Origin of the sequence: Nostoc sp. GT001, assembly GCF_030382115.1 — a bacterium.
Classification (GTDB): domain Bacteria; phylum Cyanobacteriota; class Cyanobacteriia; order Cyanobacteriales; family Nostocaceae; genus Nostoc.
Window position 1 is genome coordinate 57,672 of sequence record NZ_JAUDRJ010000001.1, and the last position, 97,044, is coordinate 154,715.

The 97,044-nt window shown below is 40.7% G+C and carries 93 protein-coding genes and 6 pseudogenes (1 of these 99 cut by a window edge); 42 read left to right on the forward strand and 57 right to left on the reverse strand.

Annotation, left to right across the window (positions count from 1 at the left end):
- Positions 1-737 carry the 3' end of an nSTAND1 domain-containing NTPase gene (locus QUD05_RS00295; RefSeq protein ID WP_289794441.1) on the forward strand. The gene continues 4,594 nt to the left of window position 1, outside the view, so the window shows 737 of its 5,331 coding nt (coding positions 4,595-5,331); its start codon lies off the left edge, out of view; it ends in the stop codon at positions 735-737.
- A 183-nt stretch (positions 738-920) separates the two neighbouring features.
- On the opposite strand, the pseudogene QUD05_RS00300 reads toward QUD05_RS00295, so the two are convergent.
- A pseudogene (locus QUD05_RS00300) lies at positions 921-1,934 on the reverse strand (IS701 family transposase).
- A gap of 823 nt (positions 1,935-2,757) precedes the next feature.
- Entirely contained in the window at positions 2,758-4,212 is a 1,455-nt protein-coding gene (locus QUD05_RS00305; protein WP_289794442.1) for an HTTM domain-containing protein, read from the reverse strand.
- Positions 4,213-4,481: 269 nt separating this feature from the next.
- Between QUD05_RS00305 and QUD05_RS00310 the strand changes: the two genes are divergently transcribed.
- A complete protein-coding gene (locus QUD05_RS00310; RefSeq protein WP_289794443.1) occupies positions 4,482-4,655 on the forward strand; it encodes a hypothetical protein in 174 nt (57 codons plus the stop codon).
- Between the two features lie 1,321 nt (positions 4,656-5,976).
- On the opposite strand, the gene QUD05_RS00315 is transcribed toward QUD05_RS00310, so the two are convergent.
- Positions 5,977-7,083 (reverse strand): DNA cytosine methyltransferase, encoded by a 1,107-nt coding sequence (locus QUD05_RS00315; RefSeq protein WP_289794444.1) that lies wholly within the window; start codon positions 7,081-7,083, stop codon positions 5,977-5,979.
- Between the two features lie 70 nt (positions 7,084-7,153).
- Between QUD05_RS00315 and QUD05_RS00320 the strand changes: the two genes are divergently transcribed.
- Positions 7,154-8,494, forward strand: coding sequence for a transposase (locus tag QUD05_RS00320; protein WP_289794445.1), 1,341 nt, complete (start codon positions 7,154-7,156; stop codon positions 8,492-8,494).
- Here the strand turns inward: QUD05_RS00320 and QUD05_RS00325 are convergent.
- The 7 genes from QUD05_RS00325 to QUD05_RS00355 all read right to left on the reverse strand — a co-directional run bounded on the left by QUD05_RS00325 (position 8,450) and on the right by QUD05_RS00355 (position 14,696).
- A complete protein-coding gene (locus tag QUD05_RS00325) occupies positions 8,450-8,863 on the reverse strand; it encodes a hypothetical protein (protein WP_289794446.1) in 414 nt (137 codons plus the stop codon). The two genes, QUD05_RS00320 and QUD05_RS00325, sit on opposite strands and share 45 nt — an antisense overlap.
- On the reverse strand, positions 8,860-9,213 hold the full coding sequence (locus tag QUD05_RS34265) for an ASCH domain-containing protein (RefSeq protein WP_502911371.1): 354 nt from the start codon (positions 9,211-9,213) through the stop codon (positions 8,860-8,862). Before QUD05_RS34265 ends, QUD05_RS00325 begins: the two co-directional genes overlap by 4 nt.
- Positions 9,214-9,257: 44 nt before the next feature.
- Positions 9,258-9,638, reverse strand: a complete 381-nt coding sequence (locus tag QUD05_RS00335) for a hypothetical protein (protein WP_289794447.1) — start codon at positions 9,636-9,638, stop codon at positions 9,258-9,260.
- A 207-nt stretch (positions 9,639-9,845) separates the two neighbouring features.
- Positions 9,846-10,664, reverse strand: a complete 819-nt coding sequence (locus QUD05_RS00340) for a DUF4351 domain-containing protein (RefSeq protein WP_289794448.1) — start codon at positions 10,662-10,664, stop codon at positions 9,846-9,848.
- Positions 10,665-10,889: 225 nt separating this feature from the next.
- Positions 10,890-12,281 (reverse strand): replicative DNA helicase, encoded by a 1,392-nt coding sequence (locus tag QUD05_RS00345; RefSeq protein ID WP_289794552.1) that lies wholly within the window; start codon positions 12,279-12,281, stop codon positions 10,890-10,892.
- Between the two features lie 133 nt (positions 12,282-12,414).
- Complete coding sequence (locus QUD05_RS00350) at positions 12,415-13,779, reverse strand: hypothetical protein (RefSeq protein ID WP_289794449.1); 1,365 nt, start codon at positions 13,777-13,779, stop codon at positions 12,415-12,417.
- A gap of 110 nt (positions 13,780-13,889) precedes the next feature.
- Positions 13,890-14,696, reverse strand: coding sequence for a DUF5131 family protein (locus tag QUD05_RS00355; RefSeq protein ID WP_289794450.1), 807 nt, complete (start codon positions 14,694-14,696; stop codon positions 13,890-13,892).
- Between the two features lie 40 nt (positions 14,697-14,736).
- Here QUD05_RS00355 and QUD05_RS00360 point away from each other — a divergent pair, with 40 nt between their 5' ends.
- Positions 14,737-15,696 (forward strand): RpnC/YadD family protein, encoded by a 960-nt coding sequence (locus QUD05_RS00360; protein ID WP_289794451.1) that lies wholly within the window; start codon positions 14,737-14,739, stop codon positions 15,694-15,696.
- A 65-nt stretch (positions 15,697-15,761) separates the two neighbouring features.
- On the opposite strand, the gene QUD05_RS00365 is transcribed toward QUD05_RS00360, so the two are convergent.
- From QUD05_RS00365 to QUD05_RS00410, 10 genes are all read right to left on the reverse strand, one after another.
- Positions 15,762-16,367: an MT-A70 family methyltransferase gene (locus QUD05_RS00365; protein WP_289794452.1), complete on the reverse strand. Its 606-nt coding sequence runs from the start codon at positions 16,365-16,367 to the stop codon at positions 15,762-15,764.
- Between the two features lie 18 nt (positions 16,368-16,385).
- Entirely contained in the window at positions 16,386-16,886 is a 501-nt protein-coding gene (locus QUD05_RS00370) for a hypothetical protein (RefSeq protein WP_289794453.1), read from the reverse strand.
- Positions 16,855-17,151 (reverse strand): VVA0879 family protein, encoded by a 297-nt coding sequence (locus tag QUD05_RS00375; RefSeq protein ID WP_289794454.1) that lies wholly within the window; start codon positions 17,149-17,151, stop codon positions 16,855-16,857. The genes QUD05_RS00370 and QUD05_RS00375 overlap by 32 nt, the downstream gene beginning before the upstream one ends.
- Positions 17,144-17,356, reverse strand: a complete 213-nt coding sequence (locus QUD05_RS00380) for a hypothetical protein (RefSeq protein ID WP_289794455.1) — start codon at positions 17,354-17,356, stop codon at positions 17,144-17,146. The genes QUD05_RS00375 and QUD05_RS00380 overlap by 8 nt, the downstream gene beginning before the upstream one ends.
- 100 nt (positions 17,357-17,456) lie before the next feature.
- Positions 17,457-17,801, reverse strand: coding sequence for a hypothetical protein (locus QUD05_RS00385; protein ID WP_289794456.1), 345 nt, complete (start codon positions 17,799-17,801; stop codon positions 17,457-17,459).
- Positions 17,802-17,803: 2 nt separating this feature from the next.
- Positions 17,804-18,169, reverse strand: coding sequence for a hypothetical protein (locus QUD05_RS00390; protein ID WP_289794457.1), 366 nt, complete (start codon positions 18,167-18,169; stop codon positions 17,804-17,806).
- Between the two features lie 9 nt (positions 18,170-18,178).
- Complete coding sequence (locus QUD05_RS00395) at positions 18,179-18,985, reverse strand: KilA-N domain-containing protein (RefSeq protein ID WP_289794458.1); 807 nt, start codon at positions 18,983-18,985, stop codon at positions 18,179-18,181.
- A gap of 39 nt (positions 18,986-19,024) precedes the next feature.
- Positions 19,025-19,483 carry a DUF1392 domain-containing protein gene (locus tag QUD05_RS00400; protein ID WP_289794459.1) on the reverse strand — a complete coding sequence of 153 codons (459 nt, stop codon included), beginning with the start codon at positions 19,481-19,483 and terminating at the stop codon, positions 19,025-19,027.
- Positions 19,484-19,508: 25 nt separating this feature from the next.
- The gene (locus tag QUD05_RS00405; RefSeq protein ID WP_289794460.1) at positions 19,509-19,712 is read right to left on the reverse strand and encodes a hypothetical protein; all 204 of its coding nucleotides are present in this window, start codon (positions 19,710-19,712) and stop codon (positions 19,509-19,511) included.
- Between the two features lie 440 nt (positions 19,713-20,152).
- Positions 20,153-20,929, reverse strand: coding sequence for a hypothetical protein (locus QUD05_RS00410; protein WP_289794461.1), 777 nt, complete (start codon positions 20,927-20,929; stop codon positions 20,153-20,155).
- A gap of 238 nt (positions 20,930-21,167) precedes the next feature.
- On the opposite strand from QUD05_RS00410, the gene QUD05_RS00415 reads away from it, so the two are divergent.
- Positions 21,168-21,545, forward strand: a complete 378-nt coding sequence (locus QUD05_RS00415; RefSeq protein ID WP_289794553.1) for a helix-turn-helix domain-containing protein — start codon at positions 21,168-21,170, stop codon at positions 21,543-21,545.
- Between the two features lie 44 nt (positions 21,546-21,589).
- Positions 21,590-22,287: pseudogene (locus QUD05_RS00420) on the forward strand (hypothetical protein); the annotation flags it as partial.
- Between the two features lie 54 nt (positions 22,288-22,341).
- Here the strand turns inward: QUD05_RS00420 and QUD05_RS00430 are convergent.
- The 11 genes from QUD05_RS00430 to QUD05_RS00480 form a co-directional block, all read right to left on the reverse strand.
- On the reverse strand, positions 22,342-22,779 hold the full coding sequence (locus tag QUD05_RS00430; protein WP_289794464.1) for a LuxR C-terminal-related transcriptional regulator: 438 nt from the start codon (positions 22,777-22,779) through the stop codon (positions 22,342-22,344).
- Between the two features lie 549 nt (positions 22,780-23,328).
- A complete protein-coding gene (locus tag QUD05_RS00435; RefSeq protein WP_289794465.1) occupies positions 23,329-24,099 on the reverse strand; it encodes an amidohydrolase family protein in 771 nt (256 codons plus the stop codon).
- Positions 24,096-25,493 (reverse strand): dipeptidase, encoded by a 1,398-nt coding sequence (locus QUD05_RS00440; protein ID WP_289794466.1) that lies wholly within the window; start codon positions 25,491-25,493, stop codon positions 24,096-24,098. The genes QUD05_RS00435 and QUD05_RS00440 overlap by 4 nt, the downstream gene beginning before the upstream one ends.
- Positions 25,494-25,502: 9 nt before the next feature.
- Positions 25,503-25,925 carry a hypothetical protein gene (locus tag QUD05_RS00445; protein WP_289794467.1) on the reverse strand — a complete coding sequence of 141 codons (423 nt, stop codon included), beginning with the start codon at positions 25,923-25,925 and terminating at the stop codon, positions 25,503-25,505.
- Between the two features lie 70 nt (positions 25,926-25,995).
- A complete protein-coding gene (locus tag QUD05_RS00450; RefSeq protein ID WP_289794468.1) occupies positions 25,996-26,430 on the reverse strand; it encodes a hypothetical protein in 435 nt (144 codons plus the stop codon).
- A 98-nt stretch (positions 26,431-26,528) separates the two neighbouring features.
- Positions 26,529-27,689 (reverse strand): hypothetical protein, encoded by a 1,161-nt coding sequence (locus QUD05_RS00455; protein ID WP_289794469.1) that lies wholly within the window; start codon positions 27,687-27,689, stop codon positions 26,529-26,531.
- Between the two features lie 52 nt (positions 27,690-27,741).
- Positions 27,742-29,163: a hypothetical protein gene (locus tag QUD05_RS00460; RefSeq protein WP_289794470.1), complete on the reverse strand. Its 1,422-nt coding sequence runs from the start codon at positions 29,161-29,163 to the stop codon at positions 27,742-27,744.
- A gap of 98 nt (positions 29,164-29,261) precedes the next feature.
- Positions 29,262-29,948, reverse strand: a complete 687-nt coding sequence (locus QUD05_RS00465; protein ID WP_289794471.1) for a hypothetical protein — start codon at positions 29,946-29,948, stop codon at positions 29,262-29,264.
- 4 nt (positions 29,949-29,952) lie between these two features.
- Entirely contained in the window at positions 29,953-31,305 is a 1,353-nt protein-coding gene (locus QUD05_RS00470; RefSeq protein ID WP_289794472.1) for a hypothetical protein, read from the reverse strand.
- A gap of 28 nt (positions 31,306-31,333) precedes the next feature.
- Complete coding sequence (locus tag QUD05_RS00475; protein ID WP_289794473.1) at positions 31,334-32,401, reverse strand: hypothetical protein; 1,068 nt, start codon at positions 32,399-32,401, stop codon at positions 31,334-31,336.
- 58 nt (positions 32,402-32,459) lie between these two features.
- The gene (locus QUD05_RS00480; protein WP_289794474.1) at positions 32,460-33,323 is read right to left on the reverse strand and encodes a hypothetical protein; all 864 of its coding nucleotides are present in this window, start codon (positions 33,321-33,323) and stop codon (positions 32,460-32,462) included.
- A gap of 237 nt (positions 33,324-33,560) precedes the next feature.
- Here QUD05_RS00480 and QUD05_RS00485 point away from each other — a divergent pair, with 237 nt between their 5' ends.
- Both QUD05_RS00485 and QUD05_RS00490 read left to right on the forward strand, forming a co-directional pair.
- Positions 33,561-33,878, forward strand: a complete 318-nt coding sequence (locus QUD05_RS00485) for a hypothetical protein (protein WP_289794475.1) — start codon at positions 33,561-33,563, stop codon at positions 33,876-33,878.
- A 100-nt stretch (positions 33,879-33,978) separates the two neighbouring features.
- Positions 33,979-34,851: a hypothetical protein gene (locus QUD05_RS00490; RefSeq protein WP_289794476.1), complete on the forward strand. Its 873-nt coding sequence runs from the start codon at positions 33,979-33,981 to the stop codon at positions 34,849-34,851.
- A 54-nt stretch (positions 34,852-34,905) separates the two neighbouring features.
- On the opposite strand, the gene QUD05_RS00495 is transcribed toward QUD05_RS00490, so the two are convergent.
- Positions 34,906-35,718: a hypothetical protein gene (locus QUD05_RS00495; RefSeq protein ID WP_289794477.1), complete on the reverse strand. Its 813-nt coding sequence runs from the start codon at positions 35,716-35,718 to the stop codon at positions 34,906-34,908.
- 183 nt (positions 35,719-35,901) lie between these two features.
- Here QUD05_RS00495 and QUD05_RS00500 point away from each other — a divergent pair, with 183 nt between their 5' ends.
- The gene (locus tag QUD05_RS00500; protein WP_289794478.1) at positions 35,902-36,156 is read left to right on the forward strand and encodes a hypothetical protein; all 255 of its coding nucleotides are present in this window, start codon (positions 35,902-35,904) and stop codon (positions 36,154-36,156) included.
- A 204-nt stretch (positions 36,157-36,360) separates the two neighbouring features.
- On the opposite strand, the gene QUD05_RS00505 is transcribed toward QUD05_RS00500, so the two are convergent.
- Positions 36,361-37,701 carry a transposase gene (locus QUD05_RS00505; protein WP_289794346.1) on the reverse strand — a complete coding sequence of 447 codons (1,341 nt, stop codon included), beginning with the start codon at positions 37,699-37,701 and terminating at the stop codon, positions 36,361-36,363.
- A 334-nt stretch (positions 37,702-38,035) separates the two neighbouring features.
- Between QUD05_RS00505 and QUD05_RS00510 the strand changes: the two genes are divergently transcribed.
- Positions 38,036-39,040: a hypothetical protein gene (locus QUD05_RS00510; protein ID WP_289794479.1), complete on the forward strand. Its 1,005-nt coding sequence runs from the start codon at positions 38,036-38,038 to the stop codon at positions 39,038-39,040.
- A gap of 106 nt (positions 39,041-39,146) precedes the next feature.
- On the opposite strand, the gene QUD05_RS00515 is transcribed toward QUD05_RS00510, so the two are convergent.
- Both QUD05_RS00515 and QUD05_RS00520 read right to left on the reverse strand, forming a co-directional pair.
- Entirely contained in the window at positions 39,147-42,614 is a 3,468-nt protein-coding gene (locus QUD05_RS00515) for a WD40 domain-containing protein (protein ID WP_289794480.1), read from the reverse strand.
- A 68-nt stretch (positions 42,615-42,682) separates the two neighbouring features.
- Positions 42,683-44,002 carry an AAA-like domain-containing protein gene (locus tag QUD05_RS00520; protein ID WP_289794481.1) on the reverse strand — a complete coding sequence of 440 codons (1,320 nt, stop codon included), beginning with the start codon at positions 44,000-44,002 and terminating at the stop codon, positions 42,683-42,685.
- Positions 44,003-44,468: 466 nt separating this feature from the next.
- On the opposite strand from QUD05_RS00520, the gene QUD05_RS00525 reads away from it, so the two are divergent.
- The 10 genes from QUD05_RS00525 to QUD05_RS00570 all read left to right on the forward strand — a co-directional run bounded on the left by QUD05_RS00525 (position 44,469) and on the right by QUD05_RS00570 (position 53,747).
- Positions 44,469-45,029, forward strand: a complete 561-nt coding sequence (locus QUD05_RS00525) for an ISAs1 family transposase (RefSeq protein ID WP_289794482.1) — start codon at positions 44,469-44,471, stop codon at positions 45,027-45,029.
- On the forward strand, positions 45,005-45,277 hold the full coding sequence (locus QUD05_RS00530) for a hypothetical protein (protein WP_289794483.1): 273 nt from the start codon (positions 45,005-45,007) through the stop codon (positions 45,275-45,277). The genes QUD05_RS00525 and QUD05_RS00530 overlap by 25 nt, the downstream gene beginning before the upstream one ends.
- A 195-nt stretch (positions 45,278-45,472) precedes the next feature.
- A complete protein-coding gene (locus tag QUD05_RS00535) occupies positions 45,473-45,634 on the forward strand; it encodes a hypothetical protein (protein WP_289794484.1) in 162 nt (53 codons plus the stop codon).
- Between the two features lie 715 nt (positions 45,635-46,349).
- Positions 46,350-46,892, forward strand: coding sequence for a COP23 domain-containing protein (locus QUD05_RS00540; RefSeq protein ID WP_289794485.1), 543 nt, complete (start codon positions 46,350-46,352; stop codon positions 46,890-46,892).
- Positions 46,893-47,303: 411 nt separating this feature from the next.
- Positions 47,304-48,905, forward strand: a complete 1,602-nt coding sequence (locus QUD05_RS00545; RefSeq protein WP_289794486.1) for a S1 family peptidase — start codon at positions 47,304-47,306, stop codon at positions 48,903-48,905.
- A complete protein-coding gene (locus QUD05_RS00550; protein WP_289794487.1) occupies positions 48,884-49,327 on the forward strand; it encodes a PPC domain-containing protein in 444 nt (147 codons plus the stop codon). The genes QUD05_RS00545 and QUD05_RS00550 overlap by 22 nt, the downstream gene beginning before the upstream one ends.
- Positions 49,328-49,657: 330 nt before the next feature.
- A complete protein-coding gene (locus tag QUD05_RS00555) occupies positions 49,658-49,930 on the forward strand; it encodes a hypothetical protein (RefSeq protein ID WP_289794488.1) in 273 nt (90 codons plus the stop codon).
- Positions 49,931-50,408: 478 nt separating this feature from the next.
- Positions 50,409-50,963 carry a Uma2 family endonuclease gene (locus QUD05_RS00560; RefSeq protein WP_289794489.1) on the forward strand — a complete coding sequence of 185 codons (555 nt, stop codon included), beginning with the start codon at positions 50,409-50,411 and terminating at the stop codon, positions 50,961-50,963.
- Between the two features lie 11 nt (positions 50,964-50,974).
- Positions 50,975-51,376 (forward strand): hypothetical protein, encoded by a 402-nt coding sequence (locus QUD05_RS00565; protein ID WP_289794490.1) that lies wholly within the window; start codon positions 50,975-50,977, stop codon positions 51,374-51,376.
- Between the two features lie 616 nt (positions 51,377-51,992).
- Entirely contained in the window at positions 51,993-53,747 is a 1,755-nt protein-coding gene (locus QUD05_RS00570; RefSeq protein ID WP_289794491.1) for a pentapeptide repeat-containing protein, read from the forward strand.
- A gap of 63 nt (positions 53,748-53,810) precedes the next feature.
- On the opposite strand, the pseudogene QUD05_RS00575 reads toward QUD05_RS00570, so the two are convergent.
- A pseudogene (locus QUD05_RS00575) lies at positions 53,811-54,191 on the reverse strand (peptidase M15); the annotation flags it as partial.
- A 312-nt stretch (positions 54,192-54,503) separates the two neighbouring features.
- Here QUD05_RS00575 and QUD05_RS00580 point away from each other — a divergent pair.
- Positions 54,504-58,979, forward strand: coding sequence for a WD40 domain-containing protein (locus QUD05_RS00580; RefSeq protein WP_289794492.1), 4,476 nt, complete (start codon positions 54,504-54,506; stop codon positions 58,977-58,979).
- Positions 58,980-59,078: 99 nt separating this feature from the next.
- On the opposite strand, the gene QUD05_RS00585 is transcribed toward QUD05_RS00580, so the two are convergent.
- Positions 59,079-60,350, reverse strand: a complete 1,272-nt coding sequence (locus tag QUD05_RS00585) for an IS1096 element passenger TnpR family protein (RefSeq protein WP_289794493.1) — start codon at positions 60,348-60,350, stop codon at positions 59,079-59,081.
- Between the two features lie 156 nt (positions 60,351-60,506).
- Here QUD05_RS00585 and QUD05_RS00590 point away from each other — a divergent pair, with 156 nt between their 5' ends.
- The 6 genes from QUD05_RS00590 (at position 60,507) to QUD05_RS00615 (ending at position 62,756) form a co-directional block, all read left to right on the forward strand.
- A complete protein-coding gene (locus QUD05_RS00590) occupies positions 60,507-60,635 on the forward strand; it encodes a hypothetical protein (RefSeq protein WP_289794494.1) in 129 nt (42 codons plus the stop codon).
- A gap of 159 nt (positions 60,636-60,794) precedes the next feature.
- Positions 60,795-61,049: a hypothetical protein gene (locus tag QUD05_RS00595; RefSeq protein WP_289794495.1), complete on the forward strand. Its 255-nt coding sequence runs from the start codon at positions 60,795-60,797 to the stop codon at positions 61,047-61,049.
- A gap of 223 nt (positions 61,050-61,272) precedes the next feature.
- On the forward strand, positions 61,273-61,719 hold the full coding sequence (locus tag QUD05_RS00600; RefSeq protein WP_289794496.1) for a hypothetical protein: 447 nt from the start codon (positions 61,273-61,275) through the stop codon (positions 61,717-61,719).
- A gap of 128 nt (positions 61,720-61,847) precedes the next feature.
- Positions 61,848-62,003: a hypothetical protein gene (locus tag QUD05_RS00605; protein WP_289794497.1), complete on the forward strand. Its 156-nt coding sequence runs from the start codon at positions 61,848-61,850 to the stop codon at positions 62,001-62,003.
- Between the two features lie 58 nt (positions 62,004-62,061).
- On the forward strand, positions 62,062-62,301 hold the full coding sequence (locus tag QUD05_RS00610) for a hypothetical protein (protein WP_289794498.1): 240 nt from the start codon (positions 62,062-62,064) through the stop codon (positions 62,299-62,301).
- The gene (locus tag QUD05_RS00615) at positions 62,298-62,756 is read left to right on the forward strand and encodes an HNH endonuclease (protein WP_289794499.1); all 459 of its coding nucleotides are present in this window, start codon (positions 62,298-62,300) and stop codon (positions 62,754-62,756) included. The genes QUD05_RS00610 and QUD05_RS00615 overlap by 4 nt, the downstream gene beginning before the upstream one ends.
- Positions 62,757-62,893: 137 nt before the next feature.
- Here the strand turns inward: QUD05_RS00615 and QUD05_RS00620 are convergent, their stop codons facing one another.
- The 3 genes from QUD05_RS00620 to QUD05_RS00630 all read right to left on the reverse strand — a co-directional run bounded on the left by QUD05_RS00620 (position 62,894) and on the right by QUD05_RS00630 (position 65,699).
- Positions 62,894-63,535, reverse strand: coding sequence for a hypothetical protein (locus tag QUD05_RS00620; protein WP_289794500.1), 642 nt, complete (start codon positions 63,533-63,535; stop codon positions 62,894-62,896).
- A gap of 91 nt (positions 63,536-63,626) precedes the next feature.
- A complete protein-coding gene (locus QUD05_RS00625; protein ID WP_289794501.1) occupies positions 63,627-64,391 on the reverse strand; it encodes a metallophosphoesterase in 765 nt (254 codons plus the stop codon).
- A gap of 186 nt (positions 64,392-64,577) precedes the next feature.
- Entirely contained in the window at positions 64,578-65,699 is a 1,122-nt protein-coding gene (locus tag QUD05_RS00630; protein ID WP_289794502.1) for an IS630 family transposase, read from the reverse strand.
- A gap of 391 nt (positions 65,700-66,090) precedes the next feature.
- Here QUD05_RS00630 and QUD05_RS00635 point away from each other — a divergent pair, with 391 nt between their 5' ends.
- Together QUD05_RS00635 and QUD05_RS00640 are read left to right on the forward strand one after the other, a co-directional pair.
- Positions 66,091-68,004, forward strand: a complete 1,914-nt coding sequence (locus QUD05_RS00635; protein ID WP_289794503.1) for a DUF3370 family protein — start codon at positions 66,091-66,093, stop codon at positions 68,002-68,004.
- A gap of 195 nt (positions 68,005-68,199) precedes the next feature.
- Positions 68,200-69,078 (forward strand): DNA/RNA non-specific endonuclease, encoded by an 879-nt coding sequence (locus tag QUD05_RS00640; RefSeq protein ID WP_289794504.1) that lies wholly within the window; start codon positions 68,200-68,202, stop codon positions 69,076-69,078.
- A gap of 5 nt (positions 69,079-69,083) precedes the next feature.
- Here QUD05_RS00640 and QUD05_RS00645 read toward each other — a convergent pair whose 3' ends face one another.
- The 4 genes from QUD05_RS00645 to QUD05_RS00660 all read right to left on the reverse strand — a co-directional run bounded on the left by QUD05_RS00645 (position 69,084) and on the right by QUD05_RS00660 (position 75,587).
- The gene (locus tag QUD05_RS00645; protein WP_289794505.1) at positions 69,084-69,488 is read right to left on the reverse strand and encodes a nuclease A inhibitor family protein; all 405 of its coding nucleotides are present in this window, start codon (positions 69,486-69,488) and stop codon (positions 69,084-69,086) included.
- A 621-nt stretch (positions 69,489-70,109) separates the two neighbouring features.
- The gene (locus tag QUD05_RS00650) at positions 70,110-71,690 is read right to left on the reverse strand and encodes a TniQ family protein (protein ID WP_289794506.1); all 1,581 of its coding nucleotides are present in this window, start codon (positions 71,688-71,690) and stop codon (positions 70,110-70,112) included.
- The gene (locus QUD05_RS00655; protein ID WP_289794507.1) at positions 71,680-72,867 is read right to left on the reverse strand and encodes an AAA family ATPase; all 1,188 of its coding nucleotides are present in this window, start codon (positions 72,865-72,867) and stop codon (positions 71,680-71,682) included. The genes QUD05_RS00650 and QUD05_RS00655 overlap by 11 nt, the downstream gene beginning before the upstream one ends.
- 2 nt (positions 72,868-72,869) lie before the next feature.
- A complete protein-coding gene (locus tag QUD05_RS00660) occupies positions 72,870-75,587 on the reverse strand; it encodes a TnsB C-terminal domain-containing protein (protein ID WP_289794508.1) in 2,718 nt (905 codons plus the stop codon).
- 158 nt (positions 75,588-75,745) lie between these two features.
- Here QUD05_RS00660 and QUD05_RS00665 point away from each other — a divergent pair, with 158 nt between their 5' ends.
- Positions 75,746-75,934, forward strand: coding sequence for a ribbon-helix-helix domain-containing protein (locus QUD05_RS00665; protein WP_152591697.1), 189 nt, complete (start codon positions 75,746-75,748; stop codon positions 75,932-75,934).
- A 184-nt stretch (positions 75,935-76,118) separates the two neighbouring features.
- Here the strand turns inward: QUD05_RS00665 and QUD05_RS00670 are convergent, their stop codons facing one another.
- The 6 genes from QUD05_RS00670 to QUD05_RS00695 form a co-directional block, all read right to left on the reverse strand.
- The gene (locus QUD05_RS00670) at positions 76,119-76,358 is read right to left on the reverse strand and encodes a hypothetical protein (RefSeq protein WP_289794509.1); all 240 of its coding nucleotides are present in this window, start codon (positions 76,356-76,358) and stop codon (positions 76,119-76,121) included.
- A 107-nt stretch (positions 76,359-76,465) separates the two neighbouring features.
- Positions 76,466-77,485, reverse strand: a complete 1,020-nt coding sequence (locus QUD05_RS00675) for a pentapeptide repeat-containing protein (RefSeq protein WP_289794510.1) — start codon at positions 77,483-77,485, stop codon at positions 76,466-76,468.
- A gap of 326 nt (positions 77,486-77,811) precedes the next feature.
- Positions 77,812-78,084, reverse strand: a complete 273-nt coding sequence (locus tag QUD05_RS00680) for a GlsB/YeaQ/YmgE family stress response membrane protein (RefSeq protein ID WP_289794511.1) — start codon at positions 78,082-78,084, stop codon at positions 77,812-77,814.
- A gap of 1,278 nt (positions 78,085-79,362) precedes the next feature.
- Entirely contained in the window at positions 79,363-80,544 is a 1,182-nt protein-coding gene (locus QUD05_RS00685) for a low temperature requirement protein A (protein WP_289794512.1), read from the reverse strand.
- Positions 80,545-81,075: 531 nt separating this feature from the next.
- Positions 81,076-81,615, reverse strand: a complete 540-nt coding sequence (locus QUD05_RS00690; protein ID WP_289794513.1) for a thermonuclease family protein — start codon at positions 81,613-81,615, stop codon at positions 81,076-81,078.
- 40 nt (positions 81,616-81,655) lie between these two features.
- Complete coding sequence (locus QUD05_RS00695) at positions 81,656-83,191, reverse strand: phytoene desaturase family protein (RefSeq protein WP_289794554.1); 1,536 nt, start codon at positions 83,189-83,191, stop codon at positions 81,656-81,658.
- Between the two features lie 528 nt (positions 83,192-83,719).
- On the opposite strand from QUD05_RS00695, the gene QUD05_RS00700 reads away from it, so the two are divergent.
- Entirely contained in the window at positions 83,720-84,019 is a 300-nt protein-coding gene (locus QUD05_RS00700) for a hypothetical protein (protein WP_289794514.1), read from the forward strand.
- Here QUD05_RS00700 and QUD05_RS00705 read toward each other — a convergent pair.
- Both QUD05_RS00705 and QUD05_RS00710 read right to left on the reverse strand, forming a co-directional pair.
- Complete coding sequence (locus QUD05_RS00705) at positions 83,965-84,270, reverse strand: hypothetical protein (protein WP_289794515.1); 306 nt, start codon at positions 84,268-84,270, stop codon at positions 83,965-83,967. The two genes, QUD05_RS00700 and QUD05_RS00705, sit on opposite strands and share 55 nt — an antisense overlap.
- A 223-nt stretch (positions 84,271-84,493) precedes the next feature.
- Positions 84,494-85,054: a cryptochrome/DNA photolyase family protein gene (locus tag QUD05_RS00710; RefSeq protein ID WP_289794516.1), complete on the reverse strand. Its 561-nt coding sequence runs from the start codon at positions 85,052-85,054 to the stop codon at positions 84,494-84,496.
- Positions 85,055-85,601: 547 nt separating this feature from the next.
- Here QUD05_RS00710 and QUD05_RS00715 point away from each other — a divergent pair.
- Positions 85,602-85,721 (forward strand): annotated as a pseudogene (locus QUD05_RS00715) (HU family DNA-binding protein); the annotation flags it as partial.
- Positions 85,722-85,944: 223 nt separating this feature from the next.
- Here QUD05_RS00715 and QUD05_RS00720 read toward each other — a convergent pair.
- The 3 genes and pseudogenes from QUD05_RS00720 to QUD05_RS00730 all read right to left on the reverse strand — a co-directional run.
- Positions 85,945-86,301 (reverse strand): hypothetical protein, encoded by a 357-nt coding sequence (locus tag QUD05_RS00720; protein ID WP_289794517.1) that lies wholly within the window; start codon positions 86,299-86,301, stop codon positions 85,945-85,947.
- 94 nt (positions 86,302-86,395) lie between these two features.
- Positions 86,396-87,754 carry a TrpB-like pyridoxal phosphate-dependent enzyme gene (locus tag QUD05_RS00725; protein WP_289794518.1) on the reverse strand — a complete coding sequence of 453 codons (1,359 nt, stop codon included), beginning with the start codon at positions 87,752-87,754 and terminating at the stop codon, positions 86,396-86,398.
- A 70-nt stretch (positions 87,755-87,824) separates the two neighbouring features.
- A pseudogene (locus QUD05_RS00730) lies at positions 87,825-88,448 on the reverse strand (RNA-guided endonuclease InsQ/TnpB family protein); the annotation flags it as partial.
- Here QUD05_RS00730 and QUD05_RS00735 point away from each other — a divergent pair.
- The 7 genes and pseudogenes from QUD05_RS00735 (at position 88,408) to QUD05_RS00770 (ending at position 92,468) form a co-directional block, all read left to right on the forward strand.
- On the forward strand, positions 88,408-88,599 hold the full coding sequence (locus tag QUD05_RS00735; RefSeq protein WP_289794519.1) for a hypothetical protein: 192 nt from the start codon (positions 88,408-88,410) through the stop codon (positions 88,597-88,599). The pseudogene QUD05_RS00730 and the gene QUD05_RS00735 sit on opposite strands and share 41 nt — an antisense overlap.
- Positions 88,600-88,874: 275 nt before the next feature.
- The gene (locus tag QUD05_RS00740) at positions 88,875-89,363 is read left to right on the forward strand and encodes a TIGR00725 family protein (RefSeq protein ID WP_289794520.1); all 489 of its coding nucleotides are present in this window, start codon (positions 88,875-88,877) and stop codon (positions 89,361-89,363) included.
- 163 nt (positions 89,364-89,526) lie between these two features.
- Positions 89,527-89,979 carry a DUF1392 family protein gene (locus QUD05_RS00745; protein ID WP_289794521.1) on the forward strand — a complete coding sequence of 151 codons (453 nt, stop codon included), beginning with the start codon at positions 89,527-89,529 and terminating at the stop codon, positions 89,977-89,979.
- Positions 89,980-90,283: 304 nt separating this feature from the next.
- A pseudogene (locus QUD05_RS00755) lies at positions 90,284-90,562 on the forward strand (Precorrin-3B methylase).
- 339 nt (positions 90,563-90,901) lie between these two features.
- Positions 90,902-91,558 carry a class I SAM-dependent methyltransferase gene (locus QUD05_RS00760; protein WP_289794523.1) on the forward strand — a complete coding sequence of 219 codons (657 nt, stop codon included), beginning with the start codon at positions 90,902-90,904 and terminating at the stop codon, positions 91,556-91,558.
- Positions 91,533-92,027 (forward strand): thermonuclease family protein, encoded by a 495-nt coding sequence (locus QUD05_RS00765; RefSeq protein WP_289794524.1) that lies wholly within the window; start codon positions 91,533-91,535, stop codon positions 92,025-92,027. Before QUD05_RS00760 ends, QUD05_RS00765 begins: the two co-directional genes overlap by 26 nt.
- A gap of 15 nt (positions 92,028-92,042) precedes the next feature.
- Positions 92,043-92,468 (forward strand): hypothetical protein, encoded by a 426-nt coding sequence (locus tag QUD05_RS00770; RefSeq protein WP_289794525.1) that lies wholly within the window; start codon positions 92,043-92,045, stop codon positions 92,466-92,468.
- 210 nt (positions 92,469-92,678) lie between these two features.
- Here the strand turns inward: QUD05_RS00770 and QUD05_RS00775 are convergent, their stop codons facing one another.
- The gene (locus QUD05_RS00775) at positions 92,679-93,407 is read right to left on the reverse strand and encodes a hypothetical protein (protein ID WP_289794526.1); all 729 of its coding nucleotides are present in this window, start codon (positions 93,405-93,407) and stop codon (positions 92,679-92,681) included.
- Between the two features lie 73 nt (positions 93,408-93,480).
- Between QUD05_RS00775 and QUD05_RS00780 the strand changes: the two genes are divergently transcribed.
- Positions 93,481-94,428, forward strand: coding sequence for an RpnC/YadD family protein (locus QUD05_RS00780; protein WP_289794527.1), 948 nt, complete (start codon positions 93,481-93,483; stop codon positions 94,426-94,428).
- A 41-nt stretch (positions 94,429-94,469) separates the two neighbouring features.
- Here the strand turns inward: QUD05_RS00780 and QUD05_RS00785 are convergent, their stop codons facing one another.
- Complete coding sequence (locus QUD05_RS00785) at positions 94,470-95,792, reverse strand: MATE family efflux transporter (protein WP_289794528.1); 1,323 nt, start codon at positions 95,790-95,792, stop codon at positions 94,470-94,472.
- Positions 95,793-96,167: 375 nt separating this feature from the next.
- Here QUD05_RS00785 and QUD05_RS00790 point away from each other — a divergent pair, with 375 nt between their 5' ends.
- Both QUD05_RS00790 and QUD05_RS00795 read left to right on the forward strand, forming a co-directional pair.
- Positions 96,168-96,392, forward strand: coding sequence for a hypothetical protein (locus QUD05_RS00790; RefSeq protein WP_289794529.1), 225 nt, complete (start codon positions 96,168-96,170; stop codon positions 96,390-96,392).
- A 159-nt stretch (positions 96,393-96,551) separates the two neighbouring features.
- Positions 96,552-96,887, forward strand: a complete 336-nt coding sequence (locus QUD05_RS00795; RefSeq protein ID WP_190900474.1) for a helix-turn-helix domain-containing protein — start codon at positions 96,552-96,554, stop codon at positions 96,885-96,887.
- Positions 96,888-97,044 lie beyond the last annotated feature (157 nt).

The following is a 97,044-nucleotide window of genomic DNA, read 5'->3' on the forward strand; positions in this document are numbered from 1 at the left end:
TTTTTAGTCCAGATGGCCAACGCATTGTCACTGCCTCATATGACAATACCGCTAGGGTGTGGGATTTATCTGGTAAGCAGTTAGCAGAACTCAAAGGGCATACCGATTTGGTTAATAACGCCATTTTTAGTCCAGATGGCCAACGCATTGTCACTGCCTCAGATGATAATACCGCTAGAGTGTGGGACTTATCTGGTAAGCAGTTAGCAGAACTCAAAGGGCATACCGATTTGGTTAATAACGCCATTTTTAGTCCGGATGGCCAACGCATTGTCACTGCCTCATTAGACAAAACCGCCAGGGTGTGGGACTTATCTGGTAAACAATTAGACGAACTTAAAGGGCATACCAATAGAGTCAACAATGCCATTTTTAGTCCGGATGGCCAACACATTGTCACTGCCTCAGATGACAACACTGCCAGGGTGTGGCGGGCTGATAGTCTTGATGAATTGTTATTTCGTGGTTGTCAATGGCTGAATGAGTATCTGGTGTTCAATCCTAAAGATTTACAAACTTTAACGGTGTGTCAAAATAAATCAAATTTGATGGCAGCAGCACGGTTTATGGTTCAAGAGGGTGAAAAAGAAGCTAGAACAGGCAATATTGATAGTGCGATCACTACCTTCCAAATAGCCTTGAAATGGAATCCTAATCTCAAATTTGACCCTAGGGCAAAAGCAGCAGAGTTTGCTAGTAAAGGTAAAGGGGAACGCTTGAGGGAGCGACAAATGTGACTTAAAGGACAGTACGGTTCAGTTAACGCTCAAACAATTGTAAATTAACCTGAGTTCGGGTTAAGCAGGTTGAGATAAAAGCCACTCCATCTGAAGGCTGGGTTTCTTAGGTTGATGGCAATCAGGACTTACGCAACTGGCACAGGCGATCGCAAGCGGGCACTCTTACCAAGTCGCCAAAAACTAAACGATAAACATGGGAACATCTGGACGTTTTAGTTGTTGAATTAAATAATTTGACAACAATCCATGCTTGATTTGATAAATTGTCTGGCCACTTCTATAAGCTAAATTTTTCAGCCTAAGCCAGACCAAAATAGCGCAGGCAATATGGTTTCTTTGAATCCGACCCTTGCGACATTGGCATGATTTAATCCCAGTTAATTGTTTTAACTCTCGATGAAACTCCTCAACCTTCCAACGCACCTTACACACTTTTTGTACAACGTCCGTCGAGTTTTGAGATAAATCGTTGGTAGCGATAAAATCCGTTCTGTCGGTAGAGACAGTCACCCGGAAAAGTTTCACTTTTTTCGCACCTGGGAACTTCTTTATCTTAACTAGTTTAGCTGATTTTAAGTCCTCCTCATTCCAAGATAATAATTCAATTTTTTGATAATCTTTTTTATTGCCTGTGTCATCAATAAGTCGATTACGTTTCAGAGGACAATAATAATATTTACCTAACTCATCAATATATAACATCAATTTATTTGTGGCATACCAACTGTCCATTAAGACGGCTTTAAACGGTAAATATTTTTGGTATACAAGGTTTTGTAGTATCTCTATCACATGGTCTATCTTTGTTTTCCCATCTCTAGGAGGGTCATAAATCCGATAATCAACTACCCAAAATTTACCGACCTCATGATTGACATATATACAGTTTATTACCCCAATCCCTTGAATTACACCATGTGCATTCCCACTATATTGCCGTTTACTTGTTTCTATTTCTATCGCATATCGTTTATCAATTACTGTGTCATCAAAAACTAGATATGCGTTATCATTTATTTCGATAACATCTTTAATATTATCCTAGAGTAAACGTGGTGTTAGCTTTTCATTTTTAAGATAGCGGTTTATTTGATCGTGGCTAATCTGTTCTAAATGGTCTGCCAAATTTGTGAGAGTATAATTAATTTGACTACTCAACAAGTATTGGCAATAGTTAAGTTTAGTAAATATCATTGCTAAATAACTTTTATTGATGCTGCCTCTATTAATTTTCTCAGAAAATTTTCCAGTCAACTTTACACGATTGATTAGTATTACTAATTCATGGTTGAGCCGAACGCTAAAATTCCTTTCTTCAATACAAACGTACTACTATTTAGCGATCGCTCTTTACCAGTTGTGTAAATCTCCATCAATACACATGTACTATAAATTAGCGATCGCCTGTGCCAGTTGCGTAAGTCCTGATGATTTATTTTGTGGTGGGTTTGATCGAAAACTGCTGTAACTCTTGTACTCTTGGGGTATCTTGTTCACTGGCATAAAGACTTTTTTNTANCACCGTAAGCCTAATTTTTCTACCGCACGATGCATTGTAGTAATACTTACACTAGTCCCTGTGCGTTCTGCATAGCGATCGCATAATTCTCTTAGCAACAAATCATTTTTACCTTCCACCAAAGACTTTATCATGCTGAGGTGTTCATCCTGAATTATAGGCTTTTGGTATCCCCCACGTTGTTTTGCTTCAATTTGTCCACTTTCGCGATAATGGCGTACCAGGTTGCGTACACCTGAACGNATGACTCTGATACGACCTGCTTTTTGGGCTTCAAGTGCTTCAAGCTCCATCATTTGGATATAAGATTTGCGTGAAACACCGCCAATCACCAACCCGTACACAAAACTAATTAGAGGTTGAAGAAACCCAATAATACTTAACCTTCGTCCTCGGCGTTTACTCTGCTCCAAACTATATACATAGGACAGGTTGCTGGATTTAACGCTATTTTCAGCTTACTATCTGTCCTTTTCCTTATCCCGAACTCAGGTTATCTTAGTGCCATTCGCATATGTGCAATGAAGAAGCAGAATTATTTTTTACTTGCTTTGCTGGAAGTATTTCAGTTAATGGCATAATCCATGATGAAGGGTTCAAGGAACGCCGTTGAGTAACGAGGTTAACCTCTGGATCAATTAATAGCTGGGGATTACGCCCATTCAGTGATAACTTTGATTGTACTCTCACTTCGATTTTTTCATATCCTGCTTCACGCATTTTATCTGCAATGTAATGGCTGAATTGCAAAATCATATCTGGTCGTCCAGCCATAGTACAAACTTGCCAGGGAGCGAGAAAATTTTGTGGATCAAACTTCCAGGTTTGATTTCCAACAGGATCAGTCACAATAAACTGCACATTTCCTTGCTTGCTCAATAGTTTCATGCGCCATGAAAAGCGATGCCCTTCATAGGTCCAATTTACGTTTCCTGGATAAAGAAAGTGACGCAAGGGAATAAGAAGTTGTAACGCCAGGTATATACTTAAAAAAACGCATGTACTAACTCTCCACCATCGCAAATACTTTGCTTTCATGAATGGAGCAGGATTACAGTGCCTCACAGTCCACCAACGCTTCACAAAACTTCGAGGAAAATCAGGGGCTAAGAAGAGACCTGTAGAGGCAATCATTATCCAAGGAAAAATGCCGATTGAAAACAACCGGGAATTCATTAAATGAAAGATTACAGCACATACAAAGGCGATTAACCGAGTACGTCGCCATAGCAAACAGGGAAAGACTAGCAAATCTAAGAAGAAACCACCATAGCTAAGAAGATACACCATCGATGTTTCAGTGAAATATTGCCCAATAAGAGGAAAGTCTGTTCGGGATGACAACCACATTTTCATAGGTTCGGCGTGCAGCAACCAGTCTGAATTCATTTTGGCGATCGCCGCATAAAAATAAACGATACCAATCTGAGTGCGAAGCAGCCAAATTGGCCAAGCCGGAATGGTATCGGAGTAAATTGCTGGACGCTGTAGAGCATCAATCGAAAAGGCACGGTTAGCAGGCAAAAAAATTAGCAGAAAACTCAGCAGACAGACTAGATAGTATTGGTTGATATATCGTGCTTGCTCTAGGAGAAAAGTGTACGTAAAGCCTACAAAAAACAGAAATGCACTAATCCGGTACTTAAATCCAATTGTAATAAAAGATGCCATCACTCCTAGTATGACAAATAGGACGTACATACCATTTTCAGGTAAAGGTTTCACCCAATCGAAGCCGTAATAGCTGAAATGAAAAGGTGGATCAATCCAATAGAGTTTAATCCATCCATAATTCAAGTACCTCCCTACTTCCCAAAGCATGATTGCACCAAAAGTAATCCGAAAGTAAACTAGAGAAGCAATGTCTGTTGCTTGAAATAACCAATTTTGGAAAGCAACAAGCATCTCATAAATACTGAGAGTGTGATCTGACAAGCGAAATAGCTTAAGCATTTTATGTATAAAAAACCGCATATCATAGTAAATAATACTGAATTAATGTTCGTCCTAAGCCAAAAATATTCTTATGTGAAAATAAAGCGAAACTACCAGCATTTTTAAAAGTATAAAAAACTACATTTTTGGTTGCTCACTCACAAATACCCCCATTATGTCAGAGCGTCGAGCTCTATATTTGTAGTCAGCTCATGTCGGCTAAAGATGATTTAATCGACACCTAGAAACATTGGGGAATTGAAAACCGACTCCATTGGGTTCGCAATGTGACTTTTTCAGAAGACTTTGCACTGCAAAGAGGTGGTAATGCTCCAGTTAAGTGGGCAATCTTACATAATTTTTTCATCACTCTTGCCAGATTTTTTGGTTTTCGCACTATCCCTCAAGCTCAACGTGCTTTAGCCAATCAAATTCAAAAGGTTTTTTCTTTCTTTGTATGAAACCACCCTGCTTTCAAGAAACAAGGTAGGCAGGGTGGTTTCATACGAAAAAAGAAAAATACATAAGCCTTGATTTCTTATTTTATAGGATGGCTTTTTACCCCTCTCCAAACCTCTCTCTGTTTCGAGGAGAGGCTTTGAAACCCAGTTTTAGTTTTTCTTAGTTTTTCTCTGCTTGTATGAAACCACCCTGCTACCTTGTTTCTTGAAAGCGCCCCACTGGCGGCGATCGCCACCCGTTACTGATGTAAAGAAACTTTTATAATGGAAAGTACCCTGACAGCTAAAACCGAATCCTCAATAGTGCTTTTAAGCCTGCTTGAAAGCGTGGTTCTGGGCTTTTATGGTTACTATATTGGTGAAGTGGCTTGCGCCACTATCCCGTTCAGAAGATTATCTAATAAGACCAGCCCAGGTCAGGGTTCTCATCATTATTTGACCCTAGACTTCAGCTGAACTCTAGGCAACTTTGATGTATGTAAATTTCCACATCACATAAATCTTTACCATTTTTAGTGTTTCCAGGTTCTAAGTGTGGAGTAAAGAGTTTCTCAGAAGAGGGTTAGTCGTCATAGCCTGGGGATTCACGCCTGCCTTTTGGCTCGTTTCTCCGTCGAGCAGCAAAACAGTTGTTTTCACACTTTCCAGTAATCTTCTCTGATAATGAAAATGAAGCATTGTCAGAAACAGGCTCTGATTGTGAAGAATATCCTATCAGACTGAATCCTAAAATAATAATTATAAGAAGGAAAAGGTAAAATTTCATAAATAAATTTAAAGATGTTACAAACAGATTAACGTTTATTTTCTGATAAATTTTCTTTTTTTACAAACTTAATGTGGAAAAGAGTGAAGATTGGGGTGAGAGCTAGCGAAATAGTGATGAAGTAAAAACCATAACGTATAGTTCTATTTTTTGTATGCATCGACCCTCCAGATAGGTAATTCAAGTAGAGTGGCATTTAGCAAACCAACCACTGCTATCAAGCTAAATGTGGTCGGTGTTTCGGGTTTCCTCAATGCGTACAGTGAGCCAACGAATGAACGGGCGACTGCCCCCGTGAAAGCACAATGCAAATAGTGCGAACGTTCTATTAACCATCAAGGCGGTTAAGACGAGAACAGAGGAAGGTGTTTGCCTTGCCAGTTTTTAGGAGGGTGATGTACCAATACGGTTCGGATAAGCATTTTGAACTCAGAATTACCTTTGGGGAAAAGGTTAAAGGNNNGGGNNNAAAGTTTTTCCCCCTTTCCCTTTCCCCTTTAACCGAACCGTATTGGGTGATGTACCAGCATTGTTCTAAGTTTTGGACAAGGTTAGTCATACAATTGCAGCTTTCAAAATACTTTGTACGGATGCGAATAATTGAGTTGCAAAGCTGGGAGGTACCGAATAGCCGATGATTGACCCCGCCGTAGCAGTCTCAGGCGGGAACTCATACCAAGACGGAAAACCTTGCAAAATGGCTGCACCTTGAATTGACAAAGACTTGACCGTACCATCAGGCAACCAAATATCAGCGAACTTACTTCGGTTGCAGCCCTTGTGATCCGTGAAATGGGAGCGCAAGATAGTGTTGCAAGGTAAATGCCCAGGTTTATACTTGGACTGTGAACGTCCCCCAACTCTTTGTATTAGCAATGGTGTTGGCACGTTTCCGGCTAAAAATTTCTCCAAAGCTTGTTGCTGTTTGGGCAACAGGTGTGAATCAGCCATCGTGGGGATGAGATGGGCGATCGCCTCGTACCAACCACAAGGTGTAGCGCTCGAAGGTAGGGCAACATGAAAACCCCTACTTGCAACCAGAACTAACCGCCGCCGCGCCTGGGGTAGCCCAAAGTCAGCCATGTTGACCACGCTGTAATCGAATGAGTACCCCTCAAGTTCCAAATCTGACAGAATGATACTGAAACTCTGACTGTTCTGATAGTGTGGAACATTCTCCAGCGTAAACACCCGTGGCTGTAACTGTCGGATGGCTTCTGCTACAGCGATCGCAGCCGTCAGATCATCGTTAGTTTCCCCACCTTTACCCGCTTTAGCTGTGTGGGCTTGGCTGAAGTTGGCACACACCGGGGAGGCGTGAAGGTAGTCGGGGCGGCGGGGAAAACCTAGAAATCCTGACTGCGCTACTTCTTGCACTGTTAGCTGGATTATTCTACAGCCATATTCCCTGAAATTGCGGTGATGAGTTTTGGCGATCGCCCGACTCAGTTCTGGTTTACTTGGGTCAAACTCTACTGCAATGACTGGGCGAATACCAGCTTGAACCATCCCAGCTTCTATTCCGCCGCCGCCTGCGAAAAGTACTACAGCGATCGGGGCATCATCTGGCAGAACTGGTTTTATTTTTGTATTATCAAAATTTTTGCAGACATCTAATTTTGGTAATGTTTTTTTGCAATACCTTAGCCAAAATAAGAGCATAAAGAGGTAGGGCGCTTTGTAGTAGAGTTATTGTCTCTCACAACGACAACTCAAAAACTACAAACCACCCATGCCAGACATCCTATCACTGTTACAATGCCTGCTACCGCAGATCAACGCGACGACGATGCGCCGAATGAACCAGATAATCCTGGCGATGTTAGCGATGAGCGGGAGAGTCACAATGTTGGGAATGTCTCGTTGGGCAGGCACTGGTGGTAGTTATCGGACAATATTAAGATTCTTTCAGACAGTAATACCTTGGGCAACGTTGTTTTGGGTATTTTTCCGTAAGCATTTGTTCCGTGCAAATGAGGTGTATTTGCTGGCAGGAGATGAAGTTGTAATCAGTAAATCAGGGAAACAAACTTATGGGCTGGATAGATTTTTTTCTAGCCTCGTCAGCAAACCTATATTAGGGCTATCTTTTTTTACATTATCATTAGTAAGTGTTAAGCGAAGACACTCATTTCCGATTAAAATAGAACAGGTAATCAAGAGCGATGTAGAAAAAAGTAGTGTATCGCCAACAACAGAAATCAAACCCAAAGAAAAACGTGGACGTGGACGACCAAAAGGTAGTAAAAATAAAAACAAAACAGAAGTAATTCTCACATCTGAATTACTAAGAATTAAGAAGATGATTAATGAGTTGGTCAAGTTAATAGCTAACTTTATCCCCCTAACTTACTTAGTCTTAGACGGTCATTTTGGAAACAATAATGCCTTGCAAATGGTTCGGCAAGTTAACTTGCACATAATTTCCAAGTTGCGCCATGATTCCGCATTGTATATACCCTATCAACATCCTGACTCCAATAGTCGCTCTCGTCGTAAATACGGTGATAAGATTGACTACTGTAACATACCTGATAAATATTTATGTAAAAGTACCATTGAAGACGATATCAAAACTGATATTTATCAATGCACTCTCCTTCACAAGGAATTTGCCCAAGCACTGAATATAGTTATTTTGGTCAAAACCAATCTTAAAACTAATGCTCATAGTCATGTAATCCTATTTTCTAGTGACCTAAAGTTGTCATACGAAAAGATAATTGATTACTATAAACTGCGCTTTCAAATCGAGTTTAACTTTCGTGATGCGAAGCAGTTTTGGGGATTAGAAGATTTTATGAATTTAAGTCAAACTGCTGTAACTAATGCTGTTAATCTAGCATTCTTTATGGTCAACTTATCCCATCATCTTCTATCTGATTTCCGTCTCCTTAATCCTGACTCCGGCATTATTGATCTTAAAGCTCACTATCGTGGTTTTCGATATATCCGTGAAATGTTAAAAATGCTTCCCGAAATCCCTGAGCCTATTTTATTAAACCAGATTTTTGCCAAGCTTACTTCTTTAGGACGCATTCATCCCGTTTCTACGGGCGTTGAACCCTCGTAATTTGGCAGAGGTATTGTTTTTGGTTTTCGCTTTTTTGATAAAGGCGATGATATTCTCTCGCGTTGCCCTCTCTTGTTGCAGTGTCCGAATCATTGGAACAGCGCCAGGGGGAATTGAACCTATACTTTTGCCTTTCCATGCCCCGTTTATCTTCTCTTTCCAATTGAATGCCCATCGCCAATGAAAGGGATTATTCGGGTCACGTTCACCAATCACACGGGGATAAGAAACAGTCTTCCCATCAAGTAGCTTTTTAGTTTCGAGGTACTGATAAAGACAACCGACTGATTCCCCCTGTGAGGTTTTGACCGCTTTCTCTAAGAATTTTTCGGGTATTGCAGACAACTCAGCTATTACTGATTTAGTCATGCAGCCACCTCCATGACCAAATCATCGGGTACTTCAAATATCCCCAATCGCCCAATGTAAGGAATCGGTGTAATCTCGCGTGGATTCTCCAGCTTCCAGTGATATTGCCCAGGCATTCCCCAGCCAGACGCAACTTGTGAAAATTGGCAGTCAACTATTGTGACAATGCCAATAACTTGACCGCGACGGAGAGAGATTAATTCTGGGATTACTACCCCCATGCTTTGACAAAATTCTTTCGCCTCAAAGTATTCTTTTTTGGTACAAGTCTTGGCTGCGTGAATCAGAATGTCGCCGCGATAATGAATGGACCAGCCTCGGTTTTCAATATCCTTCAGAGCATAAATAATTGCTCATGCCCAAGGCTGACGGACGGATAGCGCTTTCATCTGTTTTAAAACTCCAGCAATTGAATGTATGCGTCTAATGCCGCGATCGCTGGATGTGGATGTGACTGTGAACGCAGCCCGTTGCAGATTGTGGCAATAGTTCCAAGCTCTATGAAAGTGAAATGAATATTGGACTGACGGTTAGAACAGCGATGTAAAACTGTTAGAAGAACAAAATTCAACTGTCTGAGAATTACATCTTCAGCTACATGAAGTCGCCAAGTAAGGTTTTTGGAAGTAACCGAACGCCAGGGGTTATCGAAAGAACATTTTTCGACTTTGGGTAGTATCTTAATCTTGAATCTATAATCCCGGTCAGTAATAGCGCATTCATCAGGGGCGAGAGCCGCCCATTGTTGTAAAAGTTGTTGGTAAATTTCAATCATTCTCAGTTGGCTGCCTTGCGTAGAAAACGATTGTAAAATTCCTGTTCTAATCCGTCAGCAGCAATTTATTTCAACGCAACTATTTATTAGTTGGGGTATTATGATAGTGATAAAATGACGGATAGGTTTTAAGTCTTATGCTTGTATGAAGAGACATTAGAAATAAGGAGTGGATATTTTAATCCGACTCCCTATCTAATTTTTACTTTATCCTAATTGGTCTAACCAATTTACTAAATCGTTAACTGATGAGAAATCTAAAAGGGCTTCGCCTAGTGCCTCTAATTCTTCAATAGGTAAAACTCGAATTCGCTCGATTAGTAGAGAATTAACTTCTCCAAAACGGCGATTTAACAAACGATTTAAAAACTGAAATGCTTCTTGTTGCTTTCCTTTCTGCAAAATATCCTGATAAATAACAGATTCCTGCATAATATCCTCCCGTAAAAATTGACGAATTAAATCTTTTTCAAACCTTAAACCTGCAAATATCTCTGTACATCCAGCAATATTCTGTCTTTCATCCCTATCTGAAATTCTAGCGATATTTTGAGCTACTTGGGATAATAAAGCGGCAGGTGAATCAGTTCGAGTTAAAGGTGCAAGAGGCAGTAACGCTGGATTATTCAGAAACAAAGCTGAATCTTGTTCCCATAACCGTATAACTTGATAACGGTGACTTGTGAACTCATCTGTGTATTCTTCAGTAAATGCAATAGGGTCACTACTTTGTTGCAAGAAGATCACGACTTGGGTTACTGGTATGTTATATTGCCGTTTCAATCTCACATAATAGTCTAATACCCGCAAAGGAATTGGCGGATTAGATTTGGGGAGAGTTTGAAACTCAATGTGCAAAATCCGGCTACTTGTTTGCAAAAATGTGACATAATCTGCACGGATTGGATCTATTGAAAGTTCAGTTTTAAGTACTGTAACTTCTGTAGTTTTATCTGGTAGCAACCACTTGGCAAACTCGGCTGGATACAATTCAGCTAAATACTTGGCAGTATTATCGTAACTCAATTTATCTCATCCTTATTTCAATGAAGATTTAGTTCTTAGCAAGCTCAATGATTTTGTTTACTTTGTCAATGGTCAGGAAATTCATCTTCATCATAATCTTCTCCTCCTTCTGGATTTAGACTAAACCAATAGTACTTTTTTAATTGTTATATCTTTTGGCTGATTCCATTGCTGGAGTGCTGCTTGCATGAACATTTACAAGGCTCAAGTTAACTCCTGTTGTATTTAATATTGAGATTTAGCCAAATTCTTAAACTGTCCAAATCGTTCATCAAACAAAAGGTTGACAGTCGTCTCACTACTAAACCGACTTTTCAAAACTGAAACTTCAAAAATGCCTTTTTGGGTAGTCTGTTTGTCGTAGTAATCTTCCCGGTACAAACCCAACATGACGGCAGCTTCTTGTTCAAATCCTCCTGATTCTCGAAAGTCTGCTTTGGTTGGACGCTTTTCGGAACGTGAATCAACTTCTCTTTTTAACTGCGCTAAACCCAAGACAGCGCAATTGAATTGTTTAGCGATCGCCCTGAGTTGTTTCAAGATTGAGTCGATTTCTTGCACGCGGTTTTCGCCACGTTCACGGCGCATTGGTTCAATCAACTGCACATAGTCCACAATCACCAAACTGACTGAACCGCAACGAGCTTGTATATCTTGCAAATCACCCTTGATTTGTGAGGTGGTGATTACAGGGTTGTCATTTAACCAAAATGGTAGCGCCATTGCGTCAGCACAAGCTTGAGCCAAAGGATTCCAGTGAGATTCCCGGAGTGCATTGCGTTTAAAAAGCAAGTCAGCAGGAACATGAGGGGCTGCCAGCCTTGAGAGAGTCTTTTTGACCATTTGTGAGGCAGACATCTCTAAAGCAAAATAAGCGGTTGTTAAGCCGCTAGCAGCAGCCCGAATACCAATATCTAATGCCCAGGTAGACTTGCCGATGCCGCCACGACCTCCAACAACGGTCAAAGAACCGAAGGGCATCCCGCCAATTACCGAATCCAAATCATAAAATCCAGTTGGGACATTCACCTCAATCGCATCTTCACCGTTATTAGCCAATTCAATCTCGGCATAAACGTCAGGGATGATGTCAGCCATTAGCTTCATTTGACAAGGCATAGTTAATTGGCGCAACTCTAAAAGTTTTTGTTGTCCCATTTCGATGACTGAAGTGGCAGTAGTTTCAGTCAAAGGAGCATCCATCGCGTAGCGTGCCATTTGTAAAGCCGTTTGGATCACCGCCCTCAATTGCGCTTTTTCTCGAATTAATTCTGCTAAGGCATCGATGTTAACTGCTGACACGCAAGAGTTAAGCAAGGATGCAAGTTTATTTCTTCCGCCAACATTATGCAACAGTCCATGAGATTCCAGCCAACTGGTGACAAACAATAAATCCGTTGGTTGCTGAGACTGGTGCAATCGCAATGCGGCTCGGTAGATGTCCTTATGCGAACCAACGTAAAAATCTTCTGGTTGCAAAATCTTAATTACACGAGCGATCGCTTCGGGGTCAAACAAAATGCCACCGAGTACTACTTCTTCAGCTTCAATCGCCTGGGGCGGTAAGCGGTTAGGCATTGAAACTACGTTATCTGGGGCAAAATCCGGTGAAAACATCACTTTTTCTCCTGCTATCTATTTTTGAAAATCGAATCAGAATTCAGAAGTCAGAAGCCAGAATTCAGGAGCCACAATGAACAAGCAGCAAAAATTATTTCGAGGATGGAAATGGCTTGGTCTAAGCGGTGATTCATCCCGCAGCTGCACAAGCTTCAATTCTGAATGCTGACTCCTTACTCCTGAATTCTGTTTTGGTAAATCTCCGCGCTTGTCTAATTTCGGGTAGTACTGCCCTCAACTCATTAGGGGCAGCATGAGCCGTTTGTATGGCTTTTTGTTGGGTAAGGCGTTGAGTTTCGGCACTCTGAGCTTGCTGATAGCGCTGATTCAAATTCGTCCATCCCCCCTTGGTTTTCTCCCAAGTGTTCATTACTGCGATCGCATGATCTATTTCCTGTCGTGCCGAGCGTTTCGACTTAGTGGCTAATTCAGCAGCCAGAAAATCAACGACTATCGGGTTGAAGTTCTGGTACAAGTTATTTAGCTTTCGCTCTCCATTGCGCCAAGGTAAAACCCAGCGATTCCACTTGATTGAGTCTCTAACAAGCAGGGGCACACAATCATCACTCATCGCAGTCGGGTCTGTTAGCCAGGCATCGATCAGTTCTTTCACGTTTTGGGCTGTCTTGTAGGGACAGGTTAGTTGCAGCTTATTCGATTGTTCGGATTTCTCGAACGAACCCCCCGCAATAGTTGATCCTCTTGAGGTGTTATCGGTTTGTTGCAAAGACTCGGAATTTTTTGACAACGAAGTGGGTTGTTGTAGGGTTGGTTCTTCTAGACTTGGTTTTTCTAGAGTTGGTTCTTCAAGTTCAATTTCTTCGGTTGTTAAATCAAGTTCTTCTTTTTCACACACACTTTCATGGGTGGGGGGCGCGGGTGGCGAAGCCAGGGGCGCATTGTGTGTAATCTCTGAAGTAATCTTTGAAGTAATCTCTGTATCTATTAGATCATTTTCACCTTTTCGGCAATTGGAATTTAACCTTTTCGGAAATTCCATTTTCACCTTTTCGGCAATTCCATTTTCACCTTTTCGGAAATTCACTTTTTCGTCAGAACCAGAAGCTACTTGTGTTTTGATATGTTCAGGAGCTAATGATGGAGTTTGAACTACAAGATTTAGTAGTTCAAGAAAATTCTCCCAGTCGATTCGGATATGTTTAGTTGGACTATTAGCAAATTTGTAAAGCGCAGTCACAATTAGATTTTTGGACTCTAATAACTTGATAGCTGTATCAAATTGCTTGGGTGTAATTCTGCACTCTTTCCACCAATCATCACGCTTTTTAGCCAGCCACTTGTACCCCTCACGTTCAATTCTGAGTCGGGATTGCCCTTCATGATCCGGTAAATGCCAGTAAATGATCTGACTAAGTAAAATTCCAGCGATTAAGTCACCGCCAGCCACGTCTACATAACAACGTTTGACTTCTATCGTGTCCCTAGAACGCGATTCCCAGGCTAGAAAACTGTTTTGGTCAGAGAGCCAATTCATCTTTCTAGACCTCCTTTCATCATGTTTTCTGCTAGAATCATGGTTATATTCTCTATTCCTCAAAAATTGTGAGTTTATTCTTCCCCTGCCTGTAGTGCAAGGGTTTTGCTTTATTTACAGATAGACAAAGGCAATTCTCGCAATTGCAGATGTTCGGGAAACTCTTCAATGTCTCCCCCTTTTTTGTCACGGGTTTTGAATCGCTGTCCCCGAAATATTGCATTCGCCCCCAACTGCTTCACAAACACAGGTGTTTTAGCTGCGTGACATTGTTGGACAATTGATTCGAGCCATTCGATGTGGCATGGTCTGGAATCTGGGTCAGACTCACCACCAATAATGACTAACTGAACATCATTCAAGTAGTGAGTGATATCGCCCAAATCTTCTAACAATGGTTCAACTGACCAGAACCGAATTAAAGCCGGAATTTGAGCAAGAAATTGACTACGTTCTTCTAAAGTGCGGCGATTCTCAATCGAAGTTCCTGACCAAATATTTAAAGGTAAATTGTCTAGTCCATGACAATAAAGCCATTCATCCATAGATGACAGCATAATTTCTGGGCGTTTGGTAAGAATCTGGAATATCTGGTTAGGTGCAACGAACATGCCGTCCAGCATTTCGTGTTGCCAAAAACGCGGAACCCATTCACCGAAAACATCCGTCATTGAAGAAACGAAATGCTTCTTAGGTTTCCTTTGGAATCCCCATTTCCGAATAGCTTCTGTATCTAACACTAGCTCTGGTGATTGTCCAGAGTAGGGTTGCTTGTTTCCGCCAAAGAAAGAGTTTTGATTCAGCTTTTCGCTATAGCAATTTTTACATCCCTCTGAGATTTTTTGACACCACCAACCGCCTTCTTTGGCACGGATGATATTATCTGTTAAGTCTGTCCATTCTATGTTTGTTGGCATAAACACCTCTGCAATTTGAAGTTAGACAATACATTTGAAAATGGCTAATAAAACACCTCTTACTGAATACGATTCTCCTTGGAAGCAAATACTACAGTTGTATTTTCAAGACTTCATGTTGTTCTTTTTTCCCCAAGCACACAGTGAAATTGATTGGAGTCGTGGTTTTGAGTTTCTAGATCAGGAGCTACAGCAAGTAGTCCGTGATGCGGAATTAGGAAAGCGACTGATCGATAAATTGGTGAAAATTTACCGTATCGGGGGTGAAGAATCTTGGCTATTGATCCATATCGAAGTCCAAAGCCAGGAAGAAAGCGATTTCCCGAAACGTATGTTTGTCTACAACTATCGGATTTTTGACCGTTATAATCGCTCTGTTGCATCATGTGCGGTACTGGGAGATGACAACATCGACTGGCGACCAAATCAATTTGGTTATGAATTGTTTGGCTGTACAGTTGATTTTCAGTTTCCTGTAATCAAGCTGCTAGACTATAAGCATTGGTTGTCGGAGCTAGAAGCCAGTCGTAACCCCTTTGCTACGGTGGTAATGGCTCACTTGGCAGCAGTGCAAACCCGCAGTAATAGGTCGCAAAGGAAACAATCAAAACTGAATTTAGTGCGTCGGTTGTATGAGCAAGGGTTTGAACGCGAGGCTGTTGTTAACCTTTTGGCTTTTATTGACTGGATGTTGACGCTACCATTAGATTTAGAGCGAGAATTTCAACGGGAAGTAGAACAATTAGAGGCAGAACAACGTATGCAGTACGTGACATCATTTGAGCGAATTGCCCGAATGGAAGAATTGGTAGAAGCAATAAAATTAGGCTTGGAACTCAAGTTTAGCCCTGAAGCATTAAACCTAGTGCCAGAAATTTCATCGTTGGAAGACGTTGAACTATTAAGAGCAGTGAGAAATGGGATAAAAACAGCAACTACAGTCGATGAATTGCGTCAAATATACCAGTCCTCTACAATTGACAATCTGCCAGAAAATTAGCATTGAAGAATTTAATATTTAGTTTTCTAGGTTCAGTACGCTTTAAGTGCTTAAATTAGCTCTAATTAAGCACTTAACGAAGTATCTCCATCACGTTCCTCAACAGGCTGATCAAACTTCAGAGCCTCATCACCCCAACAATCCCAGCCAATTCTAGACGAACGTGCGAACATCTCCAGCTTTGTTATGTCTGGACACAGTTTGTCTACGAGTTGATAGAAATTTTCGGGCTTACGGGAATGCTCACGGCGGGGTGAGTGTAAAATGCTTGACTGGTTTGTAAGTGTCCGTCCAGCAAAAGCTTTCACATTCCCACGAACACCCAAAGCGCAATGTTCAGTCGAATTCCGCAACCAATGACCAACACCTAGATGTGTTTTAGTGCTGTCTTTGGTGACTTTTTCCCAAGTCAAAATAGTCTTGAGTTCAAATCCCCATGTTTGCAAGCATTGAGCCGCTTCAATCATGTGATTGTTGGTGAACCAAAGCCAAAGAATTGACCCCGTGCGATCGCTTAAGTCTGGAACAGGCAATGACAGTATTTCTTCTATGTGCATTGGCTTATAGTTAATGCGGTTTCGGTGAGTTTTATCCTGATTTCTCAGCCGATAGAACCAGGGAGGGTCAATCACGATGCACTGGTATTGACCTTCTAATGTTGTTAGTCTCATGTTTAACTCCTGTTATTTTCAAACTTGTTTTGGAAATTCAATGTGGCTTAAAGTCTGAAGTTCAACAGCTAATCCGCTTAAGAAATTTTGGAGTTCGACTGTTGCCAAATCAATGGATATCTCTTTTTCTGACGTATAAATAAGTTGCTTGTGATGCCCAAAGTAAACTTCTGTACGAGTTAAGTTTTGCTCTGTATCAGTTAACAGAGTCAAAGTAAATCTTCCAAGTTTGCAAAAGTAATAGGGACGGGTTGCACAAGAAGTATCTCCTTGATGCCAAGTAATATTGGTTTTTGAATCAATGTGAGCGCTAATAGATTCAAAATCTACTTGGTAAATATTCAAATCTGCTTGCATTTCTCCACTGTTGTAGTAGCCAACAATGTGTTGCCTGATTCCATCAACTGATAGGCTATCGGGGATATTAATATGGGCAACAGATGCAACTTTTTCAACTACTGTGACTACGACTTCCATATCTCCTGCCTCAAACCCCAAATTCAAAAACTTTAATTCCATCAACATCAACGGGATTAAGGTTAATTAATCCGCCGCCAGCGTAATTACAAGGAATCTTGCGCTTATCTTTGTCATCGAAGGCTTCTTTATGAACTGACATCCAGCGTCCTACACAAGAAAATCCTACGGCAGAAGATGGAGCGCCAGCTTTTTTATAATCTTGGACAGAAGCAATGTGACCGCAACATGGACACAAAAAAATCCATTGCATCTTGTCTTGTCCAAATAGTGTTTTTCCAAGAGTTAGCCACTCTTGTTTATTCATCTTCTTCATCCTTTTCACGTTCAGATAAAATCAATTCCAACTCTTTAATAGCAGCCAGAGCCATTGCAACAGCAACTTTACTTCTGGGGTGGTTTTTCTCTGATTGCATTCGATAAGATTCAGGTACTATATATCCTTGAATTGCCAAGAATCTTTTCGCTAATCTCTCAATAAGTGCATCTCTTTCAAACAATCCAAGTTCCATACTTTTTCTGTGAGATGTGTTAAATAATCGCTGATTTCCAACTAATTTGATTGACTATCTCTATTTCTTTGGCAATTATGTAGGCTTTGAGTTTGAGAACTTATTCATTACCTTTCACTTCTGCAATACCTGCTTCTAATGCTTCTTCTGGGGTGGTATAACTGCCACTCAAATAGCGGTCTTCCGAAAACTCATTAAACATACAAACTCCAGAACCGTAAATTAGAGAAAAAGAATAACGTTCTGGGTCAGTAGGACAGTACCAAACTGTTACATTATGTTTACCCTTCATTGCTCCTCGGCTCATGTAAACGCTAGTTTCAAGAATCGGTCTTTTTGGTTGTTTATCTTCCCAAGAGTGATGACAGCAATCGCAATAAACGACTAAATCATCAAGAGCTTCTCTATAAATTTCTTTACTTTTGCACTTGGGGCAGTTATTCATGGTTACGTAATCTCAAAGTCTTTTATAAATTGAGGTGCAATTGCTTTTTGCAGGTCAATCATAACGACCAATCTTTCTATGTCAGCTACATTCACGCCATCCCCAAAAACTGTTTGTCTACCTGAGTAAGTTCCATGTAGCATGAAGTATGAAAGGTATCGTCTGCCTCGTTGATTTCCCAAGTTGTGGACAGCATCGCTAATTAAATCGACTGCACGCAGATCCAAGATTGTTTTGTACTGCCAATTTACTAAAGACTCAATACCTAACCATTCGGCAACAGTAGCCGAGAGGAAGTAGCCATAACCTTGATAAAACCTGTAGGCAAGGCTAATCTCTTTACCAATTTCATCAATAATTTCTTCCACTGTTTCACCTCAGTTGCGTTCATTAAACAATTGTGTAATGCTTGGCAACCACCGTAGCTGAAAGACAGTCTGATTTGAACCTTTGGCCATTGCTGAAACCATCCGCCCCCATTGCTTACCTGAGTCAGTCGGACGATATGGGATTTTCTTGTCCAGTGTTCTGTATTGCAAGCCAGCATGAACCAACCAGTTATTCACTGCTACTGCACTCATTCCAACTTTCTCGCCAATATCTGTAGGCTTAAGGTATGCATCATCGCTAACATTGGTTATTGCGATCGCACTCTTCAACTCGTCGGCGGCTGGCTTCAGTGCGGGATTAACTTTGGTGGCAGCGTTAACTGCAAGTTGAGCGGTGAGGGATTTCTCTAACCCAGCGAATTCACCCACCAACAGAGCTAACTGTGCAGCTTCATGGGATGGGACTAATGCTTTTGGTGGTTCTTGCTCTTGTACTGGCTCGACTTGGCTTGTGAGCATTACTTTCATTAAGGTTCTGTTGGCCCAAATGCGGAACTCTACAGATACCCACCGCGCTAAATCAATGGCGATTTCTGGATGAATCCAAGTGCCTTGGGAGCTAGCGCGTCCAGAGATTTCGATTACAAGTGACGATATGGGGATTCCCATATCGTGGCTAAGAGCCTGCAAATACTCAGTTGTAGACTTCAACCTGATGTAATCAGCCAATAATTTCTTATTAGCTTTCGCCATCTGGGTTGCATTCACATAGCCCTTTGGGATACTGTATTTACCTATTTCTCCATCTTGGGGCATTTGCTGAATTTCTGAGTCGCGCCATGAGTGTGTCAACATAGTTTATTACCTGTTTATTGAACAAAATAGTTAATTAATTCAGGCATTCACGCGCACCAAACTTTTTTCACCAACCAACGAAAATCGATTAAGTATGGTTGGTGTTTCAGCCAATGTTGGCGATACCAATTCGACAAGGTAAAACCAAAACTTATCCACAAGTACAACTCCTAAAATCAGCCGTTGTTTTGTGTCATTCCCATAAGAACAAAGAATTACTTTCTGACCTAAAACGAAAGCAGGTTTTTGCACCGTGAGAGCTTCTAATTGACCAGTCCCAATGATCTGATGTTCTGTAGCGTGAACAATTTCATCACCACAAATGATTGTATAAAGCCAACATTCATATTCCCATTGCACACCAGAGCAATAACCAAATGTTCTCGTAGTTTTTAAGTAAACTCTCTCCAGTAAATTTACCTCAACGGGCGGAATTGTTTGACCCCAAGGCGGGGAGATATACCAACTGGTTTTAAGAGCATTAACGTAGTCAATCATGCTTTTCTCTCCTGGGATTAATAACCTAAAAATCCTCGGCAATCTCCAACAAAAAACCGCGTCCAGTATTCTGTACTTGCACCATTTCTTTATCCAGCAGAGTTTGAATAACTGAATCGGAGAATTGCAACTGAAGACGATGCAATGGAACACAACCATCGCAAAGCTGAAGTAAACGCAGCAAATGATTGGCTCTACGCTCAAAGTCGTTGTTTGCTTCCTTAGCCATTGTTTACCTCTGGTTAATACGGTTAACTGTCGGTTGAGAATGCTTATTTGCTGTTGATAAAAGTCAATCTCTGCGGTTATTTGGTGGAATAATTCTTCTGGTGTAAGCGGTTGGATTTGATTCTCTTGCAAGTACGATATTTCATCAGAATTCTTGTTAGGCATCAGCACATAGCGCCAACCATCATCAAATTGTTCAGCCAACTCTGTACCAGATGGGTAGCAATAAAGTCCTAAGATGATGCCCTGTTGTGTACGCTGATCCAAAGCAAAGCGAGGGTAGCCCCAGTGTTGTGGGATTGAGATCGTGGGTTGCATTGATTTAATTGGGGATTGGTGAATAAATAATTAGGGAAAGGGGGGAAAGGGCAAAGGGGAAGGGAATGAAGAAATTTACCTTTCCCCCTTACCCTTTAACCTTTTCCCAGGCGAAGCCCAAGATTACGCTGTGACTAACTCTGCTCTCTCCAGCAGCCGTTGCAATTTATCGCCAGTTAACTGTTCTAACGGCTGATCTAAAAAATATTCATCAAAAATGGATTTACCATCAGTAGACACGTCCACTATCGACAATGACCGCACAGCATCAAGCACGGAGTTAGAATACTGCTGCTGGACTGAATAACGCCTCTTCACCCACCAGTTCCCGTTAGTGCATCCGACTTGCCCCAGTTTCACGCCCTTGTTGTTGTAAATGCCATCATCGAGAATTTCAAACCCGTACTTCTGGCACTCGTTGAAGATATGCGCCATAATTTGGTTTTCGGAGGTGCATGGGGTTTCTGTTTGGGCGGGTTCGTTGAGTGTAGTGTCCTGGTGATGCCAAGTAATGAAGCGATAGCATCTAGCATAAGTATTAGCGCGGAATTTTTCTACACCTTCTACCACTACTACCCAAGGTTGGGTTAGGTGATCATCATGGGTAATGCTGGCTATCAGTTCGTCGCCGCAGTAAATTTCGTGATCGTAGAAGGATATTTCTCTTGTTGTCAGTTCTTCAGGGGCTACGGCTTGGGCTTGGTTGGCGATGTAGTCGTTGAGTTCGGATTGGGCAACTTTGTGAGTTTGGGCGGATTGGTGGGTGATGATTGCGTTTACCCAGGTATCAGTCGCTCTTCTGTCGCCAGTGGGTGTTACGCCGCGTTCGGCAGCGATTCTTTTGAGACGGGGGAGATTATAGCGGGAAAGGTCTTGCTGAGTGTAGGTTGGATGCGTCATAATAAGATTTCCTGTAAAAAGGGTCAAAGGGCGATCGCTTCCAATTTGCGAGAGAGGGGTGATCGCCTTTTGCTAACTATTAATATAGCAAGGTCGCTATATTAATGTCAAGCTTGCATATTAATTATTCCCCCTGCTATATTAAAATGAATTACTTTAAGTAAAAAGCAAGCTAGCTATAAAAGCATTAGTGGAGGAAACTATGAGAGTAAGGACAAGAATAAAAGACTCTCAAAAAATGATTCGTTGGCGGCTTAGGATATTAATGGCAGANAAAAAAATCAGCAACAAGGAGCTTGCTGAACTTTCGGGTATTCACCCAACCTCTATCTCAAAACTAAAAAATGCCGATGAGATTGAACAGATCAGTGGGAGAGTTTTAAACAGTCTATGCAACGGTTTGACAAAGGCATATCTTGCTACAGGTGATAACCGCGTCATTACACCGGGAGATTTGTTTGACTATACTTTTGATGATGATGGTGATCCTACGACTGCTGAAATTCAGTCAACAGCAGTAGAAAAAGCCGAGAATGAGCAATTACCTAGTTCTGGTAAATCAGCTAAAACTAATACTCAGGTAGTGTGGTTAACGCCTAATAAGGAGGCATCATAAGTATTTTTCCTCTTAAGCATACTTGAGCTAGAAGAGGTGGATAAATGGACACCCCACCCCGTAAGCGTAAAAAGGCCACCTCTGCCACATCACTCGATCCAGGATTGCTCAACTCAGACATCGCCCCTTCAGAAAATCCAGCTTCAGCAATCATTGATGTTCCTGCTGTTGAAGTACCTGAATTGACTGAGCAGGAGATTCGCGATCGCCTACTCCTGGAGAGGAAAGTAGAGAGGACATTTTTTGAGGCAGGGAAGGCATTAACGGAATTGCGCGATCGCAGACTGTACCGTTCGACCCACAAAACCTTTGAGGAATATTGCAGGGACAGGTTTAGTTATACTCACCGCCATGTGAATTATTTAATAGCTGGTTCTTTGATAGTTGAGAACATAATAATGGGAACTAATAGTTCCCAAAATGAAAGCCAGGATGAAATGGGAACTAATAGTTCCCAAATTTTGCCCACATCAGAAGTACAAGTTCGACCTCTGGCAAAGCTAGAACCTCAACAACAGCCAGAAGCATGGCAGCAGGCGGTGGAACAAGCGGGGGTAAAGTGCTAAGTGGTAGAATCGTCAAAGATGTTGTGCAGCGCATCATGGAGCGAACCCAAGTACCCAATACCTACCAGATTGGCGAAGTCTGTCAAATCCTTACCAAAGACAACCCCGAACTCAGAGGTAAGGGTGGCTGCTGGGGGATAGTCGCAAGAGTGAATGATTTTAGCTGCACTGTAAAATTTTTCTACTTAAAACTCAAAAAATTTTTCTGCACCACTAAGTATCAATTGCTTCTATGAACCAGAATTTATGTTCTGATTAATTAGTAAAGAACAGCGGTAGACCATTGCTGCACGACTTCCGACACCGAGCTTAGTAAATATCCGACGCAGGTGGGCAGAAACTGTCCATTCACTAATTTTTAGTTGTTTGGCAATATGTTTGTTTTGCTTCCCTAATGCAACGAGAATTGCTATTTCCAGTTCTCTTTCAGTTAAGATATGTGTTGGATCTAGTTCTTTTTCAGTTGATGTTAGTTCACTTTTTAAAATGGCATATGATTGTTGATTAAGCTCAAATCGACCTATTTGCGTAAACTGTGGGGATTCTACTTCATTTTCTATGTGGTTGTTGACAATAGTAATTGAGTAATACTTGTTGTCTAAATAAAGGGCACCAACAATATCAATGGGGATAGCAAAGTCTAGTTTTTGAAGAAGAGAATTTGCCAAGGCGGGTTCTATCATAAAAACCTTTTTTATTCAAAGTAGAGATTGATAATTATTATGATGTTAGAATCAGCGTAGCTTAGTTAAAAAATATTATGGTATGTAATGTTTTATAGCGGATAAATTAAACGAGATTAAAAATATATTGCAGGGTGGCGAAAATATATATCAAGCTGAAAAAGCTGTTTATCAAACAAGCTTTATATCCTTTTGTGTTCTGTCTTTTGGCTGTTGTAATAATTTTAATTGTGCTAACAACTAATAAACATAGCTAGTACAGTACGGCGGAAATAAATCTACAATTCAAAATGGCGCAAGAGCTTGGAATACAATTCTTTTGACTTCAGCGTAGCGATATTAGTGATGTAAATATGTGGTAACTACTGTTTGTTTCAAAGAGTGAAATTATATATTTATTTACGTATAAGGATTGACAAGTTTTTTAGCTTAAAATCATTGCTAGATAGTCACTTTGGTAATTTGAAGTCAAAATTACAAAATATTACAAAATACATAAATTGCAACCTTAACGTAGTATAAGTCACGTATTACTTAGTGTAATACAGTATGATTAGGTTTGACTAAATATGGAGTTTTTCTGCCTTCAATTAGCCGCAGTAGGTTTTTACCTAGTACCAGCGCTTCTTGCCAAGAGGACAAACCCAAAAGGTGGATTTTATGGAGTTCTAGAGCAGGGTGCAACCAGGGACCATCAGAGCCAAATAAAATCTTATGCACTCCTCCTCGCTGGACTGCTTGCACGAGGTAATCAAACCGCCGTACTCCTGATGTATCAGTATAGACATTAGGAAAACGAGCTATCTGATCGATGACGCGCAAATGGGCACGCCAATCATCCGCAAAACTGCCCAAGTGAGGGATGATGAAGTTGACATCAGGATATTCACTTGCCAGGAGTTCAACGACATCTGTTTCGCTTACAGGGTCATAAAGAATGGGCAGGCGAAAAGTACGGGCAGCCTCGCATAGTTCGCGAGTTGCTGGTCCGTCCATACGGTGGGCTTTGATCCCACAAAATCCCCATTGAGTAACGGCTTGTTGAACTAATCGGTAAATGCGATCGCGATCGCGTTGAGGATGGATAGTTGCAAAGCAGAGAAAGCGACCTGGATAGCGGGCAGCAATGCGAGCCGTATTGGCGTTAGCCTGTTGGTAGTTGCTGTGGAAAGGCGAGAAAATCACAGTTTTCTCAATTCCAGCAGCTTTTGCCCGTTTTAAATAGATTTCGATCGGTGCGTTAGTATTCCAAGGCCCTATGAGTAGGTCGCCTTTTCCTGCATGACAGTGGCAATCAATAATCATCTTCCGTACTCCGCCAAAAATTGGATCACTGTTTCAATGCCTTGAAAAAAGTTAGACAGGCTAATCTTTTCATTGGGGGCATGGATGTTGTCGTCAGGTAATCCAAAGCCAAGGAGAACAATCGGTACACCCAGCCGCCGATATAGTTGCTCAACCAAGGGAATTGTGCCACCACTACGAGTAAATACAGGGGTAACTCCCCAAGTTTGCTTTATTGCTTTAATGACTGCTGTCATCACCGGATGGTTTTTGGGCAGAAGCACAGAACGCGCACCGCCTGTAATTTTGAGACGACTACGAATAGCAGGATGGGTAAGAGTTTGAATGTGGCGCTGGAGGAGTTGGGCAACATCTGCGGGATCTTGATCCGGGACTAGCCGAATACTCAATCGTGCCAGACTGCGATTAGGAATGACTGCTTTACTTCCCAGCCCAGTATACCCGCCAGCTAACCCGTTAATAGTTAGAGCAGGGCGGATAGTCATACGCTCGTATAAACTGTAGCCTGGTTCGCCCCAACCTGCGGGCAAGTCGAGGTCATCTAATATTTGTTGGTCGCGTTTGCAACAGCAGCGAATTGTTTGGCGTTCCGTGGGTTCTAATTTTCTCACTTGCTGATAGAAACCGGGAATGGCGACTCGACCTTTGCGGTCATGGAGTCCAGAAATAATGTCACTTAACCCTTGCAAGGGGTTGAGGACAGCACCACCGTAACGTCCAGAATGGAGATCATGGCGCGGTCCAGTGACTTCTAATTCACAGGAGAGATTACCCCGCAAACCGTAGATAATAGATGGGCGATCGCGTCCTAACATTTCTGTATCCGATACTAACACCGCATCCGCTTTTAATCGAGAAGTTTCGCGCTTGAGAAAAGCTGAAAGGTTGGGGCTGCTAATTTCTTCTTCCCCTTCTAACCAAACCTTGATATTTAAGGGCAACTTGCCTGTAGTTCTCAAGTAACTTTCAATGGCTTTCAGGTGAATAAAAAATTGTCCCTTATCATCACTAGCCCCTCGACCATAAAGATTTTCGCCGATAATAGTTGCTTGGAAAGGCGGAGTTTGCCAAGCCCCAAGGGGGTCAACAGGTTGGACATCGTAGTGACCGTAAAGTAGAAGTGTGGGTTTTCCAGGCGCGTGTAACCAGTCCCCATATACGCTAGGGATACTGCCCTTAATTCCTGGTAAAATCTGCACATTGTGCAATCCCAGTTCAGCTAAGTGCCGTGCTAACCATTGAGCGCAAGCTTGCAAATCTCGGCGGTGCTTCGGCTGGGCGGAGATAGTGGGGAAGGCAATTAGTTGTGTTATTTGGGAGAGCCAGCGCGATCGCTGCTGTGTTTGTTGGCTGTAATCAAGAGGTGCAAAATTAGTTGAAAAAGACGAAAGCATTTTGCCTACTTATCGAATCAAATCTAGTCCGATCAAATGCCGTGCTGCCAGAATATGAACGATAGCGTTTTTCAAATGTTGTGTCGCTTGCGTCCTATTTGCCTCATTTGTCTTAGCTTGCGCGGTCGCGACTTTAGCAGACAATATCTTCCTTTGCACTGCGGTTAATCGAGGTGAGGGGGAGATACGATTTCTTATTCCTGTTGCCGCCTCATCGAGATACATATTTGCTGTGACTAATGCATTGTGAAACTCTCTAGTGTTGCTTTGGTGCAAATACTTGATTGCGCTCCCAATCTGTTGACGAGCTTGCTGAAGCCTCCTCGGCCAAGGATTGGTGGGAGTAGCCATCGCGTCAGCATAAGTATAATATTCCCGCTTTGGCTTTGAAGGAAAGGGTGCTTCAAACAGCCACTGGCTTTTTGTCTTCATATTTGAAATCCTTCACACTGATATAGTAAATAACCTAAACGACTATGGTTATAAAATAGACGCAATTGCTTTAATTCCAGACCTTAGCACCCTTTTTCGTCCTTAAAACTCTAATAGTTGCACTCAGCGCCACCGATGCTGTTTTTAACTCTGCTGCTGCCATATTGGCGTTATTAGCTGCCAAATAGCTCTGTGCTCGTTGAATTGCTACATGGGCAGCACCCAGGAATTGCTGCGATCTCGGCTCAGATGTTATTTGCTTAACCATCGAGCCCGCAAGTGTAACACGCTGTCTTGCGATGGCTAATGCTTGCTTGGCAGCTGGTGAATTACCACCTAAATATTGCCGCGCTCTTTTAACCTCTGTCACAGCTTGATGTAGAGCCTGCCAAAACCATCCTGTCCCTGCCTCATACTCCATCTCAGGATGGGAGTAGGGGTTAATATAATGAGTTGTTGCCGAGGTGAATGGTGCCTCAAACAACCAAGGGCTTTGCTTGTTCACGGATTGCTCCTTAATATTCTATCAAAGTTGTCAGTCACTAGTAGCCTGCCTCTGTTTGGAGACTAATAACTTGTAGCTCAATGACAATTGCCCTCACCCTACTCCAGCAAATTGGGAGCAGGCATCAAGCCATTGGATCTAGCAAAGACTGGATCTCTTCTTGAACCACTCGGCGGCGCACCTGGGACGTAAACATTTCTTGGTGGCGGAGTCGGGCGGCTGATCCGCATTCCTTCCTCGCTGGAAATCCATTCTTCCGAAGCTTCCGCAATGCGATATAGTAATGCCTCAAAATCGGTGCGGTTCTTCTTGAGGACGAAAGGTTCAGCCAACCAGCGCAGAATTTCTCGTCCGGTGACAGCCATGCGATTCATGGTGCTGGCGTGGACTGATTCGCGGAAGTATTGCCAAAGCACCAGTTCAATTAGTTCCCAAGCGTTATCAGCACCAAATTGGGCGCGGACATCGGGGGCTTCTAGGACTTTAAAGGCTTCGGCTAATGCCTGAGAAGTTTCTACTCTCAGGACATTGATATAGCCATAGGAAGAGTTTTTCAAGTTGTTGCGTAAATCCAATCCTGACCGCCGGACGATCGCAATTGAACCAAATGTCGGATCGGTGGCATTTTGCCGGATTACCTCGCTAATCCGTTTGTCGCGCCAGTATTTTGCCGTCTCACTAATAAAGTGAGTCAGCAAGCCGTGAAACTGGGGATTGGGACGGGCATTGGGGCCTGGGTTGACTTTGGTGTAACCGAAAACTCGACGGTAAGCTTGAAAGCGATCGCGTTGTCGGTAGCGGAGAATATTCCGCCTGTCAAAACGATAGAGTCCGTAAGCGCCCTCACCGTTAGAAATTCGCAAGGTTCCCGCCCGGAATAATTCTTGCAACTTGTCCATGACGCGGAACACGCCCAGAAATTCGTGAATGCAGATATAGTAGAGGTCGGCGGATGCAAGGATGCGATCGCTCTTGACGGTATCATCGTAGTCAACTACCCCTCTAGAAATTTGGGTATCACCTAAATTATTCGGTGCATCATTTCCCAATCCAATTAAGTCGGCTAGTCCCCCGTCAGCAGGCGTTCCTTTACCGTTTTGGTTGGCATAGTATTCATTGAGCTGATCGTCAATCTTCCGATTGAGAATTTCTGCTAATTGTGGATTGGCAATTAATTCGGGACCCAAATTTTTAATTGCTTCTTCTAGCAATTTAGCCGCTTGATCATTGCGATTGTCGTAGTCATTAGTTTTTACCATTGGAAACTCCCTATTCTCTTGGAATCAAAAATTGCGATTTGGCGATCGCTGATCAGGCCGCTTGATCGGCTAAAGCATTCAGTTGACTTAAAATATTATCCAAAGCCCAAGTTACTCGTTCGTTGGAGAGAATTTGTTTCAGAGTGGAAGAACCAGACGGATTTGTGGGAATAAATTTGATATGGGCGACAACGGGTGCGATCGTCCAAAAGAGGCGATCGGCTTGATCGGTGACAAAATCGATGCCGTAGGTACTATCTAAAGCACTGGGGGCTTCTATATTTGCATATTTATCTAACCAGTCGATCAAGTCGCTGACGGTAAGCTTCGGCAACCAACTAGCTATGTAGGCTGGATCGAGAATAGGTAGACTCTGTGATGAGAAACTTCCGCTACTTTGGCTTTGAACTTGGTTTGACCGCAACATTAACGATGTGTTGCTCTCACTAGACGAACTACGGCGAGAACTACTTGGGCTTTGAACTTGGTTTTGCGGCAAAATGGGGGGTATGTCGATCGCACTAAACAAACTAGCGCGGGAACGACGCTCGTTTTCACTCAAGCCTACCGATTCCAAGGAGTTGCTAAAATCTAAGTTTGCTTGAGCAACTATAGGTAACAAAACTCTCGCTCGATCAACTCTAATACTGAGAGAGTTCCCAAGTTCTGATCGTTCCCTCTTGTAATACGTTGTCCAAGCCTGACTGAGATTTGTTATGTAAGACTTCAGCAACCTATATTTAGTAGTCTGCTCTTCATCTTCGATAGTTACTCCCAAGTTGGGATTATTCAGAGATGCTTTTCTGCCAAACTCCGTTGTATATTCATCAAGGGAGTAGAGATAGAATTTAACTAAATTTGCTCGCGGTTCGTCAGCCCGACGAAATTCTTCCACCAGAAACAGAATTCGTCCCCTGATTAATTCTCTTAAAGCTTCAACACTCTCTTTATCGACTTTAGGAGAAAAGTATTGAATTTCTGCTAATACCTTCAAGGCATCTGCCATATTAGTATTAACTTGACGATAGAGAATTGCTTGCTCTGTGGAAACTTCGGTTAATAATTCATTACTGCCTAAATTATTGGTATTGTTAGCAATAACAATTATAGCCGCTTGACCATAGCCATTTTGAGGAAAAGCTGCATTGAGAGCATTGACAAAATTATTTCCGCCTTGTCCTGGAGACTTGCCTAGAGCCCGATTGATGGCGCGATCAACAACTCGCTCCCACTGATTAGAAGTATTAGTGCTACTAGATTGTATCGAACCGCTATCATAGGCAGTTTGTTGATTCCCGGCATAGCGTTTGAAAGCACCTAAAAAATCACTAATTAACAAATTTCCTCGATTTCCTGAGTCATTTCCAGGTGCATAAAATGGGCTAATGCCATAAAGTTGCGCCATCAATCCAGTCCGCAACGCTTTAGACTGTTGAGCGTATATTTTACTTAAAGATAGATCATCTATCGCCATAAATCTGCAATCCTTCCTGTTAGATAGGTGAAAATAATTAGATGTAAAAACATAGATAAATCTGTGGAGACAATCAAATTATTCTGAGAAATAATGTTTTAAGAAAGTCTTCCAAGCGTCTCTGTATCCGCCAATCTACTGTAGATAAGTTCCAATTCGTTATGAAGGCAAAAGAAATTTGCAAGAGTTTTCTGTGTACCTGGTTCTTCAGGGTTTGCAGGTTCTAATTTGCCACCAGATTGTCTCGCATCTTCAACAAATTCATTAATAGCCGTTCCCCAAGCACTGGTTAAATTATTAATTTGTTCCTCACTTAAATTGGGAATACGGTTTTCTAGTAAAGCTTGTGTATTTTGCTTAACAACGATGTCTGTGTCTTGCAAAAAACCAAGAATTACACTATTAGAACATAATTCTTCTATTTCCCCTGTCGAATCTAGGGGTTTTTCTGCAACCACTTTGAAAGAATATTTTAGTTCTGTCAGCAAATTAAGAAAGTCTTGTTCTAACTTTTCCTTTTCTTCTTTATTTTTAGGATTAGATGAAAGCTTGGTAGCATCTACTTTAAATAGCTCTTCTCCCAAACGTTTGAGTATTTTCAAATAAAACTCTAATTCCTCAATTTTTTGGCGCAATTCGTCCGTATTATTTGGGTTTGTGTCAATGTTTAAAACATTGAGGCTGTGTTTGAGAACCTCATTTTCATCTTTTGTTGTATTGTGCTTTGAAAAAACCTTTTTCAAGTCTTCATAATTGTTTTTATCTTTTGCCGTTAATTCAGCCATAACTCTACCTCCTGCCTAAAATGCGGTAAAAATTATCAGTAATTATTTGTGGACTAGCTAACTGTTTATCCAACGCAAATCTCGCTGCACTAATGGTAAATCTCAGGGGAATTGTGCCTACATCTTGCCCTGCGGCTAAACGCTGTCCGGCTAACTTAATCATCTCCATTTCTGGGATACCAAACTTAACCACTTGGGCTAAGGATTTATTGGCAAACTGGCGATAGGGCTGGAATACCATTGTATCTACGACCATTTCCGCTGCCGGATAGAAGCTTTTCATAAAAGCCGGGGGAATATCTTGTGGGGTGAGGCGGGGATAAAGGCGTTGCCAAACCCTGGTTAAATCGCCTGCCATTTTGTCAAATCCCAACCGCCGCAGCAGAATCAAGTTAATTAAAACCCGTAGATAAGGGGTAGGATGTACAGAAAAAGCACTAAACCGGACTGTACTCTTGTGCGATCGCCCCACCACATCCATCAGCGATTCTACTGCCGCAGGTCCCCCTAAAACTAAGGCAAACATATCTGCCATCGTTTCTTTATGCCAGTTCGCCCAAACCCTGGCAATTTCTGGGGAAAATCTCCCTTCAGTAGTCAGCCGTTGGTAAATACGGGCGGGAATTTCTTCCCATAATCCCAAATCGGCTTGCAGGTTATGAGATACTTCATGCAGCACACTGGACAATGCCCAAACATTATCTAAGCGATGTTGCGGCAGCACAATCAATGGAAAGAGGTTGGGGTTATGGCGTAGCCGTCGCATCGGAACTCCCCGCCGGAATGTCATCGGACTGAAGCCACTATCGGCGTAGCTAAAAGGCAGCAGATTGGGAGTGGGTTGAGCTGTTCCCAAACCCACATAAAGGTCTTCGTAACAGTTTGCAGCAATTCTATCTATGGAACGCAACCGTTCACCAAAGCTAGACAAGCGTTGAACGAATAGATCGAAATAAAAGTCCCAAATCCCTTCGACATAAAGAACGCGATCGCCCACAACTTGCTTGCGTTCTAACAGCACCTGCAACCGTTCTGTGGTAGGTTCCTGGCGAGCAGCATTAGCAGCAGCTTCCACCCAACGCGCCCTTTCCACTACTTTGCTACGGAATTTGTCAATAAAGCGGTTAACTGCTTCAATATGTGCCTCACTGGGAGACACTGGCCCTGTGCCAAATTCATCCTTGGTAAAGGGGCGGAGGGATTTGGCATGGCGCATCAGGTTGATGGCTTGGATATTCAGCCAGTTGTCCAAAAGGCGCTGTTCACTTGGAGTTGCCGACCCCTTCATTCCACTCTTCTCAACAGAGGTGGCTCCTTCTGGGGGTTGCTTGACAGTGGAGACAGGTGGGGTTGTCATAGTTAGAGCCTTCCTCTGCAAGAGAATTTCAGCGAGCGATGGAACCAGCGCAAGTAGGGCATTGACCAGCCCCAGTTCTGCGGGGGCTTGGGGGTGCGGTGCGCTGGCGTAAAACAGCATTGCGGACGATCGCCTTTTGCACGCGTTGGGGATTGCTTAATACGCGATTGGTGGCATTTGCCATTGCTTTGAGTGCCATTGCACTGTTGATTGGCTGACCGGAACGAGCTACAGCTTTGAGAGTGGCAGCTGTTTGGCGTTGAATTGTGGGGATGGTTCGCAGCAGTTGTTTTCCAGCTGGCCCTTGTTGGCGTAATAAGCGTGTTAGTCGTCCAGTAGCCTGGGCTAGGACTGGCATCACGGGTCTTAATGCCCGCCGTCCGCCCGTAATGGAGATACTGATGGGTAGAGAAGCGGCGATCGCTGCTTCTGCTTCTGCTTCGGTGGTCGCTTCTGCTGCCTGGGCAGCCAGAAACTCGGTCAGTGCAGCCTCATGGGCAGTTTCTGTATTGGCAACTTCTGCTTCTGCTTCATTAGTGCCAAAAAATTCGGCTTCCATTTGCACAGCTTCCATTTCGCCTTCTTTAATTAAGGCACCAGCGAGTTTGGCTGCAAGCGGACCAGCAACGGCTCCTACACCTGGTATCATCCCGACCAAAGTGCCTGCTAGCTTAGGAGCTAATTTCTTGGCAAGGGGAGCTGCAACTTTCCATGCTTTCGTAGCAAATTTCTTGATTCCACCCCAAAAATATTCTCCCTCATCCTCAAATTCTGGGTTGGAATAGGGATGGCTGTAATGGGTTGCCTCATGGCTAGTTTCCCACTCATTTTCAAATTCTGGGTTGGAATAGGGATGGCTATAGTGGGATTCTGGATTATTTTCCCACTCATCCTCAAATTCTGGGTTGGAATAAGGATGGCTATAGTGGGATTCTGGATTATTTTCCCACTCATCCTCAAATTCTGGGTTGGAATAGGGATGGCTGTAATTGGTTGCCTCGTAGCTAGTTTCCCACTCATTTTCAAATTCTGGGTTGGAATAAGGATGGCTGTAATTGGTTGCCTCGTGGGCAGATGGTGCTTCAAAAAGTGTCATGGTTCAAGTTCTCCATGTGAATTGAGTAAAACACTTATCACTTGTCTTCAGAAGAAAGCTAAGAAAAGTCCCTCTGAAAACTTCTCCGATAGCCCAATGGGTTCCTGGGGGCAGCAGCGACGGTTGAAATCCGAATCAGGGCATTGCGGGTAATAGATTGGTAAACTAATTGGGAATTGCCTAAAACCCGTTTTGTCTGGGCAGCCACAACGCAGCCAACTAACGCTGATGTCATCGGACAACCCCAACGCCTAGCAGCTAGGAGGCTGGCAACCGTCCGGCGGAGGATGGTAGGTACAAGCCGGAGCAAGCGGCGACTATCACGGCTGTGGCGGTGCAGAAAGCGGACGAGGCGGGCAGTGGCTACTAACAGCATGGGCAAGACAGGACGGAGCAGTTGTCGCCCATCCATCACCCTGAAAGCGATCGGGAGCGCCGTACCAATTAAGGCAGCCGCTTCACTTTCGCTTTCTGTATGACTGGCTTCTGCTGCTAGCACTTCTGTTAAGGCAGCCTCGTGAGCGATTCCTGTATTCGCCACTTCTACGTCTGCCGCTTGCGTGCCAAAAAATTCTGCTTCCTTACGCCTGCTATCGCGATCGCCTTTTTGGAGCAAGGGGTACAGGAGTTGAGCAGTCAAGGGATTGAAGTTCCTCTTTGCTCCTGGCACAGCATTCACAATCATGTTGGCAGTTATAGGAGCCAAATATTGGGCAAGGGGTGCAATTCGACTAGCTACTTTACTAATGCTTTGCAAAGTCTGCTTAAGGTTAAATTCCCTTTCATCCTTGCGTTTGGACTTAAAGGCAGAAGCTGTTTTGGGATTTTCCTTGAAATAATCTAATTCCAACTCAGAGTAGGAATTTGCCTCGAACTCCATTGCAGTCTTACCTCTGCCATTGCCATTAGCATAAATATTCATCGGTTTGCTCTCCCAGCACAATGTTTTGGCTGACCTGTTTGATCCGGCTTAGTGTGTCAGGTACATAGTCATATCGCTTTGCTCCAATTCGCAATTAGATAATTCGTCATCACTAAGAGCGCTAACTACGAACTACGAATTACTAATTACTCGGTTACTATATCCAGGGAGCCTACCAACTATAGTCAGATATTTGCTAGTCACATATTCTTGCAGAACTTATTTTTGGTAGCACAAATGAGTGACACACAAATGTGTGACTATCGAATTGAGTTCAAGAATGAGAAATTCATTATATTTCCTTTATTGTCTTTAACCTTGGCTCTGAGGACGTTCCTAGTAGTTCGCCAACCCAAAATTGCTGGGTGGAGGTCGGCAGAGGAGCAGAGGAGCAGGGGAGCAGGGGAGCAGGGGAGCAGAGGAGAGGCTTATACAAGTTCTTTCCCCTCTGCCTCTCTGCTAACCACCTTTGCATTGTTTCCTTGGCAGACTACTAGTCCAAAAAATGCCCCGTCTACCCATTGTCTCAAAGAGGCTAAAGCGTCAGCAACATAGTTGCAGCCGCCCAATATAACTGATACGAGGGCATTTTTTTCGAGGGTTATTCTTAAGAACAGCAAACAACTTTATAACTTGTCTTTCTTGGGGAGGAAAGATGATGATTGCTTCATCAGCTAACTTTTCTGTCAAATTTAGCCAGCAGCGCTATGCTTGTGTTTTAGATCCCACCTTAGCTTTATCTCGGTATGGCCTCCTCTTAGTCAAGCAGCTAGGAACAGTGATGGATATTTGGTTAGGGCGTGAGTTCTGGAATATTATTAACAATACTCGCTTTTACTTAGACCACCCGGAGTTGTTGCTCCTGCCAATGGCTACTTGTTCTAGCCCTCTCAACGGACAGCCATATATTCTACAGGACATGCTTGAAGCATTGCAGCAGTGGGAACAAATGGATAAACAAACTACTTTGACAGATTTAAAACTCTTCCGCATCGGAGAGCGACCTGAAGAGTCTTTTCTGCCAAGGGAAATGGGAACAGAAATCATCTGGTACTATGAATCCCTAGCACACTCTCTGGAAGCTCAAGCGTCAAAGGGATTTGATAGCAGTGAAGTGCTAACCTCAGCTTTTCGGGATACAGTTGCCCTAGCTGCGGCTATAGGTTCTCCATTTATCTTGACGCATCAATTTCCTACCGCTACAGCGGAAACTCTTCCTCCAGGGATCTGTATGGCTCTCACTAGTTGGCAAATCCCCTGCCAAGCTGTTACCCTCCAAGACGAAATGGCTACTCTTGAGCGTAACTATTTGCGTCAAATTTTCGTCCAAGCTGGTCTTGCCAAGTTCTTGTGGGCTGGACTTCATCTGACAGTACTTCATCTGCTAGCACCCTCAGCTTCCCAACCAGCGAGTTTACCTGTACACCATCAGGAATATCAATCTCCTAACAATAAAGATTTTGCAAAATTTCCCCACGCAGAAACTAATTTGTGGAAAGGAAGCCAAGGCTTTTGGTATCAACTGTGAGAAATTTTCAACTTTGTTTTGCTTGACAACTGCGATCGCCTGGAATGAAAATAATCATGCTGTTACTAACTCACGGCTTGCTGCAACTGGCTCATACACCCGTAACCGTTGCCATTTATCAGGGACCAGCATTACAAACGGTCGGTCTAGCAATTCTTCGCAGTCAACCGCTTCTGCATGGGGTAGTGTGTCCACTATCGACAGCCACCCCACAGCATCCATTGCCGAGTCACACGGCATTTGCTGCCGTTCCCCAGTACGCATTACCCACCAGCCGCCGTCAGTACAGCCAACCTCGCCCAGTTTCACGTCGTTGTGGCAAATCCCATCGTCGAGGATTTCAAAGCCGTATTTTTCGCATTCGTTGAAAATCTGCGCCATGACTTCGTTACCAGTAGTGCATGGTGTTGCAAGTTGTTCCTGCACAGGTAATGAACCGTCTTTGTAGTGAGTGCAGATGAAGCGATCGCAACGCATTAAAGTGTTGGCACGAAATACTTCTTTATCGTTGACCATGACTACCCAGCGTTGCGTTAAGTGGTTGTCGTCATGGCTGATGCTGGCTATCAGTTTGTCATCAGCGTAATATTCGTGATGGTCAAACGAGATTTCGACTATTGTGAGGGGTTCGGGAGCTACGGCTTGGGCTTGGGTTGCGATGAAGTGGTCGAGTTCGCCTTGGGCAAGGGCTTGGTTGTCCGTGACTTTATGAAGCTTGGTGGATTGGTGAGCGATGATTGCGTTTACCCAGGTGTCAGCTGCTCTTTTGTCCCCGGTGGGTGTTATGCCACGTTCGGCGGCGATTCTTTTGAGTCGGGGTAGGTTATAGTGGCAAAGGGCTTGCTGTGTGTATTTCGGATATGTCATGATAAGGTTTCCTTAATTGGAACAAAAGGCGATCGCTCCCAAAGTTTTCCAGGCTGTGGGCGAGCGCTTTTTGTATTTGGTGTTATCACAATGGTATAACATGGTAAAACGTGTGTCAACAATGTTGTACCAAAATCACTAAAGATCAGACAGAATAAGCTAGAACTGATTCAAGCGCCTTATATGAGCAAGCAAGAGTTATCAAAGGATGATCGATTGGTCGTCAGAATAGACAAGGAGACAAAGAATGCATTTATGCAAAGAGTTGAGAGTGAGGGCAAGAATGCTTCAGAAGTACTTATAAGTTGGATAAATGATTACCTTGCTCAAGAAGCACGGTTATTGCCTGATATAGGCCAGGTTTATGCAGAAGTAGAAAACCTCAAAAAGAAAGTTGCTTTCTTGGAAGATGAAGTAACAAAAAAATCAGCAGCCTGAGAGAAGAGAATAGCTCTCTCAGGCAAATGCATGAAACAATAGCGCAGGCGATAAAATCTTTGCCTGTACCAGAAAACCCGTCAGACATCTGACGGGTTTAATTTTATGAATGCAACAAGTCCGACCGAACTTGTTGCAACAAGTATACACAATGTGTGAATAATAAGTTAATAATATTTGCTGTATGCCAATACCTCTGCCAATTTACGAGGGTTCAACGCCAGTGGAAACGGGATGAATACGTCCTAAAGAAGTAAGCTTGGCAAAAATCTGGGTTAATAAAATAGGCTCAGGGATTTCGGGAAGCATTTTTAACATTTCACGAACATATCGAAAACCACGATGGTAAGCCTTAAGGTCAATAATGCCAGAACCGGGATTGAGTTGCTGGAAATCAGCGAGAAGATGGTGGGATAAATTGACCATAAAAAATGCTAAATTAGAAGCATTAGTCACGGCAGTTTGGCTCAGGTTCATAAAATCTTCCAATCCCCAAAACTGCTTGGCATCCCTAAAATTAAACTCGATTTGGAAACGGAGTTTGTAATAGTCGATAATTTTTTCAAATGACAGAGTTAGGTCGCTAGAAAAAATAATTACATGGCTGCAAGCATTAGTTTTAAGATTGGTTTTGACCAAAATCACTACATTGAGAGCTTGGGCAAATTCTTTGTGAATAAGAGTGGCTTGATAAATATCAGTTTGAATATCATCCTCAATAGCACTTTTACATAAGTATTTGTCAGGTATATTACGATAGTCTAGCTTATCACCGTATTTACGACGAGAGCGCTTACTGGAGTCAGGATTTTCATAAGGGAAGTATAATGCTGAATCATGGCGCAATTTGGAAATTATCTGCAAGTTGACAAGACGTGCCATCTGCAAAGCATTGTTGTTACCAAAATGACCATCTACTACCAAGTAGGTGAGGGAAATAGAGTTAGCTAATAACTTGAATAGTGAACCAATCATTTTCTGAATTAGTATTAATTCAGATGTTAATATCACTTCCTTTTTATTTTTGTTTTTACTTCCTTTTGGTCGTCCACGCCCACGCTTTTCTTTTTTGTTTGGTTTTTCGATTGTCGAGGTACTTTTTGTTTGAGTATCTTTCTTTATTACCTGTTCTATCTGAATCGGAAACGAGTGCCTCTGTTCAACACTCACTAATGATAATACAAAGAAAGATAATCCTGATATCGGTTTATTGGCTAGGCTAGAAAAGAATCTATCTAATCCATAAGTCTTTTTACCCGATTTACTGACTACAACTTCATCTCCTGCAAGCAAATATACCTCATTCGCACGGAACAAATGCTTGCGGAAAAATAGCCAAAACAATGTAGCCCAAGGTATTACTGTATGAAAAAACCGCAACATCGTCCGATAACTACCACCAATGCCTGCCCAACGGGAAATTCCCAACATCGTGACTCGTCCGCTCATCGCTAACATAGCCAGGATTATCTGGTTCAATTGCCGCATCGTCGTAGCGTTTATCTGCGGTAGCAAGCATTGTAGCAGTGATAAGATATCGGACATGGGCTGATTGTAGTTTTTGAGTTGTCGTTGTGAGAGACAATAACTCTACTACATCGGCCCTCTCTCCTCATCCTCTTATTTTGGCTAAGGTATTGGTATGCATAAAGCAATTAAGACGAGTAGTGATCCCTGCATGGAAAACGAGAGATTAGAAATTACAAATCAAGCAACTTTACTCAAGAGTGATTGCTGATGCAAATCTACTATATGTAACAAGCAAACAAAAAACCCCAACCTCAGCAAAAGGTTTGGGGAATAAATTTTAATATAGTTACATCCTTATCATGGCACAACTTGATATTCGTTCACCCACTGTTCAGCCAGAGGTGGACTGATGAACAAATCACCACCGAAGCGCAAAAAGATTACCTTTGCTTCAACCAGTGAGAGCAAACCACCAGATGACCAAGACTTTGAGAATATCTCTGTTGAAGAAAACCCAGCTACAGCAACAATTAACGTTACTGCTGTTGAAGTTCCAGAACTAACCGAGCAGGAAATTAGCGATCGCCTGCACCTGGAGAGGAAAGTGGAGCGGGCGTTTTTTGAAGCGGGGAAGGCTTTGATGGAACTCCGCGATCGCAGATTATATCGTTCCACGCACAAAACCTTTGAGGAGTATTGCCGTTCACGGTTTGGTTATACACGAATGGCAGCAACCTATAAAATTGCTGCGGCGACAGTTATGGAGAATTTGTCAACCATTGGTTTACAGAATGCGGAAATAACCACAGATGGTTTACAACCTCCACAAATGTCAACCATTGGTTTACAAAATGTCGAAATATCAACAAGTGGTTTACAAATACTGCCGACAAACGAACGTCAAGTACGCCCCTTGGTTGCCCTAGAGCCAGAAGTCCAGCGCACTGCATGGCAGCAGGCAGTGCAAGTTGCTGGTGGGAAAGTGCCAACTGGTAGGATTGTGAAAGATGTTGTGCAGCGCATAATGGAGCGTACCCAAGTACCCAATACCTACCAAATCGGCGAAGTCTGCCAAATCTTAGTTAAGGACAACCCCGAACTCAGGGGTAAGGGTGGCTGCTGGGGGATAGTCGCAAGAGTGAATGATTTTAGTTGCACCGTGAGAGTCTGGGATGGCGAGTACACCATAGGGGTGAAGCATCTGAAATCATTTAACTACCTGCCCCAGGAGTGTAAGGAGATGCAGTCCTTGAGCGATCGCATTCATAGGTTACGGGAAAACGAGAATTTAGAAGAAGCTGCTCGTGCTGTGCTGAAGCACCTGGGCGAGTTGAAACGCCCGTATTTGAATGAGTTTGAGGAAAGACTATTGAGTTTTATAGAAGAAAAATGTTCACTGAGGAATGAAGCTTAGGGTAGTTCTACTGATTACTGAGGAAGAGTGCGATCGCGGCTTTGGTGTAACTTTTCCTAGCTGGAATTTGATATATTCTCGAACAAGAGTATAAAGTATAATCTAGTTACGTAGAGTGGCGAGCAATGCGATTGCTACAAAAACGCAACCCATTGGGATCTTTTGGATGAGTGAGAAAATAGTCTTGGAGCCATTGACATCCTCGTGCTAGTGCATCATCTAACTGCAAACTCCATAAAATTAGCTTACCATCCTTACTAGCAGAGGCAATAATCTTATTATCAGGACTAAAACTGACGCTGGTTACTGAGTCACTATGTCCATTTAGGGTAGTGATAGGAATTCCATCTCTTTTCCAAAGTTTGATAGTTTTGTCTCTACTTCCTGAAGCTATAATTTCTCCATCGGGACTGAACCCGACGCTATTTACAGAATCACTATGTCCAGTCATGGTAGTAATTAAAGTCCCATCTAGCTGCCAAAGTTTGATAGTTTGGTCTGTACTTCCAGAAGCTATAATTTTGTCGTCAGGACTAAAACTGATACTATTAATACCCTTTCTATGTCCAATCAGAGTAGTAATTAAAGTTCCATCTAAGCGCCAAAGTTTGATAGTTCCATCCTCGCCATCGCCACCAGAAGCAACAATTTTACCATCGTGGCTAAAACTGACACTTGTTACCCAATTTTTATGTTCGCCGAAGGTTTTAATTAAAGTTCCATCTGATTTTAAAAGTTTAATAGATCCTTGGTCAGTACCAAAAGCAATTATTTGTTGATGAGGACTGAAACTAACACTTGTTACCCCTTTGTATTCAGTCAGAGGATGAATGAGAGTACCATCAAGCTGGAAAATTTTAGCAATTAGTTGATCGGTACCAATAGCAATAGTTCTATTATTAGGGCTGAAACTGATACTATTTATCCTACCTTGATGTTCTGTAAGATTAACAATTAAAGTTCCATTTCGCTGCCATAGTTTCACAGTACCATCGCCACCGCCAGAAGCAATTATTTTACCATCACGGCTAAAATTTAGGCTGGTTATCCCGCGTTTATGCCCAGTTAATTTAGTCATCATATCTGCGTTCAGCTTCCAGAGTTTCACAATTCCGTCTTCACTACCAGAAGCAATAATTTTGTCATCTTGACTCCAACTCACGCTAGCGACTGAATCGCCATGTCCAACTAAGGTATTAATTCGAGTACCATCTAGTTGCCAAATTTTTACAGTTTGGTCACTACTACCAGAAGCGATTATTTTACCATTATGGCTGAAACTGACAGTATTTATCCTAGCTGTATGCCCCTGGATAGTTGTACTTGAAGTACCATCAGCTTTCCAAAGTTTAATAGTTCCATCATCACCACCAGAAGCAATATTTTCTCCATCAGGACTAAAGCTAATACTTGTCACCCAACCTTTATGTCCCTCAATTTTTCTAATTAAAGTTCCATCACTTTTCCATAGTTCAATATTTCCTTCTTCATGACCAACGGCAATAATTTTACCATTAGGGCTGATGGTAGCACTAGTAATTGTATTACTTTTGAGTGGTATAGTTTTAATCAGAGTACCATCTGAATTCCAGAGTTTTACAGTGCCATCTTTGCTAGCAGAGGCAATAGTGTTATCGGCACTAAATGTAGCACTAATTACCCAACTTTGATGTCCAGAGAGGGTTTTAATGAGAGTACCATTTCGCTGCCAGAGTTTAATAGTTCCGTCTTGGCTAGCAGAAGCAATAATTTTGCTATCCTCGCTAAAACTAATACTTCTTAGCTTATTTTTATGCCCAATAAGGGTAGTGATCGCAGTTCCATTATGATTCCATAATTTAATAGTACCATCATCACTAGCAGAAGCAATAATTTTGCCATCAGGACTAAAAGTTAGATTATTGAGTATTGTTTGACCAGTATCAAATTGATTATATTCATGAATATTGACAAGGATATTTAGTAAAGCAGACAAGGGAGTGATTGTTTGATATTCTCTCAAATCAGACTGATTTTTCACAAGATATTTTAAATCTTGTCCAGCCTTCATAGCTAAAAGTAAAGCTTCAAGTTGTTTAGATTGAAATTGTTGTGCAGCATTATAACCAACTTGTGTAAGTTTTGTAGCTTCCTTGGCTGTTTGCAGTTGATTTTGTCCGACAATCACACTTAGTAGTATGAGGATAATTGCTATACTTCCCCCAATCCCAACTATGTATTTTGCTTTTTTATTTGCATCAGCTAACTTTTGTTTGACGGTTTGATTAGCTTTGGTTAATTTTTGACTAGCTGATGCTAATTTCTGATTGACCTCAATTTGTAATTCTGTAGCAACTTTTTGGCTTTCTTGCAAAAATTCATAATCTAAATTACTTAAACTTTTGCCAACCGCCCAGACTAACGCCTCATCTAAGGCTTTTCCTCGCAATAGCCAAGATTGCTCTTTGTGAGAATTAAACCAGTTATTAATTGCTTCACTATAAGGGCGGAGTTTATCTAATTCTTGCCTGAGCCATTGCTGATTAAAGACTGTTTTATAGATAAAATTATATACTTTTAAATAACCGTCTTGTTTAACTACTAAACCTGATAATCTTAATTCTGTTTGCTCTTGACTGCCATCTATAATAACTCCTTGACTTGAGTGCAATACTTGCTGATATAATCCTAGTAATCTGCTAGCTTTTTTTTCATTTCGTAGTAAGCGATCGCGGATTGTTCTTAAATGCTCTGGTTCATCTTGAGTTTCCCAATTTTGGATGATATAATTATCAACTAATTCATTAACACTCCTATAGCTATTTTCTGCTTCTTGCACAATTAAACTGCATAATTTTTGAGTCAAAAATGGTTGCCCAGCAGTCCAATCTAAGACATCTTGTAACATCGCTTCTGGCTGCTCTACTTTATCCGCTAATCCCGGAATTAACGCATCTTTCGCTTCTGCAAAGCTAAACCCAGTTAATTCTATTGAACTACCAATATTAAACGGCGTGCGTTCTCTTTCTTGAATCAAATCTCCTGGTGTAGCTACCCCAAGCAAACAAAAAGTTAGACGCTCATATTTTGAAGATTCAGCGCGGAGATTATAACAAGCGCGAATTAAAGCAAAAAAATCATCTTTAAATTTACTTTTGATTAGGCTATCAATTTCATCGATAAAAATGATAATTTTAGAGCTAAATTTCTCTAGCAGTAATGACTCTAAAAGTAAGTTTAATCTCTGTATCTCCGTCCAATAGTCATGCTGTAACCACCAGCTATTAAAATCTATATCATCTATTTCAAAACTAGATAATAACTGATTAGCAAATCCTTTATACCATTTTTCGGGGCTGGTATGGCTACCAAGGATAGTTAAATCAATAGAAGCACATTTTATTCCTACTGCTCTAAGTTTTTTGATTGTCTGAACTCGCAAACTAGATTTACCCATTTGACGCGAGTTAAATACAAAACAATATTCTCCAGCTTTCAGCAGTTCAAATATTTGTATATCTGCTTTGCGGACGACATAGGTGCGATGATTAGCATTTAAACTACCACCAACTTTATAATAGTTATTAAATTCCATTTAACCTCTGCGCCCTTAGCTTCTTGGTGGTTCGTTTAATTTTTTACGACTCAGAAACCTAGATTGAATTACAAGCAATGCCTGCGGCGGGCTACGCCTACGCCAAAATATTCATAATACAATCTACAGCGTGACATCACAAAATTATTGCTAAATTTAATCACTCCCATACTATCTAATTGATAAAGTTGTCGATTTTTGCGCTCTACTTTAATCCCTTGAGTATTACTCACTATCTCTTGAAAGACCCTTCCTAACTCTTGATTTTCTTGGAGAGTCTCTAAATGTCGGCGTAAGTGTTCAGTATAAATCCCTGTATCTCTAGTAGCCTCTTTAAGCAATCCCTCAATAGTTACATCCTGACATACCAAATAATAAAGTGCTAACCGCACCAAATAAGGATGTCCCCCCACTAAAGACATAATAGGAAGAATATTTTTACTATCTAATCCATGTCGGATAGCTAAACTCTTCACCTGTTCTTCAGTAAATTCTTCTAATTTAATTGGTAATCCGATATTAAAAGGAGATTGATTAATATCTAAACGTCCATAATCTTCCGTAGAATGTGCTACTACTAGTCGCAATTTTTCCCATGTTTCTGACTCATTAGCATTTTCATTCCAATTACGCAACATTGGAAAAAAGTTCTCATAAATTTCTGGATATTCAAATAATTTATCTACTTCATCTAAAGCTAAAACTAAAACCCCATCTAATTGTTTTAGCAATCTGTAAAATGTTAAAGTGCAGTTCACCATACTGGGAGTATCTTTATCCCATACAGATAGTGAAGGCGCTGAAGGTAGTTGATTAATCACATAAGCATAAAAACTACGAAGAAAATCATTAGCGTTAGTAAATTTATTTTTTTCTATTAAGCTAAAATTCAAATAAACGATATTATAACTACTTTTCTTAGCTTCAGCGATAATTCTCTTCAACAGGGAAGTTTTACCCATCTGCTTAGGTGCTTTAATCCGAATTAGTCCGCCTGGTTCTTTAATAGCAGTATAACAACGAGATTCAATAGGGGAACGTTCTTGATAAAAAGCAGAATTTAGTGGTTCCGGCCCATCTGGAAAGCGGATATTCTGGATGATATACCCACATTTTTCTAAAACTTTTGCACTAACTAACTCCGGTTTATATTTAGCAAACATCTCAATTAAATTACAACGATAATCTGGTTCTGTCTCAGGGGGAAAACCAAATTTAGTAGATATATTTCTGAGTTGATGGCTAGCTGTGGAACGATGGGTAGCGCCAAGTTCTTTTGCTATCTGTTCATCTGTTTGTCCAGCTAAAAATAAGGGCAATACTTTCTTTTGTTTAGGAGTCAATTCATCCTGATATATTTTTTCAAAGTTTTCTTGATTTATCAGCATTTTTCTATAAAAATCATATTTTATTTTTGAAATTATCTACGTGGGCGGGGAGTGGGGAGTAGGGAATAAGGAGCCTATATCTTGCACAATTCTCAATAACCTCCAGGTGGGCACTGCCCACAACGTAAAAAGAAGGGTTTGAGTGAACGTTAAGCAGTGCCCACCCTACAAAAATTGCTGATTACCTTGGTAGATTTGCAAAATTGGGATGCTCCCTTGAATTCGGGCAGTCGTTTATTGAATTCGGGCAACCCCCAAGAATTTATATAAAGCCATTTAATAGACATCTCCGAAAATTAATTAATTGCATGACCCCTCTCCAAACCTCTCCCCGAAGCGGAGAGAGGCTTTAATTCCCCCTTCCCTGCAAGGGAAGGGCAGGGTGGATTAATTGTCGAGAGAGAAAATATAACATAGAAGGATGATTCCTTAAGAAAAACACGGTTCTCCCAGAGGAAAGTTAGGAATGAATTTAATCGAAGCAATCCAAGGGGTTCCCGATTATCGACATGCTAGAGGTATTAGACATAGACTTTGGATAATACTAACTATAGTTTTGTTAGGTAGTTGTACAGGATATTGGGGGTATAAACCTTTAGCTGAGTTCACAAAAAATCATCGATTATCTCTAATCAAATTATTAGATTTATCTCCAGATATTCAATTTCCGTCAGCATCAACATTCAGAAATATTATGATGTCAATTGATTTTCAGATATTAGCTGAACTGTTTAACGTCTGGGCAGAAAAGAGTTTGCCAATTAATTTCAAAGAATTATTTGCCATCGATGGGAAATGTATTAAAAGTACTGTAACCGGGGGAAATCAATCCTATCAAAACTTTGTGAGTATCGTTTCAGTTTCAGTTTATAGTCATCAGCAAGGATGGGTAATCAGACATCAAGCTATGGAAAATAACAAAAACAGTGAGATTAGTGTGGTAGAAGAGCTAATTAAAAAGCTTTATGGGCATCATATCGTGATTACAGCCGATGCACTACATTGCCAAAAAAAACTGTTGAGCTGATTATCGAGGGAGAAAATGACTACATTATTACTATTAAAAGAAACCAGCCAAATCTCCTGAAAGTAGCTACTGAGCTAGCTGAATCCTCAATCGCTATCGATACCAATTACCATGATGAAAATTTACATGGACGAAAGACTACTCGTCAAGTCAAAGTCTATCCAATTCCATTTGAGTCACTACCTGATTGGGTTGGCGCTAAAAGTTTAATTGAGGTTAACAGATATGGAACTCGACCTCAAGGATAGAATTGTCGTCGCCAGATTGTTGACTATCATGAACAACACTTTTATTTAAGTAGCTGAAATTATTCAGCTTCAGAATTCGCGGAGATTATTCGTGGTCATTGGTCAATTGAAAATCAACTTCATTGGGTCAAGGATGTAACTTTAAATGAAGATAACTGTATTCATACTGGCGGTTTTTCACCAGCTAATTGGGCGATGGTCAGACAGTTTTTAGTTTCCCTGGCTCGTCAGTTAAATTGTCGGACTCTTCCCGAAGCGTTAAGGCTGATGGCTAACCAACTTCAAATGATTTTTGATGCGCTATTTGACCACTCCGACTCCTTTTGCCCAATGCCTGTGAGTCCAATGGTCGAGTGAGAAAACTTTTTCTCTCCCGACAATTAATCCACCCTGTGCTTCCCTGCAAGGGAAGGGGGTAGGGGGGTTAGGTCTGCGCCTGACTTTAAGGTTTCTAAATCTTTTTCGGAGATGTCTAATAAGTGCTCATGGAGGAAACCCCCTGTTCCCGCACGGNGCTTGGCTATACAGACAAAACCCACGAAGGTGGGTTAGAAACCCTTGGTTTTATCATGCTGACTTATTTAACACAGCCTAGATTTTGCTAAAAATGATACCATTATTTTGCCTTTACCCCAAATTAACGAATAGATAAATTCGAGAAACGTAGTTTTCACTAATAAGTTATCCATCAAATAAATCAGGAATTTTTGGGGTACTTGACTTTGTGCCACTCATCAAGATTAGATTGTTTTAGTAACAGTTATATTTCTCCAAATAAAAAATAATGTGGATGACAACAAGGCAAGTAGTAAGCATGAAGAAATTTCATATTGACTTTAGCAAGTCTCAGTTAGAAACTGAACAATGGTGAAGAAAACTTCACCTCAATATGTGTGCAACTGAGATAAATGAACTTTTTATCAAATATACAGTTGTGTGTAAATTTGATTTTAAGATTAATCTCAAGAATCAAGTTTGATTTTTATTTGTACAGATTGTGCTGGTTTTGAGAAAATATCTGATACGCAATTATTCCAAAAACCTTATTTTTCTAGATTTACGGAGAAAAATTATGCAACTCAAACCAATCGTTTCTCTATTCACTGGCTGTGCTTTGACTGTTGTTTGCATTACTTCTATGATTAGTCAAGCCAAAGCTGATGAAGTTCGTTTTATCTGTGCTTCGGGTTATGACCAAGCAACTAATCTGCGCTTTCCCACTACTTACGCTTGGACGGAACGGGGGAAAATTGCAATTATACGTTGGAAATATGCCTGGTTTATTAGTGGGACTGTTACTCCAGAAGAGAGGTGTGAACAAGTATCGTCTCGATTCCAGACTGCTTACAACAATCAAAGTCTGGCTTATATCGCCAACGGTACTGTGAATAATCAAGCGGTAATTTGCACAGCCAAACAAGAAGACGGTGCTTGCGATACCACACTGTTAACTCTACGACCTCAAGACGATCCTCTAGATATTCTCAATGAGCTCAAAGACATTCTTAGAGGACGTGCTACTAAACCAGTAGAGCATAGTTCTAAACAACAATCAGTTTACTACGAAATTGATATCAAGAAGTTTCTGCAAACAGCCCCAGTTGAGAAGGAATAAGATCAATTTTGACTCTCACACTTACCGACATCCCGCCCTGAACTAAAGTTCAAGGCTAATAGCTGAAGTCCACTTAAGTGGACTAAATTGATTATTCAGTCCACTTAAGTGGACTTCAGCTATAAGACTCGGAATGAATTCCGAGGCGGGACAGAAACGCAGTGCGAGATTTATTAATAAAGATATGGCTGCGACAAGACTTGCGTGTACACCGTAGCTTCTAAAAAGAGAGAGGCTTTGAATCTTGCTCCCCTTCCCGCGACGAGTTGGGGCTGGGGGTTAGGTCTGTATTGGACTCAAGCAAGAAGCGCTATAAAACTCTGCGTACCTTCTGCGCTAACCTTTGCGTTCCAGAGACGCAAAGAATAATTTCTACCCTAAGCAACGCCTGAATTTTATCCAACTTGAAAAATGAACCAACTTAATTCGTTGATTATCGCAATCTTAAGTACTTCTTTAGTACTTCCTTTCGCCTACACTGCAACATCCCAGCAACTATCTAATCAAGCAAATTCTGTACTAGCAAATAATACCTTATCATCAGAAAAAATCCGTCAATTAGCTCAATCTATTACTGTTAAAGTCTTTAGTCCTAATAAAGGCGGAAGTGGAGTATTAATTAGTAAACAAGGAAAAACTTACACTATCCTAACCAACGCCCATGTCATTAGTACCAAAGGAACTAATAGCATACAAACATTTGATGGCAAAACTCATGCAGCTACAGTGATTAGTCGTGGAGATTCTTTAGCTGGTAATGATTTAGCTGTATTGCAGTTTCAATCTCAAGAAAACTACCAAGTTATTGCTTTAGCAAACAACTCCAATTTATCAGAAAATAAAGAAGTATTTGCTGCTGGGTTTCCCGATGATAGCAAAGAAATAGTCATTAGTAATGGCAAAATATCTCTGTTATCTGAAAAATCATTAGTAGGAGGTTATCAAATTGGTTATACCAATGAGATTCGACAAGGAATGAGTGGAGGGGCTTTATTAAATCAAGCAGGTGAATTAATCGGGATAAATGGATTAACAAACAATGCCATTTTAAAGGAAACTTATTTTTATCAAGATGGAACTCGCCCTAGTGCGGAACAACTTCAGCAATTGCGACAACTGAGTTTTGCAGTTCCCATTCAAACTTTAGCAAAAGTTGCACCTAACTTAGCAATTATTCCTCCAGAATGGCGCAATCAGCAACAAGCAACAATCCCAGCAGGTAACACATTCGTTGATAAAGTTGATAATATTGCTCAACAGATTACTGTAAGAATTGATTCTCAAAATAATGGAAATGGTTCAGGAGTAATTATTGCTAAACAAGGCGACACTTACTATGTAGCCACTGCACTTCATGTAGTCAAAAACCCAGATAATTATGCAATTATTGCCCCAGATGGCAAGCAGTATGCAGTACAGCAATCAAACATATTTAAATCAGAGGGATTAGATGCAGCAGTAGTTAAATTTACTAGTAATCAAACTTATGCAGTTGCCACAATTGCTAAATATAACCTATATTATTCCTGGCAAAAACCGTGGATATTTCTTTCTGGATTTCCTCAACAAGCAGCAGGAAAAAGAAAACTGACAGCAGGGTTGCGTAGTTATAGAAAAGTATCAATATCTATTCGTGCAGAAAGCTTAGATTATTTAAATAATCTTATTGATGCGGGTTATGACTTGGGTTACACAAATCTGACACAACCTGGAATGAGTGGGGGAGCAGTATTAGATGCACTAGGACAAGTAATTGGCATTAATACAAGTATTGAACCCAAGGGAATAGGTGAAAAACAAGAACTAGGGTTAGGTTTAGGAGTCCCAATTAATAGCATTTTCGGTTTGCTGACAAAATCTGGATTGAAACCAGAACTGTTACAGGTAGTAAATCAAGCACCACCTAAGCTAACAAAAACAGAAATTAATACAATAAAAAATCATCCTTTATTCGTTGCTCAAAAGCCTTCAGAAAATGCTTTGGAATTAGTTTGGCAATCCCTACAGAATTAATTCAGCCTTTTTTAGTAGCTGTAGAACAAGGTAATGCTCAGTTAGCAAGTGGGCGTCAACAACCTAGTAATAATGAAGATACAGATTTACCCTTGAATGGTAAAGCTTTACAAGCGAGTCTGAAAAATGGCGATCGCACTTTACCAAATAATAGCTATTTTCACACTTATGTGTTTGAAGGTAAAGCAGGTCAACAAATAACTATTGAGATGGATAGTCAGCAAATAGACTCTCACTTATACTTACTGCTTCCTGCTAAAGAACGACTGATAGCACAGAATGACGACATTTACCCAAAGGATTTTAACGCTCGATTGACTGTTACCTTACCAGAAAATGGTGTCTATTATCTGTTGGCTAACACTTTTGAAGCCGGAGAGTCTGGTAGTTACAGTTTACGGGCAGCTATATCTCAGAGGTAATTGACACTTTGATGAAAGCAGGTATCTTGCTAACGCCTCACTCGCACTCGTCTGGGCATCTCTAATTTTGGTGGTAGGGTGACAGAAGAGATTCCTTGTACAAATTCCTTCCCCTCTGCACCTCTGCCCCCGTCCCGCGTTATGGGTTCCTGCCATAGACCTCTGCACCTCTGCTTCATCTAGTGAGGACACACCACCAGATAACCAAGACCTTGAAGCAAACCCAGCTTCAGCAACAATTACGGTTACTGCTGTTGAAGTAACAGAGTTGACCCAGGAGGAGCAAAGCGATCGCCTACATAGGGCGGGTGCTGGGCGATTGTCAGCGCAGTGAATGACTTTAGTTGCACCGTGAGAATGTGGGATGGCGAGTACGCCGTTGGGTTGCAGCACCTGAAGTCCTTCAACTACCTGCCCCAGGAATGTGAGCAGATGCAGTTAATCAGCGATCGCATCAGTCGAGTGTATTCCGATTCTCTGGAGGAGACAGTCAAAAGTCTGTTGCACTTATTGGGGAAGGTAAATCGGCCTTATCTTACTGCTGTGGAAGAGAAATTATTGACGCTTCTGGAGTCTGAATATGGCAGAGAGATAACACCCTAAACAATTTTGGCAAATTGGCATCCAATGTCTTTGGATTGCAGTTTCAATGGAGATATCACCACAACGGGACATTCAAGAAGTTGTACGAGGGATAGGGCAAAACTTTCCGCTTCTAGTGTACCGTACTATGCCAGTTGTCAAAGGAGTGCTGTAGAAACGCTCTACAAAATTGATACAGCGCTCAACAGAGTTCAGTTAAGGCTCTACAACTGGCTAAAAATGAACAAAACTCAATAGAATTTCAGAAGATGTAGATAACTGGCATTTCTCTAAGAGCGAATGCCTGCGGTGGGCTATTCGGTGTCGCATCAGTAGATTGCAGAACCGCGAAAATTTGGAAAATGCTCCAAGTCCTGTGTTGAAGTAGTTGGAGGAGTTTAAACGACCGTATTTGACGAAGGTAGAAGAGAAGCTGTTAGGTTTGATTGAGAAAGAATATGGATTGATGATAGATTTGGCTTTGAGCTAAATAATGGTTATGACCGTAACTACCTATAAATGGACAATTAAACGTTATCACCAAGCAATAGAGGCAGGTATCTTTGATGACCAGTCCATTGAACTATTGCGTGGCGACCTGATTGTTATGCCCCCAGAACGAGAACCTCACGCCTACTACAACACAGAAGCAGCTGATTATCTTCGCACACTACTCGGCGAACGGGTAAAAATCCGCGATGCCAAACCCATTACCTTACCCAACGATTCCGAACCTGCTCCCGATGTTGCGATTGTCAAACCTTTAGGTGAGGTCTACTTAGAACACCATCCTTACCCAGAAGATATCTTTTGGGTTATTGAATTTTCCAAAGCCACCCTGAGCAAAGATTTAGGTGACAAAAAAGACATTTATGCTGAGGCCGGTATTGTTGAATACTGGGTTGTCAACCTGAAGACTCCGCAGTTAAAAGTATTTCGTGACCTAAAAAATGGGAAATACAAAACCGAACTGACATTAACCACAGGTACTATTTCACCCCTAGCTTTTCCTGATGTATCCGTCCAAGTTCAGCGCTTTATAAGTAAGAGGTAGTACAACGCATAATGGAAAGGACGAAAGTACCCAATACCTACCAAATCGGTGAAGTGTGCCAAATCCTTGTTAAAGAGAATCCTGAACTTAGAGGCAAAGGTGGCTGTTGGGGTATCGTTAACCATGTGGGCCAATTCAGCTGCACTGTAAAACTCTGGGATGGTGTGTACACCGTTGGTTTGCAGCATCTGAAATCCTTCAATTACTTGCCTGCCGAGTGTGAGCAGATGCAGGTGATTTGCGATGCCTACGGCGGGCTACGCCTACGCATCAATCGGGTGTATTCGAGTGGGCTGGAGGAGTCGGTGCAGAAGTTTTTGGAGTCTTTGGGGAAGCTGAATCGTGTTTATTTGACTGCGTTGGAGGATAAATTGTTGACTGTTTTGGAGCCAGAAGCTAGGCAAGAAGGATAAGCAATTAAGCAATTTTGGCGATAAAATATATTTTTATTTTTAAATTATTTTAAGTGCTGGATTCAAGACTGGACAAGGATGCAACAACTATTGGTTCAAGAGTTCAGATTTTATCAAGCTTAACTGCTATCGTAAATCTACTGATATTGCTAATATCAATCTGGAATATGGCTTTGTACGCTTGTAGCTAAATTTAGCAGTAAAGCCATAATTATTCTTGCAACAATACATGACTAGTTTTATGTTGCTTCATTTTTCGCTATTTACTGCTCTGTTATAGACAGAATGTATTGAAATATAAAAGCTGTGTAAGTGTAGCAGTGTAAATATTTATTGTTAAACAAAAGTAGGAGGTAGGGTGAAGAGAATTTTAATCTAGTTCATTTTTATTTACATAGTTTGCTTTTTTCCTATCGTTTTACCTAGTGGAAGAACTTTAATTTTATCCCTCTTGTGTCCCTATTGGAAAACAATTGTCGAAGCTAGATTATGAAACTGTTAACCAATCAAGGATTGAAGCTTTATTTTCTAGTAAAAACTAATATTTATTTCTAGTGAAAAACTGAAAAAGCTCAAAGGGCTTTCATCGGTTAGGTTCTCCCAATCTAACACAAGAGTGTTATTCAATGAAAAGTGTAGAGATAAAAATTCATTTCTTAATAGAAATAGAGCAAATGATGGAGTTATTACAATGAAATTGCAACAAAGGCTTAAGTCAACTTTTATTCTTATTTTTAAATGGAGTGGACTTAAGGGTAAAACATTTTGGGATTTTATACCTCAATTAATTGCAGTATTAACGGTTATAGCTGCCTTTCAAACTATTTACTTTCAGCAAGAAGAGTCAAATAAACGTTATCAAAAGGAAGAACTTACAAAATATATAGATTACATGAAACAACTGTTAATTCAAGACGGAAATCCTCTACGCAAGAATGAAGAAGTTCAAAATTTAGCTCGTGTTAAAACAATAAATACGTTAGAACAGTTAGATGAAGATAGTAAAAGAATTTTATTATTTTTCTTAATAGAGGCAAATCTAATTAATAATAGAAATTTTTCTCCTTCAAGTAGTAAAAACAAGCCAATTATATCCTTAAGTAAAGCTAATCTAGTAAAAGTTAAGCTGCCAAGAGTAGACCTTTCAGGTGCTGACCTCTCAGGTGCTGACCTCTCAGGTGCTGACCTTTCAGGTGCTGACCTCTCAAGTGCGGATCTCTCAGGTGCAGATTTAAGAAGGACTCGCTTATCACAAGCTTCTTTAAGATACGCTGATCTTCAAAAAGCCAAACTAGAGAAGACGGATTTAACTGAAGCTCGCTTAAGAGAAGCTACCTTAATAGAAGCTAATCTAAAAGATAGTGACTTAAATAGAGCTAATTTAGTAGGAGTAAATTTAGAAAATGCTAATTTAGAAAATGCTGATTTAGAAAATGCTGATTTAATAGGTGCTAATTTAAGGAAAACTAAAATTGATAGAAATACAAATTTGTCAAAAGTTAAACTATTGGAATCTAATATTTCTGAGGCTGAGTTTAATAATGTAAGTGTAACAAATAGGGAAGTATATGAAAAATCAAAACAAAAAGGATCTATCTGTAGCCCACATGTTTATACTTATTCTGTTCAAACTTTGAATAACAATCAAGTTACTGGTATACGTTGTCTCCTTAAAATAAACACGGTTAGAGATAAAAAGCTAGGAAATAAAAGCTTTAGACTTGTATGGTATGGTGAAGGCAGAATGAATAATCAAGAATATCGTCATATTGGAGAAAGCTCATACGAAAATTCAAATTCAAGCGTTACTAATATTTTTGCCCTCGATGATTACAACCCAAAAAATAGCCTTTTAAAGAAAAAAATGCAAATTAATATAATTAATAAAAAAGAAGATTCTATATTAGAATTTCAAACTAAAGATGAAAAAGGACTAATAGAAAAGTGGACTTTAGCTCAATCGAATTCTGAAATTAAATATTTTCCATTAGGTCAGCCAACAAATAGATTTAAATGTGGAAAAAAATTTCAAAAGTACAAAGTATATCCTATTCTAACCAAAAGAAGAATTGAAAAACCTAATTCAAGAGACTGGGGTATACGTTGTGTTCTTCCATTAAATAAAGAGGCATTAAATAAAGAGGTAATATGGTTTGGAACTGGTGAATGGGAAGGTAAACCTTATTATCACTTAGGAACAAAGATGCTTCCTACCCAGGATATAAAAACAGGTTATGGAGCTATAGATCTCTGTGGATTTAAAAAAGATGCGTATTCTTATAAGGTAGAAGGTGGGTTATTAGAATTAAATCATCTTAATAATAATGGTTATGAAATTAAAAAAGAATGGAGCGAGAAATGGCTTAAATAGAGTCTTGCAGAATTAAAGTATGAATTTATCTGCTTATTATCGCCTATCGATCAGTAACAATAAAATGAAAGAATTCACAATAATGCAGGCTGTAGCACCCATATAACCTTGAGCGTCTGGAACATCCCAGATATGAACTGCATAGTTAGATACGTTACTAGCACAATTGTACTGGTTTTTATTTTCTGCACCTTTAGCATTGACAGCAGATGACCGATATCCAGAGCGAATGCTGATTCTTCCGAAAGCTTGTTGAATTGGTTCTAGAACTTGTTCACAAAGACTTTTGCCGGAGGCGATCGCCAAATCAGGATTATCTGGTATATTTGGGATTCCTTCAATTTGAGAAATTTCTGAGTGTAGAAAATCACGCATAAAAAAGTTTTTTGACAAACGTACCCGACCTAATTCTTCCAATGACCTGACAGTTTGTGGTCTTTTCATTATTTTTAATTTAATTTGACGCGACGAATACTCGCAAATATACCTTGAGTGATGCACTGGAAACGATGCCTGCGGCGAACTACGCCGAAACAGTTATCAACTACTTCCAAAATCTACTTTGCAATCAACTCTGAAAAAATATTGTTGAACAGGAGGAGCAAAGGGATCGCCTAGCAGATTACAGTTATTAAATGTATTCTTTCGATAATCATTGGGAAAGTATAAAATAAAACTGTTTTTGGCAGTATATTATTTGTAACAGTAATTAACCCTTAGTTAGCAAGATAGCTCTGTGTTTTTGGAGTATTTATAATGAGCTTGATTAACCTGGATCTGGTCTTCAACGCAATTACTAGCATCGCCAACCCTTTAATTAAAGAAAAAATTCTGCGTTCGGAGACTGTAATTAAGTTACTCCAGCAATTTCACCTCGATCCAGAGCATCCACCTGCTGATTTTAGTGGTGTTTATGCTTATGCCTTAGTAGAATATGGGGTAGGCAAACCTAAGCCATTGCTCGAATTGTTCCGACAACAAGCAATTAAACAAGCTTTTCGCACAGCATTAGACCACAATAACCCCTCAATTCTGCTTTCTGAGGTTGATGCTTTTTTAGATACCTATACCTTGGGTGATGAGATTAGTAGTTTGGAACTTGATGTCAGGCGAGAAGTGGCTGAATTTGCAACTGTATTTATCGAAGTTGCTAAACGCACTCGCACACCCTCTGATGTTTTACTAAACCAGAAAATTGGTTCTCTACATAAAAGGATTGCTTGTATCCAAGAACAACTGGAAAGATTGCCAACGCTGGAGGGAATTCGGACAGAAATAGCAAGGTTGGCAGTAGAGAATTATCCCGCACTACCAGGAACTGCAACTGAAAATCAATGTAGAGCGATCGCACTTGCCCAACAGATGCGAGGATGGTTTGAAACCTTGGGCTATGACTTTGAAAAATATGAAATCTGGGCAGAGGAATATTTTGAATGGATAATTCACATCCCAGTACGTCGCAGTTATGACCGTATTCTTATACGTGGCGTTGCAGGAGAGGTGGGACTGAGTGATGTCATGGCGTTGCGTTCCTCAGTTGAAGAACAAAAAACTGATGAAGGATGGCTGGTGACTACCCGTCGGATTTCCCGCGCAGCAAGGGATGAAGTCAAGAAAGAAGAAAATCGTCACCTTGACTGTTTTACATTTGACGAACTCATTGACTTGGATGCTGACTTTAATGGTTATCTCGACTGGCTAGAAGCAGAAATCAAACGCCGAAAAGTTGATACAAAATATGTACCGCTTGCTTGTACAAAAGAAGAAATTGACCCAATTACCAAGCGGCGGATTGGAGTGAGTCGTTATGAGGAAGAAGACGGCTGGATTGATGGGTATATCGACCTTTGGCTTGATGACCCAGCCAAAGAGCATATTTCAATTCTGGGAGAATTTGGTACAGGGAAAACTTGGTTTGTCTTTCACTATGCTTGGACTGCATTGCAACGTTACCGCGATGCCCAAAAACGTGGCGTTGAACGTCCCCGTCTACCTTTGGTAATTACCCTGCGTGACTTTGCCAAGGCACTAAATGTTGAGAATGTTTTGGCAGGTTTCTTTTTTACCCAACACAATATCCGCATTAACAGCGAAGTCTTTGACCAACTTAATCGTATGGGTAAGTTGCTGCTCATTTTCGATGGCTTTGACGAAATGGCAGCAAAAGTTGACCGCCAACAGATGATTAACAACTTTTGGGAACTGGCGAAGGTGGTAGTTCCTGGTGCTAAAGTTATCCTCACCTGTCGTACTGAGCATTTCCCAGAGGCGAAGGAAGGACGTGCTTTATTAAATGCAGAACTGCAAGCTTCAACTAAAAAATTAACTGGCGAAACACCTCAATTTGAAGTGCTAGAACTGGAGAAATTCAATGATGAGCAAATTCGGCAGGTTTTGTCATACCAAGCTGAAGCATCGACAGTAGAACAAGTAGTAGGCAATCCGCAATTATTAGACTTAGCTCGTCGCCCAGTGATGACTGACTTAATCTTGGAAGCATTGCCAGATATTAAGGCGGGTAAACCTGTGGATATGTCACGGGTTTATTTGTATGCAGTGCGGCGCAAGATGGAACGGGACATCAAAGCGGAGCGTACTTTTACTTCTTTAGCAGAAAAACTGTACTTTTTGTGTGAAATCTCCTGGGAAATGCTGTCTAATGACCAAATGAGCCTGAATTATCGGCTTTTTCCAGAACGTATTCGCCGCTTGTTTGGTTCTGTTGTTCAAGAAGAGAAGGATTTAGACCACTGGCATTATGACATGATGGCGCAGACGATGCTTGTCCGCAATGCTGATGGTGACTATACCCCGGCGCATAGATCACTGTTAGAGTTTTTTGTGGCGTATAAATTTGCGGCAGAGTTGGGGGTATTAGCTAGTGATTTTACGGAATTAGCCCAAGCACAGTCAGGTTTGGATAGCAGTACAGCGCCTGTTGATTATACTTGGTCTGGTTATTTTTCGCGTCAATTGGATGACAATGGGTGTAGTGTGGCGATGCCTGCGGCAACCCCTTTGGGGAACGCACCACTTAGGAAATTTAGAAGTGAGTCTTCAAATAAGTTGAGGGATACTTTTGGCAAAACGCCACTCACAAAAGCAGTTATGGATTTACTTTTACCGATGTTAGGTAATAATGAGTTACTTATTAAAGTTATTGAGGCGACGCGGGGCAAAAGCGAAGATGAAGTGGGTTATATTGGCGGGAATGCAGCAACTTTAGCTGTGAAGGTAGACAAGGTGACTTTGGAAGGCAGAAATTTTAGTGGTGCAGTAATTAAGGGAGCTGATTTTACTGATGCCAGTTTGCAAAGTACCAATTTTAATGAAGCCAACTTAGTTGGTTCTGTTTTTACTCAAGCCTTTGGAAGCGTTCAGTCAGTAGCATTTAGTCCTGATAGTAAATATTTAGTCGCAAGTGATGCAAATGGTCAAATTCGTGTTTGGCAAGTTGCTGATGGAAAAGAAATTTTTAACTTTAAAGGACACCTAAGTTGGATAATGTCAGTTGCCTTTAGCCCTGATGGTGTTACCTTTGCTAGTGCAAGTTCTGATAAAACTATACGCTTATGGGATATTAATACAGGTAAATGCTTAAAAACATTTTATGGACATACAAACGTTGTTAGGTCGGTTGTTTTCTCTCCTCATGGTCAAATAGTTGCTAGTGCCAGTATTGATGAAACTATACGTTTATGGGATATCAATACAGGTGATTGTATAAGAATTTTACAGGGGCATAGCAAAGGTTTAAGGACAGTCATTTTTAGCCCTAATGGTCAAACTTTAGCTAGTGGAAGTTCTGATAAAACCATACGCTTATGGGATATCAATACAGGTGATTGTATAAGAATTTTGCAGGGACATACAGACTGGGTTCGTTCAGTTGCTTTTAGCCCTAATGGTCAAACTTTAGCTAGTGGAAGTTCTGATAAAACCATACGCTTATGGGATATCAATACAGGTGATTGTATTAAAACGTTTCATGCACATACAAGTCAGGTACAGTCTGTAAGTTGGAGTTCCAACGGCAAGTTCCTAGCAAGTGCAGGTGACGATACAACAGTTAGGCTATGGAATATTCATACAGGTGAATGCTTACATATTTTCCGAGAGCATACTCACCCAATTGACTCAGTTGTTTTTAATTCTAATAATCAAATCCTGGCTAGTGCAAGTCATGACCGAAGCGTTAAATTATGGGAAGTTAATACAGGTCAATGCCTTAAAACATTACATGGTTACGCAAACTGGATATGGTCAGTTGCTTTTTATCCTAACAGCAATTTGCTTGCAAGCGGTGGTGACGACTATACGATAAGGGTATGGGATATAGCTACAGATGAATGTTTGAAAACTTTTCGAGGGCATAAAAGTTGGATATGGTCAGTCGCTTTCAGCCCTAATAGAGAATTTGTGGTTAGTGGCAGTGAGGATACAACGCTTAGATTGTGGAATTTTAATACAAATAAATGTCTTAAAACTTTACAGGGACACACTCATAGAATTAGATCAGTTTGTTTTAGCCCTGATAGTAAAAATCTTGCCACTGGAAGTGCTGACGATACAATCAAGTTATGGAATGTAAATGACGGTAGATGCATTACAACTTTAATAGGTCATACTGATCCAGTGCAATCAGTTGCATTTAGTCCTAATGGCAAAATACTTGTTAGTGGTAGTTATGACTTAACAGTTAGACTATGGGATATTGAAACAGGTGAATGCATTTACATTTTGCGAGGGCATACTGCTGAAGTACATACAGTAGTGTTCAATTTTGATGGCTTAATGGTAGCTAGTGGTAGCAAAGATAACACAATAAAGTTATGGGATATTAAAACAGGCGAATGCATACAAACTTTACATGGACATACTCATGATGTCCAATCATTAGCTTTTAGTCCTGATGATCAAAATTTAGTTAGTGGTAGTGCGGATGAAACTGTAAAACTGTGGAATCCAAAAAACGGCGAATGCTTAAAAACTTTACATGGACATACTAGAGGTGTTTGGTCAGTTGCTTTAAATTACGAAGGTTCGATTATAGCAAGTAGCAGCCAAGATGAAACTATTAGGGTTTGGGATATTAAAACAGGTGAGTGCCTTAAGATATTGAGAGTTCCTCGACCTTATGAAGGCATGAGTATCAAAGGTATTAGAGGTCTAACAGAAGCTGCGAAAGCCTCACTCAAAGCATTAGGTGCAGTGGAGATAGAGAATAAATAAAGCCCAATAAGCAAACAATGATTATCAAGCAAGAGCGATTGCCCTACCAATTCTGACACGTATGTATGGATTAGAACGTAGCCAATCACAGTAGCAAATTTATTCCCAGCTTTCTTCTTCTTCACCATACTGCGCTGGCGGTTCACCATAAGATTCAAGAATCTTGGGCTTTTTCATTTTGTCATTGGCTAGTTCAATTTTCTCCACATATAAATCAAATTCCCACTCTTGGAGTAAATTAAAGATAAATTGTAAATGACTACCTACCTCTAGGGATAAATCGCCTAAACGAAAATCGCAGGTATCAGGGGGAATTTCGACAACAGGATGATTAAATTCCAAAGTTCTTCCTAAACGGTCTTTGTGAATAAATCTGTAGAGGTGTTCTGGATCAAAATCAAATGCTTGCACAATTGTGGCAGCGACTTCATCTAAATTGAAGTAACTAGAAATAGCAATCCGTCGCCAAGCATCCTGTAAAGTAGCTTTAAATATGTAAACACCCTCAGTAAAACCGCCTTCTGCAATCACTAATGTTTGTGACCATTCCGGGAAATAGGGTTGGAGATAGGGTTTTAAATTGTCAAAAGCTATGCGAAAATCTAACCGAAAAGTGGCGTAATCTTCTACTTGGATATTTGAGCGACTTTCTGTTAATACAGCCATGAGAGCATTACCCCAAGCCTTGGGGTTTACATGAGTAAAACGCCAGCCTTTAGCGGCTTGTGGTTTGACTGATGTCAGTTCAATTAATCCAAATAAATGTAAGAGAGCGAGATTGTGGAAACCAGGATAATAAACTAATTTATCTTGTTCTGAGTAATTATTCATTTTTAATCCTGATGATGGGAGATTGTTCCAAAATAATAAACAGCGATATGCTTGGTCAAACATATCTCTTTGGTCGCCTAAGAGTTCGCTTTCTCCCCAAACTAACCAAGATTCTAGCAGGGTAAAATATTGTTCTGTGTGGTTTAATCCTTGCCAAACTTGCAGAATTTTTTGGTCTAAAACTAATTTGCTCTTTTTACCTTCGGTAATAACTTGAGACAGTCCAGAGGTGCGGAGAAGGAAATAAAGACCGTGAATATAAGGATAGGATTTTTGTACAGGACGTTTAAGGTTAATATCTATGGGATAACTCAATTGTGAGTTAAGTTGTTGGAGATATTTAAGCGAGAATTGGTGATAAGTACTACTAACTTCAACGCCGTTGGGTTGGAGAAATTTTAAAATAGTTTGAAAATCCCGCAGAATTGTTCCTGGGATATCTTGAGTAATGGTTTGCTGTTGAAGTAGTTGTTTTTTATCTTCCGTCAGTAGTAATTTATCTCGGATTTGATCTGGAATGAGGGAAAATAGGTTACTCATCTCAGTTGAGGGGAGGAATTTGTATGGCGGTTAATCTCACAACTTGGCCATTTTGCCAAATGCTAATAAATTCTACTAAACGGCGGTGTCTTTCAATAGCTTTTTTCATAGCGAGTTTAACACCTGCGTCGATTTGGCGAGATAATTCTCANGGAATTGGCTTATTCATCTGAATCTCAGCAGATGCAGTTAATCAGCGATGGTGCTATTTCTTCCACAGGAAGCGATGCCTGCGGCGGGCTACGCCTACGCATTCATAGGCTATGGGAAAATCAAAACTTGTAAGATGCCTCAAGTGCTATCTTAAAGCACTTGGGAAAGTTGAAGCGACCGTATTTGACAGCTATGGAGAAGAAGCTGTTGAGTGTGATTGAAAAAGAATACGGCATTATAGATGAGATACCCCGTAATTTTCAATCAACCAAGGAATAGGAGACAACAGTAATGCAAAGTATTAAGTTATGTTCTCATGTTGGGGCTGACGGCATTTTGCACCTTGAGATTCCCGTTGGCATCACAGACAAAGAAATGGAAGTCGTGGTGATTTATCAACAAATAGAACCATCAACACATACAAAAACACCAGAAGAACTGGGATGGTCACCCGGCTTTTTTGAGCAGACTTACGGTAGTTGTCAAGACGATCCAATTGTTATTGACTATGAAGGTGATTTTGAGACAAGGGAAGAAATTCTGTGAGGTATTTATTAGATACCAATGTTTGCACTCGTTATCTCAACGGTAGGTCGCTCTTAATTCGAGAACGTTTACAATCACAAAATCGAAGCTGTGACTAAATGAATATTAATTAATTCAGTTAAATTTTAGTAAAATTATTTTATTTTTAGAGAATTGTACACTAAAGTAAACGTTATTAATAACCCAAAATATTTTAAATTATTCTTAAAGCACAAAGGAAAAAATGAATAATAACGTTCTTGTTCCCATCGAATTTGAACTTGCAGCAATAAAAATAGCCCAAGTGCATTTCCCTTGGCTACGTTTTAAATTATCTCCTATCCAGGAGAAGGGAAGAGTCTACAATCGCTTATCAGACGCTATTTATTTTGAAGCTTACTTTCAAAATAGTTTAATTGATTATGATCCTCTCCACAAACATAATTACTATCCTAGTTTTAACTTTTACTTGTTACCAGGAAAGAAACTAATTCAGTTAAGTGGCTGGTGGCGCGATCAGGTGTTAACTTTTATCTACGCACCATTAGACCCAGAACCATATAACAAGCACTGGCAAAATGACAAAAACTTGGCTGTATCTTGCCCCTATCCAGACGGCGATAAATTTGAACAGATGGCAATCGCTTTATTTCCTTTAGTTCAAGAGTATTTAGTAGGGTATGAGGGATGATGCTGCTTCTTCAATTGTCTAGGATTTTTCAGCCAAGCCATCTAATAGCTCAACTTACCTAGTCAACCCCTAGAACCTACTGTCAGGATCGTAATCTTTAGTTTTTTGCTTCGTATATTGGGTAAACTTTGGCTCAATTGCTTAAGGAGGTTTTCACTTGGGTTTTATCCAACTGTGACTTTAAGCAAACCTACTTCTTACTACCTAAAGAAGCGATCGCCGTTTATAATGTTGGTACTCCTTGTCTTTATGCTGCCAGTATTTATCTACAGTTTCTTTGGTAACCGAAGATTCGCTGTTAAAATACCACCAGTCCGCTAAATTAAACGAGACATACAGCCTATGATTACTCAAATGATGGTTCAACCCTCATTCTGGGTAGATTCTGGAATAAAACTCAGTAAAGTTAGGGACATACATTTATTTAAATTTACTGAAGAATTACAGTCTCGACTCGAAGAATTGTCTGAGAAAAAGAAAGCTGGATTGCTAACCACAGAAGAAGATGCTGAATTGGTAGGCATATTGGAACTAGATAGAATTTTTACCTTGCTCAACGCCAAAATCATTTCTGAATCATGACAGTTAATGATGCAACCAAAAAATTAGTCAGACAAAGAGCAAAATTTCTTTGTGAAGACTGTCATTCTTCAGAAGAAGCAAGTGCTGCTCTATTTTCTATTGACCATATTGTACCCCAGTCTCTTAAGGGTTCGGATGAACCTGATAATCTGGCATTAGCCTGTCAGCGTTGTAATGGATACCGCTACAATTTCACCACTGGAATTGATCCAGATACAGGCCAGATGCTACCTCTGTTTAATCCACGTCAGGAAAAGTGGTCAGACCACTTTATTTGGTCAGCAGATGGTCTAAAAATTATTGGAATTAGTTCTTTAGGACGAGCTACAAGTAATCGTTTAGACCTCAATGATGAACGTCATAATGAAGGGTCTATTGTCAAAGCTCGTCGTCTTTGGCTCAAAGGTGGTTGGCATCCACCTGATGAAGATCCGCGACAAGTAAAAGAGTTTTGATTTGCAATTTCCTTAACTGTATGAGTAAAGGCAAAGTTTTTAGGCTTAGAGAAACTGATATTCGATGAAAAATGCGAGCGCACGCTCGGTGTTCTTAAGGGCTAGACCATCACTTAAATGTTGATTAACCAATAACTCTAAGTCGATGTTCTATGTCGGCGTAGCAGAAAACCCACTCCAATTAAGCCGATGCTAAATATCGCCGTGGTATTTCTCGGTTCTGGAACTGTTTGAAACGTTTGAAAAGAACCTGAGATTAGAGGTAGACCTCTTACAGGAGCAGTTGGATCTGGGTTAAGTGTAAGATTTTCGGACAAGATCAGTGTGCCAATCGCACCGTCAAATGTACCCGATCCACCAGTAATACTTATAGTATTAGAAACCGTGCCCACAAAATTTTGAAAGTCAAGGGTAGCAGTACCTCTGGTGGTTCCGAATAGCTTATCTGCTCCTTGACCAAAAATTGTAATTTTACCAAGTGGTAAGTCGTTTAATCCAAACGTTGCTGGATCTGGCTCAATTGTAATCACACCTGTATTATTGTCGAGATTGCCATAGCTGATATTTACAAGTCTAGTTAGACCGTATGGCGCATTAGCACTTTCACCTATATTGGTTATTTTTAAAATGTTTCCTGCGATCGGTTCAAGAGTAGTTTCTGAATTGTAGATAGCTGAAAATGGATATTGTATCTGCGCCACTACTTTTTTTGTACCTAGTCCAAAACTTAAAAGCGCCGCAGCTACCGGAGTGAACCATACAGCCCGTAATCTAAGCATAACTAATTTGATTTTGATATTAGGTAGTGTTTACTTTCACTAAAGACAAGCTACCGTAAATTTCTCAAAAAATAAACCATCTAATTAACTGTTACTTAGATGATGTTATAACTGAGCGGTTCAAAAACCACTCAAAATAGCTAATCTCTGGAATTACACCCATTCTCACTGGTAAAACGGAAACTCCTAGTCCACGCGATACGTACAGGGCAATCGCACCATCTCGATACCAACCACTGACATAACGTCCGCTACCAGGAGGGCGTAAAGGAGCAAAGCCAAGGAATGATAATTGGCCACCATGAGTATGCCCTGATAACATATATTGTGGTTTGTATTGTGTTATCTTTGCTAACTCATCACTTGAAAATGAGTCTCGATATGCTGGTGAGTGGGCGAGTAATAAATGGTTTTGTTGAGGACGAAGACCTTGAAGTGATTTGATTAAATCGGGTTTACTGACTAAATCATCCAATCCCGTGATTAATATAGAATATTCGCCATATTTATGTAAAATACTTTGATTAACTAATAAGCTGCAATTATAAGTGGCATAGATTTTTGTCAAACGTTTTAAATCGACACCTGCCCAGTATTCCCAATTACCCATAATTGCATACTTAGCTGTTTGCTTATCAAGAAGCGACAAAAAGCGATCAAATCCATCAAGCTGTTCAACTTGATCAATTGAATCTCCAGTAAATAGTACAATGTTTGGGTTAAGTTTATTAACTTGTTCGGCGATACGTTGTGCCCGATTATTAAATTGTTTGAGATGGAGATCGCTGATTTGGACAATCTTAAAACTATTCTTGTTAGAAGTGATTTGTTGATTTAGTTGATGACGTGTGACCACGAAGCGATTCGGCTCAATGATAAAAGCATATAGAACCAGTAAACAAAAGCTAACACTGATAGCGAGTAGAATAAATAGGCACTTTCTTCTCTTCTTTTTTGCCAGCATTAGTTTAAGTTTTCTAAAATTATCTGAAAATAATACAGGATATAGTTGCACATCCCCTAGTGGTAAGCTAATCAGCATTTAAGCTGCAACATAGCTGAAATTACCTTTATGTTTTATATTCCGATGCCACCTAATCACTAACTCGCCTTGATTCAACAGCTTATCTAGCAGTGATTTTAATTCATCTACTGATTTAAATAACCGATGAGCAATATATTCTTTACATGAATGCCAGACTAACTCGATAATGTTGTAATTATGGCTGTAAGCGGGCAAGAACTCTAGAACAAAATTTGGGAATTCTTCAGATATTTTAGCTAGAACATCTTTGCGTTTATGAAAACTAGCATTATCTAAAATTAAAATAATCTTTGGCCCATATTTCGCAAAATCCTCACCAAGGTTTCCTTTGCTTAACCATTCTTGCTTAATTAATTCATTTAATTGTTGTAATTGCTCATAAAAAATATCTGCGTTCCCTTTTTTAACAAAAAAGCATACTCGTTTTCGGTCTAGTTCTCTGATTGCTCCCATTACATTTACTCGACCACAACGCCGTTGACCTGGAACATTCTTGCGTTTTCCTTTTTTACCCCAACCCTTGCGACGAATCACGCGTAAACTAAAACCACTCTCGTCCCAAAACCATACCTGTAAACGCTCTGGTTGCTCTCGCGCTATTGATAAATATTGAGTAAGTTTCTCTTTAAACTTCGCTCTTTCAAGAGGATTTTGTTTATCTTCTAGGTCATATTTAGCCCAGATATAACTATACTTTTTTCTCTTTAATATCCTCCTAACCTGAGAGCTACTTAAATCAATTCCTGTTTCTTTTGTTAAATATGTGGCTAATCTTTCTGCCGTCCATCTGCCGAAGTCGTAGCCTAAATCTGATGGTTCTTGGTCAACAGTTTTTAATAACAGTTCAATATATTCAGGAGTCGCTTTTCGATAATGTTCATACTCTCTTTTATTATGTAGAGTTTCTAGCTCATCTGGATCACCATGCATACACCAATATGCCACTGTTCTGTGCGAACAGCCTAAAAATTTAGCCATTTCGTGTTGCGGTTTCCCATCATTCTGTAGCAGAATAATTAAAATTCTTTCCCTGACGTGTGGTTTGTCGCTCTCTTTTAGAGCTTGCTGTAAGGAGCTAACTTGTTCTGGCGTTAAAAAGTTCTTGGCTGGGGGCGGCATCGTCGCTTTTAAACGGCTTCATCTTCTTATTATGCAACTTAAGTGACGATTAGCTTAGAGCAAACTTCCGTGTAGCTGCGGATTCAAAAACTACACATCGCTCTAAAAGCGAAACTCAGTTCATCGCCTAAGACCAATCGATTTTCTCTCTTACTGCCGAAAGTCCTTCTAATGTGGGCTATTGCAGTGGTATGTTGGGGGAAATCTAGCGCGGAGATTCAGTTTGGGAGCTTTTGTGTTAGAAAAGCTACTACTGAGGGAAAATTTAAAACAAGATACTGTGTTGGAGACAGTGGTCGTAATTGCTACAAATTACAGAATTACACAACAAAAGTGGCAACATATATAAATATAATTCTTACGAGATGTATTAGCTTTCCGGCTTTTGTGAATGATAATCAGTTTATTAAAGCTCCTGAAAAAAACTTCAGTAGCCATCTTTGTCTTAACTCTATCAAACCCCAACGCCCTAGCCTTTACTGACACCCAAAGCTATTGGGCAAAACATTGTATCGAGCAACTAAAAGAGCGTAAACTGATTACAGGCTACCCCGATGGTAGTTTTCGCCCAGAAACAACAGTGACACGCGCCCAAGCAGCAGTGTTAATGCTAAATGCTTTTCCTGATTCACCAGTGAAACGCACAGCTATGTCATTTAAAGATGTACCTGCTGATTATTGGGCGAATAAAGCAATTTCTACCGCTTACCAAAAAGGATTTTTTTCTGGTTATCCTGGTGGTATTTTCCAGCCAAACCAACCAATCCCTCGTGCCCAAATCATTGGTGTTGTAGCTGGGGGGAAAAATTACAGCCCTTTACCTAACCCAATGCAGATATTACAAGAATATTTTAACGATGCGGGGCAAATACCTAACTATGCCCAAAATGCGCTTGCATCTGCCACGATTAATAGTATTGTTGTCAATTATCCCAATGTAAAACAGCTAAAACCACTACAAAGCGCGACTAGAGGGGAAGTTGCGGCTTTAATGTGTCGGGCGCTAAATATTTACACGGTTCCCCCACAATATATTGCTGGAGTCGAAGTAGACAGCCAAGAAATACGTCCTTTACCAGGAAAACTTGATATTATTCCCACCTTCAACAGTAATAGTCCTGAACTGGTGACAACTGAAGGAATTTTACTATCAACTTTTCCCCCAGATGGGAAACAAGTACATGAAGCACATTTAAATTATCCCTTTGAAGGCAGATTTGATATATTTGCTCATCATATCGTCAGGGCAGAAACACCAGCCCAAAGCCGCACTGTATACCAAGGGATAATTGTACATAATCCGGGAAATGAACCTGTCACAGTGCAAGTATTACTTGCAGCTAGTTACCTTACCAAAGAAGCACAGTTTATTGCTTTAGCTGATATGGTTGAAAATCCCCAAGGTACAGTTTACTCTGAAGCTGGCGATCGCACAATGAATGATGTACTGCGAGGAGTTCGGCAAGAGATTTTTCCCCAAAAGCTGGTGATAGAACCAAAAGAAACTAAAATACTAGCAAATTTACCAATTCCGGTACAGGCTTCTTCTTCTAACGGTCGCACTACAATGATGCGCTTGGCAAGTAGTAGTCCAGTTTATATCGCAAATTTAGCCAAAAATAGTAATATTTCACCGACTTTAGGCGAGTGGCAAGAGCTTCTGGATACAGGTAATTTAGCAGGAAAGCGTGACCCCATTCCAACACCTCTTGACCCTCCCAGAGAACCAACGGTATTTAGTCGCGTCGCTGGTGTATCCCAAGGAACGCAATGGAAAACACAAATTACGGACAATTCCAATGTTTCCGAGTTAACAATACCCTCACCAGGAAAGGCGTTTTCTTATCCTTTGGGAACTGTACATTTAATTACTCTTAGCACTGGACAAATTCAAAGTGCAGCGATGTTAAAACGTTATCCTGATACTGCTTACTTTGCTCACAGTAACTATGGTGTTGAGTACAATCTAACTTTGCCTCTAAGAAATATTACGAATGAAACCCAAACTATAACTGTGTCAATACAAACTCCTGTGAAGGATGAAGGGGGAACAGATAGACTACTGTTTTTAAAGCCAGGTGTAGAACAAATATTCTTTCGGGGAACGGTGCGGGTGCGTTACATAGATGATAATGGCTTAGAAAAGACGCGCTATGTGCATTTGGTACAGCGTCGGGGACAAAGGGGCGAACCATTGGTGACACTGAAGATGTTGGCGAGTGGAAAGCGACAAGTACAGATAGACTTTTTGTATCCTCCAGATTCTACGCCACCACAGGTTTTGACGGTGAGAACAAAGACGTGATTTAGGATTTAGGATTAAGTCTCGTGCTTTACGCAAAAAAAACGAATAATCTTGAAGTTGGCATTACAAAGATTAGAAGTCAGTATCAGCTAACGTATCACATAGGACGGCAGTAAGCTACGCTTGTAGACAAAAACTGGACATCCCCTCAAAAATGGTGATGATTAATTTAATCTACGATAGTGTCTAAACTTTATGCGCTTAATCAATCGTTTTCAGGCTCTAGCTATTGCCACTGGGCTAGTTGCGTTGTTGGGATGTGCGCCAGCGCCAAGCCAGCCACCAACATTAACTCAGTCGCCGACACCGACAACAGAAAAACCATTACAGCCAACGCCGATTGTACTTACCTCAATAAGCCCTCACCTGCTTTTGGGCAATCCCAGCAGCGCAACTCCAACGAGCATTACTCCAGATAATTACCTCATGGTAAAAAACCAGTACGCGCTCTCTTACAACCAAACCAAAGGGACTGCCAACTGGGTAGCTTGGCAGTTAAATAAAACCTGGCTTGGCGATGCTGAACGCCAAAATAACTTTCGCCCTGATAATACTTTGCCTGCTGGTTGGGTGCGGATAACTCCCAGTGCTTACGCAGGTTCAGGATATGACAAAGGGCATATTGCACCATCGGGCGATCGCACCAAGACGGTAGAGGATAACACTGCCACCTTTTTGATGACCAACATGATGCCCCAGACACCCGATAACAATAGAAATACGTGGGGGAATTTAGAAGATTATTGTCGAGAATTGGTAAGCCTTGGAAAAGAACTTTACATTGTTGCAGGCCCTTTTGGTAGTCTTGGCGAACCCCTAAAAGGTAAGGTGACGGTTCCTCAAACTACTTGGAAAGTCGTTGTTGTACTAGACAGCCCTGACTCTGGTCTTGAAAGTATTACCGCCAATACTCGTGTCATTGCAGTTAACATACCCAACCAAGAAGAATTAAATAATGATTGGAGAGCTTACAAAGTCAGTGTTGACGAATTAGAAAAACTCACAGGCTATGATTTTCTCTCTAATATTTCGCCAAACATTCAAGAAGTTATTGAGAGCAAAGTAGATTTGTAAACAACTCAAGTTTCTACAATTTTTGTAAAAATTCCTGCTAAATTTCCTGCCGGGGTTTGACCAACTACATAAACATCAATCTCTTTACTGCTGAGGCGATACACCTGCAAATTACTCAGGTTTCTCTTAAGTTCCTGCACAAGGGTTTTAAATCGTTTTACGGTTGCTTTCTCTTCTCCCTCATGCCAATCTTCTTCTGTCGTTGCCACTTGAAAAAAATCGTCAACCCCCACAATTTTAATGGGTGTATCTTGAGGGTGATTTGTCTGTTGTATAACTTTCTCTGGTGTAGCAGGCGGTGTAGCTGACCATAAGAATGCTTCTAAGGGGCACTCAAACTCGCTCATCATGAGTAAGCCGTCGGATGCTTGTTTTAACTGTTCTAAAATTTCTGAATTAGTTTTGGTCATAAGCCATCATCATAGGGTGTAGTTTACCGCCGCAGGGCGAGCAGCCCAAGTCGGTGGCAGCAGTAATTTGAGTTAAAGTAGCAGAGAATTGTACATCATGATTGCGATCGCTCAGACGCTGTTGAACTAAGCCAGTGAGTCACCCCACTGACTCGTCTTCAAAACCGTGCATAAGGAGCCACCTTGTTGAGGTAGGGGACTTGCAGTCATCCCTGACACCTGGGAGGATGGAATTTCACCATCACGGAAATTGAGTTGTCATGGTTCTGTATGCCTTATTAGGGCTACTTATTCATGCCTGTCATCCCTAAGCATTTATGCTTATTTTGACAGAACGAATCGCACATCATCCATCCAACCACACTCGCAATCCCAATGCACCCGCGCTGACCAGTCGCGGTCAAACTCATACCCGCACTGGGGACACTTGCCAGTAAACATAGGATGGGTATCTAGTAGCTCTAGCTGTCACTGGAAGCATAACTTTTCCGTCACGGAAGGCTTATGCTTCTAATACACTTCAGAAAAGTTATGCTTCCAAGCACAGATGAACAAAAATATTGGTTTATCCCAAAAGAATAGGTTGAACATGATTTATTAAATCATGATTATCGTGGTGTATCAATTTTCATAACCGAGTTCCTGTCGAGTTTTAAATAAGGCATCTTGAAAAAATTGCTCCCGTGTATATCCTGGTTTGGTTAAAAGTTTCCTAACTTGAGCAAGAGTAGGTTCTTTTCCTTGGTTATGAAGCTTAGAAATAGCCTCATTCATTTCATGAATCACTTGATTTCTCTTCTCTAATGTGCAAGCGTTTCGATATTCTTTGTGACGCTTGGAGATTTGATAGCAAAGTTCAGGGAAGAGTTTATACAATTTGGCACTCTTTATTGGGAGACTTTTCGTAAGAGATTGCATTGAAGGAGGAGGATTTACTATGAGTGCTGCTTCCAAAAAATTTCTGATTTCTAGAGAATACTGATTAAAATTTTTCAAACGCTCAGTACGACGATGGAGCTTGAGTGCTTGATATAATTCCGGACAATAATATTTGATAGAATGCCGAGAACACTTAAGCCTTTTAGCAACTTCTGTAATACTTGGAGGAACTTCTTCAAGAAGAGCTTGTGTAAGAACTTGTCGAATTTTTATCTTGTCTAATTTTGTTGGCTTTGGTTTATCATCTTGCTCTTTTCCTTTGACAAATAGCTGAGAACTAACCTTTAATTTCCCAATAAGAGTATTAATATCTTCGGTAAAAAATTTCAGAGGAGATGTTTGGAAAGCGGATGTAATTTGTAAGAGTTTATCAATTCGGGGAATTCGTTTATTGTAAAGGTAAATAAGTATGTTTTCACTACGAACACCAATAAAACGAGTAAATGTAGCTATTTCCCCTTTAGTAATATTATTAGCATTCAAATAAGTATTAAGAACTTGAGCAGTTCTATCCCTAGTTGGTAAAGAAGATAGGTGAGGAGCAGCAGCAATTAATTCACCCATACTGATTGTTACATATTCTTGCCATTTAATATTATCTTTATATATGGTTTGATGGTAGGTTTGAATTGATGAGGAAGATCCTAACCAGTTGCCACAGTGGGAACAGTAACCAAGTTGCATCTGTTTTCCGATTATCGGGAGGGTCTGACGGCAATGAGGACACTCCTCAAGTAAATATTGATAATGGTGAAGACAAATTTTAACTGGATCAAGAAACCAAAGTAAAGGAATATATAAAGGTTTTTTATTTGTTTGCCATTCTTCATAGCAAACTGGACACCAAGCTTGATGGTCACGAAATAGTTGATGATAAGTAGTAATCTCAGACCAAGAAAGCATCGTGAGAAATGATAAATCATTACGTAAAGTTAAAGCTTCTAGCTGTTGAGATAATTTAGTGCTAGTTAATCCTAATCCATTGAAAGATTTGGAATTGTGAGGCGATCTAAGTAATCGGTAGATTATTTGGCTATAATCAGATAAATCTTTTCTATCAAAATCCTTGAGAATGTTGGGATGAAGTAGCTTGTTGACAGTAACACAATGAGCTTGAGATAAACGAATTATATAACTGGTCAAACTTTCACACTCAGCTGTTCCAATTCCAATTGGCTCTAAAGAATATAAACGGCTACATTGAGAACTTTTCGGCTGGTGTAACTCTAACGACTCATAAATATTTAATTTTTTATAGTTCATGAGTTTTAATTCCTACAGAATCTCGTTGAGGTTTACGTTGTCCTACAGCTTTTTTACGTTTTTTTAATTCAGAAGATTGTTCTGGTGATAGCCCAAGTGCTTTTGCAGTTTTTTGTTTCAAGATGGGTTGGCTGACTAAACCTAATTCAATACGTAGTTTTTCAACTTCACCTTCAATCTCTGCGGCTCTTTTTTCACCCTCCTTAATTGCTTTAAAAATATTTCGACATTGACCTACTGACAAAGCTCGTCGTTCTAAATGGCTAATTGTCACAATGTTTGCTTCTTCTGCCAGTGCATCAGCCAAAGCATTATTCAGCCAATTTTTCAGAATCCCAACACATCCTAAACTGCGTTCATAAAGGTAGTTCCAATTAGACAAGAAATCAGGTTCTTCAACTGTTGGGATTTGACATTGAAAATTCCAAATAACACTCTGCCAAATTTCTCTGTCTTCGATGAATTCAGCGTTATAACGAGGCAAGTGAATATAAACACTACGCCGACTTAATTGCTCACCAATATCGTGAAGAGTTAGCAACTCATACGTTCCAATTAAACCATGTAAAACTTCTGTACGATTGGCTAGAGATTTAATAGCTTCTGGCACATCGGTTAGCTTACGTCCGCTGGCTATCGCTAGTAGATGATGAGCTTCATCAATAAAGAAAGTCTGAGGTCGTCGGTGTTTCAGGGATTGTTCTAATGCCCATCCCAAATCAGTTTCAAGAATTTTTTGCTTAATGACAATTTTACCTTCATTATCTGAGTAAATTCCTTGTACTCCGTAGTTAATCTTGTGATTAATAAATTCTTTTGGTTCATGAAGGGCATATAAACATCGTTTGAGATGATCTTTAGCATTGAATAGACCAGATTTTTGTACAACTGCTTCTACACTGGCAAATGGAATGCGTCCTCGGTCAACTTCCATTTCTTTCCATAACTCTTGAACTATCCATTTTTCAGCGAGCAAGCGTAATTTGGTTTTGCCTACTCCAGTTGGGCTAAAAATAAAAATAATTTTGGACTCTCCACAATGGCGAATAATAGGCTTAAGAGTTTCAAAAGCTTCATTGAGATAAGGATGCCCCATTGTATAGTTGTCAAAATAATTCAGTCGGGCTTGAAGTGGTGCAGTAAGTAATTCCGGCGTAAATAGTCTGTCTGTTGACATAATTAGTAAATTTTGAAGAGTTTGAGTTTTTCAGGATTAACTTCTAATGCAGATTCTCTTGAACTATTCAATTTATTCTGCTCTTTTTCTTCATTGATAGTTTGGCTTTGAATGTAAGGACTTTGTAAAGGTAATTCTCCTTCGATGACCTGAAAAACTTCCTGTGCTTGTTTATCTCGCAAGCGTTGTTCGAGTAAAATTTCTTCACCCTCAAGGCTGGCAATAAATTCTCCGAGTTGTTTAGCTCGAATTTTGTAACTAGAAGTATGGTTTTGTTTTTGTTTCTTGAGTTGGGTAGTTGCTATTTGAACTTCTTTTTCAGAACGTCCTCGGAATAGAGAATAATATTCACTAATGCACTCAACCCATTGTCCCCAAACATAAGCATAGGCAATCCCTGCATTAAAAGGATCATATCTAACATCGACTGAAGTATTTTCTATTTCTGGGTCACGAAAGGTATTTGACCAGTAGTATTTCTGCTCAACTTTGACTCCTTTTCCTGGCTGCACTTTCGCTCTACTCTTGTTAGTAGTAGGCAAAGTTAGGATGCGAAAATTTTCGTCATAGGGAATACGACGATGGTTACGACTACCATATTGAGCAATTCCTGCACTAAAGACTTCTCGTGGACTCTGCCCTTCTAAACTTGGATGTTCAATGATGTCATAAATAGAGTAAGCCCATTCACACAGATATAAGTATAACCATCCCAAAGTCCACAGTGATAAATTCTTGGGACTGACTGATTTAGTCATCAGTCTGACTTTTTTTGTAATTTGGGTATTGCCAGCTAAATTGTAGAAAAACTGGGTGTTAGTAGTTCCAAACAAGCGTTCACACACGCTACTAAATCGAGATTTGGTAGTAGGGCGATGCTTAAGAGTACATTCAAACAAAGCCAGCAAAGTTTCAAAATAAGTGCTATAAAATTCTTTAGCGTTATCTGTGACGATAGTTTGAGGCAGCCGTCCATAACGTTTTACACATATTCGCAGCACCATCATACACGAACGATAGGAAGGAGGATCATAGCTGGCATAAACTCCTAAAATCCGCCGAGAGAATGCATCCACAAGTAATGTTATCCAAACTCTTCCAAGAACTTTTCCTGTTTTAGAGCATCTGAGTTCAATATCTGATTCGGTGTGGTCAATATGGCAAATATGGAAGGGAAAATCCCCATGACGAGGTGTTGTTACTTCTAACTCCCAATAAAAGGGTTCTAATTGATAAGCACCGCGAAGTCCTTCTCTTCTGACAGTTTGTTCGTAACCAGAACGTTTTTTAATTTCTTTGATAAAAGTTTTATAACTGGGAACTTGAAGTTCAGAAATTCCGGTTTCGACACAGAAGTGGACAAATTCGTTATAAACGGACTGTTTGCACTTTTGTTTTTTAGTTTCGTATTTTTCTGTAATAAATTTCTCTATCAATTTGAGAATATGTTGAGGTAGCTTTCGATGACGATTACCTTTTTTATTCTCAAAATGTAGTATTCCCAAGTAGCCATATCCATATTTTTGTTGTGCTTGTTTGTAAGCTGTCAACCAATTTCTTAAAGAGCGTTCTTGTGGTGTATTTGTTTTAATTGGTTGTCCATCTAAATAAGGATAAATCAAACGATAACGACGATTAGCTGCCATTAGGTCTGAAAAGCTAGCTCTTTTAAATAAATCCATTACTTGATTATCAAATTCATCCGTTTTCTGAGTACTGGATTTGGTGATTTTACCTTGTTTTACTAAATCATCAAAAGTTGTCAAAGATAATGTGACAATTTGCTGCTCTTCTGTTTGAAGTAAAACTTCTGCTTCTCCTACTAAAGTAATGGTCAGACTTTTGCCGCTATACAAAACGGCTATACCAGGGGTAAGTTCAATTCCTAGTGAGTGAATGGTATTTGTCGTTGATTTAGATAAAATGATTGCGCTATACGTTTCTTCGTATAGTTTGTCAATAAATAAAAGACATCTTTCGGCTTCTACCAATGGAAATGCTGTTAAATTTACATAGATTTCTTCATCAGCAATCAGATGATAAATGTCATCTGTACTGACCCCTTCACCATGATGAAGAAGATTTGCTAAAGTTATACCTGGTTGTGCAGATATCATTGAAAGGATGGTATTTCGAGTCGCTTTTGCCACTTCAAAAGCATCTGCTTTATAGTAATCTGCCAAAAATTCTAGATTACGATGTAGTGTCCAATTAATCTCAGCATTTGACCAAAGACGGAAAAAGAAGCCAAACTGTTGAGCATATTGTTCAGCTTGTGGGCTGTGCCACTGACTGTCATCACCTAAAATGTAACGCCGAGAGCTTTTTTGAGCTAATTGATGTAATTTCTCTTCTGGTTTACACTCTACCCATCCAACAGAGTTAGTACGGATAACAAAGAAGTCTGGGGTAATGTAAAAACCAAGATTGCGTCCTGATGCTTCTTGATAACTGAGTTTAAAAGACGGAGGTTGGTCGTAATACTCTAGAACATCTTCATCATGTTCGAGTTGGTAGATAAAAGGAAGTTCTACTTTATGAGACTCAAATTGAATGCTCAACCCCATCTTTCGACTAGGGTAACGTCCTGTAACATTGTTATGAGTGCCTCTGACACGACGGGAGGGAGTAGATGAGCGGACTTGTTGGATTTCCTGTTGTGCTTTCTCTGATAGCTTTAGACAGCAGCACCATTGGTTAAATTCATCATCACTCAGCATGGCATTTTCCTCACTATTCGACTCTCAGTATTGGGAGTATAAGAATAGTTATCGCCTAATATACATCTATATTGACTTAAATTAGATGTAAATTAACTCAATTTAATCTGGCTGATATAGGGAAGTAAAATAAGCTGAAAGTGAGCAGTAACTAATTTGTGAGTAAACGAATTAACATCACCTTACCCGATTCTGTATTAGATGATCTGGAGTGGTGGGCACAATTCCAAGGACGGCCTACCGCTAATCTTGCTGCTTTTCTGATTGAGATGTCTATCAAAGAAGCAAAGGATAAGGGGATATTTCCTGATAAAACAGACTCTAATGACAATGTTCTAAAAAAGTAAGAGTTTCCTTGAGTTATTGATTTTTATGAAAACTAACTTGGACTCACAGAAATCTTATGCTTCCAATTTGGGCTTTCGGAAAAGTTATGCTTCTAGTCACTTAAAGATAAGCGTCATCATCCAACATGAACATAAGGGTTATAGAGTTTTTCACAGAAATGTTATTGTTCCACTGGCGGAAAAGTTATCCTTCCAGTGACACTAGCTGTTGCTGTTGAGTCAAGCGCTGTTGCGGTTGCAAAATTAGTTCGCCGTTGTAGTAGGTTGCGCCTTCTGGCTCCCACAGTTCCTCTGGTTCGGCGTTGGGGTCTTCTCGAAAATCTAGGCAACTGTTACCGTCTACCCCCGTCGGATGTACGACACAGATGATGTGGGGGTTATGGGCGTAAAGGAAACAGCGATCGCACTCTGGTAATTTCGGCATAGTACCAGTGTATTGCCACAAAACAGCGATCGCTCGACTGAGTGCAACTTTTCCTCTAAGAAGTATCGAAACTGCATTACTGACCGAGGAGTAATTTTGATTTACTTTTAATAGTTACCAACTCCAAATTGTTTAAGCTGTTGTCTCAATTCATACTTGTTACCATCTGGTAAGATAGCACCTGTCAAGTCGGCATCAGTTAAATCAGTACCATTTAAGTTCGCATTTGTTAAATCGGTGTTACGCAGATCGGCATTGCTAAGGTCGGCATTGCTTAAGTCAGTATTTTTAAGAATGGCATTTTTAAGAATAGCACTTTTGAAGCAAGCACTAGGCAAAAAGCGTCCGCTCAAGTCGGCATTTTGTAAGTCAGCGCAGTATAGCAGAACTTCAGCATCAACACAACCTGATAATGTTGGTAATGCTTTCTTGATTCTTTTTATAATGCGTGAATCGGTAAGACTTAAGTTAGCGTTACTTAATTTTGCGTAACCTAATTTAGCACCCTTGAGTTTAACATTATTTAAGTTGGCATTAGTCAATTCAGCCTGTTCTAAATTCAACTCACCTATCAATCCTACGTCACTTAGAAATCGAATGATGCGTCCTTTGCGTTCTCCGTCTTTATCTAGCCTGCGTAGTATTGATAAAGTACACGCGCGCGCTGCGTCTAGTAATGCATTTAGTTTAGGGTCTTTGAAATTCGTATCTTCTTGTTTTTTAGTAATTAACAGTTTTAGTTCTTTGTCTATAAGTAGTTCTGAAATATGTTTGAAGTAAGCCAGCATCGCTTCTTCACGAGAAGTAATATCAACTTGTTGTTTTTCACTACGCTGAAATTGGTACAACACAATTGGAATCGCAAGTGTACCAGCCAGCCCTAACCAGTCCCAAAGTGTTTTACCTGATTGAAAATGCTCAGTAGTTTTTGTAAGTTTAACAATTTTTCCATCTCTAGGATTAATTACCTCTTCTACAGTTACTGATTTATTAGAGTCGGCACCGAATCCAACCCAATTCACTCGGTACAATACAGGAAGAACTGCAATAGCTCCAGCAATAGCTAGCACTATTATTAGTAGCTTACGCTTTGTGTTCCAGCCATTCAGAGGTTCTTGCACGCTCATAGTCGGTAACTCTCATGAATACACATATATTTATATTGATTCGGGTAGTACCTAATTCCTGATAAATAACTAGAACTTACGCACGCTCACAAAAATACTATCTTGTGTATTAACGGAAGTTGGTTGTTTCAAGCTTTTGACGACCAACTTCACATAGAGAGCTTTTATGGGCAATCGCCCTTAAGGCGACTTGTCAACGTTGCCGCAAATAATATTAGCGCCTACCTAAATATAGGTAAGCGCTATTGTTTTATTTCAATTCAGGGAGAAAATATAGTGAAATGAGGGGACTGATTTTTACGATTAATTAATTCCAATTTGGTTGATTACAAAGCACTGCGGCTAGTTAACGCGTTCCACAAGAAGACTGCGACAATTGCACCAAGAACTGCTACCGCGATACCGGGAATGCTAAGAGTTGAAGCTGCTAGAGTAAAGGTTCCTGTATTGAAGAATACACCCAGACTGCCACCAACAAAAGCACCGATGATTCCTAATAAGATTGTTCCGAGAATTCCGCCACCTTGATGACCGGGGTAGATAGCCTTGGCAATAGCACCAGCAATTAGACCTAAAACAATCCAAGCAAGAATATTCATTGTTTTAATTTGATAGACGTTTTTTACTGACAAATACACAATAGCAATCTAAATATTGACATTCAATCTACCAACAGAACCAACTATTAATAGCCTTGAGGATGAATACTATTACTTCTGGTGATATACCCCATAACTGAAATGGATAATCAATAAAAAAACTCCTAGTTGGTCTAAAACCAGGAGCTGATAAATTCTTTGCTTGATAATTGCAGTATATGCATTTCTAATGATTTATCTCATCTACTTTAAGAATCAAGATAAGTTTGAAAGCAGAATATTAATTTGATAAGGTAAAGCATAGCTAAACTGCCAAAAGTACGGATTTATACAAAATTAATCTAGATATTCACTGTATTCGCTTTTCCGGGATTTAGGGCAATATTTCTCCAGAATCGAGTAAATAATTGACTGTACCAGAATTTGGAGTGCTGACAACAGGTGGATGATTCACCATTAAGTGCAGTTGCGAATCTGACTTCTACCGTGCAATACAAAACTGCCCTAGACCAAAGCTAGAGAGGTTTTTGATAAAAATAAATATATAGGAGACAATTAATGTTGTCCCCAGTTAATGCATAGTGAATACCTTTATAGAACCCATTTGATATCTATACAGAAGGGCAATCGAATTTGGCTGAACTACGAGCTAAGTTACAAATTTTATAGATTGATCGTCAGGATTTTTTTCTTGCTTTTTTTGTCGCTAAACACGACTGTATTGTAGGGTAATGTATCCGTTAAGAGCGGAATTGGCAGCCTAAAACTGGGGCTTTTATGATCGAGTTCGCCTACCGTTCAATGATCCATCGTGTTGCAATTGGGACAAATTCTGCTTTGCCTTGGGCTGCTTTTTCGGCTTTCGTCGGCTTAGGTGCAAGTTGACTTCTATCNTTGGTCAGGATTTGTGGATATAGTTTTTGTAGGGCAGTGCTGATGGTGTTTGGATGATAGCCGTGGTCGAGCAGGATGGTAATTTTAGGAATATTGACAGGCTTGGCTCGAAAGTAATCTTTTGTTGTGACTCAACTGAGTTTTCACGTCATGTGGAAAAGCCAACGGAAAACCTAACNCCCCAGCCCCCTTCCCTACAAGGGAAGGGGGAGAAATCAAAGCCTCTCTCCTTGNNNGGGAGAGGTTTGGAGAGGGGTTTTCCAGATCCCGTGAAAAGTCAGGTGACTCAAGAGTTCAATTAAGCCTTGGTTATGAAAATTTTTTATATTTCAATTGCATGGATACATCGCAGTGGCGCACAGATATGCGCCACTACGCTAAAAGCTAGATTTCTGGGTCAACCAAGCGGGTAGTGGGACGGCTCTGATACAAATCTTGAACGACTTGGACAGCAGAAACTACAGCTACAAGGCTAATGACTGCAACAGGTAACAAACCTTTCCCTAAAAAGGCGATCGCTAGCAGCAGGACTGCACCCGCAAGTCGATACTGGGAACGGATTTTGCAATAACGGATCACCCCAAATCTATGGAGAATACTGACAGCTAGAGAGCATAATGCTACTGAACCGCAGATGAGCCATCGCTGGGAATCGGGTAGTGCTAAAGTTGGCTTACTCAACAAGATTTGTTCTACACCGACTCCAGCAGCAGTAATCCCAATCACTAGCGGTAAATGGGTGTAAAGCCAGAGATTAACAACACCAACTTTTCCATGTGTCCGCGCCATCTCAATAGGTTTACCACCCAGGTTATCAAAATAAACCCACCACCAACTAAAGGCGATAATTAGACCAAACACGGCGGAAATTACGGTCAAAACATCCCATTTCTGCTCAGAGACACCATTGACTACTGCAATGATTGCTTCACCCAAAACAATAATGGTGAATAGCCCGAAACGCTCCGGTAAGTGCGAGGCGTGGGGGAGTAACCCGATCTGAAACTTACGTCCTGTTAGGGGTGTAGCAAAGTCAATAACAATTCCCAGCGTCCAAAATCCGAACCGCCAAGGAATGGGTACAGATGCTGATATTAACCACAGCAAGGCTGCGATCGCAAAACCAATAGCGTAGCGAGTAGTTAAAGGACGTGCAAAGGGGATATGTCTTCCAGCACGGACGTACTCTATTACAAGCACAGCTCGACCAAGAGCATAGGAAATGGCAAAACCAGGGGAACTCTCATCCAAACCGTGGTGGATGTTAATAGCCATCGCTGCTGCTGTCAGCATTTGTAAACCAATCAGCAGTCTATGTCCCACATCATCGCTGTCAAAGCGGTTCGCATAGAATGTAGTGCCAATCCATGACCACCAAACTGGTATAAATAGAACTACAAACCCAAATAATCCTGATAGAGAAATATCCTCGTTGAGATTGTGGGCGAGTTGAGAAATTGCAACGACAAAAACTAAATCATAAAACAGTTCTAGCCAAGTGGCACGTCGTTCTTCTTCAGTGTCTTCACCAATGCGTAACCTTGGCGGTTGGAGAAAATTTGCCATAGTGCTAATTGCGAATCGCTAATTGATTTTTACCATTAGCTGTAAGCAATTGGCTATCTAGCACATCTACATGGCAGCATTGTTACAAGGCTTAGATCCTTGACTTTTAAAGAATTCAGGAATCTTGTTGTTTGCTTATTATGCAACAAACGCGATCGCATTCTGCTTTCCAAAGTTGGAAATGTAATTTCCGCCAAATTTACCTTTGAATGAGGAAAAACGTTCTCTTTTGGGCATTGTGAATCCCGCAGACTTTGAAAAAGCCGTTGTCATTGCCGCAAAGTATGTTCATTTTGTGACAAGTTAAGCAAAAACAGAATTTGTCAAGAGGAGGTAGGGAAAGTGCTATTGTTTTACGCTGAACGAGCGATCGCTATTTCCCAAGCTTCCTTATTCACAAGTCTCAAATACTCATTAATGGAGTTTTAATAGCCATTCGCGATCGCCATTTTTTAGAAGTTGCGCTCACTCTTATATTAGCTGGTGTGAAAAAATCTTCTTAGCACTCAATTTGAAATTTGAAAGCTGATTTTATTTGACCTGACTCCACACTCCAGTTTTAGAAGCGATCGCTAATCCCTGAGCATTCTCGAAAGCTATTTGATTCGGGCATTCTACCCCACCAAGCCGCGTTTTAGCCAAACCACTCTTGAGTAATTCTTCCTGAAAACTAATCTCAGCCTCACCCTGTCCGCGAACCATGACTTCAGCAACAGTGCGCCCATCGCTGTCTTTTGCCACTGGAATAATCAACAGTTGCTTATCGGCAGCAATTAGCAAGAGTTGTTTCTGTTTTGCTTCATTGCTGAATGCTTGCGCTGGCACTTCACCTTGTTTCACTTGTGGGGCATCAATTCCACAAAGCTCAACTTCGATTTGGCTGCCATCGGTTTGGCGGACTGTGATGCTGTCCCCATCTATCACTTGTGTAGCTGTCCATTCTTCGGTGAGTGCGATGGATGGCTGTTTAGTCTTTTGGAAAATCAAGATAGCGGTGATGATAGTTCCAGCGATGCCTGCGGCGGTAAANNNCGCAGTTAAGATTATGGGAGTTCTCCATAATGGCTTCATGTTGCTATATCTGTTGTTGCAATATTAAGAAAGCATAATCTTAACCTATCTCCTCCAACATAGCTAAATGCTTACTCAAAGGAGCCAGGGTATTAGCAACAATCATCCCACTAGCGACGACGGCGGGTAAACCGATGCCGGGGAATGTGGAGTCACCGCAGCACATCAACCCCGCTAAAGGTGTACCGTGACCAGGAAATAAACCTTTAGCGGCAGAAATTGCCGGGCCATAGGAACCATGATGGCGGCGTAAAAAACGTTCGTGGGTGAGGGGTGTACCAACCAGAGTGATTTCGCAACGGGTGCGGATATCGCTGATGATTCGTTCTAAAGCTTGCCACATCACCTCGGCGCGCGATCGCTTTTGTTGCTCATATTCTTGGCTTCTCCTATCTAGTCCTTGCCAAAGTGCGTAAGGTTCATTACCGGGAGTGTAAACGTGAATTACGTGTTTACTTGGGGGTGCAAGGGATGGGTCAAGAATTGAGGGTATTGATACCACCACAACATTTTGCGGTGCAGTAATGCCCAATTGCCAATCATTAACCACAATATAATGACAAGCTAAATCTGCTGGTAAACCTTGAGCATCAATACCAAGATGCAAGTGCATAAAACTATCACACTCTGGTATGGCTTGGCGTTGGCTGCGGAATTTGTTTGGTACTGCTCCTTCTGGTAATAGTTTTAACGTATCCCATACTGAAGCATTAGAAACAACTGCTCGCCGCGCCCGAATTTCTTCCCCATTTCGCAGTTTGACACCTACCGCACGTTTACCTTCTACCAAAACTTGCTCAACATGAGAGCCTAACATTAATTTCCCGCCATGTTTTTCTAACCCTTGCACCAGTGCATTGACTAAAGCACCGCTCCCACCAATAGGGTAATCTAACGCTACTCCTGGTTTGTACCACTCCGCAAACATAAATGCGACTTCGGCGGCGTTAGTTTCTGATGCTGGTAGTCCAGAGAGGAGAAAACACAACAAGTTCAACCAGTTAATAATAAAGGGGTCATGGACAACACCATTCATGATCCGGTCAAAAGACCCCGTTAACTTGAGAATATTGGCAGTATGTTTAGCTAATGATGGAGCAAATTTACTGATAGTCAAAGCTGCACCTATATCTAAACGTAATGCAGATGCAGGCAGAGCGAGAGCAGCTGCGGCTAGTGGTGTCATCACCGCTTGCAAGCGTCGCCATTGGGACACTGCATCTTCACCTCGCAGCCTTGCCAGCACTTCACAAAACTGTTCTGCACCCACAAATGTATCAAAATCACCTTCTGGTAGCCGACAACCCCAAGTATCATAAGTCACACATGGCAACTCCACACCAATTACATCTAGCACTTGTCTTAAAGGGTTAACGGAAGGAGTGTAAGACAACCCAGAGTAAAGAGAAGGGCCACTATCAAACTTAAATCCTTGACGTTCAAAACTGTGCGCCGCTCCACCAGCAATTGTATGACTCTCACAAACAGTCACATCAAAGCCATATCGCGCTAAAACAGCAGCACAACTCAACCCCCCTATACCACTACCAATTACAACTATATCTTTTTGGTTCATAGTCATTAGTGCATAATCTATAATTATTGTGCCAAGTTTTTCACTCTCAATAACTGAGGAGAAAGCAGATTCTCTAATATTTGGGTTTGCTGTGTCATTTTCACTTGCGGGAATTTTGCTAGTAGGACTTAGACAAAAGTAGCCAGAAAAAAGCCTCAAATTTATATACAGAGAGACTTTGGCATCGTTTTGTCTAGTCTCTTGATATATCTGGGTTTTAAGCATTTTTGAGCATTTAGTGTATTTTTCTTGCCCTGTATGGGTTTGAGGATTGTTTGTGCCTCAAAAATGTTTAAGTCCCGATAAATGCCTAGCTTGTCGCCTTCTCTACGAGACGCTCCGCGAACGGCATCGCTCAAAATTATTGCTACTGACGATCCAATACTTGTCGGGTTTTGGGGAAAAGGGGAAGGGGAAAAGGGAAAGAAAAAACCTTTAACCTTTACCCTTTAACCTTTTCCCTCAACCTAATTCCGAGTTCAAAATCCTTAACCGAGCAGTATTGACTGACGATCGCTACCCTCCAACTTGCCTCGTGAAGCTCTGCGGAATGCTGGCCGTCCATCTTGGCGACAGGTGCGTGTACCCATTAGCGAGGCGCAAGAGCGATCAATCCGCAATTTGTTCTGGAATAGAATGGGCTACACTCAAGTGAACAATGGTATGTGGATTGGCTGGGTTCCAGAACACGGTTATTTTGAAATTAATGTACCCAATGGCTACAACATCAAGCAATTGGGGCAATTTTGGCGTTCGGCTCCACGTAACTATCGCTACATCGTACTATCAACTGACGGTTCATTAGTATTTAATGCTAACTTTGATTGACTATCATCATGTATCAGAGCGTCATTCCGTAGAAAATCTAAATGTTTGTCCAAAACGCTCATAATTACCACTTTATTTGTAGTTTTAACTGAGTTGATAGTCTGTGCGATGGCGTACCCGCCCACCGAAAGCGATCGCTCCTCTACCTCGTTTAATTTTTCGTCGCTTGTATTTTCTAGGAGGCGATCGCGCAGCGTTTCCAAGAGTTGCCCGTCGCAGACATCGCACTCTAACAAAACAATAGCGCCCACCTAACTCTCTTGATTTTTCATCTCGAAAACAACTTATGAGTGAATTTAATTGGGCGGATACAGCGCTTCCGTCTATTATGCAATGAGGATGCCATATACTTCCCTTTTGTTGGGAGCTTTTGAGTAAATGACCAACCATAATTAATCCTATTTGATTTTTGAAAAAACTGCGTACATCTCAATAGTGAGAAAATCTTTATTCCTACAACTCAGTAAGCTTTTGTTAATATTCTTTGTACTCTCTGTCTTTATGCTGCCAGTATTTCTCAACTGTTTCTTTAGCAGCGATTGCACTATCGTATTCATCTCCACCTTGGCTTAATAATCGCTGTTTGGTTAGCTTTCGTAAGTCAGAAACAACTTTGCCATTAACTTTACGCGTCTTTGACCAATCTAAAATTGGTTGTGGATAATAACTTCCTGATAACGCTGATGGGGTATATAGTTGATCAAATTCTGGATAACGGTTAGCGTAAGCAATTTCTGGATGGAAATAGAGTCGCTGCGTAAAACTATCATGCCAACGCAAACGGTCTCGAAATGTTTTGAGGGAAAATTCTGCTTTGGGTTGAGCTTTTAATTCTTCTGCTAAGGCTTTAGTACTTTGGTAAACAGTGCGAGTTGAAATAGTCCCAAAAGTCAGGTGTGGTGATAAATGAGATGTTGCCCCAAGCTGTGAGAGCATTGGGCGAGAAAGTTTCCAATGGTAGCCAGAGTATCTTTTTTTAAGAAATGAGTCTAGTTGAGCTTGTGCTTGTGTTTCGCTACTACTACTATAATACATTTGTACTAATAGGTGATTTTGCTGTCGAAGTTGAGTATTTATAGTAGCTGTAAACTATTCTGACTGCGCTGACTTTACACAGTGCAGCGAACCGAACAAGTAAGTTCTAGTTATAAAACTGCAAGGTTAGCGGATGTAGGGCAATACTTAAAAGTCAAAAGTTTACATGAGGGCAGATGTGCCCTCATTTTTAAGATGGATATCAGGTAAGTGTGCGTTAGAATTGAATGAGTGGCAACTTGACTGATTTAAAGCTAGATTAAAAAATCAAGGGTAAAAGTTGCTCACAAGGCAAAGTTTAATAATTGGGTCATTGATAATTTGTTTATACAGCATTCGTGGTCAGCAATAAAAGTACTGTAGTAGATGCTCTCCTGAAACTCAAAACTCAACTGGTTTTGCCCTTAATTGAAAGTCGCCACAGCAATAGGCGTGCATTGTTAACTTTCGTGTGCTGCTTGATTGTTAGTCGTTTTCCCCCTATCCTCACAAAAGGTAGTAATGGTAAAGTAAATTTCCTTTTCAAAACAAGACTTCAAGGTGATTTATGAACAAAGGCGAATTAGTAGATGCTGTAGCAGCAAAGACCAACATCACAAAAAAGCAAGCTGATGAAATCATCAGTGCTTTTTTGTCAGTAGTTATCGAAGCTGTAGCGAATGGAGAAATCAGCGAGAGGATGCTAATAAAATAGCTAAACAGATTGCTGATGCTTGGAGTGAAGGGAAATACAAAACTGGGGAAGAGGTAACAGCTTTTATTAAATCTCTGCCGACTGATGCTGTCATAGATCCATTGCCCCAAAATATTGTGATGCAATTAAGTCAACAGGCATTAAGCGCAAGGAAGTAGTTAGAGCGATGGCTACGCCAACGTCTGCGATGAACGCTCTAAACAGTATCATCCATCCATCCGCACTCTGGATTTTGACAGTCCCAATGCACCCGTGCTGACCAGTCCCGATCAAATTCAGCACTACACTGGGGACATCTACCAGTAAACATCGGATGCCAATCAAGTAACTCCAGTTTTTGCTGTTGTGTCCACCTCTGTTGTGGTTGCACAATTAACTCGCCGTTGTAATAAGTGGCTCCTTCTGGTTCCCATAGTTCTACTGGTTCGGCGTTGGGGTCTTCTCGAAAGTCCAAGCATCTGTCAGCAACTGATCCATTAGGGTGGACGGTACAGACAAGGTGAGGATTATGTGAGTATAAGAGACAGCGATCGCACTCTGGAAGTTTCGGCATAGTATCAGTTTACTGTCTGTTCCAAGCGATCGCTTGTTAGTTCGACTGTATGGTTGTTTCGAGCGTCACAAAGAAAAAGGGAATTGTTGGGTCACTAATCAACTACAGGTAATCCTGCCAGAGCCATTGCTACTTCTTCTGCACTATATTCAGTATCAACAAGCCGTCCAGCTTGATAATCGATATAAGCTTGCATATCAAAATGTCCATGACCGCAAAGGTTAAACAGGATAGTTTTAGTAACATCTTCTTCTTTACAACGCAGAGCCTCGTCAATTGTTGCTTTGACAGCATGATTAGCTTCTGGTGCTGGTAAAATTCCTTCTGCGCGGGCAAAAGTTAATCCAGCAGCAAAGCAAGCGAGTTGGTATTCAGCACGTGATTCAACTAATCCCAAATTCACAATGTGGCTAACAAGGGGAGCCATACCGTGATAACGCAAGCCTCCAGCATGAATTCCTTCGGGAACAAAACTACTACCTAAAGTATGCATTTTGGTAAGTGGGGTTAAGTGGGCAGTATCACCAAAATCGTAAGCATATTTTCCACGAGTCAATGATGGACAAGCAGCAGGTTCGACAGCTATTACTTGTATATCTCGTTCTCCTCGCAGTTTAGCACCGAGAAATGGGAAGGCAATTCCGGCAAAGTTGCTACCGCCACCAGTGCAGCCAATAACAATATCAGGATAATCTCCTGCCATTTCTAATTGAGTCAATGCTTCTTGACCAATCACAGTTTGATGTAGCAGTACATGATTGAGAACACTACCTAAAGCATACTTAGTTTGTTCATCAGCAGCAGCTACTTCTACAGCTTCACTAATAGCAATCCCCAAACTGCCATTACTATTGGGATTTTGTGCAAGAATTTTACGTCCGGCTTGGGTTTGAGTACTTGGGCTAGCAACGACCCTCGCGCCGTAGGTTTCCATTAAAGCTCGGCGGTAAGGCTTTTGCTGGTAGCTAACCTTTACCATATAAACTAAGACTTCTAAACCGAATAGCGCACCAGCAAAAGCTAGAGATGATCCCCACTGTCCGGCTCCCGTTTCAGTAGTTAGCTTTTTGACTCCAGCTTGTTTATTGTAGTATGCTTGGGCGACCGCAGTATTCGGTTTGTGGCTTCCAGAGGGACTAACACCCTCATATTTGTAGTAAATTTTGGCAGGCGTATCTAAAGCTTGTTCTAAACGACGGGCACGATAAAGAGGAGTTGGTCGCCACTGGCAATAAATAGAGCGGACTGCATCTGGTATCTCAATCCATCTTTGTTGGCTAACTTCTTGCTCAATCAGTGCCAATGGAAACAAAGGTAATAATTCATCTGGTGTAATTGGCTTACCAGTAGCAGGATTTAAAACTGGTGGTAAGGTTTGTGGCAAATCAGCTTGGATGTTGTACCAAGCTTTTGGCATTTGGTTTTCAGTCAGAACGTATTTAATCGTGTCCATATAATTAGGTTATGCACAACATTGACATACTCCCACGACTCCACTTCGTTAAAGTCGTGGGATTCTAGGCTCAAACAGCGATTGCATTCTCCGACCGTCTTACGTCGCCTAACCTAACCATTGATGCCCCAACGGTTTGAATATTTTTAGATGCGTTGTCATCACGCCCATTCACAGACTGACATGATGGACAACGCCATTCTCTGACCGATAAATCCAATTTTTCTAAGATGTGGCCACAACAGGAGCAAGTTTTACTAGAAGGATACCACTGGTCAATATAGACAACGGCTTTACCCTTCTTATGCGCTACCCACTCTAAGATATCCAAGAAGTCTCTAAGTGCTAAGTCACTAACCTTTCTTCCCCATAGACGCTTCATCCCTTTGAGGTTTAGCGTCTCAAAACACAGCACATCAAATTTATCGGTCAAGTCATGCGCTAACTTCCAAAACCAATCAGTTCTGCGGTTAACTATATTTTCATGGGCGCGTACTAGATTCTTTCTCGCTCGTTCCCGATTGGATGAAGTTATCACCTTCCTGGAGTGATGACGGTTTGCTTTCTTTATTGCATTGAGTGATTGCTTAAAGAATTGGGGAGACTTGATTTTAGTACCATCTGAGCAGGTATTGTTATTCAAGAGGTTAGTTATGACAAAAGAATATATGGAGTCTTTAGAGGCAATTGTTGATCAATTAACATTAGCCGCAGTTCTAGAAATGTTAAAACGAATCAGTCATAAAAAAGCAGAAAATCTCAGAAATCATTGGAAAGATGAGACTTCTGCAAAGCTTTGGGATAAAGCTGCTAGACAGATAGAACAGATAAATATTGATATCTAATTAAAATTGTGGTTGTATTGCAAAGCTTTGCAGAAGCCTTACAGCCTTTCTTTAGAATTGAGGCGCTGTTCGCATTTGAATATCTGCGGCAGGTGTTGAGCGCAGCAATCGCTGTATTAAAGAAAAGTTTTCCTGCACTAATCTATACTTTGATTAACGTGTCATTCAAATTCCTATGAGTTGCGAACATTTAGACAATCTGACTACGAAAACTCTGATTTCTAAAGCAAACTAGCCAGGACTTGTCGCCCAAAACCAGTATCATCTGAAATTTTATGCGAAGAATTATTATTGGGGTTATGGGGAGAGGAGAAAATGCGACAGCAAATGATTTACAAAATGCTTATATATTAGGTCAATTTATTGCCAAACAAGGATGGGTTTTACTCACTGGTGGTAGAAATGTAGGGGTAATGGATGCAGTAAGTAAAGGTGCCAAATCTGCTGATGGTTTAACTATTGGTATTCTTCCAGGTGAAAATCAGGATGGTATGTCCTCTTGGGTGGATATTGCTATTTTCACAGGCATGGGTAATTCTAGAAACAATATTAACGTTCTTACCAGTGATCTGGTAATTGCTTGCGGAATGGGTGCAGGAACCGCTTCAGAAATTGCTCTAGCTTTGAAGGCAAATAAGCAAGTAATTTTGTTGAATAATGACCAAGAAAGTAAACTTTTCTTTAAAAAACTGTCGCCAGAAAATGTTTATATTGTGGAGAGTGTGGAGCAGGCAATCGCTACTGCGAAAATAATTTTATCTTAGTTACGAATTAGTGTATCAGTAAAGTCTTCTCAAATTGGGAGGCTCTCGAATTGATTGGGTTTGAATTCCCATCTGTTGCCTTAGCTTACCGAAATTTAAATTATATTCCGGATCAGACTGCTCCAAGGGAGTGTATGTATAAAAAAGAGAACTACATTCCCAGATGATTAACCAAATTACCGCTTTAGAATCCTGTTGGCATATTTCTCCTGAGTGGGGTCAGACCATGCCTCCAGTAGCAGTAAGAATGTTAGAAAAAGTTTTGTTGCCAATCTCAGACTTGTCAGGCTACTGCTGTGGTGTTCAGTGGGAAAGACAGCAATGGATTTATGCAATTGTTTGCCAGAGTGAAACTCTCTACTTAGCTGAACAAGAATTTCATAGAACAAATCTACTAGAAAAGTCCACTGTTTCTACTCCAGCTTTTAAATTGGGGGATATAGTTGAGGTTGATTTCGGTGAACAGCCGACACGCCGTATTATTCAAGGAATTTTTAGCCTCAAAGATAATTGGCTTTATGGGGTAGAGTGGCGCTCTCCAATTTTAGAAGAAGTGTCTGCCCAAAGCAGAACAATATGGCTTGCTGATGTTGATTTAGTCAATGTTAGTGTATGACGATTACTCAGTTGCGACAAAAGAGCAGCACCAACTTAACTAACAATTTGGGTTATTAATCTAATGTTACTGGTTTTATTAGCTACTTTTAATTAGTTGTCTGGGCATGATAAGTATTATATAGTGATTATTACTACAGATGCTTCAGAAAATTCCCTTTGTTGCAATTAGCGTTCTGCTTGTAGCTCAAATGTCGTTACCTGTATTTGCCAACAATCTTACCGCCACAGTTGTAAGCGTAGGCGACGGTGACACCATACGTGTGAGAATTGGTAACAAAACTGTGACTGTTCCATTAAAACATCTGAGTATGGCAAAGTCAGACGTTCCACTTACAAGAGAGGGGCTGATTAAAGAAGTTTGTCGGTGAATTCGGGTAGCCCGTACCTATTGGGATGCTCACAACAACGCTGCCTGTCGTAGTGAACGCGATCGCGCCTTAGCTCTTTACAACACTTTGAGCAAGGAAGAAAAAGAGCAGATTCCGCAAGTGTTGCGGGTATGGTTGCGCTATTGTAGCGAGAAATATTTTGGCGTACATCGAACGCCACCAAAGTCAGCACGAAAATCAAAAACGCCATGATTAGGTGACGGCGGCATCAATTAGAGAAACGATCACTCTTACCACCACAATAAAAGTCTACTTTGCATTTGTTGAGCCGACAATATACAGTACAGATAAAGTTAAACCATTTTGACATTGTTCTAGCGCGGTATTTCATCCAAATTAGCCGCGATGCGTTTGTGCGTGGAACAGGCTAGCGCGGCATTTGGTTTTCGATGCTGATGATTGCGTTCTTGGGGCTGATTCTCTTTATCGTTGCCCGTTTGGGCTTACGCAAAATGCCGCTACCTGACTAAGCAAAAGTTACTACGGGTTAAAGCTGGAATGAAATAGGACTTAACGAAAGAGGTGCAGGATGTGAAAACAATTTTTCTAGACACCGCCGTGTTACTTTTACTCTTGGTTGGGGTTGGCTTCTGGTGGCGAGGGGCTGTACGTGTTCGCTTTTTACCCTTTCCTGTCTGGTTAGCCTGGTTGCTAGAAAATCCCTATATGAATGCGGTTGCTAGTAGTTCAACAATTTTAGAGCGGCTCAATCTGGCTCCTGGAATGCAGATATTGGATGTAGGATGTGGCTCAGGGCGAGTGACTATTCCTGCGGCTGAAAGAGTAATGCCAAACGGGGCAGTAGTAGCTCTAGACGGTCAGCCAGCAATGCTGGAAGAGGTTAAAAAGCGAGTTGCTGCAAAGCACTTAACGAATGTGCAGATATTACTCAGCAGAATAGACCAGGATGAATTAGAAAAAAATGTGTTTGACCGCGCTTTACTTGTAACGGTCTTGGGTGAAATTTCAGATCGCGAGGCTGCGCTGCATCAAATATTTACTGCACTAAAACCGGGTGGGTTACTTTCCATCACCGAAGTGATTCCCGATCCCCACTATCAACCCTACAGCGTCGTTCGCCGTTTGACTGAGGCTGCCGGATTTCAATTTGATAGTCAATACGGAAGTTGGTTTGCTTTCACTCTTAATTTTAAGAAGACAGATGAACCCCACGATAAAACTTTGTAACAACCAGTTGTTACCAGTGGGACAAGGAATTACCCTACGTGCTATTGAAACTGACAAATACAAGCGCTTGGTTGCAGAGGTGTTTGTTGGTAATCGTAGTGTCAACGTGAGTATGGTGGAAGAAGGGCAAGCTGTGGTCTATCGCCAGTATCTCAAAGGCTGTCCAGAGTCTAAAGATAGCTTGTTGCAGGGTGAAAACACCGCTAAACAACAGCGTTTAGCATTTTGGAGTCAGGCTAATCCTGTGATGCCTTGGGACTTCCGCCACAGAGCTACCCAAAAGACAACTTCACAGGCGATCCAACCGCAGCAACAGAATAACTGCGATCCCTCTTACCCAGATTTTTGCATTCCAAAGAATTCACCAGATTTAAATTGCCGAGATATTAGCCAACGAAGGTTTAAAGTGCTGCCACCTGATCCTCATGGGTTTGACCGAGATGGTGATGGCATTGGATGTGAACGGTAGAAGGGGAAAAGTTATATGAGATTAATTAAAAAACTTTTAGCATTGTTTTTTCTGGGATTTGGGATTCCATTTTCTATTTTGATGATTCTGGAAATGATTAATCCTAAAACTACCCCTAAAGATAAAGAAGGTGCTGTAGCTGCTTTAATTATTTTTACTATTCCGTCAACAGCTATGGGTGGGTGGTTGAGTTGGTCTTTAATAAAGCATCATAAAAGAGAACAAGGATTACTGCTTGAATCAGAACAAAAACGAATTGAGTTAGTGTTTTTAGAATTACTTGAAAACAACTCTGGGAAAATAACAGTATTGCTACTGGCGAAAAACGCTCAGATATCAACTCAGTTTGCTAAACAGTATTTAGATGAGAAAGCTAAGGAGCTTAGTGCTGATTTTGAAGTAAATGAGGATGGAAATGTTTCATATCGGTTCTTGTTGTGAGATTGCTACAATTACAGTAGTTTAGGTCAAGTGATTGTGTTAAATTTCAGTACCAAAGGTAATCGCGTATAGATAAAACCAATAGTATATATAACTGCTTTACGGCTGTGTAACTGAAAAAGCAATTATATAATTTACAGATATACCAGAGTATCAAAATCAGCTATTAGAGGCAACTTTTTTTATTCACTGCTATGTGGGTAAACGCAACTATTTATCAGCGATTTCACTAATAATAGTTTGTAAGATAGATTTTATATTTTGTGGTGGCCAAGCATGAATACCAACTGAATTGAAATGCTGGATTCTCGCCCGATATAATTCTTCACATTCATATCCTTCCTCAAAATATTGATGATCGTAATAACCATAAAGTATAAAATTAGAATCAATTCTTTTGAGAAAAGGTTCAACGCTAATATTTAATTTTATCGAGTGAAAATATTCAGTAAGATATCTGTAGATATAGCTCCAAAAATTATTAATTTCCTGTCGAGAGAATTCTTGCTCAAAGGGTTCATTTTGAATTCTGTTTTTATCAACATCTGCTTCATTCTCAAACAGTTTAGATGTTTGGTAGCAAATCCAACCACGAGAGTCAAAAATACGTATGAAGTAGAAAAAAGTATTTATCTCCTTTTTGATCACTAGTAATATGGGAAAGTAAAATGAACCTCTGTCCTGATCAAATAAATCGCTACTATCTCCAAAGAGGGACGTTAAAGTGATAAACAATTCTGCTAGGTTAAGTTTATCTTCACTTAATAATTCGGAAAAATAGAGTTCCCTGAAGAAATTGGAGTCATCTTTAATGTCAAGGCTATTTTGCCTAAGTTTTCTATATTCAGAATCATCTAATCTCCAAAGTTCATACTGAATATTTTGTAATTGAAGCTCAATCTTATTGCGTTCTTTAACTTGTCTGACTACCTGTTTCATGTATCTAGCTCCAATTAATTAAAGATGGGGCGATAGGACTAATGTACTATTATAGTATTTCAGCTTTTGCACCATGAGCGATAACAACCCACAAACTGAATTTGATAGCCCTTGGAAACAGATACTACAACTGTACTTTGAAGAATTCATGCAATTCTTCTTCCCTCAAGCCCATGCAGAAATTGATTGGACACAACAGCCGGAATTTTTAGACCAGGAATTACAGCAGGTAGTGCGTGATGCCGAGTTAGGAAAACGCCTTGCGGATAAATTGGTAAAAATTTATCGTCTTGGAGGAGATGAAGCATGGGTACTTGTACACCTGGAAATCCAATCTCAGTCAGAGTTCGACTTTAGCGAGAGGATGTTCACTTACAACTACCGCATCTACGATAGATACAAGCGTCCGGTTGCATCATTAGCAATCCTTGGTGATGAGCGTACTAACTGGCGACCGAATCAATTTGGTTATGAATTATTTGGCTGTATGGTAAATTTCCAATTTCCTGTGATCAAGTTGATAGACTATCAACAAAGGCAATCTGAACTGGAAGCCAGCCGTAACCCCTTGGCAACTGTGGTTATGGCACACCTAGCAGCAGTGCAAACGCGCAACGACAGGTTACAGCGTAAGCAGCAGAAACTTAGTTTAGTGAGGAAGTTGTACCAGCAAGGGTTTGAGCGAGAAGATGTTCTAAATTTGTTAGCTTTTGTAGACTGGGTATTGACACTGCCCCAAGATTTAGAGCGAGAATTTCAACTAGAAGTAGAACAATTAGAGGCGGAACAACGTATGCAGTATGTGACTTCTTTTGAACGCAGTGGTATTCGGTTAGGATTACTCGAAGGAATTGAGTTAGGTTTAGAACTCAAATTTGGTGCTGAGTCCTTAAGCCTGATGTCAGAAATTTCCTTACTGTCAGATATTGAACAATTACGGGCAATTAAAGAAGGAATCAAAACAGCCGCGACAATTGCCGAATTGCGTCAGATTTACCAGTCACCAGCAAACGAAACGTAGCCGTAGTTCACCAACAGCTACAGATAATTCATCGGTGTTCCTCAGTAATTAGTTGCTCTGGTGCTAAAGCGCCAAGTCAAGATTATTGCAGCGAGGGCTAAACCAATAGCCAATCCCCACCAAAGACCAATAGCTCCATAGCCTGACGTGATTCCAAAAGTATAACCAGTGAGTAAGCCAACACACCAATAAGCAAAAATTCCAATCAACATGGGGATTCGAGTGTCTTTAAGTCCGCGTAATGCTCCCGCCGCAGTCACTTGCACACCGTCAACTATTTGAAAAATTGCCGCGACTCCCAGCAATTTCGCTGCCAGAGCAACCACTTGTGCATTGTTCTGGTCGTTAATGTCAATGTAAAGAGAAATAATCGACTTTGGCGCTAACCAAAATGCAATGGCTGCTACAGCCATAGATAAAGCTGCAATGACAATGCCGACATATCCAGCCAGACGAGTGCCAGCTAAGTCATTTTGTCCGGCTAACTGCCCAACACGAATTGTTGTCGCAATAGAAACGCCCAGTGCAATCTGGAACGACATAGAAATAGTTTGTAAAGCAATTTGATGAGCAGCAAGGGCATTTGTTCCTAATTGCCCGATCAAGAAAGTGACGACAGTGAACAGTCCTACTTCTACTGCAATCAGTCCGCCGATGGGCAGCCCAACCTGAAAAATCTCGCCAATGATATGGCGATGTTCTAAGGTAAAAGCTTTGTAGAGTGAGGGTTGAAAAATACCATACACTGCAAATTGAGGTTTATTGCATATATAAACTGTCAAAGCAATAAACATACTCCAAAGTGAGAATGTGCTTGCCCAACCGATACCAGCTAAACCCATTGCTGGAAAACCCAGCTTGCCAAACATCAGTACATAGTTAGCAGCGATGTTGAGCAAAGTACCTAAAACTACAGTCACCATCACTAATCGCGGTTGCAACAGAGCAGAAAGAAAACTTTTAAGTACCGCAAAGCCTAAAGCAGGAATGAAACCCAGTGCGATCGCTCTTAAATAAGTTTGTGCTAATGCTGCTGTGTTAGCATCCTGCCCTAGCAGCAGGAGTAAACTACCTCCATTGCAAAATAGTAAAGCAATTGGTATAGCTAGTATCAGAGATATCCCTAGTCCCAGCCGTGCAATTGTCCCGACTTTCTTTTGATTTCCAGATCCGTATGCTTGGGCAGCTAAGGGGCTAACAGCAGAAACAATACCAGTAAACAGTAGCAGGCAAAAGCTAAAGATATTAGCTCCTAAACCTCCAGATGCAATGGTCTGGCTTCCTAGCCAACCCATCATTACCGTATCCACAAAACCAGTCGCTCCCTGAGCCACTTGTGCCAAGGAGAGAGGTATAGCCAACAAGAGGCATTTCTTTATTTCAGAAAACACCATAACCCAATGGGAAAAACAGAGGGTTTTTGAAAAATGTAAACCTGATGAGTGGAAATGTTGCTTTTTTGAACTAAAGCCTTTGCTGTAACTGCCATGTGCGTAAAGGGTGAAATACGGATTATATAGCAAGCAATCGCCTTGGCTCAATCCATGCTACTAATAGTTGCAATAATTACTTGTAAAGGAAAAGCGAACTGCCTGCACCTGAACGCAAAAAGGGATCGCAAACTAATTCAACGAACATTGACGAACCAAAACTGAAGTGCCGCTATTTAAAGTAGCCAGAGCTAAAACCGGAATAGCCGGAAGTAAACTTCTAACGCTGGAGCCGCCGGGGAGATCCCGATGACCAAACCCAGTCTGAAAACTGGTTGCAAAAAACTTCAATCGTTCCAGAATCAAAGCATAGTTTACCGCCGCAGGCATCGCACTCTGGCATTGCCCTCAATCAGCAATCATGTACAAGCGTATGCGATTGCTCTGGCACTGCTCAAGGAGCGTAAGACGTTTGGTGTTATTGACAATGGCTTTTCTGTCGAATACCAGTCTAAGTTGGAGGAAAAGCCTTAGCGGCCTTAAGTCGATCTGTCACTAAAGCAATTGTCCATAAATAATTTTGGGCATTATCAACCAGGACAAAAGCTTTTAGCACCATAAATTTATGGTGTAACACGAGTTTATTTGGTTGAATTATGGTTGACACCAATATATTAAAGCGAGTAGCATTAAATGCCAACAGGTGAGCGCAATAACAACAAGGTAGATTTACAAATGAAGATAAAAATAGATGTTACTCCGGTAGCATCTTTCCGTTGGAATGAAGAAAACGCTCAGAAATTAAGAGAATTAAGGGAAAAGGCTGGATATAGCCGGAAAGCACTATCAGAGATAGTAGGTATATCTGCTACTTACATTCAGCAATTAGAAGCTCCACATTTGTTTGTTAATCGTCCTAAAAAGCCGAAAGAAATAACTGTTAGTACCGAAATCCTACAAAAGCTTTGTGTTGCATTAAATGGTGACGTATCTTCTTTAATTTGGGATATAAACTGCACCGTACAATAGTTGCGCTGCGTTATAAAAAAGTATTGACAAATTACAGGTATGCGTTATAAAATACTAAATATAAGGGTGAAGGAGAGTAAATCACCAGCGCCCCCAATACCAAAGACTTACAAACTAAATCAACTAAATCGAGTTACTGATACCAAACCAANNNAAC

Excerpts from the sequence above, each read along its gene's own strand:
- QUD05_RS00305 (WP_289794442.1), bottom strand. The coding sequence starts at position 4,212 with ATGCTTAAGCTATTTCGCTTGTCAGATCACACTCTCAGTATTTATGAG.
- QUD05_RS00315 (WP_289794444.1), bottom strand. The coding sequence starts at position 7,083 with ATGCTCTTATTTTGGCTAAGGTATTGCAAAAAAACATTACCAAAATTA.
- QUD05_RS00320 (WP_289794445.1), top strand. The coding sequence starts at position 7,154 with ATGCCAGACATCCTATCACTGTTACAATGCCTGCTACCGCAGATCAAC.
- QUD05_RS00325 (WP_289794446.1), bottom strand. The coding sequence starts at position 8,863 with ATGACTAAATCAGTAATAGCTGAGTTGTCTGCAATACCCGAAAAATTC.
- QUD05_RS00335 (WP_289794447.1), bottom strand. The coding sequence starts at position 9,638 with ATGATTGAAATTTACCAACAACTTTTACAACAATGGGCGGCTCTCGCC.
- QUD05_RS00345 (WP_289794552.1), bottom strand. The coding sequence starts at position 12,281 with ATGTTTTCACCGGATTTTGCCCCAGATAACGTAGTTTCAATGCCTAAC.
- QUD05_RS00350 (WP_289794449.1), bottom strand. The coding sequence starts at position 13,779 with ATGAATTGGCTCTCTGACCAAAACAGTTTTCTAGCCTGGGAATCGCGT.
- QUD05_RS00355 (WP_289794450.1), bottom strand. The coding sequence starts at position 14,696 with ATGCCAACAAACATAGAATGGACAGACTTAACAGATAATATCATCCGT.
- QUD05_RS00360 (WP_289794451.1), top strand. The coding sequence starts at position 14,737 with ATGGCTAATAAAACACCTCTTACTGAATACGATTCTCCTTGGAAGCAA.
- QUD05_RS00365 (WP_289794452.1), bottom strand. The coding sequence starts at position 16,367 with ATGAGACTAACAACATTAGAAGGTCAATACCAGTGCATCGTGATTGAC.
- QUD05_RS00370 (WP_289794453.1), bottom strand. The coding sequence starts at position 16,886 with ATGGAATTAAAGTTTTTGAATTTGGGGTTTGAGGCAGGAGATATGGAA.
- QUD05_RS00375 (WP_289794454.1), bottom strand. The coding sequence starts at position 17,151 with ATGAATAAACAAGAGTGGCTAACTCTTGGAAAAACACTATTTGGACAA.
- QUD05_RS00380 (WP_289794455.1), bottom strand. The coding sequence starts at position 17,356 with ATGGAACTTGGATTGTTTGAAAGAGATGCACTTATTGAGAGATTAGCG.
- QUD05_RS00385 (WP_289794456.1), bottom strand. The coding sequence starts at position 17,801 with ATGAATAACTGCCCCAAGTGCAAAAGTAAAGAAATTTATAGAGAAGCT.
- QUD05_RS00395 (WP_289794458.1), bottom strand. The coding sequence starts at position 18,985 with ATGTTGACACACTCATGGCGCGACTCAGAAATTCAGCAAATGCCCCAA.
- QUD05_RS00400 (WP_289794459.1), bottom strand. The coding sequence starts at position 19,483 with ATGATTGACTACGTTAATGCTCTTAAAACCAGTTGGTATATCTCCCCG.
- QUD05_RS00405 (WP_289794460.1), bottom strand. The coding sequence starts at position 19,712 with ATGGCTAAGGAAGCAAACAACGACTTTGAGCGTAGAGCCAATCATTTG.
- QUD05_RS00410 (WP_289794461.1), bottom strand. The coding sequence starts at position 20,929 with ATGACGCATCCAACCTACACTCAGCAAGACCTTTCCCGCTATAATCTC.
- QUD05_RS00435 (WP_289794465.1), bottom strand. The coding sequence starts at position 24,099 with ATGATTATTGATTGCCACTGTCATGCAGGAAAAGGCGACCTACTCATA.
- QUD05_RS00440 (WP_289794466.1), bottom strand. The coding sequence starts at position 25,493 with ATGCTTTCGTCTTTTTCAACTAATTTTGCACCTCTTGATTACAGCCAA.
- QUD05_RS00445 (WP_289794467.1), bottom strand. The coding sequence starts at position 25,925 with ATGAAGACAAAAAGCCAGTGGCTGTTTGAAGCACCCTTTCCTTCAAAG.
- QUD05_RS00455 (WP_289794469.1), bottom strand. The coding sequence starts at position 27,689 with ATGGTAAAAACTAATGACTACGACAATCGCAATGATCAAGCGGCTAAA.
- QUD05_RS00460 (WP_289794470.1), bottom strand. The coding sequence starts at position 29,163 with ATGGCGATAGATGATCTATCTTTAAGTAAAATATACGCTCAACAGTCT.
- QUD05_RS00465 (WP_289794471.1), bottom strand. The coding sequence starts at position 29,948 with ATGGCTGAATTAACGGCAAAAGATAAAAACAATTATGAAGACTTGAAA.
- QUD05_RS00470 (WP_289794472.1), bottom strand. The coding sequence starts at position 31,305 with ATGACAACCCCACCTGTCTCCACTGTCAAGCAACCCCCAGAAGGAGCC.
- QUD05_RS00475 (WP_289794473.1), bottom strand. The coding sequence starts at position 32,401 with ATGACACTTTTTGAAGCACCATCTGCCCACGAGGCAACCAATTACAGC.
- QUD05_RS00480 (WP_289794474.1), bottom strand. The coding sequence starts at position 33,323 with ATGAATATTTATGCTAATGGCAATGGCAGAGGTAAGACTGCAATGGAG.
- QUD05_RS00485 (WP_289794475.1), top strand. The coding sequence starts at position 33,561 with ATGAGTGACACACAAATGTGTGACTATCGAATTGAGTTCAAGAATGAG.
- QUD05_RS00490 (WP_289794476.1), top strand. The coding sequence starts at position 33,979 with ATGATGATTGCTTCATCAGCTAACTTTTCTGTCAAATTTAGCCAGCAG.
- QUD05_RS00495 (WP_289794477.1), bottom strand. The coding sequence starts at position 35,718 with ATGACATATCCGAAATACACACAGCAAGCCCTTTGCCACTATAACCTA.
- QUD05_RS00500 (WP_289794478.1), top strand. The coding sequence starts at position 35,902 with ATGAGCAAGCAAGAGTTATCAAAGGATGATCGATTGGTCGTCAGAATA.
- QUD05_RS00505 (WP_289794346.1), bottom strand. The coding sequence starts at position 37,701 with ATGTCCGATATCTTATCACTGCTACAATGCTTGCTACCGCAGATAAAC.
- QUD05_RS00510 (WP_289794479.1), top strand. The coding sequence starts at position 38,036 with ATGAACAAATCACCACCGAAGCGCAAAAAGATTACCTTTGCTTCAACC.
- QUD05_RS00515 (WP_289794480.1), bottom strand. The coding sequence starts at position 42,614 with ATGGAATTTAATAACTATTATAAAGTTGGTGGTAGTTTAAATGCTAAT.
- QUD05_RS00520 (WP_289794481.1), bottom strand. The coding sequence starts at position 44,002 with ATGCTGATAAATCAAGAAAACTTTGAAAAAATATATCAGGATGAATTG.
- QUD05_RS00525 (WP_289794482.1), top strand. The coding sequence starts at position 44,469 with ATGAATTTAATCGAAGCAATCCAAGGGGTTCCCGATTATCGACATGCT.
- QUD05_RS00535 (WP_289794484.1), top strand. The coding sequence starts at position 45,473 with ATGGTCAGACAGTTTTTAGTTTCCCTGGCTCGTCAGTTAAATTGTCGG.
- QUD05_RS00540 (WP_289794485.1), top strand. The coding sequence starts at position 46,350 with ATGCAACTCAAACCAATCGTTTCTCTATTCACTGGCTGTGCTTTGACT.
- QUD05_RS00545 (WP_289794486.1), top strand. The coding sequence starts at position 47,304 with ATGAACCAACTTAATTCGTTGATTATCGCAATCTTAAGTACTTCTTTA.
- QUD05_RS00560 (WP_289794489.1), top strand. The coding sequence starts at position 50,409 with ATGACCGTAACTACCTATAAATGGACAATTAAACGTTATCACCAAGCA.
- QUD05_RS00565 (WP_289794490.1), top strand. The coding sequence starts at position 50,975 with ATGGAAAGGACGAAAGTACCCAATACCTACCAAATCGGTGAAGTGTGC.
- QUD05_RS00580 (WP_289794492.1), top strand. The coding sequence starts at position 54,504 with ATGAGCTTGATTAACCTGGATCTGGTCTTCAACGCAATTACTAGCATC.
- QUD05_RS00585 (WP_289794493.1), bottom strand. The coding sequence starts at position 60,350 with ATGAGTAACCTATTTTCCCTCATTCCAGATCAAATCCGAGATAAATTA.
- QUD05_RS00595 (WP_289794495.1), top strand. The coding sequence starts at position 60,795 with ATGCAAAGTATTAAGTTATGTTCTCATGTTGGGGCTGACGGCATTTTG.
- QUD05_RS00600 (WP_289794496.1), top strand. The coding sequence starts at position 61,273 with ATGAATAATAACGTTCTTGTTCCCATCGAATTTGAACTTGCAGCAATA.
- QUD05_RS00610 (WP_289794498.1), top strand. The coding sequence starts at position 62,062 with ATGATTACTCAAATGATGGTTCAACCCTCATTCTGGGTAGATTCTGGA.
- QUD05_RS00615 (WP_289794499.1), top strand. The coding sequence starts at position 62,298 with ATGACAGTTAATGATGCAACCAAAAAATTAGTCAGACAAAGAGCAAAA.
- QUD05_RS00620 (WP_289794500.1), bottom strand. The coding sequence starts at position 63,535 with ATGCTTAGATTACGGGCTGTATGGTTCACTCCGGTAGCTGCGGCGCTT.
- QUD05_RS00630 (WP_289794502.1), bottom strand. The coding sequence starts at position 65,699 with ATGCCGCCCCCAGCCAAGAACTTTTTAACGCCAGAACAAGTTAGCTCC.
- QUD05_RS00635 (WP_289794503.1), top strand. The coding sequence starts at position 66,091 with ATGATAATCAGTTTATTAAAGCTCCTGAAAAAAACTTCAGTAGCCATC.
- QUD05_RS00640 (WP_289794504.1), top strand. The coding sequence starts at position 68,200 with ATGCGCTTAATCAATCGTTTTCAGGCTCTAGCTATTGCCACTGGGCTA.
- QUD05_RS00645 (WP_289794505.1), bottom strand. The coding sequence starts at position 69,488 with ATGACCAAAACTAATTCAGAAATTTTAGAACAGTTAAAACAAGCATCC.
- QUD05_RS00650 (WP_289794506.1), bottom strand. The coding sequence starts at position 71,690 with ATGAACTATAAAAAATTAAATATTTATGAGTCGTTAGAGTTACACCAG.
- QUD05_RS00655 (WP_289794507.1), bottom strand. The coding sequence starts at position 72,867 with ATGTCAACAGACAGACTATTTACGCCGGAATTACTTACTGCACCACTT.
- QUD05_RS00660 (WP_289794508.1), bottom strand. The coding sequence starts at position 75,587 with ATGCTGAGTGATGATGAATTTAACCAATGGTGCTGCTGTCTAAAGCTA.
- QUD05_RS00670 (WP_289794509.1), bottom strand. The coding sequence starts at position 76,358 with ATGCCGAAATTACCAGAGTGCGATCGCTGTTTCCTTTACGCCCATAAC.
- QUD05_RS00675 (WP_289794510.1), bottom strand. The coding sequence starts at position 77,485 with ATGAGCGTGCAAGAACCTCTGAATGGCTGGAACACAAAGCGTAAGCTA.
- QUD05_RS00680 (WP_289794511.1), bottom strand. The coding sequence starts at position 78,084 with ATGAATATTCTTGCTTGGATTGTTTTAGGTCTAATTGCTGGTGCTATT.
- QUD05_RS00685 (WP_289794512.1), bottom strand. The coding sequence starts at position 80,544 with ATGGCAAATTTTCTCCAACCGCCAAGGTTACGCATTGGTGAAGACACT.
- QUD05_RS00695 (WP_289794554.1), bottom strand. The coding sequence starts at position 83,191 with ATGAACCAAAAAGATATAGTTGTAATTGGTAGTGGTATAGGGGGGTTG.
- QUD05_RS00710 (WP_289794516.1), bottom strand. The coding sequence starts at position 85,054 with ATGTATTATAGTAGTAGTAGCGAAACACAAGCACAAGCTCAACTAGAC.
- QUD05_RS00720 (WP_289794517.1), bottom strand. The coding sequence starts at position 86,301 with ATGCCGAAACTTCCAGAGTGCGATCGCTGTCTCTTATACTCACATAAT.
- QUD05_RS00725 (WP_289794518.1), bottom strand. The coding sequence starts at position 87,754 with ATGGACACGATTAAATACGTTCTGACTGAAAACCAAATGCCAAAAGCT.
- QUD05_RS00735 (WP_289794519.1), top strand. The coding sequence starts at position 88,408 with ATGACAAAAGAATATATGGAGTCTTTAGAGGCAATTGTTGATCAATTA.
- QUD05_RS00740 (WP_289794520.1), top strand. The coding sequence starts at position 88,875 with ATGCGAAGAATTATTATTGGGGTTATGGGGAGAGGAGAAAATGCGACA.
- QUD05_RS00745 (WP_289794521.1), top strand. The coding sequence starts at position 89,527 with ATGATTAACCAAATTACCGCTTTAGAATCCTGTTGGCATATTTCTCCT.
- QUD05_RS00765 (WP_289794524.1), top strand. The coding sequence starts at position 91,533 with ATGAACCCCACGATAAAACTTTGTAACAACCAGTTGTTACCAGTGGGA.
- QUD05_RS00770 (WP_289794525.1), top strand. The coding sequence starts at position 92,043 with ATGAGATTAATTAAAAAACTTTTAGCATTGTTTTTTCTGGGATTTGGG.
- QUD05_RS00775 (WP_289794526.1), bottom strand. The coding sequence starts at position 93,407 with ATGAAACAGGTAGTCAGACAAGTTAAAGAACGCAATAAGATTGAGCTT.
- QUD05_RS00780 (WP_289794527.1), top strand. The coding sequence starts at position 93,481 with ATGAGCGATAACAACCCACAAACTGAATTTGATAGCCCTTGGAAACAG.
- QUD05_RS00790 (WP_289794529.1), top strand. The coding sequence starts at position 96,168 with ATGACCAAACCCAGTCTGAAAACTGGTTGCAAAAAACTTCAATCGTTC.
- QUD05_RS00795 (WP_190900474.1), top strand. The coding sequence starts at position 96,552 with ATGCCAACAGGTGAGCGCAATAACAACAAGGTAGATTTACAAATGAAG.